This is a genomic window from Moorena sp. SIO1G6, from assembly GCF_010672795.1.
Lineage (GTDB): Bacteria > Cyanobacteriota > Cyanobacteriia > Cyanobacteriales > Coleofasciculaceae > Moorena > Moorena producens.
This window is the reverse complement of the sequence record NZ_JAAHFZ010000001.1, coordinates 390,722-492,741: the sequence shown is the minus strand read 5'-3', so window position 1 is coordinate 492,741 and position 102,020 is coordinate 390,722. Positions and strand designations below refer to the sequence as shown.

At 43.9% G+C, this 102,020-nt stretch carries 89 protein-coding genes, 4 tRNA genes and 2 pseudogenes; 51 read left to right on the top strand and 44 right to left on the bottom strand.

What is annotated here, in order from left to right; all coding sequences use genetic code 11:
- Together F6K63_RS02240 and F6K63_RS02235 are read left to right on the top strand one after the other, a co-directional pair.
- The coding region (locus F6K63_RS02240; protein ID WP_502708270.1) for an Rpn/YhgA-type helix-turn-helix domain-containing protein at nucleotides 1-243 on the top strand (243 nt) is incomplete at its 5' end.
- 130 nt (nucleotides 244-373) lie between these two features.
- On the top strand, nucleotides 374-823 hold the full coding sequence (locus F6K63_RS02235) for an aldo/keto reductase (protein ID WP_353812779.1): 450 nt from the start codon (nucleotides 374-376) through the stop codon (nucleotides 821-823).
- Nucleotides 824-1,047: 224 nt separating this feature from the next.
- Here F6K63_RS02235 and F6K63_RS02230 read toward each other — a convergent pair whose 3' ends face one another.
- Entirely contained in the window at nucleotides 1,048-2,931 is a 1,884-nt protein-coding gene (locus F6K63_RS02230; protein WP_287310598.1) for an ABC transporter substrate-binding protein, read from the bottom strand.
- Nucleotides 2,932-3,061: 130 nt separating this feature from the next.
- Between F6K63_RS02230 and F6K63_RS02225 the strand changes: the two genes are divergently transcribed.
- A complete protein-coding gene (locus F6K63_RS02225; RefSeq protein ID WP_287310716.1) occupies nucleotides 3,062-4,183 on the top strand; it encodes an acyl-CoA dehydrogenase family protein in 1,122 nt (373 codons plus the stop codon).
- Between the two features lie 410 nt (nucleotides 4,184-4,593).
- Nucleotides 4,594-5,982, top strand: a complete 1,389-nt coding sequence (locus tag F6K63_RS02220) for an SDR family NAD(P)-dependent oxidoreductase (RefSeq protein WP_287310596.1) — start codon at nucleotides 4,594-4,596, stop codon at nucleotides 5,980-5,982.
- Between the two features lie 640 nt (nucleotides 5,983-6,622).
- Here F6K63_RS02220 and F6K63_RS02215 read toward each other — a convergent pair.
- From F6K63_RS02215 to F6K63_RS02200, 4 genes are all read right to left on the bottom strand, one after another.
- Nucleotides 6,623-6,696 (bottom strand) — tRNA-Pro (locus tag F6K63_RS02215).
- A gap of 48 nt (nucleotides 6,697-6,744) precedes the next feature.
- Nucleotides 6,745-7,110: a DUF1818 family protein gene (locus F6K63_RS02210; protein ID WP_070393104.1), complete on the bottom strand. Its 366-nt coding sequence runs from the start codon at nucleotides 7,108-7,110 to the stop codon at nucleotides 6,745-6,747.
- A 31-nt stretch (nucleotides 7,111-7,141) separates the two neighbouring features.
- Nucleotides 7,142-7,801 (bottom strand): hypothetical protein, encoded by a 660-nt coding sequence (locus tag F6K63_RS02205; protein WP_287310594.1) that lies wholly within the window; start codon nucleotides 7,799-7,801, stop codon nucleotides 7,142-7,144.
- A gap of 110 nt (nucleotides 7,802-7,911) precedes the next feature.
- The gene (locus F6K63_RS02200) at nucleotides 7,912-8,142 is read right to left on the bottom strand and encodes a DNA-directed RNA polymerase subunit omega (RefSeq protein ID WP_008191578.1); all 231 of its coding nucleotides are present in this window, start codon (nucleotides 8,140-8,142) and stop codon (nucleotides 7,912-7,914) included.
- Nucleotides 8,143-8,672: 530 nt separating this feature from the next.
- Here F6K63_RS02200 and F6K63_RS02195 point away from each other — a divergent pair.
- Entirely contained in the window at nucleotides 8,673-9,383 is a 711-nt protein-coding gene (locus F6K63_RS02195; protein ID WP_287310593.1) for a GDSL-type esterase/lipase family protein, read from the top strand.
- Here the strand turns inward: F6K63_RS02195 and F6K63_RS02190 are convergent.
- Complete coding sequence (locus F6K63_RS02190; protein ID WP_081431989.1) at nucleotides 9,369-9,827, bottom strand: pentapeptide repeat-containing protein; 459 nt, start codon at nucleotides 9,825-9,827, stop codon at nucleotides 9,369-9,371. The genes F6K63_RS02195 and F6K63_RS02190 overlap by 15 nt on opposite strands.
- Before the next feature lie 81 nt (nucleotides 9,828-9,908).
- Complete coding sequence (locus tag F6K63_RS02185) at nucleotides 9,909-11,348, bottom strand: LCP family protein (RefSeq protein WP_287310591.1); 1,440 nt, start codon at nucleotides 11,346-11,348, stop codon at nucleotides 9,909-9,911.
- A 590-nt stretch (nucleotides 11,349-11,938) separates the two neighbouring features.
- On the opposite strand from F6K63_RS02185, the gene F6K63_RS02180 reads away from it, so the two are divergent.
- Nucleotides 11,939-13,000, top strand: a complete 1,062-nt coding sequence (locus tag F6K63_RS02180; RefSeq protein ID WP_287310589.1) for a mannose-1-phosphate guanylyltransferase — start codon at nucleotides 11,939-11,941, stop codon at nucleotides 12,998-13,000.
- A 1,114-nt stretch (nucleotides 13,001-14,114) separates the two neighbouring features.
- On the opposite strand, the gene F6K63_RS02175 is transcribed toward F6K63_RS02180, so the two are convergent.
- Nucleotides 14,115-14,393, bottom strand: a complete 279-nt coding sequence (locus F6K63_RS02175) for a hypothetical protein (RefSeq protein ID WP_287310588.1) — start codon at nucleotides 14,391-14,393, stop codon at nucleotides 14,115-14,117.
- A gap of 419 nt (nucleotides 14,394-14,812) precedes the next feature.
- Here F6K63_RS02175 and F6K63_RS02170 point away from each other — a divergent pair, with 419 nt between their 5' ends.
- Both F6K63_RS02170 and F6K63_RS02165 read left to right on the top strand, forming a co-directional pair.
- Nucleotides 14,813-16,756 (top strand): TolC family protein, encoded by a 1,944-nt coding sequence (locus F6K63_RS02170; RefSeq protein WP_287310586.1) that lies wholly within the window; start codon nucleotides 14,813-14,815, stop codon nucleotides 16,754-16,756.
- Between the two features lie 325 nt (nucleotides 16,757-17,081).
- Nucleotides 17,082-17,411, top strand: coding sequence for a 2Fe-2S iron-sulfur cluster-binding protein (locus F6K63_RS02165; protein WP_008191595.1), 330 nt, complete (start codon nucleotides 17,082-17,084; stop codon nucleotides 17,409-17,411).
- 92 nt (nucleotides 17,412-17,503) lie between these two features.
- On the opposite strand, the gene F6K63_RS02160 is transcribed toward F6K63_RS02165, so the two are convergent.
- Complete coding sequence (locus F6K63_RS02160; RefSeq protein ID WP_154659991.1) at nucleotides 17,504-17,644, bottom strand: hypothetical protein; 141 nt, start codon at nucleotides 17,642-17,644, stop codon at nucleotides 17,504-17,506.
- 111 nt (nucleotides 17,645-17,755) lie between these two features.
- Here F6K63_RS02160 and psbM point away from each other — a divergent pair, with 111 nt between their 5' ends.
- Entirely contained in the window at nucleotides 17,756-17,869 is a 114-nt protein-coding gene (psbM, locus tag F6K63_RS02155) for a photosystem II reaction center protein PsbM (RefSeq protein ID WP_071107825.1), read from the top strand.
- A 587-nt stretch (nucleotides 17,870-18,456) separates the two neighbouring features.
- Here psbM and F6K63_RS02150 read toward each other — a convergent pair.
- The 3 genes from F6K63_RS02150 to F6K63_RS02140 form a co-directional block, all read right to left on the bottom strand.
- Nucleotides 18,457-19,299 carry a universal stress protein gene (locus F6K63_RS02150; protein ID WP_008191600.1) on the bottom strand — a complete coding sequence of 281 codons (843 nt, stop codon included), beginning with the start codon at nucleotides 19,297-19,299 and terminating at the stop codon, nucleotides 18,457-18,459.
- An 822-nt stretch (nucleotides 19,300-20,121) separates the two neighbouring features.
- Complete coding sequence (gene rpmF / locus F6K63_RS02145; RefSeq protein ID WP_008191603.1) at nucleotides 20,122-20,292, bottom strand: 50S ribosomal protein L32; 171 nt, start codon at nucleotides 20,290-20,292, stop codon at nucleotides 20,122-20,124.
- 44 nt (nucleotides 20,293-20,336) lie between these two features.
- A complete protein-coding gene (locus F6K63_RS02140; protein WP_008191605.1) occupies nucleotides 20,337-20,882 on the bottom strand; it encodes a hypothetical protein in 546 nt (181 codons plus the stop codon).
- Between the two features lie 293 nt (nucleotides 20,883-21,175).
- Between F6K63_RS02140 and F6K63_RS02135 the strand changes: the two genes are divergently transcribed.
- Nucleotides 21,176-23,101 carry a caspase family protein gene (locus tag F6K63_RS02135; protein ID WP_287310583.1) on the top strand — a complete coding sequence of 642 codons (1,926 nt, stop codon included), beginning with the start codon at nucleotides 21,176-21,178 and terminating at the stop codon, nucleotides 23,099-23,101.
- Between the two features lie 506 nt (nucleotides 23,102-23,607).
- Here the strand turns inward: F6K63_RS02135 and F6K63_RS02130 are convergent.
- Nucleotides 23,608-24,339, bottom strand: a complete 732-nt coding sequence (locus tag F6K63_RS02130) for a response regulator transcription factor (RefSeq protein ID WP_008191611.1) — start codon at nucleotides 24,337-24,339, stop codon at nucleotides 23,608-23,610.
- Nucleotides 24,340-24,717: 378 nt separating this feature from the next.
- Complete coding sequence (locus tag F6K63_RS02125; protein WP_008191613.1) at nucleotides 24,718-24,936, bottom strand: hypothetical protein; 219 nt, start codon at nucleotides 24,934-24,936, stop codon at nucleotides 24,718-24,720.
- Nucleotides 24,937-25,511: 575 nt separating this feature from the next.
- On the opposite strand from F6K63_RS02125, the gene F6K63_RS02120 reads away from it, so the two are divergent.
- Complete coding sequence (locus F6K63_RS02120; protein ID WP_287310581.1) at nucleotides 25,512-28,409, top strand: hybrid sensor histidine kinase/response regulator; 2,898 nt, start codon at nucleotides 25,512-25,514, stop codon at nucleotides 28,407-28,409.
- Nucleotides 28,410-28,424: 15 nt separating this feature from the next.
- Here the strand turns inward: F6K63_RS02120 and ruvA are convergent, their stop codons facing one another.
- Both ruvA and F6K63_RS02110 read right to left on the bottom strand, forming a co-directional pair.
- Nucleotides 28,425-29,060: a Holliday junction branch migration protein RuvA gene (gene ruvA, locus F6K63_RS02115; RefSeq protein WP_008191617.1), complete on the bottom strand. Its 636-nt coding sequence runs from the start codon at nucleotides 29,058-29,060 to the stop codon at nucleotides 28,425-28,427.
- A gap of 415 nt (nucleotides 29,061-29,475) precedes the next feature.
- The gene (locus F6K63_RS02110) at nucleotides 29,476-30,243 is read right to left on the bottom strand and encodes a sucrose-phosphate phosphatase (protein ID WP_008191619.1); all 768 of its coding nucleotides are present in this window, start codon (nucleotides 30,241-30,243) and stop codon (nucleotides 29,476-29,478) included.
- Nucleotides 30,244-30,696: 453 nt separating this feature from the next.
- On the opposite strand from F6K63_RS02110, the gene F6K63_RS02105 reads away from it, so the two are divergent.
- Nucleotides 30,697-30,921 (top strand): hypothetical protein, encoded by a 225-nt coding sequence (locus tag F6K63_RS02105; protein ID WP_131827029.1) that lies wholly within the window; start codon nucleotides 30,697-30,699, stop codon nucleotides 30,919-30,921.
- A 38-nt stretch (nucleotides 30,922-30,959) separates the two neighbouring features.
- The gene (locus F6K63_RS02100; RefSeq protein WP_287248284.1) at nucleotides 30,960-31,784 is read left to right on the top strand and encodes an MBL fold metallo-hydrolase; all 825 of its coding nucleotides are present in this window, start codon (nucleotides 30,960-30,962) and stop codon (nucleotides 31,782-31,784) included.
- Nucleotides 31,785-31,920: 136 nt separating this feature from the next.
- Here F6K63_RS02100 and F6K63_RS02095 read toward each other — a convergent pair whose 3' ends face one another.
- Nucleotides 31,921-32,304 (bottom strand): DUF2780 domain-containing protein, encoded by a 384-nt coding sequence (locus F6K63_RS02095; protein ID WP_008191623.1) that lies wholly within the window; start codon nucleotides 32,302-32,304, stop codon nucleotides 31,921-31,923.
- Nucleotides 32,305-33,004: 700 nt separating this feature from the next.
- Here F6K63_RS02095 and F6K63_RS37055 point away from each other — a divergent pair.
- Nucleotides 33,005-33,397 (top strand): hypothetical protein, encoded by a 393-nt coding sequence (locus tag F6K63_RS37055; RefSeq protein ID WP_353736720.1) that lies wholly within the window; start codon nucleotides 33,005-33,007, stop codon nucleotides 33,395-33,397.
- 154 nt (nucleotides 33,398-33,551) lie between these two features.
- Here the strand turns inward: F6K63_RS37055 and F6K63_RS02085 are convergent, their stop codons facing one another.
- Nucleotides 33,552-35,240 (bottom strand): potassium channel family protein, encoded by a 1,689-nt coding sequence (locus tag F6K63_RS02085; RefSeq protein WP_008191625.1) that lies wholly within the window; start codon nucleotides 35,238-35,240, stop codon nucleotides 33,552-33,554.
- A 1,421-nt stretch (nucleotides 35,241-36,661) separates the two neighbouring features.
- Here F6K63_RS02085 and F6K63_RS02080 point away from each other — a divergent pair.
- The 4 genes from F6K63_RS02080 to rbsK all read left to right on the top strand — a co-directional run bounded on the left by F6K63_RS02080 (nucleotide 36,662) and on the right by rbsK (nucleotide 40,074).
- The gene (locus F6K63_RS02080; protein ID WP_008191629.1) at nucleotides 36,662-37,069 is read left to right on the top strand and encodes a thiol-disulfide oxidoreductase DCC family protein; all 408 of its coding nucleotides are present in this window, start codon (nucleotides 36,662-36,664) and stop codon (nucleotides 37,067-37,069) included.
- Between the two features lie 234 nt (nucleotides 37,070-37,303).
- Nucleotides 37,304-37,678: a type IV pilus biogenesis protein EbsA gene (gene ebsA / locus F6K63_RS02075; RefSeq protein WP_287310579.1), complete on the top strand. Its 375-nt coding sequence runs from the start codon at nucleotides 37,304-37,306 to the stop codon at nucleotides 37,676-37,678.
- A gap of 37 nt (nucleotides 37,679-37,715) precedes the next feature.
- Entirely contained in the window at nucleotides 37,716-38,807 is a 1,092-nt protein-coding gene (locus F6K63_RS02070; protein WP_287310577.1) for a phosphotransacetylase family protein, read from the top strand.
- A 337-nt stretch (nucleotides 38,808-39,144) separates the two neighbouring features.
- Entirely contained in the window at nucleotides 39,145-40,074 is a 930-nt protein-coding gene (gene rbsK / locus F6K63_RS02065) for a ribokinase (protein WP_008191635.1), read from the top strand.
- Between the two features lie 215 nt (nucleotides 40,075-40,289).
- Here rbsK and F6K63_RS02060 read toward each other — a convergent pair whose 3' ends face one another.
- From F6K63_RS02060 to F6K63_RS02050, 3 genes are all read right to left on the bottom strand, one after another.
- Nucleotides 40,290-40,853 (bottom strand): Uma2 family endonuclease, encoded by a 564-nt coding sequence (locus F6K63_RS02060; RefSeq protein ID WP_287310576.1) that lies wholly within the window; start codon nucleotides 40,851-40,853, stop codon nucleotides 40,290-40,292.
- 174 nt (nucleotides 40,854-41,027) lie between these two features.
- Complete coding sequence (locus F6K63_RS02055; RefSeq protein ID WP_008191640.1) at nucleotides 41,028-42,527, bottom strand: sensor histidine kinase; 1,500 nt, start codon at nucleotides 42,525-42,527, stop codon at nucleotides 41,028-41,030.
- Nucleotides 42,528-42,624: 97 nt separating this feature from the next.
- On the bottom strand, nucleotides 42,625-42,771 hold the full coding sequence (locus F6K63_RS02050) for a hypothetical protein (protein ID WP_008191642.1): 147 nt from the start codon (nucleotides 42,769-42,771) through the stop codon (nucleotides 42,625-42,627).
- Between the two features lie 117 nt (nucleotides 42,772-42,888).
- Between F6K63_RS02050 and F6K63_RS02045 the strand changes: the two genes are divergently transcribed.
- From F6K63_RS02045 to F6K63_RS02030, 4 genes are all read left to right on the top strand, one after another.
- The gene (locus F6K63_RS02045; RefSeq protein WP_287248291.1) at nucleotides 42,889-44,016 is read left to right on the top strand and encodes a sensor histidine kinase; all 1,128 of its coding nucleotides are present in this window, start codon (nucleotides 42,889-42,891) and stop codon (nucleotides 44,014-44,016) included.
- A 91-nt stretch (nucleotides 44,017-44,107) separates the two neighbouring features.
- Nucleotides 44,108-44,542, top strand: a complete 435-nt coding sequence (locus F6K63_RS02040) for a response regulator (RefSeq protein WP_008191647.1) — start codon at nucleotides 44,108-44,110, stop codon at nucleotides 44,540-44,542.
- 282 nt (nucleotides 44,543-44,824) lie between these two features.
- Nucleotides 44,825-44,947 (top strand): hypothetical protein, encoded by a 123-nt coding sequence (locus tag F6K63_RS02035; RefSeq protein WP_287310575.1) that lies wholly within the window; start codon nucleotides 44,825-44,827, stop codon nucleotides 44,945-44,947.
- Between the two features lie 363 nt (nucleotides 44,948-45,310).
- Nucleotides 45,311-46,972, top strand: a complete 1,662-nt coding sequence (locus F6K63_RS02030; RefSeq protein ID WP_287310573.1) for a hybrid sensor histidine kinase/response regulator — start codon at nucleotides 45,311-45,313, stop codon at nucleotides 46,970-46,972.
- Between the two features lie 271 nt (nucleotides 46,973-47,243).
- Here F6K63_RS02030 and F6K63_RS02025 read toward each other — a convergent pair whose 3' ends face one another.
- Complete coding sequence (locus F6K63_RS02025; RefSeq protein ID WP_008191651.1) at nucleotides 47,244-48,050, bottom strand: PRC-barrel domain-containing protein; 807 nt, start codon at nucleotides 48,048-48,050, stop codon at nucleotides 47,244-47,246.
- 845 nt (nucleotides 48,051-48,895) lie between these two features.
- Between F6K63_RS02025 and F6K63_RS02020 the strand changes: the two genes are divergently transcribed.
- Nucleotides 48,896-49,261, top strand: a complete 366-nt coding sequence (locus F6K63_RS02020) for a LapA family protein (protein ID WP_008191653.1) — start codon at nucleotides 48,896-48,898, stop codon at nucleotides 49,259-49,261.
- A 288-nt stretch (nucleotides 49,262-49,549) separates the two neighbouring features.
- Here the strand turns inward: F6K63_RS02020 and F6K63_RS02015 are convergent, their stop codons facing one another.
- The 11 genes from F6K63_RS02015 to F6K63_RS01965 all read right to left on the bottom strand — a co-directional run bounded on the left by F6K63_RS02015 (nucleotide 49,550) and on the right by F6K63_RS01965 (nucleotide 62,286).
- Complete coding sequence (locus F6K63_RS02015) at nucleotides 49,550-49,894, bottom strand: hypothetical protein (RefSeq protein ID WP_287257039.1); 345 nt, start codon at nucleotides 49,892-49,894, stop codon at nucleotides 49,550-49,552.
- 173 nt (nucleotides 49,895-50,067) lie between these two features.
- Nucleotides 50,068-50,310, bottom strand: a complete 243-nt coding sequence (locus tag F6K63_RS02010) for a hypothetical protein (RefSeq protein WP_287310571.1) — start codon at nucleotides 50,308-50,310, stop codon at nucleotides 50,068-50,070.
- A gap of 118 nt (nucleotides 50,311-50,428) precedes the next feature.
- Nucleotides 50,429-50,929 (bottom strand): diheme cytochrome c, encoded by a 501-nt coding sequence (locus F6K63_RS02005; protein ID WP_229414779.1) that lies wholly within the window; start codon nucleotides 50,927-50,929, stop codon nucleotides 50,429-50,431.
- Nucleotides 50,930-51,017: 88 nt separating this feature from the next.
- Complete coding sequence (locus tag F6K63_RS02000) at nucleotides 51,018-51,926, bottom strand: AAA family ATPase (protein ID WP_071104529.1); 909 nt, start codon at nucleotides 51,924-51,926, stop codon at nucleotides 51,018-51,020.
- Between the two features lie 281 nt (nucleotides 51,927-52,207).
- Nucleotides 52,208-52,399: a hypothetical protein gene (locus F6K63_RS01995; protein WP_287310568.1), complete on the bottom strand. Its 192-nt coding sequence runs from the start codon at nucleotides 52,397-52,399 to the stop codon at nucleotides 52,208-52,210.
- 149 nt (nucleotides 52,400-52,548) lie between these two features.
- Entirely contained in the window at nucleotides 52,549-52,716 is a 168-nt protein-coding gene (locus F6K63_RS01990) for a hypothetical protein (RefSeq protein ID WP_287310566.1), read from the bottom strand.
- 60 nt (nucleotides 52,717-52,776) lie between these two features.
- Nucleotides 52,777-52,905 (bottom strand): hypothetical protein, encoded by a 129-nt coding sequence (locus F6K63_RS01985; RefSeq protein ID WP_287310565.1) that lies wholly within the window; start codon nucleotides 52,903-52,905, stop codon nucleotides 52,777-52,779.
- A 203-nt stretch (nucleotides 52,906-53,108) separates the two neighbouring features.
- Complete coding sequence (locus F6K63_RS01980; RefSeq protein ID WP_287310563.1) at nucleotides 53,109-54,137, bottom strand: bifunctional riboflavin kinase/FAD synthetase; 1,029 nt, start codon at nucleotides 54,135-54,137, stop codon at nucleotides 53,109-53,111.
- Nucleotides 54,138-54,300: 163 nt separating this feature from the next.
- Nucleotides 54,301-57,441, bottom strand: a complete 3,141-nt coding sequence (locus tag F6K63_RS01975) for an ABC transporter substrate-binding protein (protein WP_287310561.1) — start codon at nucleotides 57,439-57,441, stop codon at nucleotides 54,301-54,303.
- 245 nt (nucleotides 57,442-57,686) lie between these two features.
- Nucleotides 57,687-60,668, bottom strand: coding sequence for an ABC transporter substrate-binding protein (locus F6K63_RS01970; RefSeq protein WP_287310559.1), 2,982 nt, complete (start codon nucleotides 60,666-60,668; stop codon nucleotides 57,687-57,689).
- A gap of 337 nt (nucleotides 60,669-61,005) precedes the next feature.
- On the bottom strand, nucleotides 61,006-62,286 hold the full coding sequence (locus F6K63_RS01965) for an ATP-binding protein (protein ID WP_071107822.1): 1,281 nt from the start codon (nucleotides 62,284-62,286) through the stop codon (nucleotides 61,006-61,008).
- A 1,397-nt stretch (nucleotides 62,287-63,683) separates the two neighbouring features.
- Here F6K63_RS01965 and F6K63_RS01960 point away from each other — a divergent pair.
- The 3 genes from F6K63_RS01960 to larB all read left to right on the top strand — a co-directional run bounded on the left by F6K63_RS01960 (nucleotide 63,684) and on the right by larB (nucleotide 67,103).
- The gene (locus F6K63_RS01960) at nucleotides 63,684-63,878 is read left to right on the top strand and encodes a hypothetical protein (protein ID WP_137985501.1); all 195 of its coding nucleotides are present in this window, start codon (nucleotides 63,684-63,686) and stop codon (nucleotides 63,876-63,878) included.
- A complete protein-coding gene (locus tag F6K63_RS01955; protein ID WP_287310557.1) occupies nucleotides 63,875-65,659 on the top strand; it encodes an ABC transporter substrate-binding protein in 1,785 nt (594 codons plus the stop codon). Before F6K63_RS01960 ends, F6K63_RS01955 begins: the two co-directional genes overlap by 4 nt.
- A gap of 631 nt (nucleotides 65,660-66,290) precedes the next feature.
- Nucleotides 66,291-67,103 carry a nickel pincer cofactor biosynthesis protein LarB gene (gene larB, locus F6K63_RS01950; protein WP_287310555.1) on the top strand — a complete coding sequence of 271 codons (813 nt, stop codon included), beginning with the start codon at nucleotides 66,291-66,293 and terminating at the stop codon, nucleotides 67,101-67,103.
- Here larB and F6K63_RS37580 read toward each other — a convergent pair.
- Both F6K63_RS37580 and F6K63_RS01945 read right to left on the bottom strand, forming a co-directional pair.
- Nucleotides 67,075-67,353, bottom strand: a complete 279-nt coding sequence (locus F6K63_RS37580; protein WP_502708271.1) for a hypothetical protein — start codon at nucleotides 67,351-67,353, stop codon at nucleotides 67,075-67,077. The two genes, larB and F6K63_RS37580, sit on opposite strands and share 29 nt — an antisense overlap.
- A gap of 252 nt (nucleotides 67,354-67,605) precedes the next feature.
- Nucleotides 67,606-67,794: a hypothetical protein gene (locus tag F6K63_RS01945; protein WP_044494793.1), complete on the bottom strand. Its 189-nt coding sequence runs from the start codon at nucleotides 67,792-67,794 to the stop codon at nucleotides 67,606-67,608.
- A 409-nt stretch (nucleotides 67,795-68,203) separates the two neighbouring features.
- Here F6K63_RS01945 and psb28 point away from each other — a divergent pair, with 409 nt between their 5' ends.
- Complete coding sequence (psb28, locus tag F6K63_RS01940) at nucleotides 68,204-68,590, top strand: photosystem II reaction center protein Psb28 (RefSeq protein ID WP_287265417.1); 387 nt, start codon at nucleotides 68,204-68,206, stop codon at nucleotides 68,588-68,590.
- A 106-nt stretch (nucleotides 68,591-68,696) separates the two neighbouring features.
- Entirely contained in the window at nucleotides 68,697-69,614 is a 918-nt protein-coding gene (gene thyD / locus F6K63_RS01935; RefSeq protein ID WP_008188239.1) for a thylakoid membrane protein ThyD, read from the top strand.
- 98 nt (nucleotides 69,615-69,712) lie between these two features.
- Here thyD and murA read toward each other — a convergent pair whose 3' ends face one another.
- Nucleotides 69,713-71,110: a UDP-N-acetylglucosamine 1-carboxyvinyltransferase gene (murA, locus tag F6K63_RS01930; RefSeq protein ID WP_008188237.1), complete on the bottom strand. Its 1,398-nt coding sequence runs from the start codon at nucleotides 71,108-71,110 to the stop codon at nucleotides 69,713-69,715.
- Between the two features lie 320 nt (nucleotides 71,111-71,430).
- On the opposite strand from murA, the gene F6K63_RS01925 reads away from it, so the two are divergent.
- Together F6K63_RS01925 and F6K63_RS01920 are read left to right on the top strand one after the other, a co-directional pair.
- A tRNA-Leu gene (locus F6K63_RS01925) sits at nucleotides 71,431-71,514 on the top strand.
- Nucleotides 71,515-71,531: 17 nt separating this feature from the next.
- Nucleotides 71,532-72,320, top strand: a complete 789-nt coding sequence (locus F6K63_RS01920; protein ID WP_287265419.1) for a TrmH family RNA methyltransferase — start codon at nucleotides 71,532-71,534, stop codon at nucleotides 72,318-72,320.
- A 368-nt stretch (nucleotides 72,321-72,688) separates the two neighbouring features.
- On the opposite strand, the gene F6K63_RS01915 is transcribed toward F6K63_RS01920, so the two are convergent.
- Nucleotides 72,689-73,225 (bottom strand): jacalin-like lectin, encoded by a 537-nt coding sequence (locus tag F6K63_RS01915; RefSeq protein ID WP_071105272.1) that lies wholly within the window; start codon nucleotides 73,223-73,225, stop codon nucleotides 72,689-72,691.
- Nucleotides 73,226-73,865: 640 nt separating this feature from the next.
- Between F6K63_RS01915 and lpdA the strand changes: the two genes are divergently transcribed.
- The 6 genes from lpdA (at nucleotide 73,866) to ftsE (ending at nucleotide 80,452) form a co-directional block, all read left to right on the top strand.
- A complete protein-coding gene (lpdA, locus tag F6K63_RS01910; protein WP_009149057.1) occupies nucleotides 73,866-75,296 on the top strand; it encodes a dihydrolipoyl dehydrogenase in 1,431 nt (476 codons plus the stop codon).
- 140 nt (nucleotides 75,297-75,436) lie between these two features.
- Nucleotides 75,437-76,324, top strand: a complete 888-nt coding sequence (trpC, locus tag F6K63_RS01905; protein WP_009149054.1) for an indole-3-glycerol phosphate synthase TrpC — start codon at nucleotides 75,437-75,439, stop codon at nucleotides 76,322-76,324.
- A gap of 66 nt (nucleotides 76,325-76,390) precedes the next feature.
- Nucleotides 76,391-76,675: a DUF5340 domain-containing protein gene (locus tag F6K63_RS01900; protein WP_009149053.1), complete on the top strand. Its 285-nt coding sequence runs from the start codon at nucleotides 76,391-76,393 to the stop codon at nucleotides 76,673-76,675.
- 411 nt (nucleotides 76,676-77,086) lie between these two features.
- On the top strand, nucleotides 77,087-78,241 hold the full coding sequence (locus tag F6K63_RS01895; protein WP_287310552.1) for a pyridoxal-phosphate-dependent aminotransferase family protein: 1,155 nt from the start codon (nucleotides 77,087-77,089) through the stop codon (nucleotides 78,239-78,241).
- Between the two features lie 517 nt (nucleotides 78,242-78,758).
- Nucleotides 78,759-79,538, top strand: a complete 780-nt coding sequence (locus F6K63_RS01890) for a WecB/TagA/CpsF family glycosyltransferase (protein ID WP_044494355.1) — start codon at nucleotides 78,759-78,761, stop codon at nucleotides 79,536-79,538.
- Between the two features lie 242 nt (nucleotides 79,539-79,780).
- A complete protein-coding gene (gene ftsE / locus F6K63_RS01885; protein WP_009149044.1) occupies nucleotides 79,781-80,452 on the top strand; it encodes a cell division ATP-binding protein FtsE in 672 nt (223 codons plus the stop codon).
- Nucleotides 80,453-80,626: 174 nt separating this feature from the next.
- Here ftsE and F6K63_RS01880 read toward each other — a convergent pair whose 3' ends face one another.
- On the bottom strand, nucleotides 80,627-85,855 hold the full coding sequence (locus tag F6K63_RS01880; RefSeq protein ID WP_287310550.1) for a PAS domain S-box protein: 5,229 nt from the start codon (nucleotides 85,853-85,855) through the stop codon (nucleotides 80,627-80,629).
- 488 nt (nucleotides 85,856-86,343) lie between these two features.
- On the bottom strand, nucleotides 86,344-87,165 hold the full coding sequence (locus F6K63_RS01875) for an aminotransferase class IV (protein WP_009149041.1): 822 nt from the start codon (nucleotides 87,163-87,165) through the stop codon (nucleotides 86,344-86,346).
- A gap of 279 nt (nucleotides 87,166-87,444) precedes the next feature.
- Here F6K63_RS01875 and F6K63_RS01870 point away from each other — a divergent pair.
- From F6K63_RS01870 to F6K63_RS01855, 4 genes and pseudogenes are all read left to right on the top strand, one after another.
- Nucleotides 87,445-87,648, top strand: a pseudogene (locus tag F6K63_RS01870) (IS4 family transposase); the annotation flags it as partial.
- 24 nt (nucleotides 87,649-87,672) lie between these two features.
- On the top strand, nucleotides 87,673-89,091 hold the full coding sequence (locus tag F6K63_RS01865; RefSeq protein ID WP_353812837.1) for a thioesterase domain-containing protein: 1,419 nt from the start codon (nucleotides 87,673-87,675) through the stop codon (nucleotides 89,089-89,091).
- Between the two features lie 143 nt (nucleotides 89,092-89,234).
- Nucleotides 89,235-89,489 carry a type II toxin-antitoxin system Phd/YefM family antitoxin gene (locus F6K63_RS01860; protein ID WP_071106573.1) on the top strand — a complete coding sequence of 85 codons (255 nt, stop codon included), beginning with the start codon at nucleotides 89,235-89,237 and terminating at the stop codon, nucleotides 89,487-89,489.
- A complete protein-coding gene (locus F6K63_RS01855) occupies nucleotides 89,486-89,746 on the top strand; it encodes a Txe/YoeB family addiction module toxin (protein WP_287310547.1) in 261 nt (86 codons plus the stop codon). Before F6K63_RS01860 ends, F6K63_RS01855 begins: the two co-directional genes overlap by 4 nt.
- Before the next feature lie 366 nt (nucleotides 89,747-90,112).
- On the opposite strand, the gene F6K63_RS01850 is transcribed toward F6K63_RS01855, so the two are convergent.
- Together F6K63_RS01850 and F6K63_RS01845 are read right to left on the bottom strand one after the other, a co-directional pair.
- Entirely contained in the window at nucleotides 90,113-90,649 is a 537-nt protein-coding gene (locus F6K63_RS01850; RefSeq protein WP_287267594.1) for a Uma2 family endonuclease, read from the bottom strand.
- Nucleotides 90,650-91,053: 404 nt separating this feature from the next.
- Nucleotides 91,054-91,323, bottom strand: coding sequence for an SDR family oxidoreductase (locus F6K63_RS01845; protein ID WP_287294756.1), 270 nt, complete (start codon nucleotides 91,321-91,323; stop codon nucleotides 91,054-91,056).
- Nucleotides 91,324-91,547: 224 nt separating this feature from the next.
- On the opposite strand from F6K63_RS01845, the gene F6K63_RS01840 reads away from it, so the two are divergent.
- The 9 genes and pseudogenes from F6K63_RS01840 (at nucleotide 91,548) to F6K63_RS01800 (ending at nucleotide 97,920) form a co-directional block, all read left to right on the top strand.
- Nucleotides 91,548-91,748: a hypothetical protein gene (locus F6K63_RS01840; protein WP_008177509.1), complete on the top strand. Its 201-nt coding sequence runs from the start codon at nucleotides 91,548-91,550 to the stop codon at nucleotides 91,746-91,748.
- A gap of 501 nt (nucleotides 91,749-92,249) precedes the next feature.
- Nucleotides 92,250-92,321 (top strand) — tRNA-Met (locus F6K63_RS01835).
- A 165-nt stretch (nucleotides 92,322-92,486) separates the two neighbouring features.
- Nucleotides 92,487-92,552, top strand: a tRNA-OTHER gene (locus tag F6K63_RS01830).
- Between the two features lie 491 nt (nucleotides 92,553-93,043).
- Nucleotides 93,044-93,169, top strand: a complete 126-nt coding sequence (locus F6K63_RS01825) for a hypothetical protein (protein WP_008177514.1) — start codon at nucleotides 93,044-93,046, stop codon at nucleotides 93,167-93,169.
- Between the two features lie 41 nt (nucleotides 93,170-93,210).
- Nucleotides 93,211-94,644 (top strand): vWA domain-containing protein, encoded by a 1,434-nt coding sequence (locus tag F6K63_RS01820; RefSeq protein ID WP_287294755.1) that lies wholly within the window; start codon nucleotides 93,211-93,213, stop codon nucleotides 94,642-94,644.
- A 673-nt stretch (nucleotides 94,645-95,317) separates the two neighbouring features.
- Nucleotides 95,318-95,659 (top strand): annotated as a pseudogene (locus tag F6K63_RS01815) (hypothetical protein); the annotation flags it as partial.
- A 189-nt stretch (nucleotides 95,660-95,848) separates the two neighbouring features.
- The gene (locus F6K63_RS01810) at nucleotides 95,849-96,019 is read left to right on the top strand and encodes a hypothetical protein (protein ID WP_287310544.1); all 171 of its coding nucleotides are present in this window, start codon (nucleotides 95,849-95,851) and stop codon (nucleotides 96,017-96,019) included.
- Between the two features lie 126 nt (nucleotides 96,020-96,145).
- A complete protein-coding gene (locus tag F6K63_RS01805) occupies nucleotides 96,146-97,012 on the top strand; it encodes an SMODS domain-containing nucleotidyltransferase (protein ID WP_287310542.1) in 867 nt (288 codons plus the stop codon).
- Nucleotides 97,013-97,014: 2 nt separating this feature from the next.
- Entirely contained in the window at nucleotides 97,015-97,920 is a 906-nt protein-coding gene (locus F6K63_RS01800; RefSeq protein WP_287310540.1) for an S-4TM family putative pore-forming effector, read from the top strand.
- A gap of 193 nt (nucleotides 97,921-98,113) precedes the next feature.
- Here the strand turns inward: F6K63_RS01800 and F6K63_RS01795 are convergent, their stop codons facing one another.
- On the bottom strand, nucleotides 98,114-98,410 hold the full coding sequence (locus tag F6K63_RS01795) for an RRXRR domain-containing protein (protein ID WP_287310538.1): 297 nt from the start codon (nucleotides 98,408-98,410) through the stop codon (nucleotides 98,114-98,116).
- Nucleotides 98,411-98,518: 108 nt separating this feature from the next.
- Between F6K63_RS01795 and F6K63_RS01790 the strand changes: the two genes are divergently transcribed.
- Together F6K63_RS01790 and F6K63_RS01785 are read left to right on the top strand one after the other, a co-directional pair.
- Nucleotides 98,519-99,364 carry a hypothetical protein gene (locus F6K63_RS01790; protein WP_287310537.1) on the top strand — a complete coding sequence of 282 codons (846 nt, stop codon included), beginning with the start codon at nucleotides 98,519-98,521 and terminating at the stop codon, nucleotides 99,362-99,364.
- 4 nt (nucleotides 99,365-99,368) lie between these two features.
- Nucleotides 99,369-100,010: a ThiF family adenylyltransferase gene (locus F6K63_RS01785; protein ID WP_287310535.1), complete on the top strand. Its 642-nt coding sequence runs from the start codon at nucleotides 99,369-99,371 to the stop codon at nucleotides 100,008-100,010.
- 20 nt (nucleotides 100,011-100,030) lie between these two features.
- On the opposite strand, the gene F6K63_RS01780 is transcribed toward F6K63_RS01785, so the two are convergent.
- The gene (locus tag F6K63_RS01780; RefSeq protein ID WP_287310533.1) at nucleotides 100,031-100,153 is read right to left on the bottom strand and encodes a hypothetical protein; all 123 of its coding nucleotides are present in this window, start codon (nucleotides 100,151-100,153) and stop codon (nucleotides 100,031-100,033) included.
- A gap of 16 nt (nucleotides 100,154-100,169) precedes the next feature.
- Complete coding sequence (locus F6K63_RS01775) at nucleotides 100,170-101,729, bottom strand: B12-binding domain-containing radical SAM protein (protein WP_287310532.1); 1,560 nt, start codon at nucleotides 101,727-101,729, stop codon at nucleotides 100,170-100,172.
- Between the last annotated feature and the right edge of the window lie 291 nt (nucleotides 101,730-102,020).

Genomic DNA, 102,020 nt, shown 5'->3' with positions numbered 1-102,020 from the left:
ATAGGTTTGGGATTGTGGTGGGGAGAGTATGCAGGGATAACTCGTAATTGGTTACGCTGGTGTGATGGTTCGGGAAATTGGCTTCTGACTGATACAGAACAGGAACGGGAAGCAAAAGAACAAGCCCAGCAACAAGTGAAACAAATCGTAGTCAATCTTTTGGAATCAGGGATGGATATCGAACAAGTTGCTAAGATAACTGGAGTTGATCGGGAGGAAATTAAAGAGTTGTTAGGAGAATGAGATGGGAGCAGGTGAAAAGTAAGCAGTCAGTGGTCAGTGGTCAGTGGTCAGCCTAATGCCTAATGCTTAAAATTAAGAAGCTCACACTGAACCGATAGGTCAGTGTGGGAGTATGTCACAGGAGTTAAGGATGGAAACCAAAGCCTTAGGCACTTCGGAGGTAAAAATCACCCCGATTATCATGGGCACTTGGCAAGCCGGTAAAGCTATGTGGGTAGGCATTGAAGATGCTGAGACCATCAAAGGGCTGCGAGCAGGATTTGAGGCGGGGATAACGACGGTTGATACTGCAGAAATTTACGGGCAGGGTCACTCGGAACACATTGTTGGTCAGGCTCTAGCAGAGGTAAGGGACCAAGTGGTTTATGCTACCAAAGTGTTTCCTAATCATCTTAAATATGACCAGGTGATCGAGGCTTGTGAGGGTTCCTTAAAAAACCTGAAAACAGATTATATCGACCGATACTTTTTAGCTACCAATATCTACCAAAAGCAAATATTAGCCCGCCAATGCAAGATGATTTCTCATCCAGGGTGTATCTACCAAAGCTCGTATAAATATTCCACGAGCGCCATTTAGATCTCGTTCTAGTTAATAATAGCTCATCTTTATAATTTCAATAAAGCTACATTTTGGGCTATAATTTGATGCATTTTTTTTAGTGTATTAACGACTTAAATTATTAGTTTAGCATACTAGGTACTGAAGAACCCCAATTATTAGCCCTCACACCCCCACACTCTCCCCATCTCCCCATCTCCCCATCTCCCCACAATCCCCATCCCCCAAGACCCAAGACTTGATTAGTTTTCCGCAATTCTCAGCTCATCAATGTTCCATAACGGTCCCCCTAAGGCAGAAAATTTGATATTCTCGATGCGATCGCGTACTGCCTGAAAGTATAGTGAATTGACCAGGAAAAACACGGGCAACTCCTCGGCAACAATTTCCTGGAATCGACCATAAATGGCTTTGCGTTTGCTCTGATCAAGTTCTTTTATCCCAGCATTGAACAGACGGTCAATCTCTTGCTCCCAGTCAGACACTTCCCATCCTGCCAGTGGTGGTTGTCCGGGTTGAGGACCTTGATTAAATTGATGAAACGAGCCTCCACTGTACCAGAACACAAATACATTGTGAGGCTCATTTACTCCTGCTCCAAATGCACCCACATAACACTCCCAATCTCGAGTCGATAGGAGCTTTCTGAGCACAAGGTTGAAGCTGAGTACCTGCAAATCTGCTTCTATCCCAATTTGGCTCAAGTCTTGTTTAATCTGAATCGCTGCGTCTACTCGGGACTTATCCTCTGATTTCACCAGCAGAGTGAATTTTACCCGGTTGCCATCCCAATCCAGCAGCTGATTTTGGGAGTTATATCTGAAACCAGCCTCTAATAGTAATTGTTTTGCTTTTTGGGGTTGATAGTTGTAGACTTTTAACCCTTCTTCTGGGGACAGGTAATAGGGACTTTGGACAGCAATGGGGGAATGTTGTACTTCACCGAGTCCCCGATAAATATTAGTTTTCATCCTTTCCCGGTCAATAGCATAGGCTACCGCTTGTCGAAAGGCCAAGGTATTGAACCAACGAGACTTGATCGGGTCTACGAAAGGTTTTCCCTGAGCATTGCGAGCTTTGTTGAGATTAAAACCGACAAACCTAATGCTAGTCATCGGTCCTCCATTGTAAATGGTGTATTTCCCCCGCTTTTCCTCTCGTTTAAGTAACCCAAATGCCTGGGGATTGACTCTGAGGCTATCCAACTCCCCAGAGCGAAATCTGAGTAACTGGTTATCAGAGGATGAGATAACTTGCAAGACAATCCGTTCAATGTAGGGCTGGGGATTTCCTTGAGCATCAGCACGCCAGTAATAAGGGTTGCGTTGTAGGATGACTCGCTCAGCAGGGGTATACTTTTGTAGTCGATAGGGACCATTGCTAACAATATCTTGGGGATTGGTGTCAGTTCCCCAAGTGGAAAGAAACTGGGGATTGCCATTACCATCAGTGGCTTGCACAGACTCTTGTAAGGCATGAGCCGGTAGAATGGCTAGGGTTCCTGCGGATCTCACAAATGGCGTAAAGGGTTGTGGTAAGGTAAACTCAACTCGCCGCTGATCTAGTTTGCGCACCGATGGGTACTTACCAGTACTACCAATCTGGAGGAAATCTCGGGAAACTGTGGGAATCTTGGGATTCAGGTAAAGCTGCTGATAGGTAAAGATCACATCATCCACAGTCAGGGGTTCCCCATCAGACCACTTTAGCCCATCCCGCAGGGTGAAGGTGATCTGCTGTCGGTCTGAGGAAATGTCCCAAGATTCAGCTAGTCCTGGCTCCAACTCCCCTGTCATGCCATTCTCACTCAACAATCCTTCGTAGAGGTAACCAAATACACCGAAGGGAGAGGTATTAACAATAGCGTTAAAGGTAGCTGGGTCACTAGGAGTAGCTAACACTAGTTGAGAGACCTGAGCTGCTTGAGTCTTAAACTGGTTCGGATGGCAACCTGTAAGGGTTAATAGACAAGATAGCACCAGCGCAACGGCTAGACGGAAGGGTCGTAAGATGTGTTGAAGAGGGAGTAGTGTGGGGAGTGTGGGGAGTGTGGGGAGTGTGGGGAGTGTGGGTAAGGAAGAAGTAGTTTTGGATAAGAGGATATCTTTAAATATATTTTTGATCATTGTCTTGATGCAGTGGCGAATGGTAACAGTATCGGGATTAAAATTTATGTAGCAAGCGGATCTGGGAAAAAATCCTGTGTACCTCTTTAGGTTAGAAACCGCTATAGATTCAGAGTAACTAGAAAGGTTGATGCAGGTGATTAAACGGTATCCCGATAATGACCAACAAACCCTATTAGAGACAGCAGAGTCTTATCTAAGGGAATCCGTTGCTCCCTTGGCTTCAGAAATTGATAGTGCTCCTGAGGTGTTGGGAAAGGCTCTCTTGGGGATGAGCGTTCGCGTAGCGTCGGCAAAGCCGAATCGCACTTTGCTAGGGCTACGGATTCCCAAATCCTGGGGAGGTCTAGAAGTAAGTAGCACAACCTTTGGCTACTTCCAGCAACTGGTAGCACGGTATTCCGGTGCTTTGGCATTCTTGCAAATGCAACACCAGAGTGCTGGAGCAATGATCGCCTACTCTGAGAATGAATCGTTGAAGCACCAGTATCTTCCTAAATTAGCCAAGGGTCAAGTGCTAGTTGGTATCGGCTTTTCCCAAGTCCGACGAACAGGTAACCCACCGGTGAAAGCTATTCCGGTAGATGGTGGATATCAGATCAGCGGAAAAGTGCCTTGGGTTACTGGGTTTAGCTTGTTTCAAGAGTTTGTCATTGGTGTAGTATTGCCTGATGGTCGAGAAGTTTACGGTATGGTGCCATTTACTCCAACTTGCCAAGATGCAGGTGGTACTATTACCTTTAGCAAACCCATGGCATTAGGGGCGATGCAATCCACCAATACGGTTAGTGCTACCCTTACGGATTGGTTCTTACCTGAAGAACGTGTGGTCTCGATTGCTAAAGCAGGTGCAATTCACGACAATGACCAGAAAAAAGTTTTGTCTGCTGGTTTTTTGGCTCTAGGATGTGCCCAAGCTGGACTCGACATTCTAGAAGCGGCTGCCAAAACCAAGCAACTGGATTTTCTATACAATGCTTTTGAATCCCTCAACGGGGAATTGACTCGCTGCCAGACAGCCATGATCGAAGCAGCACAAGCAGATTATCAGACTTTTCAAGAACGGCTACAACTGAGGACTTGGGCAATCAACTTAGCAGGAAGATGTGCTCAAGCAGCGGTTACGGTGTCTAGTGGTGCTGCTAACTACAAACACCATGCTGCCCAGCGAGTCTATCGGGAAGCTTTGGTATTCACGGTCTCTGGTCAAACCACCGCTATCATGGAGGGAACTCTGGCTCGGTTGGTATAGCGCTACGCGCAAGTCCGTAAGTCAGAAGTCAGAAGTCAGAAGTCAGAAGTCAGAAGTCAAAAGTCAGAAGTTAAAAGTCAGAAGTCAGAATTCAAAAGTCAGAAGTAAGCTAGGACTAGGTTTCGGAGTTTATAAATGTCAAACATCTGAATGGGTAGTGCTATAAATGTTTCCTGTGGATGAATCCTGATTGACTGACTTAGAAACTCCTATACTCCCATATCTTGCCCTTGTGCCAACTTTGTGCTAAATCTCAACATCTAATCTAATTATGTAATATAATTGTATTATAAGAGGGCGTAGTGCAGAGGCAGTCACACCAGCCTTCTAAGCTGTGAACAAGTCGGCTTTGCTGAATCGCCCCCGCCGAATTCTGTCTGTGTAGTACAGCTTGTGTAGTACATACAACTATGGATATTACCCAACCCCATCACCCAAGTTTCAATGAGCAGGAGTTAGCCATTTGCCTGAGGGTGCTGGAGGCAGCGGGTAGGATGTCCAGTGACAATCCACAGCTGTTGACTATTGAACGGGCGGTGTCAGCACTGAAGAAGCAACTCAAACAAAAGCGTCGCCACCAGCGCAAGCAGGCTCGCCGTCAGCATGACTTGGCTTTGCTGGCTCGTGCCCAGATTCATGGCGAAGCCTTGCCGGAACGATTACGCCAGCTGGCTGCAGGGGTATCCCTTGAGCATGATCAACTCTATACTCCCCAGCTATGCTACCTGTGCAAGCAGCCTTACAAACGTGTACATCACTTTTACCACCAGTTTTGTCCTAACTGTGCCCCGGAACACTATAGTCGGCGCTACGCCCGAACTGACTTACAGGGTCGGCGAGTGCTAGTCACGGGTGGACGGATTAAGATTGGGTATCACATTGCACTCAAAATGCTACGGGACGGTGCTCATGTGATTGTAACCACCCGATTCCCGAAAGATGCCGCCCGTCGATACCTGGCTGAGAAAGATTCACAGGTATGGGGTGAGCGATTGGAAATCTACGGGCTAGACTTTCGTGATCTGCGTGGGGTGATGGCATTTATCGATCAGTTGCTGGCATCTCCCCCACTCAATATTATTATCAATAATGCTGCCCAAACCATTCGCCGCCCACCTGCATACTTCAAAGCTCTTGTCCAAGGGGAGATGGAGAGTCTGGATCAACAAACCAGGCAATGGGTGAAAGCTGAATCAGAGGCTCTGGTAAAGAAGTCAGCACTTAACGCTTTTTACCAGCTCTGTCTGAGCAGCAAGGAGGATCCAAACTTTCCGGATGGAGTCCTTGACATTGAGGGTCAGCCCTTAGATTTGAGGCATGTTAATAGCTGGCGACTCTTACTTGACCAGGTTGAGCCGATCGAGATGGTTGAGGCTTGGTTGGTAACGACTATGGCACCTTACTTATTTAATTCCCGCTTGAAGCCGTCACTGATGGCATCTCCTTTCGAGGATCGTTATATTGTCAATGTCTCTGCTGTAGAAGGTCAATTCTCCTATGGTAATAAGACACCCTATCATCCCCACACTAATATGGCTAAAGCTGCACTGAACATGATGACCCGAACGGTGGGGATGGATTATGTTTGCGATCGCATTTATATGACCAGTGTTGACACGGGTTGGATTACGGACGAGAAGCCTCATCCTGTGCGTGAATACCTCCGTCAGCAAGGATTCCGTCCACCACTTGATGTGATTGATGGCGCTGCACGGGTTTATGATCCCATTGTGCGCGGGTTAGCAGGGGAGCGCCTCTATGGGGTGTTCCTGAAAGACTATAAACCATTTGATTGGTGAAGTAATATAGCGCTACGCGCAAGGCAAGAGGAATCCCCCCTAACCTCATAAGGGTAGGTTTTTTACAAAGACCTCAGGTGTGGGGTGTGGGGCGTGGGGTGTGGGGGATAAGAAAATGTACTTAATTTGTCCTTCAAAATCATCATTGTCTTGATGCAATAGCGAGTGGTTTGAAGTTACCGTAAGACAGGGGAGCCTTAATCAATGGAGGCGCGCTTTCCGCGTGAAGAATTAAATTACGGGGTCGCGCCTCAAGTTTTAACCATGCATCTGCATAGCCTACCAACCATAAAGGCTCCCCTGTCTTAGGTTTCGTCTCCGGGGGAAACCCCCTGTTCCGAAGCTGCATCGCTTCTTCAGGTGCGACCCGTGGCGAATTTAATTCTTAATAGGTCAAGCGCACCTAAGTTGTTTTCCTTTTCCTCTCCCTCTGGGTCGCCCCATGTTTTACCCTAATGTAAAAAACCTACCCCTGTGAGGGGCCCCAAACTCCCCACACTCCCGATCTTTTTTACAAATATGAGATGCACCCGATGCAACGCCGCTTTTTTAGTTTTTCACAGATACTTTGTCCAGATCACATTAATCAGACAACAGTGACAAATTGGGACTGACTACCCTAGCGAATTTTAAAACCGAATCGGAGCGGCGGGATTTGAACCCACGACCCCCACTACCCCAAAGTGGTGCGCTACCAAGCTGCGCTACGCCCCGGAAAACTTTATCTATTATACCACACTATTCGAGATTTGAACAACTAAACTAAAATACTTTTAGGGACTTAGCTGCTGCTAGCAACCCTGGAACCGCTGTTGCCACCCAGCTCCCCTCACAACAGCGTCCCTGATTCAAAATCAAGCGTAGGGTATAAGCGGAAGGATAGCCCTCTACCTCCATCCACAGCCAATCACTTTCTGCTTCACAAGTAATTTTCTCTTCGTCCATCAACTCACTTGCCATCTCACTCATAGTCTGAGCTAATTGCAGCAACAACCGACAAAAGTCGTTCAACTCCGACTCCGTTAGCTCAAATGCCCAGTCCTCGCCACCGACTAAACCTTTATAGTTAGGAGCCTCCGGATCCCAACCAATACGCCAGCCTTCTCCATGTTTAACAAGACGTTCCATTAAAGTGATTCTGCCCAATTCACCAGACAAGTCAATTAGGTTTGAGTAACTGAGCATCTCCTGGTTTAGGTAAGGATAGTCCTCTTCTAGGATTGGAGGTTGTCGCAGGTGATGTAGGATTGGAGGTTGTGGCAGGTGATGGTGTCCCAGCTGATGGTTGTGTGCTCGACTCTGGTGCAACAGTTTCGGTGCGATTGGGATTGAATATGCTGACCAAAACGCTTACTAGTGCATCCCGTTCGGCACGAGTTAATTGTTCTATCGCTGCAATATCCCCTTTCATGGGATTTTCGGTTAAGGTATTCCCACTGGGATACTGGGATGCTACTAGGTAATCGTGTGCACCTAGATAGTCAGCCATGGTCAATTTCCAATCAAAACGGTAATTGGGCAACCGTTTTTTACCATAGACGTGATACCGAATTAAGCGGTTAACCAGGGTATTATTGGCAGCTACTTCACCGCTTTCTTTGCTAATGTATTGGTTCTCTTGTGGTAAATCCGGTAAACGCTGATATACTACCTTGCTAATCTCTGGGGGAATAAAAAACTGGGCGACAGCAGGCTGTGCTCCTAGGAGCTGGAAGACACCGGGGGCTTGGTCGTAGGATTCCCACAGCAATAGTAAACCACTGGTCAAAGTAGTAATAGTTAAACCTAGCGCTAGTTTAATTCTATTAGTCTTGTACATTGCTTAGAGACGACTATTGAACATTCCTGCACAACCTTGGGATAAAACTAGGTGAAAGAACTATTCTTGCCCCTGACCCTCTAACCCCCTGACTCACTCAGCACTATAGCTTAGTCCGCAATAATCTCTGGCTGCGTCAGTTCATCAGACATCTCAACAATTGCTCGCAGCACTGGCTTCATTGATGGCTCATCTAGACTTTCAAAATCTTCGAAGCGACGGCGCTTAGCACGGCTGGCCACTTGTACAGTTATCCGATAACGATTAGAAGCTGCACTTACTAGCTGCTCCGTCCGTTGCAGAATGTCCATTGAATCAAAGTTATAGATTTTGTGCAGCATAAGGTTTATGATGTGTTGCTTTCTGGTTAAAATCAGTATCGCCCCCTCTACCCTAGCATACTTCACTCCTAAACTAGGGGTTACCCCTGAGACAAGTCATAAAACTTTTCTTGAGGTTAATAATATACCATCAAAAAGTGAAAGAATTTGTGAAGTTGCGTGATTACTACTTACATTGCTTGGTATGTATGACAATAATAAGAAAGAACAGTCAATTTGTACTAACTATACCGAATCGACTAACTATACCGAAACTATATATCTAACCCAGGCTGGGAAGTTCTACCAAACTATCCCAGCCTACTTATATGTCAATAAGTATGTAAATAAGATGATGCGCATATGGGATTATGTTGTGTATATGGGAAGTGTATATGCGATCGCATCGATGGGCTACCTTAGGGGTCAGAGTACTTGGATTGACTCCTGTGGTAGATGTACCTTTTACATATACAAAAGATCATACCATTGCTAAGCTATCAAGAGTGTGTCGAGTTGTTAACAATTATCTGACTAAATAAATCTTGTCTATGCAAACACTTGCCGCTCCTAGCTTTGAGTCATTCCATCAGCGCCAAAGAACTCCCCTGAAATTCGTTGTCCTCGGAGATAGTCTGATCTATGGATTTGGAGACCCAGAAGGTGGCGGCTGGGTAGAGCGACTGCGACGTCAGTGGATGTTACCCGATAGTCCTGGTCATGTACTCTACAATTTAGGAGTTCGGGGTGATGGGGTTACCCAAGTCCACAAGCGACTAGAGCATGAATTTCGCAGTCGTGGTGAACTCAGAAACCGTGTACCTGATGCCATTATTTTATCGGTGGGCGTTAACGATTCAGCCCGTAAGGGACGTCCCGATGGCAAGAATTTTACTAATTTTGAGAGTTTCCAGGAAGAACTAGCCAATCTGCTTGAGCTAGCCCAGCAACTCTGTCCAGTGCTATTTGTGGGCATGGTACCAGTGGATGAAAGGAAAATGCCCTTTCTCGATTGTTTTTACTACACTCATGCTGACCAGTACTGCTACAAAGAAGCTACTCGCCTTGCTTGTCTGAGGCGTCAAATTCCCTATCTAGACGTTTTTGATTTATGGACGTCCCGTGGTTATGATTGGTGCTCTCAACACCTATCTCCAGATGGTCTCCATCCCAATGTGGCTGGTTATCAGGAATTATTACAAGACATCCTGCTCTGGAACCCCTTAGCCCAGCTCAACTCCTTCAGCCTAGCGACAGCCTAAACTATCCCGTGTGGAGATCCCAGTTACAGGATTTACCCCCGTAGCACGGCCACACATCAGTTTAGCCTGATAGCGGTCAATCAAGGCATCGGTAAAATCAGCACCAGTTATCTCGGCATCGTAAAACCTGGTGCTATTCATAATTGCATCGGTCAAAATAGCATTGGTCAAATTAGCTTGGTCTAAAATTACCCGATCTGCCAAAGAATCGGTCAGGTTTGCACCTTCGAGATTGGCTTTCAATAAATTTCCCTTGGTGAAGATAGATCCACTCAGGTCAGCACCTTGGAAGTTTGTGCCTCGCATTTCAGCGCCTGCAAATACGCCACGAACTAAATTGCCATGGGAAAAGTCACGATAACTCAAATCCGTAAGGGCATAATTTACTGTATTCTCCTGAGCATAGGCAGGAGTAGCCGATAAAAGCACCCATAGCCAAGCCATAACAAGAACTAAAATTAGTCCCAATAAGCGTCGCCAAATCACCCTAATCACTTGTGAACCTGACTCCTTAAAACTTAAAGCCTAAAACTCCCTCTCTAACCAATCTTCACCGACTCTAATCGTCAGCTCAGATTTGAGATGACCAGTAGAGGATGCTTCTACTCTACCTAGTCCCAGGACTTTTTTGACAATATCTGCTGTTTTTATGTCCCCTTGCTGAACAATAATCTCAGTCTGGGACAAGCGGTCAGGCCAATCTGAGACATAATAGACATTGTAGAAGTCATGTCTGGCTAAATAGCGGGCAACACGGCGACCAAGTTCTGGGTCATCGGTAGCATTTTGAACCGCAATTCTGACCCGATGGGGTGAACGGCGGCGCTTTAATGAACTCTTATATTTGGGTTCTTGCTCGAAATACTCACTCATCACTCGGTCTCGCCCTCGTGAATTCATCAGCCAGTAACTGGCAATGTATTCATCAGCATTGCTGAATCGACCGGGCAAGAGTACCATTCTGATATTATCTTTACCAACCTCTAGACCAAAACCGACCAGTGCCAAGATTTCCTCTAAGCTGAGATTGGTATCAATATACTGCTGCATCACTCGCAGGATTTTTGGTAAACGAGGCACGACACTGGGAGTTACTAAACGCTGGCGCAGTGCCTTGAGTAAGATCTGCTGCCGCTGTATCCGAGCAATATCACCATTGTCTTTTCGGTATCGAGCAAATTGTTCGGCTTGGTCTCCATTTAAGGTTTGCCACCCTGGTTCTAAATCAATTTCCAGTTTCTGAGTGACATCTACATATTCCATCCTCTCAGGCACAAAGACTTCCAGCCCACCGACCAAGTCCACAAGTTCCCGAAATGCATCAGTGGTAATGCGTACATACCTATCAATTGGCACATCATTTAAGGTACGGCTAACCACTTCTGCGGTTAAGGTAGATCCACCTTTGACATTGGCATCGTTAATTTTAACTATCCCAACACCGGGAATTTCTATTCTCGTATCCCGTGGAATTGAAAGCATATTCACGGAGTGGTCCTTGGGGTCTAAGCGCAACAGCAATAGGGTATCACTACGACCACCAAAAACCTCTGGGGAACCTGGCAACGCATCTGGGACTCGGTCTATTCCCATGACCAGGATATTCACCGGTCGTGACAGGTTGTAGGGAAAGCTTTTACGCCAAGACTTGTGGTCAGAAGCAGTTGGTTGATTCTGGGGGATTTCGGAGTTTTGGGGTTGAGAATGGGATTTAATCAGGGGCGACAATGGGGTAACTAGGGCTAAGGTGGCTCCCAAAGCCGCAGAAATAACTGCTGTCAGGACAAAAGCGCTACTCCAGAATACCCACCGCAAATAGGGGGCAAAGGTTAATCTTAATCCAGAGACAGAAGCGTCTAGGTCTGTAGTCAGGTCAAGCTGAGAGTAAGAGACTCCTGTATCACCCTCTTGGGGTGATGGTTGGGGTGTTGAAGCTGAGGCATTATTAATCACACCTGTATCCAAATCTACCTATGAATTGTGATGACTGTTCAAGGATTCAAGTTCCAAGCCTATAGTTGGCTATCCAATTAAACTGTAGCCTGTGGGTACAGTTTAAGATATTCTTCTTTGGTAAGCATTCAGCTATCAGCTCAGAGCTGATAGCTGAATGCTTTTAAATAAAACAAGTAAGCATTCGTTTAATCTTTGTTACGTCAGCTGAAGGCTGACGGCTGACGGCTGACGGCTGAATGCTTACGTTCTTTGCCTATTAGTCTATAAGTCTATAAGTCAAAGCCAATAAACCATTGTGCCTACCTTCAAAGTGGCTTAATTGAAAAAAGCGCTTTGGCTACCCACGGCTAAAGCTCCTGGTGAAAGCGCTTTTAGGAACATCAATGAGTGATTAGTCCTTTGTGATCAATGCACAACAGCAATCCCTGAACAGGGATGAAGGAATTGGTGGACAAATGACTAATTTAAGGACTAATGTAACGACTAATGTAATGGCTAAACAAGTACTTTAACTATTTTTCATAATCTACAGCCTATACCAGCTGAATCAGGGAAAGTGAGGTTAGTATGTAGCAGAAAACTACAGTTAAGGCTACATCATGGATAACTCTCTCATCCCTGTGATTCTTGCTGGTGGCAAAGGAGAACGGTTTTGGCCGTTGAGCCGTAAGCACCGACCCAAGCAGTTTTTATGTTTGGATGGTAGTGGCAAGAGTCTTTTGCAGGCAACGGCTGACCGATTGAGTAAGCTGACGGTCGGGCGAGAACACTTGTGGGTGATTACTTCTGCTATGTTAGCTGAGGGGGTGACTCAACAACTACCATCGTTACCCCAGAAGCATCTATTAGCGGAACCAGAAGGACGGGATACAGCACCAGCGGTGGCTTGGGCAACTCTAGAGATTGCTAAGGCTTACGGAGAAGATGCGGTAGTGGGCTTTTTCCCTGCTGACCACTGGATTGAAGATGAGCAAGGGTTTCAGCAAACTATCAAGGCGGCTGCTCAATTGGCTGCCGCTGAGTCATCGATTGTGACCTTAGGCATCACGCCCCAATACCCTTCCACAGGCTACGGTTACATTGAGCAAGGTGAGAAGACTGGCACGTTTGAGGGATTGCCAGTGTATCAGGTCAGTCGGTTCACCGAAAAGCCTAACCAGGAGACAGCTGAGGAATTTTTGTCTACTGGTCGATTCAGCTGGAACAGTGGGATGTTCATTTTCCGGGCTGGGGTAGTTTTAGATGAATTGCGCACCCATGCACCAGAAATTATTGCCCCTTTAGAAGAAAAAGGTGTGGCGGCTTATGCTGAGCTAGAGAAGAAAAGTATTGACTACGCTTTGATGGAAAAAACACAGCTAGCTTATGTTTTACCAGCTTCCTTTGGTTGGGATGATTTGGGAGATTGGAATGCCTTAGAACGCCTGCATAATGGAGATGCTAAAAATGTGGCAATGGCTAATCATGTGGAACTGGATACTCAAGGAGCAATTGTCTACTCTAGTAGTGACGATGAGGTGATTGTTACTATTGGTTTAGACGATGTGGTGGTGGTACGCGATCGCAATGCTACCTTAATTGCAAAAAAAGACCGTACTCAGGACATAAAAAAAGTTATAAAACTTATACAAAATAATTCAATACTTCAAGATTTTTTGTGATTAATCGCTTTTCATTATTTCTTGGTTTAACTCCCTTATAATTATGATTAACCTCAGAGTGATTCAGAATATATAGCTCATGGTTTTATCATTATTTATGATTTATGAGTCAGTGGTGCTCTTAATTTACTGAATTAATTATATAATCTTAACTATCAAAAAATATAAAAAAAAATATAAAAACTTAGGCTATGGATCAAGTGTATAAACAGGGAACAGGGAACAGAGCACAGGAAAAAAAATATGTATGGATTTTTATTCACTAGTTAACAGGTTGTCATATAAATACCTAAGGCTAAATAAATAATACCCTGAAATTAATAAATACAAATAATTATTTAAAAGTCTGTTTATTTCTGGATTTTTGCTCCAGGGTTTACTAAATTTTATTGCTGCTTATTTTTGTAAAAAATTAGGTAATTTGACTGGCGTAAGGTCTATTGGTGGATTGCTAACGCCTTGCTATTGCCGGATTGCTAACGCCTTGTTTCAAGAAAGAACGTTATCCCACTGTTAATCCTTAGCCATAAACCTTAGGCAGACACAATTTGGTGAATTTGTGAATGCCGAATAGATAGTAAGCAAGAGAATGCGATGCTCGGTACGAGCCGCTACGCGATGAAGCGTTCGCAAAGCGTGGCCAAAGGCCTCAGCTTCCGCTAAAAGCGATGGCAAAACCCTTGGAACACAATTAACCCTGAGCATCAAGTAATCGTCACAAAAGGGATAAGGTTTTGGTAGTGTGGCAGACAGGAAAACCTGTTCTGCTGTTCAACCCCACCCCAATCTAACCTAAGGTCAAAAAAGAATAGTTTTATCGTAATTGAGGCCACTTACTGATACTAGAGCATCGGCTCAGTAATAGAATTTAACCCATCAACCCGATATCTGGATTGACAAAAAGTTGCTCGATTCCCATCTCTCCATCCTGGCATTTCCCTATCTTCCCATCCCTAGTCAACCCAGTTTTACGATCACAGCAAGCAGTCAGTTAATATGCATTTAAATTTCCACCTCAAGTAGCGTGACCTACGGTCAATCGCGACCCTTATGCAAAAGCGAGTCTACCATCTCCCCATCTCCCAGTCTCCATCTCCTGACAAGGGTAGGTTTTTTACTTTGGAGATAGGTAATAGGTAATAGGTAATAGGTAATAGGTAATAGGTAATAGGTAATAGGTAATAGGTAATAGGTAATAGGTAATAGGTAATGGGTAATGGCTAATCGGTAATGGGTAATCGGTAATGGCTAATGGGGAGATGGGTCGGTAATCGGTGGAAATTCTTGTAGATTTTCCGACATATTTTGAGAAATTTATTCCCAATGCCAGTACGTACTCGCCCAAATGTAAAAAACCTACCCAAGTGAGGTCTCCATCTCCCCATCTCCCCATCTCCCGATGAAGCGTTCGCAAAGCGTGGCCAAAGGCCTCAGCTTCCGCTAAAAGCGATCAGCCCCTATTCACAATTGAAATGTGTGACAGATTATTCTAGGGGTTATGCGATGAAGCGTTCGCAAAGCGTGGCCAAAGGCCTCAGCTTCCGCTAAAAGCGAACGCATCTAGTCACTTTTCTCCCTGCAACAAAAAATTGCCAATATGAGGATACTGTGAAGCCATTGCCCACTATAATAAAGTCTTGTTAAAGAGCAACTCCTATAAAAAATGGCAATTTGAGGCTCAATCCTGATTTAGATATGCAAACCGGGAATATTCCTTTGCTAAACGCAATAGCAAGCCATTATCCTGCCATTGGTTGCTAAATTGAGCAAGAGAAGTAATTCTGCTAAGACTAAAAATCAACTGTAAAATCTATGCCAACTTTTCGTTATATATTAGCTGTAGGTGTGGGGACGGCAATTGCCTTGAGCGGCATGGAATCCGGAGCCTCAGAAGATTTACCATCAGTTACTAAGCCTCAGAATAACTCAGTAGCTACACCTAACCAAGAATCCTTAACAGAAGCAGCCCCAAACTCAGAGGTAGGGGAGCTAGTGGTAGAAGTCATCAATAACACTACCTCAGCTGCCAAGCAACCAGAGCAACAGGAGTCTATTCCCTCTGTAGATTCCTCACCTTCAGAAGCAGAATTAGTCCAAGAAGAATTAGTCCAAGAAATTATTGATCAAACCATCCTGCCTACTGACCAGCCAAAGCAGGAGGAGTCGATTCCTGCTGTGGCTGAACTCCTAGCAGCGCCAACTAATCAGCCAAACCAAGAGGAGTCGATTCCTGCTGTGGCTGAGCTAGCAGCGCCATCGGAATCTGTAGACGTTGGTGAGGATACGGTGGTTGAATCTGCCACAGAGGAAAACCCTGAGTTAATGTCACAAACTTCTGGAAGCTCACCAACCCCTGGAACCTCAGCGCCAGAGTTTCTTGATCCTGATCCCAATCCTTTATCATTTCCTACCCAAAGCCAGGAAGTCCAGATAGATATCACACAGCCCATTACCCTGCAACAGGCCATAGAACTGGCAAAGCGTAATAATCAGGACTTACAGCGAGCGCAACTGGACTTAGAACGTGATCAGTTAGATCTCCAAGAAGCCTTAGCCGCTTGGTATCCCAATTTGACAACAACTGCGCAAATTCAATATGCACAGAGTGCACAACAACAGATAAATGGTCAGGCAAATCGTGACGATATTCGCGAACAGCGTGAAGCTAACGGTCTAGAGCCTCTGCCACCAGAACTTCTTCCTGGAAATCCCGGAGCTTCAGGAAGTTTCACAGCAGACCTAACTTTGAATTATAACCTATACACTGGTGGGCAACGACCAGCACAAGTCCGGCTAGCTGAGGAACAGGTAAAGTTGCAGCAGCTGCAGGTAGAAACCATCTCTGAACAGACCCGACTTCAGGTCACCCTTCTCTATTACAATTTACAACAGGCTGATGCTCTCGTTGAGATTTCCCAAGCGGCAGTCACCGAGTCCGCTCAGATTCTACGGGATACGGAGTTACTGGAACAAGCTGGCTTAGGAACCCGATTTGAGGTTTTGCAACAGCAGGTTGAGCTAGCCAATGACTCTCAACAGTTGACCGAGGCTCTGAGTAACCAACGTATTGCCCGACGTCGGTTGGCGGATTTATTAAACTTATCTCAATCCGCAGAAATTACCGCAGCCGATCCCATCGAAATTGCTGGAACTTGGGATTTATCTCTAGAACAGAGCCTGATCCTGTCTTATAAAAACCGAGCTGAGTTGGAACAGCAACTGGTGCAACGAAAAATTGACAAGGAACAGCGTACCATTGCTCTGGCGGCAGTCAGGCCTCAGGTAAGTGTATTCGGTCAAATCAACCTATTGGATAACTTCAATGATACTGTTACCATGGGTGATGGTTACTCGGTAGGGGCACAATTGCAGTGGAATTTTTTCGATGGCGGAGCAGCGATGGCCAGGGCCAGGCAGGAAGATATTGATGTTGCCTTAGCAGAAAGCCGTTTTGCTGACCAACGGGATCAAATACGCCTGGAGATAGAAGAAGCTTATTCTGAATTAAACTCCAATGAAGAGAGTATTGAAACGGCATCCTTTGCCCTAGAAGTAGCAGAAGAGAGTCTCCGGCTAGCTCGGTTACGATTTCAGGCAGGGGTTGGTACCCAAACCGACGTAATTAACCAGCAAACCGCCCTTACTAGGGCTAGGATTAACCAACTTAACGCAATTCTGGACTACAACCGCGCTCTGGCCAACCTGCAACGGGGAGTGAGTAATCTACCAGACAGTAAAATTAGTGATATTCCGTAGTATTCCATCAAAATTGAATTAAGGGGTAGACTAGGCTTGTCCTAATTAGACCCCAGGTATTAGGCACTAGGTATTAGGCACTAGGTATTAGGCACTAGGTATTAGGCACTAGGTATTAGGCGTTAAAAACTAACCCCTAACATCTAATACCATTAACCTTGCTCTAACTCTCAAAACTAAATTGACAGAGTAACTCCTATGGTTTATGGTTAACGGTTTATGGCTAACTTAGCCATGAACCATTAACCAGGGATGCTTATTTTTTTAACATTCCTTAATAAAATAGTAATACTATCAGAAAATAAGATCAGACTTGGGACAAATCATGGCTAATATCAAATTTGTCAAGGAAGACCAAGAAGTCATTGCTGCCAATGGAGCGAACTTACGAGAGAAAATGCTGCAAAATCGCATAGATCTCTACACGTTTCGGGGCAAGCTGGTGAACTGTGGCGGTTATGGTCAATGTGGGACCTGTATTGTGGAAATTGTGGCAGGCATAGAAAATCTATCCCCTAGAACTGAGGTGGAAAATCGGAAACTCAAGAAAAAGCCAGATACTTACCGATTAGCCTGTCAAGTCTTGGTGAATGGACCGGTGAGTGTGAAAACTAAACCAACCCTTAAGAGCAAATCCCCATCTGCTGCCATCTAACCTACCAAGGGATTTTAAGGGCTAGCTGGCGAGGGATTGTCAGCTGAATACCGCTCGTTATATAGAGGTGTACATAGGGTTTGTAGGATTTATCAATTGGATGAGGTGCTTTCGTCCTGGGTTTGTTCGCGTAGCGTGGCCCAAAGGCCAGGGAGTAGGGAGTAGGGAGTAGGGAGTAGAGCTAAGATAATTGACTGTATCTCACCAGTATTATCAACGCGCTTATCTACCATTAGCCGGATTTCCTCCTGCCAGGCTTCGATTTCTATCTTCTATTTCTACCAGCCGTGTTAATGGTATCCTATAGCTGGTGGGTTAAAAACGATTTAGAGGAACTAATAATCATGCAAGTTAACGATCTAGGGTTTGTTGCCAGCATCCTGTTTGTGCTGGTTCCGGCGGTTTTCCTGCTAATTCTTTATATCCAAACTGCGAGCCGTGAAGGCGCAGGAAAATAGTTAGCTGATCTGGTGATAATCCCCACGCCTGTACCAAAAGCGCAAGCATTGCTCCTTAGCTAAAGGTCAGGGTGGGATTCTTCCCAGGATAAAAGTCTAAGGTATTTTTTGTATAAGGTTGTTTAATTAATTAGAATTAAACAACGGTTAATTTCACTTTTCCCGCCACTAAACTAGGCTGGATTGTAAGTGATGGTTACCGGATTTACGAGTATATCTCCCACGACTAAAGTGCATGGAAGCTAAAGTACGTGGAAGTTTAAATAGTTAGTCATTAACTTTTTCTCATTAAGCCTTGATCATAAACCCTTTTTAAGCAACTTGTAAGCAACAAGAGGTTTACTGGCAATACTAATGACAAAGTAAGCATTCAGCTATCAGCCGTCAGCCGTCAGCTAATTAACTAATCAACGGGCGGTAGTAAACAAGCTTACGAACTAGTATGGCTGGTTGAAAATCCCTGCTCGTTTACTCATCCGACTCCGTGCAGTTAAAGCGCCTACTCGCTAATAGCTGATAGCTGATAGCTGACGGCTGAATGCTTACATGACAAATGACTAATGGCTAATGGCTAATAACTGACTGCTTCAAGTAGTTGTGCGTGATAACAACACTGGGCAATTGGCTTTGACTCTGACGTAGTCTGATAAAGAATTACCCAGTAATCGATCTAAATCTACTAAACTCTTGGCGATAGAAGGACGACGGTCAGGAGAACCGAGAATCAGCAAGTCGATGTTCTTGTCCTCTGCTAACTGGCAGATTCCTGGTCCGGGTTTACCGCCACTTAGAACACAACGGTAAGAAACACCTTGCCTTTTGGCTTTTGCTGCTGCTTCTGCAAGCACTGGGTCTGCTTCAGCATTGCTCATCAGTTGATCAGGTTTGGCTTCGGGGATGACACGAGCTAGATATAGTTGAGCATTCTTCATGTCTCGCACTAGAGATAGAGCCAACTCGAAGGAATTTTGAGCAGCATCAGATTTATCCATTGCGACCATAACCCGTCTGATTTGTTTGACGTAGACATCGTCTTTGACCAACAACATCGGGCGGGAGGACAATTGGAACACATATTGGCTAACGGAGTTTTCCAAAATCGCTTCTAGGCGAGTTAGTCCTCTCGAACCCATAATAATCAGGTCGGTTTCCTCTTCGTCTGCCACTTGGGTAACGATATTTTTAGGGTCTCCCTGTTTGAGTCTGGGAGTGATTTTGCTGGGGTCAACTTTTAACGACTTGACCGCATCTGCTAAAATCTTACCCCCCTCTTCTAACTTAGCTGACATGGCTTCAGCTGTGACTTGAGGACGCACGACATGTAGAACTGTGACCGATGCCTGTTGTATGGCAGGGATTTCGGCCAACATGTTGAACATTTCTTCACACAGTCCCCGACCAGCTACAGATATTAAAATTTTTCTTATCATTGGGCAATTATTGCTGGAGTTAGTGACATACTCCCACACTGAACTCAACGAGTCAGTGTGGGCTTCTTGCCAACTCCACCTATCGGTTCGGATACTCGGCAAGCTTTATTAACGATACGGGATGCCCCTCCGCACCGGAACAATACAGAAAAGTTCGATTTTAAAGCACGTAGGTGGCGGTTAGCTCTTAATTTGTTTTCCCTACTATTTTCAGTATAGACGATTTCAAAACAATCAATCGCGGTATTAGCTAAATTATCCTTGGTTACTGATCATTGAGTTACCAAATTTAGTTACCAAACTTAACAATTGACCATTCAAAATGTTTGGTAAATTGTCTGGCATTGACTTGAAACTTAACTCAATGGTATTAAGCTGTGATACATCTAATTACCACAGCCCAACTAATCAGTTTCTGTTAATTGTTAACCACCAACAGTTAACGAACAGAAATTAATTTTAGATATGCCAGTTCAATCCCCAGCAACCTATGGGAACCTCAGATAGTTTTCCGGTAGGGGTTTAGGGTTGGACTTTCCCTGGTATATAAAGACCAGGATACTGATAATGAGGCTAGAAAATTTTTAAAATTTATTAACGCCGGTGAGAAGACAGTACTCCTTGATCAGTCAAGACTCTCACGCCTAGCTTCAGTATTAGCTTCCGATTTATTAAGGCAGATCAGTAGCTTGGAGACCCGAAAGTCGGATCTAGGTTTTAGAGCAGCAAGCCGTATAACGCCTTCTAAGTGATACGTAACCCACCGGAACCATGGTAAAAATCAGCGATACGCCGTCCGAAGCCCGGTGGGGAGGAGTAAACCTAGTCTTCGTCTTCTTCTTCCGTTGTTGGATAAACAAAGCTAGAACGCCCACTCAGGACTGCTTTACCGAGAGAGAGGGCTTTTTGTGCTTCCAGATGCGCTTTGCGCTTCCAGTTAGCTTTACGTTTATCCCGTTTGGATTTTGAGGTTTTCTTCTTAGGAACAGCCATAAGTGTAAATTATTTAAATTGTTAGACAGCTTTTCTATCTTATTTCATTGTCTTGTATCTCGGTCTTCTATCTGGTTGTCAGGTGATGATGACTCAGGAGCCTGGTTGTCAGGTGATGATGACTCAGGAGCCTGGTTGTTTGCTGGCGGTGCCTGAGGACTTGGGGAAGCTGGTTCCAGTGACTGTGGCTGAGTTTGAGCAGAAAAATCAGGTTCCTCAACTCGCAGTAGGAACTGGGTATTGGGAAAGTAAGTTGCCCAATACTTGGCATCCGGTCGTCTTTTCCAGGATGGACGGCTGACTTTTAACAACAAGACTGGGGCAATTTCTCCTTGATTTTGCCCTAGAATAGTAATCGCTACCTTTGTAGTCAATATGTCACTATCGAAGCTCCGTTGAGCTGCTGCTCTAGCAACTACTTCAGCACGGCGCATAAAGCCTTGGTAAGTTTCGTCAGGCTCACGATTCAGGGTAACATTAATACGAGCTGTCTTGGCTTCGGCGCTTTGGGGAACAATGGCAACTGTAGTCAACCAACTAACCCCTACTAAGCCGGGTAACACCAATAGCCGGATTACTTTGGACAGCATACTATTATATCCTCTGATTAGGCCAAAAAAGGTTAACTCTTATAATGAAGGAAAATCTTGACAGAAGCTAGATTGACATAAATTAGTTGGAAAGCCTAGTTCGAGAGCCTTTAGAGGTGGACTATCTTCGATGGGGTTAGATTAATTAATTAATAAATTTAAGCTGTTAGCTTAAGCTAAACAAGGTTGAATTAGAATTTAAGTGTAAGGGGAAACTACAGCAATAGTAATAAAATTAGGCATATATATTAGGCATAAAATATACTAGTTTCAGCCGCTAGGGTATGGGGTAAATGGCAAATTACGCTGGTATAGCAATTGGCATCAACCGCTATCAGTTCTTACAACCTCTGAACTATGGTCAAGCAGACGCTCAAAGACTACAAGGGTTTTTTGTAGACCAAGCTCATCTGCAACCCAATGAGTTTCTGTTATTAACTGATAATTCACCACCGATTGATGATTTTTTAACCTACCCCAACCGAGAAAATATTTTAAGATGTCTCGACAGGATTCGCCAGAGTCCAGGTTCTCCAGAAAGTTGGCGTTGGTTCTTGTTCAGTGGCTGCGGGGTCAGTTGGGATAAAGTTGACTACCTCATGCCGATTGATGGCAACCCAGATGACATTCCAGGAACAGGTATACCAATAGAATGCCTGTTTTCCTCTCTCAAGACTATGGGGGGCAATAAAATCCTGGTATTGTTAGACATAAACCGCTCACCGGGAATGCCATCTGGTGAACCGGTTGGTGCTGAAACAGTGGAATTAGCCTACAAAATGGATATTTCCCTGGTACTTTCTAGTCAACTCAACCAGTTTTCTCACGAAGCTGCGGCTCTAGGGAATGGCTTATTCACCTCAGCACTTCTAGAAGCACTGGGTTACTATCATACTGACATTACCCTTGAGAATCTTGACGAGTATCTCAAGGAGCGGCTACCGGAGTTGAGCCAACACCATTGGCGACCAGTTCAGATTCCTCTGACGGTGATTCCTTTACAGGAGTATCGACAACAACAAATTTGGCCTGAAGGGGCAAGCTCACCACCAGAAAATCAATGGGCTAACCCAAGCACTGACTCAGAAGCTACCGAGGTAGTTCTTTCTGAAGATGGGAATAATCTTGAGGTGCGACCCAAGGCCGGGTTCCCCGGCCATTGGAAAGCGCACCTTGAGAGTGAATTTACGAAAAAACCTTTATCGGTGGTAAAGCAAAACCCGAATCGGTCTTTACCCACTAACACTGACAGCTCAAACCAGGAGTCATCTAACTCAGTAGCTTTAGTTTCTTATTCAGACAGCCAGCCTCAAACTGATACAGAAGAGTTATCGTCATGGCGAGAATGGTTGTTTTGGGGTAGTGGTATAGCTTTGTTGTTAGGACTAGTAAGCCTAACTGTTGTCCGTAACCAGGAAGGCTTAATTAGTCAACAGATGATTAAAAACACACAGACGACCACATTAACTACCACATTACCAGAAACTACCAAGGTCAGGAATTCCCCAGTAACATTACCTGCAGGGTCAACATCCCAGGCAACTCCAGCTCCCTTGCCAAATTCTAAGAGTAAATCCCTGGAAACTAAACCACAGAAATCCCTGGAACCGAATCTGATCAAGGCGAATCAAGCAGCTTTGGACCAGGCAAGACAATTAGTTGAACCGAAGCAGGCATCTGTGTATAGCGATGCGATCGCAATTGCCCGTCAGGTGAAACCTGGGGATCCTCTTTATGAGCAGACACAACAATATATCACTGGTTGGAGTCAGTCAATTCTGGCTCTAGCCAACAAACGGGCAAAAAAAAGTGATTTTGAAGGAGCGATCGCAGCTGCCCAACTAGTTCCTAAAGATAACCCTTCTGTTTATCCTTTGGCTCAGGATGCCATTAAACAGTGGCAGATTCTCTCCCAACAGAAGTCGCAGAATCAACAGATTATCCAAACAGCCATCAAACAAGTCCAACGCAATCAAGCATCTAGTTATAATCGTGCGATCGCAACCCTCCGTAAGATTCCACCGGGTCAACCGAAGTATGCCACAGCACAAGCGTTAATTGCTCAAGCTAGCGATAAGATTTATCGGATTGCTAAGTCCCGTGCCTCGCGAGGCAAGTTTCTCTCCGCGATTAACACAGCAAAATTAGTCCCACAAGATACCCCTTACTATGAGGCTGCCCAAGAAGCGATCGCTAGATGGGAGCAAGGTAGACCTTGATAGTGATTTGGGTTACAGGTTACAGGTTACAGGTTACAGGTTACAGGTTACAGGTTACAGGTTACAGGTTACAGGTTACAGGTTACAGGTTACAGGTTACAGGTTACAGGTTACAGGTTGAAGGTTATAGGTTGGCAGTTACAGGTTGAAGGTTACAGGTTGAAGGTTACAAGTTGCCAGTTACAGCTTCCCAATTATACATCCGGCTTTCAGTTGTTAAGGCTCTAATTTTCAACCTACCCTACTTCGGACGCCAAAGGCGAACAACCAACTAACCTTCAACCAACTAACCTTCAACCAACTAACCTTCAACCAACTAACCTTCAACCAACTAACCTTCAACCATCTAACCTTCAACCATCTAACCTTCAATCTTTAACCTTCAACCAACTAACCTTCAACCAACTAACCTTCAACCAACTAACCTTCAACCTTCAACCTTGGCCAAAAGGCCACGCTACGCGAACAGCCGTTTAATTGTAAAAGGTTACTCTATGGTATCATCGTTAAATAACTAAGCCAGACCGGAGGGCACGGACAGCTGCTTGGGTACGGTCATCCGCACAGAGTTTATTCAAGATATTTCGGACATGAGTTTTGACAGTTCCCACAGTGATATATAACCTTTCGGCAATCAGAGCATTGCTGCAACCTTCTACAATCAACCGCAAAACCTCTAATTCCCTTTCCGTTAAAGGATAAGCTTCAATCATTTGATTGTATTCATTGGGAGCAGCATGGATAGCTCTCGTTTCACTAGCTTCAGTAGGCTGAGTTTCTTGGCTTGGTTTGATCTGCTCAAGTACAATCCTGGCAATGGCTGGATCAATCCAAGCATTACCTTCATAGGTCACTTTCAGAGCTTCTACCAATTGATCAAAAGTTATATTTTTCATGCAGTAAGAGTCAGCTCCAGCGGCGAAAGCAGCTAGTACCGCTTCTTCATCATCCTGCAAGGTCAGTACCATAATCTTGGTGGGGAAATCATCCTGTTTAGAATCATCCTGTTTAGCTTGAAACTCTTTGAATTGTCTAGTTAATTCAGTTCCATCCATGTCAGGAAGACCAATATCGACAATCCCGATATCTGGTCTAGATTCCGCGAGTAACTTTAGTCCTTCAGCAGCATTGGCCGCTTCGCCCACCAATTCAATTTCACCGTTTTGTTGGAGGGCTGTTCGCAGACCCATCCGAGTCAGATCATGGTCTTCAATGAGAGCCACACGAATTTTACCCATCATTAACGTCTAGGGGGGTGAGATTTATAGTTTATTGATTTTTAGAGTAAATTTGTAAAGTTTTGGTAAAAATCATCATGATCTCCACCTATTGGTAGTTGTAGATATTTATGACTTTGGGATAGAGTTTCCAAAAGACCAGATTTTGGCAACAATCACTTAAAGTTAGCTGGAATGAAAGCATTTGTCAAAAGCTATTACAGTATCACATATAAAGTTATTGAGAAATTACAGGGGGTAGTTACTTATTATAATCTTTACAATTTATTTATGAGTATAAGGGGTGAGTCGTGCCAAAAGTACTTGTCAGAGGGGTTGGCACGATTTTCCATTCCAACAGTTAGAGGAGATTCTCAACAGGATTGACATGGGATGGGCTTATTGAGTAACTAAGGTAGCCTCACCAGCACGAAATGACCAATTCCGATAAATCCTACTCTTTCTGCTCATCTGCTGATCGTCCCACCCTTCCTGAGCCAACAGCAGGATATAATAGGGGGTAAAACCCCCTAAAAAATCTATCTCAGGGAGTTTGTTTCTCAGGAAATACCACTGGAAAATTAGCATGGGTTGATTGCGTTCGCGTAGCTTGGCCAACGGCCAATCCGATTGGTTGATTCCCTAGATGGGTGAGATTACTAATCAAGGGAGTTTTTCGACAATTATACTCATGCCTACTCATCAATTTGGCAAATGTTTCGGTGATACTACACAACCATGGGATTTCCTCTACCTAGTCAGATTGGTATTTTTACTGAAGCTCTCTGACTAGTACCGAGGTAAGGTAGAAGCCTACAATCAGCGATGTGGAGAGATTGTCAAGTCCGTAAGGTTGACTAAATTGGGGCGATACCTAAACTGAACCAATAGAGTATGCTCAATATAATTCATTAGCCTCCTCAGGTGTCGGTTGTCAGTCAAGAACTGCTACTACCCACTATCCACTAATCATTACACCTCTTGCAAAAATATTTTGAGTTAGAATAATAGTTTTGGTAAAAATTATGTAGATTGTGTGTACTAGGCTTATACACAAACAAAGTACAAAGTAAGTTTGTTAGTCTTAAGCGATCGCTAACTCGAAAATTACCAAACTACTGATTATACCACGAAAAACTTTTGCAAGAGGTCTATTAGCCCATAACCAATGACAACAGCTCAACCGCTAAATCATGGACGAGATTATCAGACTACTGATCGTAGAGGATGATCAAGTTAACTGCAAAGCCATAATTAAAGCTCTTAACAGAGGGGGTATACCCGTAAAAATAGCTGTTGCAGTTGACAGCAAAAGCGCTAGGTCGATCATCGCATCACGCTGCGCTAACTCTAGCCTTACCCAACCGAGTTTGGACTGCATTCTATTGGACTATCACTTACCGGATGGGGACGGATTGACTCTGGTTAAAGAAATCCGTGATGCTGGCATTGAAGTCCCTGTGATTGTGTTGAGTGACCAGGGGAACGAGCAAATTAACGAGCAAATTGCGGTTGAGCTGATGAAATCTGGAGCATCGGACTATCTGACCAAAAACCAAATCTCACCAGAAAATCTCTTACGTAGCCTCTCTAATGCAGTTCGCCTCTACCGCGCAGAACGGGAAGCAGCTGTAGCTCATCAGCGACTGAAAGAAAGCGAAGAACGCTACCGCTTGGTGCTAGAAGGTTCCAATGACGGGATCTGGGACTGGAACCTGATCACTAAACAACTGTATTGTAATGACCGCTTCTATGAACTTACTGGCTTGTCGCCTGAACAGATAGGGAAGTACCACCATAACTTTTCCCCTGATGTGTTATTTAATTTACTAAATTGCTCAGATCTACTCAAAGTTACTAAGGCGGTGGCTAGTTACCAACAAGATTACCTTGAACTGGATGTAGAATTTAACCTACCCTGTGCTTTTGGAGAAGATCGCTACTGTACTGCTCGTGGCAAAGCCCAGTTGAATGATCAAGGAGTACCATTCCGGATGTCTGGTGTAATTACTGATATTACTGAGCAGAAGCGAGCAGAAGAATCCCAGCGATTTCTGGCGGAGGCTTCTGCTGTACTTTCAGCTTCCCTCGATTACCAGACTACATTGGACAACCTAGTGCAGCTGGTAATCCCTCGCTTTGCTGATTGGTGTGCTATTGATGTGGTATCGGGAGTTGATAGCTATGATACTCCCCAGTCTTACCAGCGCCTTGCCGTTGCCCATGTTAACCCAGAGCAAGAGCAGTTGATTTGGGAACTGCACCGTTGCTACCCTGCCCAGGGGGATGAAGACTATGGCAACGGCAAGGTTTTACGTACAGGTTGTACGGATGCCTATTTTGAGGTTTCTGATCAATTCCTAAGTGCTGCTGCTGATGATCCTGACCATCTCAGAATGTTACAGGCACTGAAAATTAAGTGTTACATTTGTGTACCTTTACGAATGGGTTCACAAATCTTGGGCTCAATTTGGTTTGTCAGGAGTGATTCAGGTCGCCGCTACAATGAGATCGATGTCAAGTTGGCTGAGGATTTAGCTAGTCGCGCTGCCCTAGCCACTGAAAATGCGCGGTTATACCGAGAGGCAAACCAGGCGAGTGATGATCTCAGGCAGGTAATTACCATTCTCAATGAACAGCAAAAGCAATTGAGAACCCTACACCAGTTGACTAATCTCCTCAATCAACGGCTGACTAACCTTCCAAATCTGTTGCAAGAGATGGTATCGGAGGTAGTTAAAGCGATTGCTGGGGTTGAATTTTGTTTCATCATTCTCAATAATTCTCTTGGTAACTCTGAAGTCTTAAGGGTTATTGAGGGAATTGATACACAAAAGTTCCAGTGGGAAGACATCTTGCCCCTTGAGCAAGGGTTACTCTCTCAAGTCTTTTTAACTGGAACATCTGAGTTAATTCAGCGCAAGGGTTGGGATTCGCGGCATCCGGAAGAGGAAGTACCTACAGCTATTTACGCTGTGGCGATTGAGTCTGTGCAAGCAGGACCCTTGGGAGTACTAGCTATTGGCAATTGGGAAGACCCAGAGGCATTAGACCAATCAGGTCGGAATCTGCTAGCAGCAGTGGGTGAACAAGCTGCGATCGCAATTGATAATGCTCGCATGATTAATGAACAAGCTGCGATCGCAATTGATAATGCTCGCATGATTAAAGCCTTAGAGGAGCAAGAAGCACGTTTAGAGTGTCAGAACAGTATGCTGGCTCGCCAGAATCGGGAACTGGAAAGGAGAGATGCATCCCTCAAGCTACAGAACCTGCAATTGTTGGAAGCAGCACGGTTGAAATCCCAGTTTGTTTCTACGATATCCCATGAGTTACGAACTCCCATGAATGCCATTATTGGCTTTTCCCAGCTTCTATTGCGTCAGCGTCAGGGCTCCTTGACTCACCAACAAGCAGATATAATGGAGCGCATTGTCAATAATGCTCAACATCTACTGACTCTGATTAAGGATATGATTGACCTGTCCAAAATTGAGGCAGTTTGTCTGGAGTTAACCTTGGAAAGTTTGCATTTGGACAGGTTGATCAAAGAAACCATCAATGAATTCCGTTGTCTAGCCGCTCAGAAGGACTTAGGGTTGTATATCCAAACCAATTTAAAAAATCCGATCGTAATCAATGATAGCCTCCGCCTGCGGCAGATTTTGGTCAATCTGGTTTCCAATGGGATTAAGTTTACCGAAATGGGCAGGGTAGAGGTGGTAGTCAAGGAAATTTCCACCGACTGGCTGATGCTCACTGTTAGGGATACGGGAATTGGAATTGCCGAGAATCACTTAGAGCATATTTTTGAGGAGTTCCAACAAATTGATCAAACTACAACTCGCAAGTACTCGGGTACCGGCTTAGGACTGGCCATTACAGAATCTTTAGTCAAGTTGATGCAAGGAACGATTACGGTAGAGAGTAAGCTGGGTAAGGGGTCTACCTTCCATGTCAAGTTTCCTAGACGAGTAAAAGCTTCTACTGGCGATTGTCATGATTGCGATCTACCACAATCTAAAACCCTAGGTTGTTCGTTTTTGCCCCAGACTCTTCAAGGATTTCGTGCTCGAAGGGTAATTTATTAGCCTATAGGAAAATCATCAGCGACTCAACCAAGCGATCGCTTCTCGAATCCAATCTTCCGCATTCTTACTTTTAGCGACCTGAGTATCCTCACTAATAGCATGGAGTGCTTGAGCGATTTCATCATTTTCATATCCCAAAGCTAACAGGGTCATCTCCACATCTTCCTGAATCCCTGGTGAGAGTCCATTAGCAGATAGTGGGGACTCTACCTCCGATACCTTATGCCATTGAGCCAACTTTGTTTTCAGTTCTAGAGCAATGCGTTCAGCGGTTTTGCTACCCACACCAGGGGTTTTGGATAAGGCACGAATATTACCTGTAACAATCGCTTGGACTAAATTTGGCAATCCCAAGGTGTCCAGTAGTGCGATCGCTAATTGAGCACCAATACCGTTGACACTAACTAATTGACGAAACAAATCCCGCTCAGCGGCTGAAGCAAAACCGTATAGCACCTGTTGCTCCTCCCGGATTTGCAAATGGGTGAAGATTTGCACGGTTTTTTCCGATAAAGCTACGGGCAACTCCTGGGACAAACGGCGAGTGATTTGTATTTCATACCCAATGTAGTTTACATCTAGAATCAGAGTGACCCGATTACCAGTGCTTTTTTGAATGCTAGCTACTGTCCCCTTGAGATAGCTGATCATTAGTTGAAGGTTTAAGGTTTAAGGTTGAAGGTTTAAGGTTGAAGGTTTAAGGTTGAAGCTTGCTTAAAGGTTGGTTAAAGGTTGAAGGTTGGTTTAAGCTTGGTTTAAGGTTGTACTCCACCACGAAAATAGTGAAGGATAGTTGAGAGCATAACTTGCAACTTACCAACCTGCAACTTGTAACTCGATTAACCTACAACTTGTAACTCGATTAACCTACAACTTGTAACTCGATTAACCTACAACTTGTAACTCGATTAACCTACAACTTGTAACTCGATTAACCTGCAACTTGTAACTCGATTAACCTGCAACCTACCAACCTGCAACTTGTAACTCGATTAACCTGCAACCTACCAACCTGCAAGTTGTAACTCGATTAACCTGCAACTTTTAACTATTAACTATTTCTTATTTATTGGCGATCATTACTGACAAAAAAGCTAAAATAACTTAAACCTTCTATTATACCACCTGCACAGTGAGCTTGAGCCAGGTAATGGTAATCTGCTGAGTTGTTTTCGTACCACTTGCGAAGTTCTGGTCGGGCGTTACCCACTATAATTCCTCGGGAAAAGCCAACGCTAAATAAGGCAATGTCATTTCCTGAGTCGCCACAAACCACTGTCCGTTCCGGCTCAATTCCCCACTGTTGCCGTAAAAATTCTACCGCTAGACCTTTATCGCTATTGCTGGGTAGAATGTCTAAGTCTTTCCCACCACTATAGATCAACTTGAAATTAAGACCCCTTCCTTGAAGCTGAGATTCCAGTTGAGGTAGCACCCTCAAAGCTGCTTCTTCCGTCAGGTGATAGCTGACTTTAAAGGGACGTTGTTCTGATTCTACTTGAGGAATTAAGTCAGGATATTGGGCAGCCGTTTCCACAATCATTTCCCGATCCCAGCCTTCAGATAACTTGGACGACCAGTCTGGATTGGGTGTATCTTGGCCATCATTATCATAAATTTCTGTACCCACAGAGGTGATCAGAGCATCTGGATCAAGAAGTGGCTTCTCGGCTTTCAGCTGGTGGTAGGAACTATGGGATCGCCCTGTAGCATAAACGATTCTTGTACCATGTTCTTGGCGATGCTGACTTAGCAGAGGGTTCAGTTTAAGCAGAGCCTCATCATCCCCTACTAGAGTATTGTCAAGGTCAGTTACAAACAGAAATTTAGTCACGAGATGCTAAGAGGTTCGGGTATTGCCTTATTGTCCTACATAAGTTGGGTTAAAACATAGTTGGGTTAAAAATGCGCTTTGGTTAATCGCGCTTTAGCTACAATTGAATTAGCTATATCCCCTGGTAGCAAGCGCAATCCCTATGACGAACGAGAGTTAGACAGTTATGGCTCATCTCAACCAACGCCGCGCTCAAAATATCACTGGTGACTTTTACCAAAAAAATGGGTAATCGCGCCCCGTCCTTCTAGGACGGCTTTTAAGTTGACGCTTATCTAGCGCCAGGTTATAATTAAAATATAGGGTACAGGCTGAAAAACCGTAGGCTGAGCCGGGAGAGAGACCCGTAACTTATCGACCTTAAAGTAGTAATGCCCGGAGGGTAGGGAATCTCCTCCTTAAAAACCCAATCATCAATTAACAGTTGGTGTGTGAACCCAGAAGAATCACACTTTGAAAAAAAAACGGTACGGTGGGGCACACCGGAACCAAACGAAAGGAAGAGAAACAGACTTTTTAAGGCACTTCCAAAGAGTAGTTAAACGCCTAAGGAGAACTGCCCTCTGGGTCTATGGTGAATTAACTAGGAATTTAGTCTTAACGGATTCTCGGTTGAGTATTGTCTTGTTTTTGGCGGCGTCAAAGATGAGAACTCCATGGTTTAAGGCGGCTCGTTGATCTAGGAATCCCCGCGCCTAAAGGCCGGGGAGTGTCAAGTGGATAGCAGCTGTATTGATTGTGATGCCTGCCGTTGGATGACTCCGGAAGTGTTTCATCGTGCTGATCACCAGTCTGCAGTTTATCATCAACCTGCTAATGATACAGAACGCTTGAGAGCTCTTCAAGCCCTATTATCTTGTCCCACCTCTTCTATTGGTACTGTTGAGAAACCTAAAGACATTAAAGACGCTCAGCATAGTTTCCCCATCCCAGTAGCAGAAAATGTCTACCATTGCGGCTACCATTCAGAAAACTCCTACGGTGCTGCTAGCTACCTTATCCAACGCCCCCAAGGCAATATTTTAATCGATTCTCCTTGCTTTACACCACCACTAGTCAAACGTCTAGAGGCAATGGGTGGGATTCGTTACATGTTCCTGACCCATCGGGATGATGTGGCAGATCATCACAAGTACAGACAGCATTTCCAGTGCGAACGCATTTTGCATAGAGATGACATTACCACTGATACCCGTGATGTGGAAATTCAGCTCACTACTTCTAAGCCTTATCCCTTAGACAAGGATCTGTTGATTATCCCCGTTCCTGGTCACACCAAAGGTCACACGGTTCTACTGTACAATAACAAATTTCTCTTCACGGGTGACCATCTTGCTTGGTCTGATCAACTTCAGCAACTGATTGCCTTTCGTCGCTACTGCTTCTACTCCTGGAAGGAATTAATCAAGTCAATGGAGAGGTTAACCAACTACTTGTTCGAGTGGGTATTACCAGGACATGGACGCCGGTATCATACTGATGCTCAGACTATGCAAGATCAGCTGAACCAGTGTCTTGTCTGGATGAAGCATCAAGGATGAAGCATCAAGGATGAAATTAAGTGACCACCTAAAACATTCTCCCTCATCCCTTTGATGCCCCTACTTTGGGAAAACATACCCAAGTCTTGGGTTGATCCCTCATTACCATCACATATCAGCCATCCAATCAATCGCTCTAGCTCAAGACTTTTGCCAAAAGGTTTTTGATCTCGTCCCCACCTTGGTTTTGAACGAAAGAGAGGACTATCGGTAGAAATTTGGAAATCATCCCACTATCCATGCCTAGTTGAGAAAAACCTGCTGCCAGGGTAGCTAGAGTGCCTAATTGTCCAACGCCACCACCCATTGATGCCGCTAATCCTCCCAAGGCTCCCATCATGCCACCACTTTTTGGTGCTGCTTGGAGCAAATCATTTATTCCTGGAATAGATTGCAGTACTGGGGCAAAACTCTCATCTCCCAGCTTGTCCTTGGCCAGTTGGAAAATAAGTCCAGCTCCGCCTTGGGCTTGATTCTCTTGCACTCCCAGGTTTTCGGTTAACAGTTGAATCAGTTCCATAGATGCTCTCTTATTCGATTGCTATATCGTTGCCGCCTTAATTTAACATCGGATAGCAAAAATAATCATTTATTTACATTTTTTTAACATAGTTATCTATCACTATTTATATTTTATCTTTTTGAACACAATCCATAACAATCCATAACATTTATACACAACTAGTAACTTATAGCAACTTATAGCAACTTATAGCAGTAAGTCCCTTTTTGGGCTATAAGCTAGGTGAATTTAAGGGTTAAGGAAATTAACAAAAAATTAATTATTAATCTATAGCAATGGGATCGGATTCGTGAACAGTAACAGGTTTTATAGGGCTACGCGCAAGTCAGAAGTTAGAAGTCAGAAGTCAAAGGTGCGCTTTCCGTTCTCCGTAGGAGACGCGGGGCGCGTTCGGCGAATTAAATTCGCCACGGGTCGCACCTAAAAGTAAGCTATGACTAAGTTTCGGAGTTTAGGAATGTCAAACATCTGAATGCGTAGTGCTATACTCAGGATTCAGGAACGATCCGACTCAGGGCGATTTTAAAGAAAAAATTGCTAGATTACATTTGTTAGATTACATTTGATTACAGGAAACCGCTGCAATCTTAACTAAATTACTAAAAAATCTAAAGTATTGATAATATAAATAAAATATCGCTCTTAAGCTGAATAATTGTTTTCCAAGTTACGTAAAATAAAATCCAGATAAAAGACTTTGACCTATCTGGAGGTTTCTATGGTCAGCTACGCATCACCAATGGGAATGGGAGTTAAGTTAACAGCTAACCCAGGGGATAGGATTGCCACTGAACCCCAAACTATTGAGGAAAAAGCGAAGCAGGTTGCTGTGGATACGATTGATATTACAGGGGATCACATCAAAGTTCCCACTTACTTTGTCGTGAAATACCCTGATGGTGAAACCAAGGCACTACACCATGTGAAGGATGCTGAAGCAATTTCCGATGTGATTCGGCAAATGCAACTGCAGCAAAAAGAGTGGCCTCAAGAATCAGAGGAAGTTAAACATTGGTTAAACTTACCTGGTATGCTTCTGATATTGGCTGGTTTCTTAATCACTTCCATTGTCCTAGTCGGTATTTTCTAGCTACCCTAATCCTGCACGAGTAATCATGGATAATGAGTGATGAATGATCAACCTTAGACTATAGCTAGGGTTTTATCATTCATCCTTCATCGTCGATAATTTCCAGATTAGATCCCATGGCTTCGATTTAGATCCCATGGCTTCCATTTTTAACTCACATCACCATCATTTGAGGCGGTGTTGTGCGCCACAATTGCTCTAAACCAACTGCTGGCATAGTTAGATACAAAAGATCACCAGCGGCTAGGTTAATTTCCAATAAATCCCAGCCATGAATCGTTTGATACTTCGTTTCAAGATACAGTGGCACAAAGTCAGCGGATCTGGCAGCATCTTTAACACGGCGTCCACAGAAGGGATGATCGGTGGTAATCTTAGTGGCTAAGGCAACCCAAAGCGTATCACCAATCATACCATTGCCTAACACTTGTCCACCTAATGCTGCAGCTGCAAAAGAAGGAGTGGCTAATTCTGTGGGAGAGAATACTGCTTCAAATTCAAATACTTGCTGTACCATGTGGGAAAAGTGGGGGTCTTGATTGCGGACAACCACTGACAATTTAGAAGCTAGACTTTTGGCACTTAGAGCAATTTCTAAATTGGCTGTATCATCACTCGTAACTGCTAAAAGGGCTTCTGCTCGTTGGATGTGTGCTGCTGTGAGTGTAGCAGGTAAACTGGCATCTCCGTGAATGACTGCAATACCTAGAGAACGAACAATGTTCAGGAAACGATTGTTGGGGTTACTTTCAATCACCACCAATTCATGGCCTTGGGCATGAAGTTGGTAGAGGATTTGGACTCCTACATTTCCCAGTCCACATACAACATAGTGATTTCTGTAGGGAACTCTCGCCGCATCCCAAAACTGTTTGAGTCGGGTACCTAAAACAAAATCGTTTAGTAGAGCATAGCAAATGCCAATCACACCAGCCCCTACTAACATCATCACAGCAGTAAATACCTTAATAGTGTCCGGGGACTTTTCTGCTACTTCTTCTTGACCACCAGCACCGGTAATCATACCCACAGAAAAATATAGAGCATCAACAATAGAGGTTTCTAAGTTGACACACACATAAGTCAATGTGGCCGTAAAAATTATCAGGAGTAGGAAAAGGGTCACTACTAACATTGGTTGAGCATGATGCTGAAACTGTTGTAAGTTTGTGAAGACTTTCAGCAGTTTCTGTAGCCAGGATTGGCGTTTAGGACGAAACCGAGGCTGAGTACCAATAATTAAGCGATCGCCAGGTTGTAACTGTTTGCCCTGAGCTACTGCGGAAACTAAATCTAAGTTCGAGTCCATCGGTAGGTAGTAGATCAACATTCGTGATCGCTCATCCCACAGGTCACTCAACTGTGTTCCCATCCAAGGGTGGCTTTCGGTGATAATTTCTTCGTGTATCGGCCAGGTTTGATTGTATAGCTTGAGTTGCCCAATGGCTCGATTCCCCATTGCTGCGAAGGCAAATACCGGTGCTGCTAGAGAAGAAACACTCATGCTGACATGATCGGGTAGGGTCTGATCTAAACGAGTACCCAGGCTGGTATTAAACAATCGGTTAACGATCCGAATCCGGGGATTAATCACTCGTGCCTGAGTCAGGATTGCCAGATTGAGAGCATCGTCATTACAGGCCAGAACCAGGGTTTGGGCATGTTCGAGTCCAGCTGCAAGTAGGGTAGAAATAGCCCGCAAGTCTCCAATAATAATATTGTTTTCGTCACCAGGCATTATTCTGTTGCTGATGCCAACAACAGCTACTCCCTGCTGCTTCAGTAAGCGGAATATTTTGTATCCAGTGCGACCCAAGCCACAGATAATGATGCGGGGTTTCATGTGTCAAGCTTGTTGACCGAAATAATTTTTGTCGTTTTGCATCTAGCTAAGTGTTCTTTTACAATTCTTATCCAAGATAGCTCAAAGAAATGTAGCGGAAGACACTGCTGCTAGTTAGAAAGGGTAAAATCTCCCCGCTTAAGCCATTCCGGTAAGCTGCTGACCCTCTAATTTGCCTATTTCAGTAGGGTGATCAGGAGATGGGGCAACGGATGGGTTAACAGATGTAACGGATGGGGGGATAAGGGCATGGGGGTGCCGGAAAGCCTGTAATTTGAATAGGCATTAGTTGAATAGGACTTAGACATTATGATATATTGATTTATTAAGCACAAAATCAATATAGTTCTAAGCTGTCGCGGATTTAAATTGTATAGCTTTGAGTAAGCTCGAAAAACTGATTAACCCTATGCCCTGCTGCTCTGGTTCCCTGCCCCCTTGCCGATTCAATATATAAAATAAAATTAAATATATAGATCTATAAATTAGATGTAGATGCCTCACAGCTGATCACTCCCTCACCCCCTCACCCCCTGATCCCTTCATTTTCAAAGGAACTGGCTACAAATATCTACCAAGGTGTACTAGGAATGGGGCAGCCTCTCAATGGCTGGAAGCGTGTATTGACTTAATAGGGCAACCTCCTGCTCGTATATGAACTCGCTGTAGTCAGCTAGATTGTCCAGCCCCAGAAAGTTGAGGATGATCTCAGCTGCTAGCCAAATCGCTATTCTAACCAATAACTGCCGCCATCGTATTATCATTGCATCAGACCTCCTGACTATAGGTGAGGGAGGTTAGGTTTATGGTTGTGATAATCTGTTCAATTTAGTTATCAGCCTCAATTTTGTCTTTTATGCGACCGAAACCAGCAATTCCGTCCCGGTGCGCTTACAGTCGTCGAATTTAATTTGCCACAGGTCGCACCGCTGCCCGAGATAACTTGACCGTTTACTTCCCCCTACTGCATTTTGCCGAAAAACCTGAGGAAGCTAGTTACAGTGTCAAATACTGATGTGGGTAATTGTGTTGGCAAAATGTAAAATTTATGTTTATGAGCTAGTAGTCTGTCAATTTAGTTTTGAGGGTAATGGTGGGACGATGTTAGGTGGCACGGTGTTAGCTCAAAAGTCTTCATACCTGATCCAAGCGTGCGATCGCGCCCTTCATCCAAGCGTGCTATCATGCCTAAATCCTGCCCGGTGCGCTTACAGTTGTCGAATTAAATTCGCTATTTGTGCGTTTTCCAATGGTCGGGGAACCCGGCCTTTGGTCGCGCCTTCGGGTCGCACCGCTTGGTGAAAGCTTAAATTCAAACTTGACAGGGCACTAGCCGCAATGTTTAGGACTACTGTAGTAGTCCTAAATACGGTTATAAGCTACTTTGGGGCAGATAAACTAGGATTTAGGAAAGAAGCTGAATGGGATATCACGTTATTTACGATGGCGATTGTAATCTTTGTGTCACTCTGGTACAGCTACTAGAAAATCTGGATCAGGGCAAGCTATTTGATTACATACCGATGCAGGATAAAGAAGCTTGCGGCAAATTACAGGTAACACCTCTCGAGTGTGAGATGGGTATGATTTTGATCGATGCTTCTTCTGATGATTGCCGATGGCAAGGAAGTGATGCCGCTGAAGAGATTGGGCGTCTATTGCCATTGGGTAATATCTTTGTATCCGCTTATCGGGCAATGCCTGGGGTGAAGTCGGTAGGCGATCAGGTTTACGAGCAGATTCGGGATAATCGTTACAGTTGGTTTGGTAAGCGTTCTACTACGTATAAATCGGTTTATCCAGTAGGTTGCAAGGCTAATCCCAGTTGAGGCTAGACTAGAGACTCAATCAACTTTTATCAGCTAACAATTAATTATAAACACATCAGCCCCTATTATAAACTGTGGGGATAAGCTGAACCTATAGTAAAGTTCAATGTAATGTATTAGAATATTTATTTTCCTGGACTGATAATCTGACCTTGATGGGTTTTCCATCACGGAGATTGACCCATAGGAATAGTTAAATCACTACCATAAACGGCAATTGAGCAATATTCAGCCATGTCGATCGAAAAACTTAAGCCTGCTGACAAAGGAGCTGTCGGGATTTATGTGCCCTACTACCAGGGTAATAAACGCAATCTTTTACCTATAGCAATTAGCCTCTACCAAAAAGGGTCTTTGGAAGGTAGTCGCCACATAGAAGGCGGTGATAGTATTCCCTTCGTTGCTACTTGGTTTGTATCTAATCTTCCTTCGGAACTAACTCGTTGCCGATTACAGTTTGATGGTAACGCGGATCTCAGTTACGAACTCACTATGCAAAATTCTGAGTTTGTGAATTACTTAATCGAAGTGATTATGAACTTTAAGCGATCGCGCATAACGGATTTTTCCAAGGCATTCTACCGCAAACTGCTACGCATTGATGAATAAACAACCAGTTTTATAGTTATAGGAGTGTAAATAAGGGGTGTCAAAATCCGCTAAGTATTTACTAATTGGGTCAACAGAAGCTTACAGCGGTAAGTCAGCAACGATCCTGGGAATTGCCGATCAACTCCAAGCAAAAGGGATAACGATTGCCTACTGTAAACCACTGGGTACCTTTTTGAGTAGCAATCAAGGGTCAACGATAGAGGAAGATGTCCAGTTTATCACTGAGATACTTAAGTTGCCGGAGAACATGGTGCGATCGCCTTTGCTGTTTATGGATGCTCAAACCATTGAAAAACGCTTGGGAGGACAAGACTCAACAGATTACCGTCAGTCTCTTCAAGACTATCTCCAACCACTAAGTAGTGATGTAATTTTGGTGGAAGGAGCAGGAACCTTGAGTGCGGGGACTCTGTTTAACTTATCATTACCAAAAGTTGCTCAGACAATTGATGCTGCTGTCTTGTTGGTGGCTCGTTTTCACTCGGTTTTACTAGCAGATGCGTTGTTATTTGCTAAGCAACGTCTGGGAGAAAGCTTACTGGGAGTTTTAATTAATGATATTCCCCAAAACAAGCTATCAAGGGTAAAAACAACATTGAAACCGTTTCTGGAACGGCAAGGAATCCCAGTATTGGGAATGATGCCTAGAAATAATCTGTTGCGCAGTGTTAGTGTTCGGGAACTGGTACGTCAGTTGCAAGCTAATGTGCTATGCTGCCCTGACCGTTTGGATTTGATGGTGGAAAGCTTGACCATTGGGGCGATGAATGTCAATGCTGCTCTGAAGTATCTACGCAAGGGCGTTAATATGGCGGTGGTGACCGGAGGCGATCGCCCAGACCTTCAGATGGCTGCTCTAGAAACCTCAACCCACTGTTTAATCCTTACCGGTCAAGTTCAGCCTCAATCAGTTATTCTCAGACGTGCTGAAGAGTTTGAAATTCCAGTACTTTCCGTTGATTTAGACACCCTCACTACTGTTGAGATTATTGACAATTCTTTTGGTCAAGTACATCTCCATGAAGCAATTAAGGTGGAGTGTATGCAACAGATGATGAATGAATATTTCGATATTGAGCAGTTGATAAAGCTCCTTGAATTGAAACCATATAAACCAGATTTATAAATGCATTATTTTAAGGTTGAAAGGTTATAATGTTGTTCGCAATTTGGATTAGATTAGGGGAGGTTGGCAGGTTTTAAACTTGTCAGTTTTTCAGGTTAAAGGTTGTCATTTTTAAGTTTAAAACGTTCAATTTTAACCTTACTCAACAAATTGTAACTCTGTTTAAGGTAACTCTATTAAATTAAATAGGAAACCAATTATGGTTGTTGTTACCATTAATCTTGAAGGTGGTCAGGTTATAATGTTGAAGGTTAAAACGTTCAACGTTCAACGTTCAACTTGCTTGCCTTGTAACTCTTTTCAACTTTAAACTTGCTAAGTTGTAATTCTGTTAACTATGAAACCAGTTATTGTTTTCGGTAGTATCAATATGGATTTGGTAGCCAAAACTCCCCGGTTACCAGTTCCAGGTGAAACACTACAAGGCCATGAATTTTTTACTGCTCCTGGTGGGAAAGGGGCTAATCAAGCTGTGGCGGTGGCACGGTTGGGTATCCCCACTAAAATGGTGGCCCGCATCGGTAGTGATGATTTTGGAACTCAGCTACACCACAGTCTAGGGGTAACGGGTGTTGACACTGATAGCGTTTTGGTTGAGGAGGGGGTCAGTTCTGGGATTGCAGTGATTTCCGTGGATCAGGCTGGGGAGAATACCATTATTTTCTTGGCTGGTGCTAATGGGCATGTTAATGAAACTGATGTGGAACGCCTCAGTAGTTTGTTGCCAGAAGCCGCTGTTTTATTGATGCAGTTGGAGATTCCCATGTCCGTGGTGCTCTTAGCAGCAGCGGCAGCTCAGAAAGTGGGTTGTCCAGTGATTCTTGACCCAGCACCAGCTCAGGAGTTGCCAGAGGAACTGTATGGCATGGTGAATATTATGACACCGAATCAGTTGGAAGCCTCTGTACTAGTGGATTTTCCTGTGGATACCATAGAGTCAGCCAAGAACGCATCGGAAGTACTGTTGCAACGAAGTGTGGATACGGTGATTGTGACCTTAGGAGAGCAGGGGGTTTTCTGTGCCACTGGTTCTGAATCGTTCTTCGTCCCTGCTTTTTCTGTTGATGCTGTGGATACTGTGGCGGCTGGAGATGCGTTTAATGGTGCAATGGCTGTGGCAATAGCCAAAGGGTTACCCTTGCGGCAAGCGGTAGTATGGGGAGCTGCAGCTGGGGCGCTTGCTGTTACTAAGGCTGGGGCTCAGCCCTCTTTGCCTGATCAAGAGACATTCAATGCCTTTCTCACAGAAGTAGGTATTAGGTATTAGGTATTAGCTATGATAGCATGATAGTCTTAGATATTACATATTAGATATTAATTTTTAGATATTAGTGATTGGTAATAGATCATTTACCCGGAGTTGGCTAGTATTGTAAATCCTGATTGTGGATCTAAATATTATTACTAATTAATCCAGTTTGAGCAAATTATTGAGGTTTGGTAGTACGTTTATCTAAAAAATCAGCCCTTAAGCACTCACTACTATACAGTAACATCCTCATAAATTAAGGAGATGGGACAACTAAAATCAATGCTGGTCAAGTGAATTTCGTCTCCGTCTGTGTAGGGATTGAGTTCCCATTTCCCTTGTGGATTGCGCCGGAAGCACTCGATAGTGATCTGTTGAGTATCAATCAAAAGGTATTCTTGTAAGGTTTTGATGCGGCGATAGTTAGCAAATTTGCGACCTCGGTCAAAGGCTTCAGTGGAGGGAGAGAGTACTTCCGCAATCAGACAGGGATGATAAATGACTTTGAGCCGATTGCTGTCTCGTTGATCGCAGGTTACCATGACATCCGGGTAGTGAAAAGGTCCTTTTTCTGATACACCCACTTTGACACTAAAGATAAAAGGACGACACGAACCTCCCCGTAGATGGCTTTTTAAGGCAGTCGCAAGATTCAGAGCAATGGTTCCGTGGGGAATAGTTCCCCCAGTCATAGCATAGACTTCGCCGTCGATGTATTCATAGTTGAGTTCTTGCTTTTCCTCCCAGTCTAGATAAGCTTCGGGAGTCATGTATTCTCCCTGATAAGAAGCAACCATAACCACCTCACTTATTGAGTGATGTCTTTTATGTCCTGTTTTGGAGCTAGTTGAGCTTATTTTCAACTATAGCGCGAAACTACCTCTGACTACAGAGGGATGTTCCTTTGGAAGCGCTACGCGATCGCATTGTCAATTTTGGCAGACACATGATTATACAAAATATTTTTGCTTTCATACCTGCTCGCTTTCGACAGGGCTTTCAGCCTTGCTTTTTCTAAAAACGGGTATTGTAACTGTAAAGGTTGTCCCTTGGTTGAGAGTGCTTTCAACTTCGATTTGACCGTGGTGATTCTCAACTATTGTTTTAGCGATCGCTAAACCTAGCCCTGCTCCTTTTGCTGTATCATAGGGTCTGGCTGGATCAGCTCGATAAAAGCGATCAAAAATATGAGGTAATGCTGATGCACAGATGCCTTGACCGGAATCAGTTACCTTGACTTGAAGCAGGAATTGCAGGTTTCTTGCCCTACGTTTGCTGGGAGGTTCTAACTGTTGTAATTCCACTTGAATAAATGCTTCCCCTGGAGTTTTGGTAGAGGCTGGTGTGTATTGGACAGCGTTATTCACTAGATTGGTAAATAAACGTGCCAATTGATTCCAATCCCCCTCAAGGGTAAAGGCATCTTCGTCCAATGTTGGATTTTGGAACCCTTTACTAGGGCAGGGTGGCAGAAATACCTGATCAGCCCCCATCTCTTCCTCTGTCTGCTCTGTCTCCTTTGTTCCCTCTGTTAACTCTGTGCTCTTTTCCTGATCGGGATTGGGGATTTCAATCAAGTAAAGGGAAATGCGTTTTTCTGTAGCAATCGGCTGTTGCTCCTCGATCACTTCCATCAGCAAAGCATCCAGGTGGACTAATTGCCACTGGGGTTTTACCATACCGCTATCAGCACGAGCCAAAAACAGCAGGTCATTCACCAGTCTTCCTAAGCGCTGGGTTAATCGCTCTATCACTTCGAGTTGGTGCCGTTGCAACTCAGATGCTAAATCGGGATCCCCCAGAGCAACTTGCACGTTAGTCTGAATCGTCGCAATTGGGTTTCTGAGTTCGTGGGAGGCATCAGCAGTGAATTGTTTGAGCCGTTGGTACGACTCCCGTACTGGCTTCATAGCCATACCAGATAGTAACCAACCAATAGCACCAGTAGAGATAATCATCACCACTGTACCTAGAGTCAGATCAAATATCAGTTGGTGGCTGGGTTTGGTGACTTCAAACCATGGGTGGCTAACCCGTAAATAACCCAAGATATAATCCTCGATTTGCACCGGTTGGGTTAACTGTCGCAGGAGATGCTCTGCTGATAAATGAACTGTTGCCCTAGTGGTGTTGGCCTTTAACGGAATAGTTAAGGGTTCAGAGAAGGTTGACCACAGCAAATCCCCCTTCGGACTAAACCACTCCAGGTCAATGTGGTCATCTTCTACCCCATCACTATTGTCTCGAAAACTGGCTTCAATGTTGAATTGGTAGGGACTCTCGCCATCATCCACAGGTTGAATCACCAGTGATCGCTCTACCACTTCTACGACATGTTTGAGGGTGTCATCAACCCGTTCAATCAGGGTGTGGCGGACATAAAGATAGACACCAGTTGCAAATAGTAACAGTAAGACTGCTGTGACCGTAGTATACCACAGAGCAAGGCGTCGGCGAGTAGTTTGAAACATGATAATTTAACAGACATCAAAGATCAACAGGACTTACGCCGCCAAGCCGGTTTATTAAAATAATTACACCGATTCCAGCCTTTGATTTATGAGGTGCCTAAGTCCTGATCAAATCCGGTTGACTAATGATCATATCTAGGATCGGGTCATGGGTAATGGCTACTATCAATTCCAGTAGGATCGGATTGAGCACAACTGAGAAGCGAACCAGTTGCTGCCAGTGTAGAGTAATAACTGAGGTCAAAGCTAAAATTGATATCGTCTCCGGTTAAATCGTTCTTGTTTGTAGAGACTTGGTCTGCAACGTCTCTACACAGAAGGTTTGATTGATTGTTCCTTCTCCGACTTGTCTGCCAAAAGAATGAGCCTTCAAAAAAGCGATCGCAAACCAGCAAAACTATTTCTAAGCTCTCGGGAAGACCTCTTGGAGTCCCTAGTCGAAAATTCTCCCGAGTGTATAGCGGTATTTGACCGGGAATTTCGTTATGTCTATGCTAATCCGGCCTTGTCACAGGCATTTGGGATAGCCCAGTCAGAATTAATCGGCAAAACCCATCATGACCTCCAGATGCCAGAAGACTTTATCCACTTATGGGATAGAGCGATGGAAAAGGTGTTTGCCACAGGTCAAGAAAAGAGGATTGAATTCCAGTGGATCACAGAGAATGGGCGACAGTTTTATCAATCCTGTCTGGTACCAGAGTTGGCCAGTCATGGTTCAGTAGAATTTGTGTTGGGGTATAGCTGTAACATTAGCGATCGCATAACCAATACAGAATTTTCAAGGTCGATTGAGCAACTACAGAATTCTAACCGAGAACTGGAACAGTTTGCTTATGTGGCTTCCCACGATTTACAAGAACCCCTGCGGAAAGTCAAGAGTTTCACAGAATTGCTGGTGGAAGAGTACCAGGGGAAATTGGATGGCGAAGCAGACAAATACATGGCTTACATTGTTGATGGTGTCTTCCGGATGCAGACTCTGATTAAAGATCTGCTCGCCTACTCCCGTTTGGGTAGGTCTGAACTGACCTTTGAACCCACAGATATAGCTGAAGTGCTTGAGCAGGTTCTTGAAAACTTGAGTGTTACCATTAAAGAAAATCATGCTGTCATCACCCATGATCCACTACCAACTATCCCAGCTAATCCTCAACACATGGTGGAATTGTTCCAGAATCTAATCAGTAATGGCATCAAATTCCGTTCCGAGGCAACTCCTGAGATTCACATTGAAGCTCAGTTGCAGGAATCCCAATGGTTAATAGGGGTTCGAGATAATGGTATTGGTATTCCAAGCAAGTATGCTGAACGAATTTTTTCCATATTCCAACGGCTACATGGTAGGAGCAAGTATCCCGGTACCGGGATTGGTTTAGCCATTTGTCAGAAAATTGTCCAGTGTCACGGCGGAAATATTTGGGTCGAATCCGAGTCTGGTGTTGGCTCAAGATTCTATTTTACCCTGCCAATTCATCAGAGTTGGTAGCCAAATATGACTCATGGGTTTGTGGATAAAAAATCAATAATAAACGATATTATAACCAATTTCAAATAACCCAAGTTCAAATAACTATGATATGTACAGTAAATTCCCTGAAATTCTGCTAATAGAAGACGATCCTGGAGATATAGAACTCACCAGGAAAGCACTCAACAAAGCGAAACTGGCGATTAACCTCCATGTGGTTATGGATGGTACTCAAGCCCTGGCTTACCTGTACAGAGAGGGGGAGTATGCTGATTCCCAGCAACCTGACTTAATTTTGCTAGACCTAAACCTGCCTGGGATGAATGGACAAGAGATTCTCCAGCATATCAAAGGTGATGATAACCTCAAGCAAATACCCGTTGTGATGCTGACCACTTCAGATGCTCAGGAAGATATTGTAAAAAGCTATGACTTGGGAGCTAACTGTTATCTTAAAAAACCAATTAGCTTAAAAGAATTTGACAAGATTATCGAAGCCCTAGAAGATTTCTGGTTTAGTGTTGTGAAACTACCGCCGCCATAAACTAGCTGGAATTCAAAATTCAAAATTCAAAATTCAAAATTTTTACATGTTTAACTAGTGGTAAAGATGTAGCGGAATTCAAAATTCAAAATTCAAAATTCAAAATTTTTACATGTCTAGGTAGTGGTAAAGATCTAGTGGTTTGGCTACGGTCTGGTCAAGGTAACGGGAGCTAAAATCGCTACTTTTGTACAACTACCCTTCTTCCCTCTCCCCTCTCCCCACAGTCTTCCCCCGATTCCCGATTCCCGATTCCCGTTCCCCTCCTGGGAGGGGTTAGGGGTGGGTTCCGATTCCCGATTCCCGATTCCCGATTCCCGATTCCCGATTCCCGATTCCCGATTTCCGATTCCCGATTTCCGATTCCCGATTCCCGATTCCCGATTCCCGATTCCCAGTGGGTAGCGCTATAGGTCAGAAACCATTAGCCTCAAGCCTAATCTGATCATGGCTAATGCCTTCAAGGATAAACCTAATTATTGAAATCTTACCACCATTACGCCTCCTGATCTTTAAGATTAATTTTATGATTTGAGGCTAAGTTAGCCATCGAAGACCCTCAGACGGTATACTTTTTTGTATTTTAATCCCCTTGATCTCAAGGATTATACGGGTTTTATGTGCATTTTTTAGTGAATTATCCGTATAAGTACGGAGATGACTATTAGTGAAATTACGGTGGAAACAGGTTTTTTTTTAGGTCAATATTAACATATTAGATTTAATTGATATCTAACCGATGTTTGTTGATTAGTTAACGGTATTCCAATGTCATCAACGTACCTACCAGTCACTTCTCCTTCAGCTGATCAAACTAATTTCTGTGCACCAGTCCCTGCTTCAGTCATTTATTTTCAGAATAAACTCCCCACAGAAAGAGCAGACCATCCTGATTGTACCCGAATCCTCTTAATTGAGGACGATATCCAGGATGTTGAGCTCATTAAAGCATTACTCAAAAAGGCAAAACATTTTCCAGCAACACTCACCCATGTAGAGACCTTAGAGCAAGGTCTCGAATGCCTAAAGCAGGGAAATATTAATATCGTACTCTGTGACCTGTTCTTACCCGATCAGCAAGGCCTAGAGACATTTTGCCAAATTTATGCCCAGTTTCCCGAAGTGCCTATAATCATTCTGAGTGGACTGACTGATGAGAATTTAGCGATAGAAGCGCTACAAGAAGGAGCACAGGATTACTTAGTTAAAGGAGAATTTGATCGGAACCTATTGGTACGAGCGATGCGCTATGGCATGGAGCGGCAACGACTGCTGTTAGCACTGAAGCGACAAACTGAAGCCCTACGAGCCAGTGAAGAACAATTTCGCACCATGATTACCAGAAATGCTGATGGTGTTGTGATTATTGATCAGAATCGAGTGATTCAATTTGTTAATCCCGCAGCAGAATCCCTGATGAACTGTAAAGCGGAGAAACTCCAAGGAGAACTATGGTGCAGTTCCTTAGTGGTTGGTCAAACTACAGAACTAGATATTCGCTCCTCCTATGGAAAAATTGTTATTGCCGAAATCCAGCTAGTAGAGATTCAATGGGAAGGGAAAAAAGCCTATATGGCATCACTGCGAGATATCACCACTCGCAAGGAACTAGAAATTGCTCAGAAGCAACTGAATGATGAGCTAGAACGTCGGGTTGAGGAGCGCACACTTGAACTAAGAGTAGCTAATGATCAGCTCCAAGTTTTGGAAATTAAACTACGTCAATCACTGGTTAAAGAAAAAGAATTGAGCAATTTTAAATCTCGGATTATCTCTAGCATTTCCCATGAGTACCGCACCCCATTAACTACCATTTCTTCATCAGCAGCAATCCTGGAACGGTACTGTCATCAAATGGATCTGACTCGGCAAGTAAAACATTGTAGACGTATCCAATCCATGGTTCAGCAACTGACTGGTTTAGTGGATGATGTGCTATTTATTAACAAGACAGAATTTAAGCAACTAGATTTACAACCCGAACCTATAGACTTAGTTGAATTTTGTAGTAAATTAGTTGATGAAATCAAATCTAAAACCACCTATAAGCACCAGCTCTTGTTTAGGCATGAAGGTGACTGTCAGGAATTCAGATCAGATCCTAAGCTACTAAGCCAAATGCTAACTAATCTCCTCTCTAATGCTATTAAATATTCTCCTCAAGGAGGCAAAGTCGAACTTAACCTTAAATGTGACACTAATCAAGTAATACTGGAAGTTACCGATGAAGGAATTGGCATTCCTAAGCACGATCAAGGTGAGTTATTTAATTCCTTTAGTCGTGGGAGTAATATCGGCTCCATAGGGGGAATTGGATTGGGGTTATCAATTGTCAAAAGTTATGTGGAACACCATCAAGGTGAGATAGTTATGGAAAGTAAAATAGGTTTAGGTACTCGTGTTACTGTCTGTTTACCATTGCTTGCTTAGTGGTTAGTATGACTGACAAAAATTGATTTATTGATTTATTTAACCGCAAATTATCAGAAGGGGAGAATACTAATATAGTTGGTAAAATGTATTTATAAGCAATCAGATCTAGTTCACGTCATGACTTATTAGTAAAGACTTATTGGTCTTGGGTCTTAGTTAATGGAAAATGGAAAATGGAAAATGGAAAATTCATAACTCCCAATTCCCAATTCCCAATTAACAGCCATAGGCAAAAATTATCGCCTGATTATAAATCCTTAGAGTCCTGTTATGTTTTATCTTTCAACTGCTTCGTAACGGATTTGGCTTTATCCTGTAAGTGTGCGGTGGTAGCCTGAGCTGTGTCTTTCAACTGATCAGTAACTGATTGAGCTTTATCTTTAAACTGTGCAGTGGTCGCTTTGGCTTTATCCTTCAACTGTTCAGTAACTGATTGGGCTTTATCTTTAAACTGTTCTGGTATATGTTGAGCTTTTCGCTTGACATCTTGAAATTCCTGGACAGTTTTTTGATAATCTTCCTTGATCAGGTCTGTAGCTTGACTAATTTTTTGATTAAGTCCTTCCCCATACTGTTTACTATTTTGAGCAACTGCATCCAGTACAATTATCCGCTTGCTGCCAATACTCGAAATTGCTACGGGTGGGAGTAGATACATACCATCCATAACCCCATGCCAGCCAAGGTCCGAGAAGAGATAGTTAACTACACTACCGCTTTTGGGTTTAAGCAAGTAGTCCACTAGCTTACCAATTTTGTTACCCGCATCTGTCCATACCTCATGTCCGATCAGGGAATCCCAAGACTCCGTTTTCTGTTGAGTTTTGTGATTTTTGCTAGTGTTGACGAGAATACTATCGGTGCCAATACTCTCGACTTGACCCCAAGCAAAGTAGCGTTTTTTCGCCCCAAGTAATCCAGACTTACACCTTAAGGCCACGACTCGATGAGCTTGATAGTCCAACAAGAGTTGATCGACATGACCAATTTCTTCCGTCGTCTGACGCTCTAAGACTAGACGATTGAGTAACTGGCTCTGCCTGATCGGTTTGGGTTGGATAAATAGTAAAGACATCTGTTCATGTCTCCAATAGTTAAGAACTGGCGATGGCGGTCGGAAAAAGACACAGAAGGCTCAGCAGCAGTAAGCTATCAGGTAAGCATATGCGCTACAGATGGTGCTACTTGAGGTGCCTTTAGCAGTCAGCCCTCAGCTATCAGCTTATGGGCTATGGGCAGGCTACTTGAGGTGCTTTTGAATAAAACAGGTAAGCATTATTCAATGCTCCCGTTCAAGGTTTATTTTAAGCTGACCGCTGACCGCTGACCGCTGACCGCTGACTGCTGACTGCTGAATGCTTGTGTACCCCTCTGTGATTTTTTCCATCTAGATTTTAGCTTACAATAATTGAGTCAAGTCTGATCTAGGGTAAGCATTCAGCTATCAGCTATCAGCGTGTGGTGTATCAGACGAATTAAAGTAGGGTGGGCAAAGTAATATAATCATTAATACTCAAAACAATCAAACTGTTTTTGCCCACCCGATCAGCCTGTGGTGTATCAGACGAATTAAAGTAGAATTAAAGTAGGGTGGGCAAAGTAATATAATCATTAATACTCAAAACAATCAAACTGTTTTTGCCCACCCGATCAGCCTGTGGTGTATCAGACGAATTAAAGTAGAATTAAAGTAGGGTGGGCAAAGTAATATAATCATTAATACTCAAAACAATCAAACTGTTTTTGCCCACCCGATCAGCCTGTGGTGTATCAGACGAATTAAAGTAGGGTGGGCAAAGTAATATAATCATTAATACTCAAAACAATCAAACTGTTTTTGCCCACCCTACAACCTGATAGCTGACCGCTCACGGCTGAATGCTTACGATCTAGGGGATTACCAAGGAGTGAGTTGAGACTATGCGCTTATTATTTTTGATTTCGGGCTTCGTGATCGGCTTAGCTATAGCAGCTATCTTATTCGCCCTCCAAAATAAAACCATTGTGCCGGTCAACTTTGGGGTTTGGACTATAGAAGAACCCTTATCTATAGTGATTCTTTTAGCTCTATCTATGGGCTGTTTAACTGGTTTATTAATCTCCACACCTACCCTAATCAACCAAAGTCGTAAACTAGCTCGGCAACGGAAACGGATTAATGAGTTAGAGCAGGATTATAATGAAACAATAGTAAATATTGATAACCAACGCAAAAGAATACAGTACTTGGAAGATAGTTTGAAAACTAAGATAGGTGCGTCATCAGCAGAATCTGAGCCGCAATAGCTGGAAAAATAAGCATTCAGCGGTCAGCGGTCAGCGGTCAGCAGATTTAACTCAGATTAAACAAATGCTTACCTCTTTCTTTTATTCTAAATGCTTTCGTGATCAATAAGAATGTGCATAGCCCATAAATAAACTGTTCGCGTTCGCGGAGCGTGGCCATTCGCGTAGCGTGGCCAACGGCCAAGGCCAAGCGTGCGCGTAGCGCTAATCGCTGTTCGCTGATAGCTGATAGCTGATAGCTGATAGCTGATAGCTGGTAGCTGGTAGCTTACCTTTTACTTACCTATTTTAACTACTGATCAAGGATTCAAACTCAGCTTTTAATGATTCAAAATCTGCCACCCTTGACACCAGTAAATTATCCTTACCAGCATCATTTAATCGTTGTTTCCAATAACTGATGATTTCTGGGTGATTCATCCAGAATTCAATGACACTGTCTACAGCTTGATCTATACCCCAATCTGCCTGGGAGGGAAGGGTTTCAGCTGATTCAATTAAAGCATCAAGGGTACACTGATAAGTACCTAAGTATTTCAGTTTTGGTGGGACTTTTCTCTGACTCAACGTCTGTTGATGATTGAAAAAGTCTAGGACAGGAGATACTCCTAAGATTTCAAAGGTGTATTTCATAGGTTGAATACCTTCCTTTTTACCAGTTATCCTTTTTACCAGTTATCCTTTTTACCAGTTACCTCAACCTTTCCAGGCAAGGTCATCAAGATTGGTAGATTTTTATGAGTTTTATGTTCTGTGTTCTGGATAAGAACTCTGACTGTTGACCAATCCTATAGAACTGCTATGCACTAAATAATAAAGGAATTGTTAAATTGGTTTTGTAGTAATTGTAACACAATGTTATAGCCTGTAGCACAAGGGATCTCGGAACAGGGAATCGGGAATCGGGAATCGGGAATCGGGAATCGGGAATCGGGAATCGGGAATCGGGAATCGGGAATCGGGAATCGGGAATCGGGAATCGGGAATCGGGAATCGGGAATCGGGAATCGGGAATCGGGAACACAGAAGAGCCAAGAGCCAAGAGCCAAGAGTGAAAAAATCTTGTGTATCTGATTAGACTAGAAAGCGCTATACTTCCCTAATTTCCCAGACTCCCAGACTCCCTATCTCCCTATCTCCCCATTTCCCCATCTCCCTATCACCGGATTAGGGGGCATCCTGCCATTCTGGGGTCAGGGTGCGGTAATCGTAGTTTGCGACACCGGGATGACAAGTAACACAGGTTTTAACCCCAAAGGGTCGAGGGATTTTGACTCGGGGATGCAGGGCATTGAAATAACGGGATTGGGTCATACGATAAGGGACTTCTTCGTCTTTGTTATGGGGACGGGAGAAGTCTCGCAAGTATTGCCAGGTCAGCAATAAACTTGGACCAAGCAGTCTTCGGAGTTGCGTACCATAATGTTCCTGTGGCTCTAACAATAACCGACGCCAGGTTTCGGTAGGCAATACTTCTGGTGGCAAAGCAATGTGACAAGCGGAACAGTTTTCTAGGTAAAGGTCTTTGCCTAATTTGTAGCGTTTGGACACTGGGTCCATGGATGCGATTACTTCGGTGGGGGTGGAGGTAACTGTTTCTGGCTCAATCGTATATCCTACGGCTCGCTCCAGTCCCCATCCTATGCTAATACTCCAAAAAATTAGCAATAATAACAGAACCCAAGGTGAACGTCTACGGTTTCGCCTTGGGCTTATTGACTTCAAAAATTTGGACATACCTCACACACAACACTTTTTAAGGGATTGGTACAGAGCGCAACAATTGCTCAACAATGGGCTGAGCACGACGCCCCCCCGAGGTAATGAGACGATGGGACAGTACATAAGGTGCCAGGAACTTGATATCATCTGGGATGGCATAATCTCGACCTTCCACAAAGGCTAGTGCCTGGGTTGCCCGTTGTAAAGCAATGGTACCGCGAGGACTGACTCCTAAGGTGACATCTTCGGCGGAACGGGATGCTCTGACTAAATTGAGCATATACTCTTGTAGTGACCGTTCTACTTTGACCTGGTGACAAAGATGCCGTAATTCTAATACTTCATCGGTGGTGATACAGGGGGTGAGCTCGGAAACCATCATTCCTTCTAGATGGCGTTGCAACATCTGGAGTTCTTCTTGTTCTGTGGGATAACCTAGGGATAAGGATAAGAGGAATCGATCCATTTGGGCTTCTGGCAAGGGGAAGGTACCTTGATATTCCACTGGATTTTGGGTGGCAATCACGAAAAAGGGCTGAGGTACGGGACGCGATCGCCCATCTACGGTGACCTGCTGCTCTTCCATTACTTCCAATAAGGCTGACTGGGTCCGGGGTGTGGCTCGATTAATTTCATCGGTTAGCAAGACATGGGTAAATACTGGACCTGGCAGAAATTCAAATTCACCACTGCGCTGATTCCAGATATTGGTTCCTGTGATATCCGTAGGTAATAGGTCAGGGGTACATTGAATACGTTGAAATTTCCCATCTATGGAACGGGCTAGGGATTTCGCTAGTAGTGTCTTGCCCACACCAGGGACATCTTCCAGCAAGGCATGACCCCCAGCCAATAGGGCCACGATCACTAGACGAATGGCATCTGCTTTACCAACAATCACACGACCGAGATTTTCCTGGAGCTGTTGAATTCTTTGTCTCATAGAGCAGTGTTCAATTGGGTGAGGGATAAATTATTGGAGGGAGCAGGGAGCAGGGAACAGGGAACAGGGCAAACATCCCCCTATCTCCTATAAGCTAGCAAGGGTTTTCGGAAAATGGGAAAGATTTTGATAGGGCTTATCATACTTATGAGGTACAGGAGGTACAGTCAAGTTTCTTACCCCGACTCCCGATTCCCGATTCAAATGTAAAAAACCTACCCTGATCAGGTGGGTGATCCCCCCTAACCCCCCTTAATAAGGGGGGAACAAGAGCAAGATCCCTATTCTTCTTCATCCATGGGTAGACTTCTATCCAGAAAAATTAAAAACTTAGCATCAGGCATGAGATGTTTCATGGCTTGCGAATAGCTCCTGGCATCAGAAGGGCTGCAGAACCGAGCGAAAACTAATGGTGGCCTGCCTCGCAATAGGCGAATCATGACCCACGGTTGTAAGCTGGGACTATAGGACATAATTTAGGTATCTCCTTTAAAGGGGAGCCAGAGCCAGCCTTGGGCGTGTACATCTTCGGGCTGGCTCTTACTTTTGTATCTCCATTTTGAGTATAGCACAAAAAATGTTTAATTATAGCATATTTTGAAAAGTTTTGTAACAAATTCCTTTAGGGAGTGGGGAATCGGGAGTGGGGAATCGGGAATCGGGAATCGGGAATCGGGAATCGGGAATCGGGAATCGGGAATCGGGAGCAGGAGTAGGGTGCGTTAGGGGCGGGCTTGCCAGCATGTTCAACTTCGTAGTCAGTGTGGTGAGAGCCCGTCCCGTAACGCACCACCAGTCAAACTGATTTTGTTTTGGGGTTTTGCTGCGGGATTAGCGATCGCATAAAGGATTAGCGATCGCATAAAGGATTAGCGATCGCATAAACTAAAGCGCGATCGCATAAACTAAAGCGCGATCGCATCACCGATACAGAAGCGATCGCATAAGCAATACAGAATTTTCCAGGTGGGTTGAGCAACTACAAAATTCTAATCAAGAATTGGTGAGCCTGCTCTAACTTTCTGGTGGGTGATCCCCCCTAACCCCCCTTAATAAGGGGGGAACAAGAACAAGCCAGTTACTGATCTGACTCCCGACTCCCGTTCCCCTCCTGGGAGGGGTTAGGGGTGGGTTCCGACTCCCGATTCCCGATTCTAAATTCTAAATTCTAAATTCTCAATTCTAAATTCCCCTAAAAAAATCCCTAGCAGCTTCACAATCTATCTGAATCTGGGCTTTGAGGTCATCTAGGGAGGAAAATTTTTGTTCGGAGCGGATAAATTTCTTGAGGCTTACGGTTAGGGTTTTGCCATATAAATCTCCGGACCAATCGAATAGATGAACTTCGACGGTTAAACTGGTGCCCTTGACCGTGGGGCGCATACCAATATTCATGACACCAGGATGGGAGGATAAATTGGTGTCTAGGTTAGAGGATTCAGGGCCATGGGAGACTTCGACGCAGTAAACCCCTAGCTTAGGCAAAAATTTGTCTGGGGGTAAGTGGAGGTTAGCGGTGGGAAATCCAATAGTTCTACCGAGTTGTTGACCTTTCTCTACTATTCCGATTAGGGTGTATGGCCGTCCTAGAAATCGGTTGGCTTTGTCGATATCCCCTTCCGTTAAGGATTGGCGAATGCTGGAACTACTGATCCGTTGGTCTTGACGTTTGTACAAGGATACGATATGGACGGTAATACCGTAGGCGGAGGCGATCGCATCCAAATCCGTTGCGGTGCCAGCTCGCTTATGGCCAAAGCAAAAATCCTCTCCCACACTGACTTGCTGTGCCTGGAGTTGCTCGACTAAAATCTTTTCCACGAATTCCTGGGGACTCAGGGAAGCTAGCTCCCGGTTAAAGGGTAATAGGGCTAACTGTTGCACACCCAATACACTCAACTGTTGTGCTTTTTCTGTTGGTGGTGTCAGTAGCTTCCAGGCTTGACCGGAAAAGAATTCTCGGGGATGGGGATTGAAGGTGGCTACTGTGGGATAGATTAGTTCTAGATTTGGGTCTAGATTTGGGCCACTGGTTTCAGGGTTACTAAATTGCTCAAGATTGGATGATGTCAGGGCTTGAGCTTGAGCAGTTACTGCCGTTGGCAAAATGGGAGCAATAACTTGCTGATGCCCCAAATGGACGCCGTCAAAGTTTCCCAGGGCAACAGCGGTTGGTGTTAACGCGGTAGTTAGAGATGATGTAATCCACACGCTTAATATTTTGACATATTTCGCCCGTGGTAGGCAACGGATGAGCGCTACGCGCAAGTCAGAAGTCAGAAGTCAGAAGTCAGAAGTTTACTATAAGAGCTTTTACTGGTTGTTATGATGTCCTAACCTGAATGAGTAGTGCTATATTAATTGCCTGATGAACTTACTTCAATTTAAATTCACCATCAACCACTTCCACCAGGACAGGTTCACTCTGACGCTCCCCTTGGTCAGTAAACTGCAAAGGTAACCCGGAGGTATCACTCCCTTCAAGATCAATATTGCGGAGTTTGTCGAGAACTAGCTTTCGATCGGCGTCCTTGACCAAAGCCTTAATAAAGGCTTGAGTAGCATCGAAACTAGTGGCAGTGCGCCAGTTCACACCTCCTTGCCATAGTTGACTAGCTGTTGTAGAAAAGTTTTTTGCCTGTGGTGATTCCCTAAACCAGGGGACTGCGATAGTCAACCCTTCAACCCCTTGTTCACGCTCTTGCCAGGTTTGATTGCTATATAATGTATCCCCACCGAACAACCTTAGGCTTTGCTGATCTCGGTTGTTGGGGTTAGGGTTTAGGTTAGCGTTGGCTTTAGCAATATTAACAGCTGTATCAATGTATTCCACGCTGGGGAATAACATGGCCGCCTTGACTTGATCTTTATAGAGACTGCGTTTGACTTCTTCGGTTATATTCAGGTTGGGATTGTTTAAGTCAATCTCCCTAACCACCTTACCCCCTAGATTTTCAAAGCGTGTTTTAAAATCTTGTTTGAAACTATTGCTATAGACACTGTCAGAATTATAGAAAATTACGACCTTGTTTAAGCCAGGTTGAGTTTTGACATGTTGAGCTAGTGCTTTACCAAATGCTGAATTAGAAAAATTTGTCCTAAAGAACACGTTGTTCTTTTTATCAAGACTGGTTAAATCACTACCGGCACTAGTAGGGGAAATCATCGCTAAGCCAGCTTTGTCATAGACGGGGAGTGCCGCCTTACTAGCATCACTAGAGTTATGTCCAATTACGCCCAGGATAGAGTTGTCCTTAACCAAATCCTGAGCTATTTCTTTGGCTTGGGCTGGATCGTTGCCATCGTTAGCGATCGCAATTTCCAGGAATCGACCATTTAATCCGTCTGAATTATTAAACTGATGTTGAGCCTGGGCTACCCCCCGCAATATTTCTTTTGCCCTGTCTTTTGACTGGTCAATGGGCACTACCACAGCGATCGTGAATGGTTCCAACCCCTGTTGAAGGGCTAGGGAATTGTTGTAGTAAATCAGCAATTCTGGATCATTGGGATTAGCCTGCCAAGCTTGATAAAAAACCTGAGCCGCTGCCCCATAGTTTGCGTTTCGGAATGCTTCAGTAGCGCTGTCAATTGTTTGCTTATTGTCAATTCTAGGAAATAAGCTGTATTCACCCCGACTAATAGGAGTAGCGATACATCTAATCCCGAAGACTTTCTGGGCACCAGTTGGACAGGGATTTGATATCTTATAAAAGACTACACTAACCAAGGAAACTATTGCTAATCCTAATGCTAGTTTACCTAACCAATTTGATTGACTAAGGGTCTGATCGTTACTGCTGTATCTATCTTGACTAATTATCTCAGAGCTAGAAGACTTGTTAAATAATAGATCAGAGTTCTCTGAATAATTTTCAATTTCCAGTAGTTTCTCTCGTGCCGATAGATTGTCTGGTTCAATTTCCAAGACTTGCTGAAATTGCTCTCTTGCTTTTGTAAAGGCTTTTTGATCGATTAACTGATTGCCATAATTTAGTAGGGAGCGCACCAACCCCTGTTTGTTACGGATTGGATCAATTTTATAGGCTCTTTGGTAATAGGTAACCGCTTTATCAAACTCTCCCAACTCTAGATATCCTTCACCTAGAGTAAATACAGCACTAAAATGATTAGGGTTTAGTTCCAAAACCTGTTCATATAGCTCTAGAGCTTTGGTAATTTCCCCCTGTTGATCCTGGGTAGTGGCTTGTTGATAGATGGGATTAGTTTGCTCTTGGTCTATTTTTTCTAGTTCTAGGATTTCTTGCTGGAGTGGGTAACGTTTAATCAACCAGCGCCGGATAAATTCAATGGTTACTTTAGATTTATTTTTATCTAAGAAACCCCGTTCCGCTAGTTGGTCTGGTGCTTTTATTAAGGATGTTGTTGGAATAACGCCGTAGTTTTCGAGTAGACTTACAGCAAGTTTTGCCCCCCTAGCCCCCCAACTTTGGGGGGTTCTTGAGTTAAAGTCCCCCAGAATTGGGGGATTTAGGGGGCTTGCAGTTGGTAGTGAGGTCAATTCATCTGAAAACGGCTGTAATGGCTGGTCTGAACTATTTTTAGAACTATTTTTAACGAGATTATCCGCCTCGGCAAACGCAGAGAATACTACTCGTTCTGGGATAGATAATCCGGCTCTAATTCCTGCTAAGCCAGCACTAGCATTTTCTAGGGCTTGGTCTACACTATTTTCCACATCTTCTGGGGTGATGTGCCACTGGTCTAGATCCCTAGCTCTGCTAAAAATAGCAAAGCATAGGACTTGGGTAAAATAGGGATGCCCGGCAGATAGGTGGTAAATAGCTTGGATAGCAGCAGTTTCGTAGGTGAGTAGCCCTGCGGCTGGTTTGGTAATTAGCTCCTGGGTAGTTTGTTGATCAAATAAATCAATTTCTGTGGTTGGCGCATCCTTGAATATCCCCAGTAAATGGGGTAAATCTTTGGATTCCTGTTCCACACAAATAATTAGGTATAGATTATCCTGTTGAGCAACTAGGGATTTTAAGTAAGGAAATAAATGCTGGTATAATTGATTATTGTTTTGATGATTATCTAGGCTATTTAAAGTTTCAAATTCATCCAGCAACAATGCTATTTTTTTGTTTCCTAATCTTTGATAAACTTGGGGCAAAAACTGCTTATAAAAAAGCGAGGGATCGTTGTCTAGGGCTATAGGGTCAGGCAAGGGGATTTCAGGGGAGTCTAGTTCCAAGCTATCCAGGATTTCTATGGCCAGTTCCTCCAAGACCTCACCAAGAGATTTGTGACTGTAGGATTCCAGATCAAAAGGAACAAAGGAAAAGCTATCTAAGTCAACCGATGTAGGAATATGACGGAGTAGGGACGACTTACCAATCCGCCGTTGTCCGTAGACTATCATAACCTTGGTTTTATTCTTGAGGTTATCCTCAATAAATCGGAATAAGCTTCGCCTACCCCAAAATAAGTACTGGTCATTATCATCAATTGGACGACCAATGATATAGGGATTTCTAGGAACTATTGAAATCATTTTTTGTTATCTCCGATAGAGATATAAATATAACGTTTACTGCTTTAGTTAGGTTATTTTTATTTACTCCATACTCTATTTTATCCAATTATTTAGGTTTTGTATAACCGGTTTTATAGACAACTCCCTAGGATGATGTTTAAGATCCTTATATTTCCTACCGAGGTTAGAAGTATAAAATTTTAGTAAGTATTTTTAGTCAGTATTGCTAAAGGGGAATTAGGTTGTAGTCCCAGACTTGATAATTACGGTGACTTTTCCACCCCCTCTTGGTCTTGATCTGACACGAATTTAAATTTACCGTTAACTACTTGCACCAGGACAGGTTGACTCTCACGCTCCCCTTGGTCAGTAAACTGCAACGGGAACCCTGAGGTATCAGTTTGGAAAAGATGAATATTACGCAGTCTGTCGAGAACTATCTCTCGAGAAGCGTCCTTGAAAAAAGCGTGAATAAAGGCTTGAGTAGCATCAAAGCTAGTGGCAGTCACCCAGCTCACATCTCCTCGCCATCGTTTCTTAGCTGCTTGAGAAAAAGTTATTGCCTTTGGTGCTTCCCTAAACCAGGGAACTACTGTAGTCAATCCTTCAACTCTTTTCCCACCCCGTGTCAAGGTTTTATTTTCATATAAAGTAGACGCACTGAACAACCTCAGCCCCTGCTGATATAGGTTAGCGTTGGCTTTAGCAATATTAATAGCTGTATTAACCGATTCCACCCTCGGGAATAACATGGCGGCCTTGACTTGATCTTGAGAGAAACTATTTTTAACTTCTTGAGTTATATTCAGGTTGGGATCGTTTAATTTAATCTCCCGAACCACCTTACCTCCTAGTTGTTCAAAGTGTGTTTCAAACTTTTCTTTTAGATCCTTACTATAGACACTGTCATCATCATAGAAAATTACCACCTTGTCTAAGCCAGGTTTATTTCTGACATATTGAGCCAGTTTTCTTGCAGATGATAGATTAGAAGGAACTGTCCTAAAGAACACGTTGTTATTTTTATCAAGACTGGTTAAATAATTACTGGAGCTGGTGGAGGAAATCATCGCTAAGCCAGCTCGATCATATACGGGTAGTGCGGCCTTACTGGCATCACTAGAGTCATGTCCAATTATGCCCAGGATAGAGTTGTCCTTAACCAAAGCTTGAGCTATTTCTTTGGCTTTGGCTGGTTTGTTACCATCGTTAGCGATCGCAATTTCCAAGAATCGACCATTTAATCCCCCTAAATCATTGAACTCATGTTGAGCCTGGGCTACTCCCCGCAATATTTCTTTTGCCGTGGATTCTGACTGGTCTATGGGCACCACCACAGCGATAGTAAATGGCAGAAACCCCTGTTTACGAGCGCGGGCATTGTTGTAGTAAATCAGCAATTCTGGATCATTGGGATTCACCTGCCAAGCTTGGTCAAAACTCTGAGCCGCTTCGGCATAGTTTGCGTTTCGGAATCCTTCAGTAGCAAGGTCAATTTCTTCCTTGTTGTCAATTCTAGGAAATAAGCTGCGCTCACCCCGACTAATAGGAGTAGCGATACATCTAATCCCAAAGACTTTCTGGGCACCGGTTGGACAGGGAGTTAATACGTTATACAATCCCACACCAACCAGGGAAATAATGGCTAAACCTGCTGCTAGTTTGGCGATGCCTAACCTAGTAAGATTGGAGGTGTTATCAACTGGAGTGATAGGTGTATTACTAAGATCTTCAATATGTTTTAGTTTTTGCTGTGCTGATTTATTGTCAGGCTCAATTTTCAACACTTGTTGAAAAGCATTCTTAGCTGTTCTGAACGCTTGTTGGTCAATCAACTGATCGCCATACTTTAGTAGCGATCGCAAAAACCATTCTTTGCTTTGTACTGGCTTAACTTGATAAGCTCTTGTATAGAGTTCTACGGCTTTGCTGAAATTCTTGGCCTCGAGATAGCCCTTAGCTAGATCCAACAAAGCGCTGAAATGATTAGGATTAAGTTGCAAAACCTCTTCATAGAGCATTAGTGCTTTCTGAATTTGCCCCTGTTGATACCGTCTAGTGGCTCGTTGATAGATCGGATCCGTTTGGTCTTGGTCTAGTGTCTTCAGTTTTAGTATCTCTTGCCGTAGTGAGTGATGCTGAAGTAACCAGTGGCGGACTAATGGCACCTTTACTCTACGTTCTGTATCATCGACGAAACCGTAGTCTTTAAGTCGTTTGGTGGCTTGATACAGGGGATTAGTCTGAATCACACCATAGCCCTCTAGGAAAGATAATGGGTGTTCTGGCAACAGCTGGTGTTGGGAGATAGCTCTTTGTTGAGCTTCTGCCACCGCTAAGAATACCACTCGCTCTGGGATCGGTAAACTTTCCCACAACCCCGCCAATCCCGCTTCAGCTTTCTCAATAGCCTGCTTAACTATAAGCTCCACATCTCGGCTATAAATCTTCCACTGGTTTTCCCTAGCCCTTAAGAATAAAGTAAAGCATAGGACTTGGGTAAAATAGGGATGCCCTGCTGATAAATTGTAAATTTTTGTAACGGCATGGGGTTCATAGGTTACCACATCCTTAGCTGGTTTAGTAATTAGCCGTTGAGCACTCAGCTTATTCAGAAAACCAATTTCGTGGTAAGGTGGACTTCCAAACACCCGGACTATAATAGGCACATCAACGAGATTCCGTCCTACTACCGCAATCATAAATAATTGATGGTGCCGTTTAATCAAGTTAGCTAAATAGGGGAAAAAGTTACGCTCTTCTGATCGGTGCTTTTGGATTGTTAAAACATCAAATTCATCCAGCAAAAATACCAAATTTTTACTCTTTAATAACCAAAAAACTTTCGGCAAAAATTTATCAAAAAAAATAGTTATATCATTGTTTAAATCTTGTTTTGAGGGCGGAGTAAGGTAATCTTGTCCTAGATCAAAGTCATCCACTAAGTGATCACAAATCTCTTGAGCCAAGTTATAGATAATATGACTGAAGGGTTTGTGAATGTAGCCTTGCAAATCGAAATTAACAAAGTAAAACTGATCCGTAGCAACTTTGTTGGGAATCTGTGCCAAGATTGATGATTTGCCAATTCGTCGTTGACCATGGAGTAAGATTACCTTTACCCTCTGCCTGAGGTTGTCTTCGATAAACTGAAACAGACTCTCTCGTCCAAAAAACTTGTCTGGATCATCAATTATCTTTCCGATTTCATAAGGATTAGGATGATTAGAAGAATTAGTAACCATTAGCCGACGATTGATGATTTGTTTAATTTTTATCCAAACCAGTCAAGGTTTGCTGCCATTTGAAGTCAGTAAGTAAGTATTAAGCTAAGGCACCAACTGTTTAATGTTGAGTGCTAATAGCTGATTTATAAGTATCTATAAACTTATCGGAATAAGCAGCAACAGTTATGCATAAAACTTTCAAGACCAGTAAGCATTCAGTGGTCAGTGGTCAGCTTATTTTATTCAAAAGCACCTCAAGGTGGCACAGGCTTTGAGACTGTGACCTAACCAATAAGCTGATAGCTGATAGCACCTCAAGTAGCATCTGAAGTAGCGCATTAGCTGAATGCTGAAGTTAGGAAAATGCAGCTAACACTATCCTCCCCCATGCCAAAGCAGTTTTGACTGTCTTTTGATTGGCCGATAGCCAGTTAATAGTCTTCGTGACTTTCTGAAGTTGAGTATGACTGATCAAATTGAGAAATCTTTCCCTATCTCCTACTATCGGATTATCAGTCTGCCAAAGTTCCTGAATCACCCACCCCTCCATAATTGATGAGGTAAATACGTAGTCTGGTTTCTTTGAGTCTTGATTGCTGCTCTGATTTGTGATAATCACCCCTTGTTCGGCCAGGTTAGTTAACTCTCGCTGGTGTTGACTAAAGATTACGTCAATGCCCCTCAAGTCAAAGTGCTTCTTATGATGGAGACGACCTTCTAACTTGAACAAGGCCATCAACATCAATAAGGTTTGCTCAACTTCGCTGCACCGTTTCCAAATCGTTTCAAATATTTGTCGTGTCTTACCTTCAAAGTCCCGAGCAAAGGCTTGGGCATCAGGGACCTTGCCAGTTTTTAGCTCTCGATAAAGCAAAAAACCAGCAATCTGGAGCAGAGCCGGATGTCCACCAGCAATGTCTTGGATCAGCTCCCGTAAGGTTGGGGTAATTGGCATACCAGCCATTAATTGATCAATGTCAGGGTCAGTAAATGGCTTGAGGGATTGGAACAGATAATGGTTGTACCAGGGAGAACTATTGGGATTGAGAGCAGGACCAAGTTCATTGAGACGGCGGAGTGAGGCCACAATCATGGATAGATATCGCCTCTCCCGAGAGTGATAGGCAATACTGCGACACTCCGTGAGAAAGGTTTCCATCTCAGCATGACTATAGTGAGGGTTTGGCCGCAGTGCCCAATCATAGTCATCCACGAGCAACAGCAAGAATTTGTGGCGTTTGCCAAGCTGCCGCAATACTTGGCGCATGCCCCTAGTGGTTGCTTTTCCCTGGTCCAGCAATGTGTCGATCTCTTCCTGAAGCTCTGGCTCACCGTCTAATTCTTTTTTGAGCAGATTAAACACTTCTTGCCAAAACCCGGAAGCTGTAAAGGGTTGAATACTTTCGCAACTCAGCAGCACCATCACAGCCTGGGATGGATCCTGTCCATACTGTTTCCAAACTTGGGGGGAAGCCAGAAGTTCCAGGAAAGAGGTCTTGCCCATGGCTGGCCCCCCCCAAATCGCTAAGTTACTGCGGTTATAAATTTGATCAAAGGCCGCCTGAATTTCTGATCGTCGTCCCACAAAACGCTCTGGGGAAACTGGCTGACCGTAGGTAAAAGGATTTTGCATCATCTTGGCTTCCATATTCAATTTTCAATTTGCATTAAATAGGACTTACGAAATTTAGTTGCTTTTGCCCCCCTAACCCCCCAAACCTGGGGAGGACAAAGTCACGAAAGTCCCCCAAGTTTGATACCGTTGGCGAAATTAATATTTGTTTACACAAGGGTAGCAGATGGGTAACTTTAAGTTCATGCTCCCCCAGAATTGGGGGTTGGGGGGCTATAAAGACTGCTGTCTTCAGGCTGATATTTCTAAATGTTAAATTCGCCAGCAGTATCAAGTTTGGGGGATTTAGGGGGCAATGGGTAAGTCCTAATTAATTATCAAAGAATTCTTTCGGGCTTCAATGCTCCCCTATTTTGGTTAACACTATTCACAAAATGCACCGATTGATTACCTGAGATCGAGATATTGTGAACGTTTGGGGCAAAACTTGTGAACCCTCTAGGTCTCGATGACTTTGTAGGTAAAATTTTGGAATAGTTATAAAACTACTATAACACTACAGTGATTTATTTCCTTAGTTTTTGACACTAACCTTAAGGGTTTTGTGACTGGAATCACGTAAGCATTCAGCCGTCAGCCGTCAGCTTTTAGCTCACGCTACTTGAGTTGCTTTGTGGCACAGGGCACAAGGGATTTGACTTTCGTGACTATTAAACCAATGCTTACCTGTTTGATTCAAAAGCTGATAGCATCTCAAGTAACGTGCCCATTCCCGTAGGGTGGCCATAGGCCAAGGCCTTTGACTGATAGCTGATAGCTGATACGCGACACGCTGATAGCTGATAGCTGAATACTTACGGAATCACAGTAACAGTTAGGTCTTATCAGGTAACCATTAAGCTATCAGTTGTTTAGGAATCAAGGGTGTTGGTGAATTACTGTTCGGTTAGTCGCTCAAGTAATTTTTTTCGCCCCCTAAATCCCCCAATACTGGGGGACTTTTAAACATCTTGCTCCCCCAAAATTGGGGGCTGGGGGGCTTAATCGAACGGTATTGGGTGTTGGGGAATTACTCCTGTTCTCAAAAGTGTGGGTTTTATTATAAACAATAAATCGACTTTTGAGAGTACCCATGAGGGTACTTGTGTTATGGTGTTTTTCTGATAAGAACAGAGCAATGAGTTGGGTTAGTTTGGGAAGTGTGGGGTTGAGCCTCTGAACCTCTCGGTTGAACCTCTGAACCTCGCGGTTGAACCTCTGAACCTCGCGGTTGAACCTCTGAGCCTCGCGGTCGAACCTCTGAGCCTCGCGGTTGAACCTCTGAGCCTCGCGGTTGAACCTCTGAGCCTCGCGGTTGAACCTCTGAACCTCGTGAGGTAGGGAACAGGGAATAGGGAACAGGGAACAGTAATTAGAAGGGAACAGGGAATAGGGAACAGGGAACAGCGAGCCCTTGGCTGGTGCGTTACGGGGCGGGCTGTCCAAACACTGAGTACGAGGTTGAACATCAGGGCAAGCCCGCCCCTAACGCACCCTACTGGACTTGGTATGCTAGTACAGAGTTGATTATCGTAGTTCCCGATTCCCGACTCCCGATTCCCGATTCCCGATTCCCTACTCCCTACTCCCTACTCCCTACTCCCTTTCTTACATGACCTCTGCTAATTCTCTTGTGCTTCTCTGGTATCGTTGTCTAGGAATTTTCCTGGCTGTGAGTTTTGCGATCGCACTCCCTGGCTGTAGCATCAGCCAATTTGAAACCAAGGCAGCTCACGTTCCCCGCATAGTCCAGAGTATTCTCAGTGACATTAACACCTTTAACTATGCCCTTAACCAAAGTGCCACCAATATTTTTGGTCTTACCTTTCAGGGTTTAATAGACACTGATGGGATAACCGGGGACATAATCCCGGGTTTAGCGGAATCCTGGCAGATTTCCGACGATAAACTTAAAATCCTATTTACCTTGAGGGAGGGGCTAAAGTGGTCAGATGGTGAGCCTTTAACCACTGATGATGTCGTCTTTACCTACAATGACATCTACCTCAACCCAGAAATTCCCACTGATTCTAGAGATATCCTCCGGGTTGGCAAGAGTCGAGCTTTACCAACGGTCAAGAAGATCGATCAGCGTCGGGTGGAATTTGCTGTCCCTGAACCTTTTGCGCCCTTTCTCCGCAGTACTGGCTTACCGGTCTTACCCGCTCATGTCCTGCAAGAATCCGTGAAAACCAAAGATTCAGAGGGTAATCCTAAGTTTCTGACCATGTGGGGGGTAGATACAGATCCAGAGGATATTATTGTCAACGGCCCTTACAAACTCAAACTCTACCGCACCAGTCAGCGGGTGGTTTATGACCGTAATCCCTACTACTGGAAAAAAGATGAACAGGGAAACCAGCAACCTTATATTGAGCGGGCGATCTGGGAAATTGTAGAATCAACGGATTCATCCTTTATTCAGTTTCGCTCCGGCGGATTAGATGCTCTCGGTGTATCCCCTGAATACTATTCCCTGCTGAAGCAGGAGGAAAAAAAGGGTAACTTTACCATCCACATCGCTGGTCCTACCCTCAGTTCCAGTTTTATCTCCTTCAATCTCAACACCGGTAGCCGGGATGGAGAGCCTTTAGTAGATCCAATTAAGTCCCGTTGGTTTAATACTCTCGAATTTAGACAAGCCGTTGCCTATGGCATCGACCGGCAAACCATGCTGAATAATTTATATCGGGGGTTAGGTGCGCCGCAATATTCTAATTTACCTGTGCAAAGCCCCTATTATCTGTCACCAGAAAAGGGGTTACCAGTGTATGACTATAATCCCGACAAAGCCAAGAAATTACTCTTAACAGCGGGCTTTAACTACAATGACGAAGGGGAACTGCTCGATAGCCAAGGTAATCGAGTCCGTTTCACCTTAATGACTAATGCTGGTAATAAGCTGCGAGAAGCCATGGGAGCACAGATTAAGCAAGACCTCAGTAAAATTGGCATTCAAGTCGATTTTACTCCCATTGCCTTCAATACCCTAGTAGACAAACTCGGCAATAGCTTAGATTGGGAATGCCATCTCCTTGGTTTTAGTGGCGGTGGCTTTGAACCCAATAATAGTTCTAATGTCTGGTCTGTAGATGGGGGATTGCACAGCTTTAATCAAAAAACCTTCCCTGGTCAATCCCCGATCCAAGGTCGTAAAATAGCCGATTGGGAGCAAAAAATAAGTGACCTTTATATCCAAGGCGCTCAAGAGTTAGATGAAAAAAATCGCAAAAAAATTTATCAAGAAGCCCAACGGATTAATTTAGAACACTTGCCTTATATTTATCTGATTAATCCTCTCTCCATGACCGCAGTTCGTAATTCCATAGAAGGAATTGAATATTCCGCTCTAGGAGGCGCATTCTGGAATATTGATCAACTGAAAATTTCAGAATGATAACATTGGGAATAGGGAGCAGGGAGCAGGGAGCAGGGAATAGGGAACAGGGAATAGGGAAAAGGGAACAGTAGGAAAGAATTAGGAGGAGTTTTTGATGTTATGATCAATCAGCATTGGGTTTCATGATCTATTTAGAAATACTATATAGCGTTTCTTGCATGTGTAAGGTACACTTATCAACCTCAAAGTCCCCCTTTTTAAGGGGGATTTAGGGGGATCCCTTGGGTACATCTCATTTTTGGTGTTTGACCCCGTGGTGCGTTACGGGGCGACTGGCTACGAAGTTGAATATGATGGCAATCCCCCCCTAACGCACCCTACGCACTTATCAACCTCAAAGTCCCCCTTTTTAAGGGGGATTTAGGGGGATCCCTTGGGTACATCTCATTTTTGGTGTTTGACCCCGTGGTGCGTTACGGGGCGACTGGCTACGAAGTTGAATATGATGGCAATCCCCCCCTAACGCACCCTACGCACTTATCAACTATAAATCGTAGCTCAACCGGAAACATTAAATATTAAACCGGATAACCTTAAACCTAATAACCTTAAACCTAATAACCTTCAACCTTAAACTAAATAACCAGATAACCTTAAACCTTCAACCTAATAACCTGATAACCTTAAAATGACTCAACCCGAAGCATTAAAATCTCTACTGGAAGCAGTTGCGGCTGGTGACCTTAGCCCAACTGTTGCTCTAGATAAACTGAAGGATTTTACCTACGAAGAAGTCGGTGATTTTGCCAAAATTGACCACCACCGCACCTTAAGAACTGGATTTCCTGAGGTAATTTGGGGAGAGGGAAAAACCCCTGACCAAATTGCTCAGATTATGGCAGTAATGCGCCAGCAGAATCCAGTAGTAATGGCCACACGGATTACACCAGAGGTGGCAACGGAGCTAGAGTCAAAAGTCCCAGAGTTACAGTATTATTCCACAGCTCGAATTTGTGCGATCGCACCATCTCAGCTCGAACCTAAGTATGCCGGTATCATTAGTCTAATTTCTGCGGGCACATCCGATTTACCAGTAGCTCAGGAAGCCGCAGTAACTGCTGAATTATGTGGGTTTCAGGTCAAGCGCCTTTGGGATGTGGGGGTAGCTGGTATCCACCGCTTGCTGAATAATCGACAGGTGATTGCCGAGGCCGATGTCTTAATTGTCGTAGCTGGGATGGAAGGAGCATTACCCAGTGTGGTAGCTGGCATGGCCGATTGTCCAGTTATTGCCGTTCCTACTAGTGTCGGCTATGGAGCCAGTTTTGGTGGTATGGCACCCCTGTTAACCATGTTGAATTCTTGCGCACCAGGCATAGGAGTAGTAAATATTGATAATGGCTTTGGTGCTGCTGTCTTAGCTGGAAAAATTCTTAGGACTGGTAATAAGTTACACGGTAAGCATTCAGCCATCAGCTATCAGCCGACAGCTGATGGCTGACGGCTGATAGCTGATAGCTGATAGCTGATGAACAGGGATTTTCAAGCAGCCGTACCAGCACCTTAAGCTTGTTTACTACCTCCCGTTGATTAGCTGACCGCTGACCGCTGACCGCTGACCGCTGACCGCTGACCGCTGACCGCTGACCGCTGACCGCTGACCGCTGACCGCTGACCGCTGACCGCTGACCGCTGACCGCTGACCGCTGACCGCTGACCGNTCCTAGCTCTTTCAATATCCATTGTTCCATATTTGTGATAATAGATGCCAGAGGCGATTCTAGCAAGAACACACACTTGACTCTTTTTGTCAAGTTTTATGTTAAGAAAGATGTTTATAAAGCATAGCTTTTTAAGGGGGATTTAGGGGGATCCCTACCTCATGGGATAGAGAATTGCTATAATTTGTTCTTCAACAGTTTTCCCTCTATGTTTTAAGTAGGGGGCAAAATGACTTTGAGTATTCTTTGCCATAGATTTTAACACCTTGTTTACTTCATAGTTTACTTCCTTAAGTATAATCCAAGGATAAATGCGATCGCTTCGGGAAGGGGAGGACGAGGGAGATCGATATGCGATCGCACAAAGGTACAGTCAAATTCAGCCAAAATATCTTCTAGGGTAAAGGGAAGGTCAAAATATTGGCTAAAGCTGTAAGGTTGTCCAGCTTTGAGAATGCGGCGGCGGTTCATTTGTGGTTAGTCTTCGTTTGTTTTTAGGGAATTCGGAGCAGGGACTTAAGAGCAAGAGTAAAGATAGAAAACTAGTTTTTAATATTATGAACAATCACCAATACTGTTTATCAACTATTTATAAATTAAATTTTATACCTAGATTTTATACTTCAACATCCTCAAGTAACTGGAAATAATCTCCAAAATTATTGCTTAGGAAGAGTCAAAAAAAATACCAATTAAAGTAGGGTGGGCAAAGTAATCTAATCTAAACGACTCAAAATAACCAAACTTTCTTTGCCCACCCTACAAGCTCTCTTCCCGACTCCCGACTCCCGACTCCCGATTACCTTGTACCTATAAAAATAATTTTGTCAACCCCTCCTCAGGCGATATACTAAAATTTAACCATGTTTTTATATTTAAAATGAACTCCTCAACACCATCCATCCAATTCTTTGACGGTATTTATGAACAGCTGAGTGACGTCAGCCTCAGAAAAAACCGACGGTCAGGAGCCCGCATCGTCTTGATGACCTTTGAAAAGTTAAAGGCTATTGAACAATTCAACAGTTATAGAAACCGATTTTCTCAATCAATGGTCTTAACAGACGAAGAAGGGGTCATTGCTATGACTCCTTCCTCAATAAAATTTCGCTTCGGTGGTCCAGAAGGAGATGAGCTAGCAGGAGTGGAGTGTAAAGTTGAAATTGACGAAGACGACCACTGGGAACGCTTCATGCGCTTCATGAATCGGTACGCTGAAGCCAACGGCATGGCTTACGGTGAAACCAAACCATCAACTGAAGGATAATTACCCATCCTAAACATTTTCCCCCGTCTTCCCGTCCCCGTATCCCCGTGTTAGCCTAACCGATGAGTATGGTATCAGACACGATATAGAGTATCAAGGATGAAGTATGAAAGTCGCAATTACTGGAGCAACAGGATTTGTCGGTAGCCGCTTAGTGGAGCGTCTACAGGAAGAAGGACATCAACCCTTAATTATAACCCGTAACTCAGCTAAAGCTACGGCGCAATTTCCCAATATAGAAACTATTGCCTACACTCCCACCGAATCAGGGGATTGGCAAAATGCGATCGCAGGCTGTGATGGTGTAGTCAATTTAGCCGGAGCCCCGATTGCTGAGGAGCGCTGGACACCAGCCCGTAAGGAAGACATCCTCAATAGCCGCCAATTAGGGACCCAAAAAATAGTGGAAGCGATCGCCCTTGCTGACCCTAAACCCACGGTATTAGTAAACGCTTCTGCCATTGGTTACTACGGCACTAGTGAAACAGTAACCTTTGATGAAACAAGTCCTGCTGGAGAGGACTTTCTGGCAGAGGTTTGTCAAGCCTGGGAAGGGGAAGCCCAGAAAGTCCAAGATGCAGATGTGCGACTAGTGATTCTGCGCATTGGTATAGTTTTGGGCAATGGCGGTGCCCTAGCGAAAATGATACCCCCCTTTCAAATGTTTGCTGGAGGGCCAATCGGTACCGGTCGCCAATGGTTTTCTTGGATTCACCGAGATGACTTAGTGAACTTAATCATAGCTGCCCTAACCCGACCAGACATGGAAGGGATTTTCAATGCCACAGCTCCCAATCCTGTCTTGATGTCCGAACTATGTAAAGCCATTGGAGATGTTCTCAATCGTCCCTCCTGGTTACCAGTTCCCAGTGTTGCTCTAGAAGCCCTTTTGGGAGAAGGAGCCATAGTAGTCTTGGAAGGTCAACAGGTGCTACCCAAACGAACCACTAGTTATGGATGGGAATATCAGTATTCCACAGTAAAACAAGCTCTAGTAGACATATTGAAAACTGAAAATTGTTAATTGTTAATTGATAACAGATAACAATTAACAATTAACAATTAACAATTTCTAAATGACTAATGACTAATAACTAATGACTATAACTACTACGGTAACTACTACGGTGTTGCAGTCATGGCATTAGTGGGAGTCGGAGGAAGTTCCTCTTCCTCTATCTGAGCCGGAACCCGTTCTACTCTAGCACCAAGTTGTCGCAGTTTCCCCTCCAAGTCTTCATAACCCCGGTCTAAATGACGGAGTCCTTGAATCGTAGTTATTCCTTCTGCCGCTAACCCAGCGACCACAAGTGCAGCAGATGCCCGTAAATCCGTACCCACTACTGGTGCTCCCGACAACATTGGCACACCTCGGATAATCGCATTATTCCCTTTAACCCGTATATCCGCCCCCATGCGATTCAATTCGGCAACATGACGCAGCCGATTTTCAAAAACCGTTTCGCTAACAACACAGTTTCCTTCACTCAGAGCCAGCAACGCCGTAAACTGGGCTTGCATATCCGTAGGAAATCCAGGATAAGGCAAGGTTTCAATATCCGTTGCCCTTAGTTTATTAGGAATAATTCGTAACCGATTGGGTGCCTCAACCATCACCTCACTACCAATTGCCTGTAGCTTAGCAATCACAGCAGTTAAATGTTCCGGTATTACTGGGTAAAGGCTCAGTTCAGAGTGGGTAATTGCCCCAGCTACCAAGAAAGTTCCAGCCTCAATCCGGTCAGGAATAATTGGGTAATCCACCGAATGTAAACTAGAAACCCCAGAGATACTAATAGTTTTAGTACCAGCACCACTAATTTGAGCTCCCATCGCTCGGCAGAAATTCGCCAAATCCTCCACTTCTGGCTCTTGAGCTGCATTTTCAAGGGTGGTTTCCCCTTCTGCCAGAGTCGCTGCCATCAGCAGAGTTTCCGTTGCCCCCACACTGGGGTAATCCAGGTAGATTTTCGCCCCCTTTAGCTTGTTGTTACCTGTTCCTTTCACATAAGCATTGACAATGCCATGCTCAATATGAACCTGAGCGCCCATAGCTTGTAGACCCCTGACATGGAGGTCTACTGGTCTAGCACCAATAGCACAGCCACCAGGCAGTGGTATCCGTGCCACTCCCAATCGCGCTAGGATCGGACCGAGGATAAAAAAGCTAGCTCGCAGCTGGCTCACCAACTCATAGGGAGCTTTTGATTGTCCGATATGGCTGACATCTAGGTCTAAGATGTCACCACTGCGTTTGAGCTTCACTCCCACAGCAGCAAGAATCTGGCTCATACGCTCGATATCTACTAGGGAGGGCACATTACGCAGTCGGCAATCTTGAGAACACAGTAAAGCCCCTGCCATAATTGCCAAGGCAGAATTTTTAGCTCCACTAATTTTTACCTGTCCGTGGAGAGACGCTCTACCCCAAATCTTGAGAACCGATTCGTTTTCCTGGGACAGAGATGGGGGATTTATCGGGCTTTGAGAGTGATTAATGGGTCTATCCTCCAAAATCATTATAATTTCTGGCGAAATGTTAAATTTGGTTTTGATTTTACCTGAAAGTTTTTAAATGTCTAGTTTTCCACGTATCTTGATCAAATGTCAGGTTTTCCACTATACTCAGAAGTTGGCAATGTAAACCGGTAAATTTTCAGGCGTTGCGGCTATCGACAACAAACTTGTCCACAATAGCAGTAAATGCTGTATACTAAAAAACCGGTGAGCTAATAGAGCAACCCCCATAGCAACCCTAAGTTGAATCCTAAACCGTGACAGTTATGACTCAGGACTGACCACTCTCGGAATCACCAACGATTGCTATAGCGCCAACAAACGCGGAACTGGCGGAATTGGTAGACGCGCTAGATTCAGGTTCTAGTGTTCGCAAGGACTTCCGGGTTCAAGTCCCGGGTTCCGCATAATTAACCAAACTGGTATGCTCACAAGCACCAAGAATCCCCTAGTCAAGGAAATTCGGAAGCTGCACAGAGTCAAAGGACGTCGGCAGCAAGACCTATTTCTGTTGGAGGGAACCCACCTGTTGGCAGAAGCCTGTGCCGTAGATTATCCCCTAGTCACCCTCTGCTATACATCAGAATGGCTTGAAGCTCATCCACAACTATCCCAAGATGCTTCCGTTCGGTCTCAAAGAGTGGAAGTGGTAAGTCAGTCTGTACTAAAAGCGATCGCTACTACAGTTGAGCCAGATGGAGTAGTAGCCACAGCAACCCGTCTTCCCCTTTCCCCGAAACCCCTCAATTCCCTCTCCCTAGGGCTGGCTCTAGAAACCATACAAGACCCAGGAAATCTTGGAACAATCATTAGAACTGCGGTAGCCGCTGGTGCAGAAGGATTGTGGCTGAGTTCCGATAGTGTAGAGCTAGATAATCCTAAAGTATTGCGAGCCTCAGTCGGTCAGTGGTTCCGTCTGCCCATGGCAGTTACCCCCCATTTGCCCACCCTCGTAGCTCAAGCTCAAGCTCAAGGGATACAAGTAGTGGCCACAGTACCAGATGCTAAGGTCAGTTACTGGGACATAGATTGGCGCTGTCCTAGCTTAATACTCCTGGGCAATGAAGCAGCTGGACTTAGGGAAGACTTGGTAAAAACAGCAGATCAGCAAGTGAATATTCCCCTGATGCCAGGAGTAGAATCCTTAAATGTAGCCATTGCTGCTGCCTTGATGTTGTACGAAGCTAAACGGCAACGTTTTTTTAAAGTCTGATATCATGTCTGTTTGAATACTTACACTTTGGTAAATCGAAGGCAGAGGGCAGAAGGCAGAAGGCAGAAGTAAAGGAATAAGGTTTAATCGGAGATAGTTTTTATCACTAATTATCCGGACATGATATAAAGTATAAAGTCTGAGGTAGGCTGGTTGACTGACAAAACTCAACCAGCTTAGTTAAACCACCTTACTTTAAAGGCATCTACATCTAATTTTATGATTTTTATAAAAAATAGTGTTCTTGGAATTCCAAAAACACTATTTTTATAAATTGCCTTATCAACAAGAACAATAAAGTAGGGTTTATTAAGAACTATCCCCGGTTACCCAACAAGATGGGAATACGGATGATAACTATCCCCAGTTTATTCACACCCGGTGTCGATATAGACTCCCAAAGAGGTGAGATAGCCACTAGCGCTGCCGAAGAATGATTGAATGGTGGGTTGGGCAGCTTTCAAGGTGAATGGCTTTCGGTTTGATGTTGCTTGCATAGTACCAAACGGACCATAGCTCTTGCCCTTAAGAGTCTTAAATGTTAATTGGGCAATTAAGGGTTTGTTGCCAGCATATGAATAGTCAGCAACGTAACCATCTACTTCTACTAATGGATCATCTGCACTAAAAGAAATGGTGGTCTCTCCGCCACCAGTACCCCCATTCTGAAATGATTTTCCATTGGCATAACTTACCTTAAAGCCATCAATAATAAAGCCATGATGAACGGTTATTTCAGTAATTGGACCTAATGTTCTGGCCTCAGGGAAATTATAAAATTCAGTGGTTGTCCGTCCTACAGGGCCATCAATAACTTGGGCTTGGGCAGGATAAACCCCTAGTGTTGTGCTCAGCAAGACTACTGCAGCCAATAGTCCAATCAACTGAAAAAATCGCTTAAACATTACTTAAAACCTCAATCTTTTAAAGGATTTGTAACCCTCCAGAATCTAGCAGGTATGCTAGCCAAAATCTTGAATTATTTAAGGAAATTTTATAGTTATAAAAAAATATTATTTTTGACAGGTGATGGTTCAATATATGCTCAGTATTTCAATGGTAAGAGGCAAGAGGCAAGAGGCAAGAGGCAAGAGGCAAGAGGCAAGAGGCAAGAGGGGAAACAGATTCGGGGTTTTATGGTTCAATAAAAAAAGAGCGATGAAGGGGCGATAGCTTGAGTACAAATGCTCTGCATAAGTGACATGCACCCCATCTAACTTAAGTAAGTTGAAAAAAATCTATAGTTATGACCTGTAACTAATAACAATTAAGGGATTGGGGCTAGCTAAAATTTTTTCTATAGCGGTTTCTAGCCTAATGAGGTACACAGGAGTTTTTCCGTGTTCCCTGTTCCGTGTTCCGTGTTCCGTGTTCCGTGTTCCCAGATCCGCTGTTCCCAGATCCGCTGTTCCCTATTCCCTTTGGGATCCTTGATACTTCATACTTCATCCTCCCAATCTTAATACTTGGGCACTTGCAATCGTGGATTGCTCAAGTTGAAAATAATAAGGACGAAGCATAGCCAATCTAACTCAGGAGATAGATGTGAGTCAAGACTTTGATTACGATTTAGTGATTATCGGTGCTGGTGTGGGGGGTCATGGTGCTGCCTTACACGCAGTTAGCTGTGGTCTGAAAACCGCTATTATTGAAGCCGCTGACATGGGCGGAACTTGTGTCAACCGGGGCTGCATCCCTTCTAAAGCTCTATTAGCCGCATCAGGTAGAGTGCGAGAGCTACAGGACGCTCATCATCTCAATGCCCTTGGGATTAAAGTAGCTGGGGTTGAGTTTGACCGAAATGCGATCGCAAATCATGCCAGCAATCTAGTCAGTAAAATTCGTGGTGACCTGACCAACAGCCTAAAACGCTTGGGTGTGGATATTATCAAAGGCTGGGGTAAAGTTGCTAGTAATCAAAAAGTAACCGTTGTTACAGACAATGGTGAAAAAACGATCACAGCTAAAGACATTATGATATCCGCTGGTTCAATTCCCTTTGTACCCCCAGGAATTGAGATTGATGGCAAAACCGTATTTACCAGTGATGATGCCATAAAACTAGAATGGCTGCCAGATTGGGTAGCAATCGTGGGCAGTGGTTACATTGGTCTAGAGTTTGCCGATGTCTACACAGCACTAGGATGTGAAATCACCATGATCGAAGCCCTAGACAACCTGATGCCAACCTTTGACCCTGATATTGCCAAACTAGCCACACGAATACTGATCAAACCTCGGGACATTGAAACCCACACTGGGGTGCTAGCGATGAAAGTAACTCCCGGTTCCCCTGTGGTAATTGAACTAGCAGATGCCAAAACTAAGGAAGTAGTCGATGTGCTCGAAGTCGATGCTTGTCTGGTCGCTACAGGTCGGATTCCCGCCACCAAAGACCTAGGACTAGATGCCGTAGGTGTGGAAACAAACCGGCGCGGTTTTATTCCCGTAGATGACACCATGGCAGTACTTTCAGCAGGGGAACCCGTGCCCCATCTTTGGGCAATTGGTGATGCCACTGGGAAAATGATGTTAGCCCATGCCGCATCCGCTCAAGGTATTGTCGCAGTAGAGAATATCTGTGGACGTCAGCGCACCGTAGACTATCGCAGCATACCCGCAGCCGCCTTTACCCATCCAGAAATCAGCTACGTCGGCCTGAGCGAACCACAAGCCAAACAATTGGCCTCCGAAGAAGGCTTTGAAGTATCCGTTGTAAGATCTTACTTTAAGGGGAATTCTAAAGCGATCGCAGAAGGAGAAGCAGATGGGGTAGCGAAAGTGATCTACCGTAAAGATACCGGGGAAGTGCTAGGAGTCCACATCCTAGGTATCCACGCCTCCGACTTAATTCACGAAGCCTCAAATGCGATCGCAAACAGACAATCCGTCAACTCCCTCGCCTACCTAGTCCATGCTCACCCCACTCTCTCAGAAGTACTCGACGAAGCTTACAAACGAGCTGTAACTCATTAGTCATAATCCTTTGTTAATTGCTAATTAACAAAGGATTATGAAACTGACGCACTGAGGGACTGACGCACTGAGGGACTGACGCACTGAGAGACTGACGCACTGAGGGACTGACGCCAAACACGGACTATATAAAACTACTGATGCAAATTCGCCGACGCCCACCTAATCCAGCAGTTAAAATCCAAACCCTGCACTATCAAGTTGCATTACCAGACGATAAACCCCACCATATTCTCGAAGAAATTGTCTGGCACAAAGAGAAAGAAATTGACCAGATGCGGGAAAGTCTGCCCCTAGTGGAGTTGCGCAAGGGAGTACAAACAGCACCACCCCCCCGAGACTTTCTAGCAGCCCTAAAATCAGGAAAGACTAGCCCTGCCCTGATTGCAGAAATCAAAAAAGCATCTCCTAGCAAGGGGGTTATTCGAGAAGATTTTGACCCAGTAGCCATTGCTCAGTCATACTGCCAAGGTGGTGCTAGTGCGATCTCAGTGCTGACCGATCAAAAATTCTTTCAGGGTAGTTGGGAAAACCTGGCAAAAGTTCGTGCTGCTGTAGACATGCCTTTGCTGTGTAAGGAGTTCATCATCTATCCCTACCAAATGTACATGGCTCGTAGTCACGGAGCAGATGCAGTTTTATTGATTGCAGCCATCCTTTCCGATCAAGACCTGCAATACTTTATCAAAATTGCTAAGACTCTGTCGATCACCCCCTTGATCGAAGTCCATACCCAATCTGAATTAGATCGAGTATTATCTCTCGATGGCGTTACCCTAGTAGGTATAAACAATCGTAACTTGGAAGATTTTTCCGTCGATTTACAAACAACCTGTCAAATACTAGCAGCAAGGGGTAACCAACTACTCGAACGTGGCATTCTGGTAGTCAGTGAATCAGGGCTTCATACCAACGCTCACCTTGATCAGGTAGCATCTGCCGGAGCCACAGCCGTCCTGATTGGTGAGTCATTGGTAAAACAGCCAGACCCAGCAGTTGCTATTGCCAGCTTGTTTAGCCATCAGTGACCCATAGCCCAAAAAAATAGTCAATTGTGATGGCAGACTCAGACTCACCGAGGTACAGCAAATTTCATGGATCCAATTCCCCTTCCATCTTATATTCACTACGAACTGCTGCTCCAACTGCTAGAGCGCCAAACAGCATTTGCTACCAGTCAAAACCCCCAATTGCGAGAGCAGGTTCATGAATTGATCAGTACTCTGCGTAAAGCCCGAGCTCAACAGAAGCAATTAGAACAAAGCTGTCAGCGAGCCAACTTGCCCATGGAGTATCGCTGGTCTCTCAACAGCGTCAAGTTGGATGCCCATGATTCAACAAATGGTTTACCGGATTCAGCAGGAAGACTCCCCCATTAAATAGTCAACAAATTGTCAACTTCATAAAAAAAAACTAAGAAATTTAGTCAGAGTATCTCATTTGAGCCAATATATTTTGAGATTGTTACCTACTCCTGAGGAGCGTTACTCCCACTGTCGGCATCAATAACACATGCTCGCTATGGCTCCGAACTAAAGAGTGTCCTAACTGCAGGGTGTCAATATACAAAGACTTGAAGGCAAGTTTAAATCTAGCGCGGCTGGGTTGGTCGTGTAAGCATGGGTGGGGATAACCGCTCCCATGCTCCGGTGGTGAAACGCCAAATTAACCCCTAAATTAACCTTGAATTTCCGGTTTTGTCCGGTAAGATCCAAGACTTAATCGGTCACTTCAGAGTAACTAACCAATCATCAGATCACAACAACCCTAGATACCAAGACTAACTACAGATGGAAGACAAGCTCAAACTAATGATTCCTGGCCCGACGCCAGTACCAGAACAAGTATTACTGGCCATGGCCAAACACCCGATCGGACACCGTAGTCCCGAATTTAGCGAAATCATGGCAGAGGTCAATGAAAACCTCAAATGGCTACACCAGACCAAAAATGATGTCTTGACTGTAACCGCTAGCGGTACCGGAGTCATGGAAGCTGGCATTATTAACTTCCTCAGTGCAGGCGATCGCGTTTTAGTTGGTTCTAATGGTAAATTTGGCGATCGTTGGGGAAAAATCAGTACTGCTTTTGGTCTGGAAGTGGACACCATTACCGCCGAGTGGGGTAAGCCCTTAGATCCGGAGCAGTTTCGCGAAAAGCTAGAAGCTGATACCGAAAAGCAAATCAAAGCCGTAATCGTCACCCACTCTGAAACCTCTACTGGCGTTCTCAACGACTTAGAAACCATAAATCGTTACGTCAAAGACCACGGGGAAGCCCTAATTATTGTTGACGCAGTTACCAGTCTTGGAGCAGTCAATGTACCCATTGATGAGTGGGGTCTCGATGTAGTAGGCTCTGGTTCCCAGAAGGGATACATGATTCCCCCAGGACTAGGATTTGTCAGTGTTAGTCCTAAAGCTTGGGAAGCCTACAAAACGGCTACCCTGCCCAAGTTTTACCTAGATTTGGGGACTTACAAGAAATCTACTGCTAAAAACAGCAATCCCTTTACCCCGCCAGTTAACCTAGTCATTGCCCTACAAACTGCACTGGGCATGATGAAAAGAGAAGGGTTAGAATCAATATTTTCCCGTCACCAGCGTCTGATGGAAGCAACTCGTGCCGCCGTCAAAGCCCTATCATTACCTTTGTTTGGTTCTGATCAGTATGCTAGCCCAGCCGCAACTGCAGTCATTCCCACATCAGTAGAGTCCGAACAAATCCGTTCTGTGATGAAAAAACGCTATAACATTGCTCTAGCTGGGGGACAAGACAACTATAAAGGAAAAATATTCCGCATTGGTCACTTAGGTTTTGTCAGTGAGCAAGATATTCTTACTGTCATTGGTGCTCTCGAAGCCACCCTTCAGGAATTGGGACACCAATCCATGACACCAGGAGCAGGTATTGCTGCTGCTGCTAGTGTTTTTGCCAAGAGCTGATAAACAGTTTATGGTTGACGGTTGACGGTTGACTGTGTTATGCGGTGAAAGGTCAACCGTTGGCCTACGGCCACGCTACGCGAACAACTCCTAATAGTGTTTTGAATTTTTAATCAAACTTCCGCCACCTAAGTTCAGCAAGGATGGGGGAATAATTCCTAATTGAGTTCAACAGCACCATCAAATCCCAATTCTCAATTAGGACCCAATCACATACCCAATTCCCAACCCAATTCCCAAGTTTTCCTGATCAGTACGAAATCCTAAGGAGTTAATTAAAGAAGTTTTGGCTCTGCCATAAGAGATCATCCTAAATAACCGCCCAAATCTGTTATGCCCTGACTGGGAAAAAAAATTTGACTTGATCAAAAGTTTTTTAACTCTCAAAGCAATGCCCAGTAATGATTTCAGCATCAGTTAAATTCCAATTACCATAACAAGTTCGGAAGAGCCGAAGGGTTTAACTGGTCTTACGTAGAATAAAATACATGGGTGATGTGAGGGTATGCAAAAGCCAATGTTTGAAACAGCTGAACAATTTCCTGTCTTGGGGTTACCCGTTCACCTTTTAGACAACTATAGTCATTACTTAGATGATCGTCTCACCAAAGGTCTAGGTAGTCATGTGGTAACTCTAAATGCTGAAATGGCAATCCAGGGAGAGCGCAACCCTGAGCTAGCTGCCGTTATCAAGCAGGCAGAACTAGTGATTCCTGATGGGGCAGGTATTATATTTTACTTACGACTCCACGGAAAAAAAAAGCAGCGCTGTCCAGGAATTGAACTAGCTCAGTCTTTACTGGTCAAGGCTGGACAATACGGAGAATCTTGCCCAGTGTTCTTCTATGGGGCAGCCCCTGATGTAGTCCAAAAAACAGCTAGGGTTTGGCAGAAGAGAGTTCCAAAATTAGCGATCGCAGGAATTAGTCATGGCTACCTCAGTGCAGAAGCAGAGGAAGAATTAAAGCTGACCTTAAAACAACAGCAGCCCAAAATCATATTAGTCGGCTTAGGTGTACCACGTCAAGAATTTTGGATTGCCCAGAATCGCCACCTGTGTCCCCAATCCACTTGGATTGGTGTTGGTGGTAGCTTTGATATCTGGTCAGGGGCTAAAACCCGTGCGCCAGCCTGGTTCCGGAACAATAATCTTGAATGGTTATATCGGTTGTATCAAGAACCCCACCGTTGGCGGCGAATGATGGTTCTGCCTCAGTTTGCTCTCAAAGCCTTAGCTCAAAGAATAATGGTTTTCCCTCAGTTTGCTCTCAAAGCCTTAGGTCAAAGGTTGGCATAACCTAATCCCTATCCCTGATCAATAGACCTCAAAGGATTAGTTCGCACCATTAGTATTGTTTCGTATTGTTTTTATGCGATCGCTAATGGGGATCGGCTGTGTGCTCAAGCTTGCGTCCGCAGCTTATTAGCCCCGTGGAAGGCCAGTTGTTCATCTGACTCCCGATCTCCCCATCTCCGGATCTCCCCATCTCCCCACACCTCCCACACCTCCCACACTTCCCTATCTTTCCCTAATCCCTAATGACCCAGAAAGCGATAATCAAATTACAAGGAGTAACAACAACCTATCCCAACAACCGAGGTTTGTTTAACGTCAATCTAGAAGTCAAGTCAGGAGACTTTTTATTTATCACAGGGCCTTCTGGTGCTGGTAAATCCACATTGCTAAAGTTACTCTATGGTGAACAGCGCCCCACCCAAGGGAAAGTATTTGTCGATCAATTCAATGTTGGGCAATTACGAGGCGATCGCTTGTCATTCCTACGCCGTCGCCTGGGGATTGTTTTTCAGGACTACAAACTAATTCCCAAGCGAACTGTGTCAGAGAATATCGCTTTTGTTCTGTGGGCACAGAGTTTCACTCGCAAAGAAATTAAGCGACGCCTAACACCAACCCTTAAATTAGTCGGTTTGCAACACAAAGCCAACTGTTTTCCAGAGCAACTTTCAGGAGGAGAACAACAACGGGTAAGCCTGGCTCGTGCCATTGTTAGTACACCGCCCTTGATATTAGCTGATGAACCAACAGGTAACCTCGATCCCGACAATTCTTGGCAGGTATTAAACATTCTCAGGAAACTCAATCACCTAGGCACTACAGTTATTGTCACAACTCATGATGAAAACTTAGTCAGAATCTCCAATCAGCCAGTAGTACAGCTGCGAGAAGGACGTTTGTCTTGTCCTTTTTAGAAGCAATAGTTTACGATTACGATTTGTTTGCTGGTTTCCCTAACCTTACCCCATAATTTTTAATTATACATTAGACTTCGCGGCAGTTGTCGGTAACAGCGGATATGGTAACAGGAAACAGTGGACAATAATTGACGCAAACACTATTCTAAAAAGACTTTTGCAAGAGGTCTATTAGAGCACTGGACTCAAGGATTGTTCTTCAATTTTCTTAGCACTCTTAGTCAGTCCTACTCTGAGTTGTTGGTATTCAGACTCAAGCTGCGCAAAAATTTCCGCTGCTCCAGTGATGGTTTCCGACCTGCCCAGACTTTCCAGTTCGTGACACAGTTTGGAGAGATTTATACCCCCTAGGGTAGCGCTACTAGACTTTAATGTGTGAGCCGCAATTTCCATGGCTTTTGGCTCTTCTTCACTAATTGCTTGAGCCATGTTTTGCACTAACCTCGGAGTATCTTTTAAGTAAATTTCAATCAAACCAAGCAAGCATTCGGCCCCCCGTTCTCCGATACTGTCGATCAAGGATTGCAAAACCGAAAAGTCAACAGCTTGATCAGCTACTACTGGGTTGGAAGGTTGACGATAGTGCGGACATTGACTCAAGGCACGGACTAACTCTGGTACCTGGATAGGCTTGCTAATGTAATCATCCATTCCTGCACTCAGGCACATTTCTCGATCCCCTTCCATGGCATTAGCAGTCATGGCAATAATCCAGGGGCGTAAATGAGCTGGCCATTGTTCACAAATGCGTTGCGTCGCAGTTAAGCCATCCATTTCCGGCATCTGGACATCCATCAAAACCAAGTCATAGGGCTGACGACTAAGAGCTTGGAGTACTTCTAATCCATTCCCCGCGACATCAGCCCGGTAACCCATCCGTTTCAACAATTGCAGGGCTAACTGCTGGTTAACGATATTATCTTCAGCCAACAAAATCCGCAAAGGATGCTTTTGAGCCATTTCGGTGTCAAGTTTTAGGTGTTGAGCAGGTGTTCGCTTAATCTTGATCGGCTGTCCGCTCATCACCTGGGTCAAAACATCGTGAAGCTGAGATTGCTTAATAGGCTTGTTTAAGACAGCTGCAATATCTAGCTGACTCTGATGATGCTTTGTATCTGATTGATTCATTGAGCTCAGCATTACCAAGGGCAAGGCTTGACCCTCAGACTGCTGGCGGATTTTCGTTGCTAGGGTAAAACCATCCATCTCAGGCATATACCCATCCAGAATGGCAATGTCAAATTTATCCCCCTGACTGAGCCAATCGAGAGCTTCTCTACCTGATGCTGCTGTCTGGGTAAGCATACCCCAAGACTTAGCTTGCTCGGAGATAATCGTGCGGTTGGTCGCACTATCATCTACAATCAACAGCCGCTTTCCTTCTAACAATGGCTGAGATACTGGCAGCTTAGGTTCCTCGATCGGATCAGGCTGTTTAGCCAATACAGTGAAATAAAATTTAGAGCCTTGACCAACTTGACTTTCTACCCAAATTTTCCCACCCATCATGGTGGTGAGCCGTTGACAAATGGCCAAACCAAGACCTGTGCCTCCATATTGGCGAGATGTGGAGGAATCCACCTGAGAGAAGGACTGGAAGAGGCGGTCGATCCGATCCTCAGGAATGCCAATCCCAGTATCCTTGACCACAAATTGGATTTCGTAGATCGAAGATTGAGTAGAGGCGGAACGAAATCTGGCAGTGTGAGGGTTGCGGGAAGAAATCTGGGGGTGAGGCGGTGAAAATACTCTCGTGTTGTCTCTGGTATTGTTCTGTGTTCCTTTAGCTCCCCTGACCCCGTTGATATAGCCCGTCTGGTCAAATCCTCCTTGTAGAGTGTAGTCCTTTCCATTGGCTAGAGTAGGGAAACTCAAAGAGTAATGTTTTCCGTAGTCAGGAGCAGAGGCCAACGGGTAGGAGTAGTTAGCAGTATTACTGTGTTCTGTTTCTTTGCCATCAACCAATTCCCCTATGCTAAGTTCTCGGGCAGTTACAGAAACTAACACTTCCCCGATATGGGTAAATTTAATCGCATTCCCCAACAAATTGACTAGAATTTGGCGCAGCCGAGTCACATCTCCCACAATCATGGGTGGAGTGTTGGGATGGAATAGATAGGCTAACTCCAATTTTTTCTCAGCTGCTTTTGCCGCCAACAAATCTAAGGATTCCTCAATGCAAGTGATCAGATTAAACGGTTGTTCTTCTAACTCCAGCTTTCCAGATTCAATTTTTGAAAAATCGAGAATATCATTAATGATGGTGAGTAAACTATCCCCACTATTGCGGATAGTTTCCACAAAGTCTCGTTGCTGGGAGGTTAGGTCTGTATCCAGTAGCAAACCCGTCATGCCAATCACGGCATTCATAGGAGTGCGGATTTCATGGCTCATGGTTGCCAGAAATTCGCTTTTTGCCTGAGTGGCCGCTTCGGCAGTTCTTCTAGCTTGCTCTAGGGCGAAATTTTGCTCAGTCAATTGCTCTCGTTGGCGGGTTTCTTGCTCAAGCAGGTGAGCCTGAGCAATAGCAATCCCTACTTGGTCAGCGACGGCTTCGAGTAACTCAATTTCATCCAGACTCCACTGACGAAATTCATCACACTGATGTATTCCAATCACACCATTCGGTTCCCCCTGATAGGAAGTACGAATTACCAACATGGATTTGACTCCAATCTGCCGACTTATTGGGATCATCGGTTTCAGAAGGGGGTCTTCGTAAACATTAGGGGAACTGATGGCTCGGTCTTGGACTAACAACTGCTCTAAATGAGGATTCCCCAGAATCGGAATTTCTAAATCCAGTATCGATAGATAACCCTTTTCTAAATACTCAGCAACTGTAGGAATGCGAGGATAAGGTTGGGAAACATAGGTATGAATGGTGCAACGGTTCACCTGAAACACTTGACCAATTTGTGTGGCGGTGGTCTGAAAAATTTGTTTAGTCTTTAAACTTTGGCGGATTTCTTGGGTCACCTGTTTGAGTAGCATCACACGAGTCAGTTGCTGGTGTAATGCTTCCTCGGCTTGCTTTTGCTCAGATATATCAATCGATACGCTTAATACCGCTGGCATGTGGGCAATTGCTAAGGAGAAGGGAATTTTGGTAGTTTGGATGATAAGCTTTTCTCCATCAGGATAGATGATCGTCTCTTCTGGAAGGTGTGTCGGTTCTCCACTCTCCAATACCTGCAAATCCGCCTCTCTAAACTCGAAGGATTTTAGGAAGGATTGAGCAAAATCTTCATCCCGATGGTATAGTAAATCATCTACTGTCGTACCATAAGCTTCCGCAACTGCTTTGTTGGCTAGAAGAAACTCTCCATCTCGGTTCTTGGCGTAAATGAAATGAGGCACTAAATCAATAACTTGACGCAGTTGTCTCTCACTTTCTTTCAGATGTGACTCGGTTAATTTACGATTTGTAATATCTCGGATAGTACCAGAGGTACCTGTGATATTACTGTCAGGATCTAGGGTTAATTGCGCATGAATTTCGAGCCAGCCCGAGCCGCCATCCTTGGTAATATACCTTAGTTCCTGCTGATAATACTCCTGTTTTTGGGTAATTAGAGATTGAAACAGTTCTATGTTAGTTTGACGGTCATCAGGATGGAGATAATCAATAAAGTTAGTACCAATGCTATCTGCTACAGAAAAGCCCGTCATTTCTGTCCAAGTTGGATTGAGAAAGGTCAATACCCCAACCCCATCGGTTTGGAAAATAACCTCTTGCACATTTTCCACCACTGACCGATACTGCTCCTCTCTCTCCAGCAAGGCGAGTTCAACTCGCTTGCGTTCGGTAATGTCTTCCACAGAGCCTTCGTAGTAGAGCAAATTCCCATTAGTGTCTCGGACAGGGCGCACATTTTCCAAAATCGAGATTACACTACCATCTTTGCGATAAGCCTGAGCCTCAATGGATGATAAAGCGTCATTGTCCGCTAGCAAGTTAGTAAACTCGTTACGAGCCTCAGTGTCCACGTAAATTTGCTTTGAAACGTTCGTAATCGACTCCACTAGTTCTTCTGGAGAAGAATAGCCATAAATTCGCGCTAAGGCTGGATTGGCACTAATAAAGCGTCCATCCGGTGTAATCTGATAGATGCCCTCTACTGAATTCTCAAAGATGCTACGGTAATTCGCTTCAGCTTGTCGCAGCGCTTCCTCGGCTCGCTTGCGATTGGTGATATCACTAAAGGTACAAATGACTTGCTCTACTAATCCATCCACCCCCACCTGGGGATCGGCATTCACTAGTAACCATACCCAATCTTCAGTAGCTTGATTATGGACACCCATTACCACGTTTCTTACCAGTCTACGGGTGCTTATTGCCTGTTGGATAGGACGACTTTCAGTGGGGAATGGAGTGGTGTCTTCGTGAATGATATTCCAATCTGAACCAAAAGGACTTTTATCCAACAATTCACTTTCGGTGAAGCCCAATATATCGAGAGCCGCTTGATTAAAGAGCATGAATTCGGTTTTTGCCTCGAATAGCAATACCCCGACCTGCATTTCTCGAATCACGGTTCGGAATAGCCTTTCGCTCTCTTGCAATGCTTCTTGTCTAAGAGCTTGCAGTGCTTTACTCGTTTTCTGCTCGTAATATGAGGCAAGTAAGGTGAGGCTGAAGATGATTAGGTTAGTTATCCCTATGGTGCTTGTTACTACCGAAGTATTTAATGTCGGAGAAAACCCAGTGTCTAATGGTGGAGTAACGGTGAACTTGGCTGCCATCATGGTTGTATAGTTTACAGCGGTAATGGCTAATCCCAGGAGCACTGCCCAGCAAAGCTTCCACCCATGAAGGAATTTTCCGGTTCCTACCCCCACATCAAAAGATAGCCACAAGATGAAAAAGGATGTCAAGCTGGCTATAACAACGGATAGGGCAACTAAAAGGAGGTTGTAGTGAATGAGCCCTGGTATTCCCATGGCAGCGATCAGCAGGTAGGGTACGGATGCGATCGCTAATCCCATTACCACACTGCCCACCATTAACTGTCTGAGGTTGGTGATGGGGCTGACACTATAGAGTACGGCACCAGAGATTAGCACTGCTACCCAGTAAGAAAGCAGTACCATGGGCGTATCATAAGTGATGGGGATCGGAAACCGGAATGCTAGCATTCCCAAAAAGTGTATTGACCAAATCCCAACTCCCATGATCATTGCCCCACCAATCAGCCAACCTTTACGGGTAGGCTTTTGTGAGGTTTTTACTTGTCCAGCTAAAATCAGCACCCTATAGGTCACAATCGAGGCGATAGCAATGGATAGAACAACTAACTGTAGGTCATAGATACCACTCATTGCTCTATCTGTATCGCTAATTGGAACAGTTTTTATGATAAAATTTAGCCAGACAAAAACCATTGAGTAGGGCATACCGAGATATTATCTCCCAGACCCTCTAGGGGCCATTTCGATATATTTATTACGAAAATTGTCTTGTAATTCTGAATAGATGTATTGAATTTACACAATTTTGATAAATTAATTTACCGTATAAATACGGATTTTTACTATAGCTATATCCTGAAATTTACCGAATCTAATCTATTGGTTGAATCAGAAAGCACCAAATTTAAAACTTGGTAATTGTAATTGCAGAGATTTTTTTAGCTACAAAAAAATGGTCAACAGATAGCAGGATAAGTAGATTTATCCATACCTAATTAAATTATTGATAATAATCATTGGGTGTATACCGTAAAAACAACTACTTTGAACGTCTGAAGCTTAGACTAAAGGTAAGCAGTCAGCTAATGCGCTAGGCGCACGCTACGCTAACAGCATTGAGCTATCAGCTAATGTAAGGCAACCCCTGATCAATAAACAGAGTACGAATTTTTTCGTCAATTAAAAGTTAATAGTTAATACTTACGTAAGTCTTGGAAAACTGGGTGTAGTGGGTCATAAACTCGTTCAGAATTTTCTTGAATGACCCGGTGAATGGGAACAACCTCCACCACGCAGTTAGTGTATGCGATCGCATCCAACTGTCCTACCAACTCGGGTGACCAAGGTTCCTCACGAACTCTCTGATTTTGGCAAGTCAGCCACTTAATTAAATGCGATCGCATCACACCTGGTAAAATTCCAGCTTCCACTGGTGGTGTCCACCACTGACCATCTCTCCATCCCCATAAGTTACCTGTGCTAGTTTCCAGCCAATTCCCGTGATTATCTACCAGAATTGCTTCCTGTGCTCCCATATTTTGCGCCATTTGCTTCGCCAGCCATGGAGATAGATAATTCCCGGTCTTGTGAGTGGGTAAGCAGCGATGAAATTTTACCGAAGAGGACTCAGCTACCCAAGCAGTGATGCCTTGTTCTTGCCACTGAGCTAAATTGGCTGGCAGAGGACGACCCATAATCAATTCTCGTCCATCGGGGAATAGGGTAATTCTCAGCACTGGGTAAAGGGTGATCAGTGATTGTGCTCCTTGGCGCAATTGCTCCCAATCCGGCTGTTGCCAACCAAATGCTTGTAAACTCGATTGGAGGCGATGGCAATGATTAGTCCAATGGGTTAGTGGGTGATCTAATGACTGATGGTAAACTCGTAGGGTGGTAAAAACTGTAGCGCCATAGATAAATCCTGGCTCATCAATGGTCAGGCTCAGGGAGTTGCCCTCAATTAGCTGACCATTGTACCAGAAGCAGGGTTTTGACATCACTCTAGCGTTTTCCATACTTATGAGGTACACAAAATTTTTTCAAATCCCCCCCCTCAACGCGCCTGGGTTTCCTATTCCCCATACTCTTACCTCTACTCCATGCTCCCTGCTCACTGCTCCCTAAAACCCCAGACGAAAGTACCTCACCCAATTGATAAATGCTATATCCCTCTTCTGTCACTCTCCGGTTATAATAAGTAGAGAAAGAAAAAAAAGAAACTCTACAAGGTAGGCACAGCAATGGATGTAGAGGAACAAATCCTCAAACATTTAGCCAGGGCTCCCCAGGCANAAAAATATATCGGCAGAGTAAAAGAAGATGGCCGTTCACAACGACGACACAGTAGTTTTTATATAGGATTATATGCTCAAAATTGGGTCAGTTTTAGCGATGAGTGTATTAATTTAGTACGAGAATTAATGAGACTTAATCGTAATAAATGGAAGTATTATTTACGAGGAATGAGAGCTAAATCGCTTGTCCTGTCTGCTTTATAACTATTTTCGTCGCCCCCCCAGCGTATTGATCATCAAGTAAAAATTCGAGGTTTCCGGATCGAACTCTCAGAAATTGAAGCAGTACTTGCCCAACATTCCAACGTGCGAGAAGCTGTAGTCATTGCCCGCGAAGACATTCCAGGAGAAAAGCGACTTGTTGCTTATTTAATTACCAATCAGGAAAAAACTACGATTAATGATTTGCGTTTTTTCCTCAAGACTAAGCTACCCGACTACATGATTCCTGTTGCTTTTGTCTTTCTCGAATTAATGCCTCTAACTCCTAACGGCAAAGTCAACCGTCGTGGTTTACCTATTCCCGATGCTTCAAGTTTAATTCGTGAAACCAGTTTTGTTGCCCCCCGCGACTCGGTGGAATTACGACTAGCTCAAATTTGGTCAGAGATTCTCGGTGTTTCTCCCATCGGAGTCCGAGACAACTTCTTTGACTTGGGTGGTCATTCTATCTTAGCAGTGCGTTTAATGGCTGAGATTGAGAAACAATTTCGCAAAAATCTATCTTTAGCCGCCCTTTTCCAAGGCGCTACCCTAGAACAATTAGCGATTCTACTGCGCCAACAAACTGATACTCACTCTTGGTCTCCCTTAGTTGCCATTCAACCCCAAGGTTCCCAGCCACCGTTCTTCTGTATGCCTGGTTCCGGTGGCAATGTGGTCTACTTCCACCAACTCGCCCGTCATCTGGGAAATGATCGACCTTTTTACGCTTTGCAACCTCCATCCTTAGATGGGGTGTCGGAACCCTTTAGTAGTGTTGAACAAATAGCTGCCTATTACCTGAAAGCTATCCAAACCATTCAACCCTCTGGTCCGTACTTCCTCGGCGGTCATTCCTTTGGGGTTCTGGTTGCCTTTGAAATGGCACAACAGCTACAACAGAAGGGAGAAACGGTCGCCCTACTCGCCCTATTTGACCTTCCCGCCCCACTTCCTGGTAGCACCCCAAAACAGCTAGATTGGGATGATGCCCGATGGTTGACTAATATTGCCTATATCCTAGAAATGTTATCTGGGAAAAATCTAGAGATTTCTTATGAATCCCTAAAACCTCTTACTCCATTAGCACAATTAAACTATCTCAAACAACAGATGGAAACCGTCAATCTGTTGCCACCTAATTCAGGAATTGAACGAGTGCGTGGGATTGTTCAAACGATTAAAGCTGACGAATTTGCTTTTATGAGTTATCTCCCACAAGAAGGCTATCAAGGTGAGATTACCCTGTTCCGCACCAGCGAAGTTTATCAGGATGAATTGGGAATGCTTGGTGAAATTCCCAGGGATCCAACTTGGGGTTGGAATCAGCTTTCTAGCCAAACCGTGGAGGTTGAGGTTGTCCCTGGAAACCATACTACCATGCTTAGTGAACCTTATGTTCAGGTATTAGCTGAAAAACTTTTGATTATGCTAAACAAACAATAAGGCATGAAATTACACTACTACGGGAATATGTTAGGATTTCAGAAGAAAGAACCACAGAGCCACACCAGGACACAAAGAGAATCTATAGCTCTGTGCTATCGTATATGTTACTTTATAGTATATACAACTCTGAGTAGTTAAAAATGAAAGCAATTACGAGTAATCAAGCCAAACAACAATTAGATGAACTAATTGAGCGGGTCATTCTTGACGTCGAACCAACTATTTTATGTAATGATCAAGGAAAACAAGCTGTTTTAATGTCTTTAGATGAATTTAACTCTTGGCAAGAAACACTATATTTATTATCCAATCCTACTAATGCCGAACATCTATTAAAATCAATTGAACAAGCTAAATCAGGAAAAAAGTTAATTAAAGAATTAATTGATGAATGAAAATAACTTTTACTGAAGCATCTTGGTCTGACTATATTTGGCTACAAGATAATGATAAAAGGCTATTAAAAAGAGTCAACTTATTAGTTAGAGACATCATCAGAAATCCATTTGATGGCATTGGCAAACCAGAGCCTCTCAAGGCAAATTTATCAGGATATTGGTCAAGGCGGATAAATTCTGAACATCGTTTAGTTTATGAAATTAATGACGAAGAATTAACAATTATTTCTTGTAGATTTCACTATCAAAAATAAATGATTAGCGATGCTCCTTTGGAGCCGCTACGCGATTGGCCGTAGGCCACGCTAAAAGCGATCGCATTTGAATATGGTAGTTTGAAAGGCGGAATCTAGATAGGGCTTGCTGCATGAGTGTATAAGGTATCGGTTTCTCGATCTAGCGGGTTTCAAAGAAGCTAAAGGATACACTTCTTTTGACTATGTTATCCGCTCAGAAATTGTTGAGAAAGAATATTTCTCAAAGCTAAAATCGAATGAAGCGATGTTCCTTCGGAACCGCTTCGCGAACGCATTATCTTGTCGGTTGGATTTCACGAAGCTCAACCCAACATCATCGATCTCGGGCAACAAATAGCATAAAATCAAGGCAGGAGCAACGAGCTATGATCGGCGAGTCATAGCCATTACCCCGTTGACCGTAAGTTCGGGGAGAATGCCTAAGCTTGGTAGAATTTCTTCTCCTGAACAGACTATGGGTAGGTCATCTCCCTGCCAGACCCAAATCTGCTGACGAGCGAAATCTATTAACCAGGCTAATTGTGTTCCATTACTGAGGCAATGCAGAATCTTGTTTTGCAAGTTTAAAGTGCTTTGGTCAGGGGAACGAATTTCTATCAGCCAATCGGGTGCTCCATCAAGGGGTCCGTCCTGATCAGGAAGATGATCGCAAGCAACGATAGCAATATCTGGCACTGGCGAGTAGGGAGGTATGATGCAGCGTAGCTCCTGCACCGCTTCAAATCCATTGGTACGATCATTAATGTAATTAACCAGATTGCGTTGTAGGCGCGAGTGAAAGAGGGTTGGCATTGGTTTTTGGACTGCTCGCCCATCAATTAATTCCCATGCCGGAGAAGCCTCAATATTGGCTTGAGTGAGGAATTCTGCGAGGGCAATCCTTGGGATCGACTGGGTCATAGCTACTTACAAAATTTCACTGGTTCAGTTTATACCAACCACAGTACAGGCCAAATCTTGCCCAAGGTTGCCCAAGAGAAGCACGCTTCCCTTGCCCGATTACAGACTAGGGCGTGTTTTCAAAGTTTTACGCAAGATTATGATCCCCCCCAGCCCCCCTTAAAAAAGCTATGCTTTATAAACATCTTTCTTAACATAAAACTTGACAAAAAGAGTCAAGTGTGCATAGAGAGGCGATCGCCCTAAATTGACAAAAAGAGTTAAGTGTGTATAAGAGTGCGATCGCTAATCTGGGATTGGAATGGCGCGCGGAACATAATGATCCGCGCTTTGTCGGCAACAACCACCAGGTTTTCACCTGGTGCTATACAGATCATTCCTGCTGATGGGTAGGTTTAGAGAGGTTAAATGTTGCACCAGCCAGCATTAGCAACCACGATATCAATTTTGCCAAACTTACTACGGGCAAAGGTTGCCGCTTGATCAAGCTCACCATCCTTCGTGACATCACAGGGCATAGCAAGTACACGTTGACCGTTGGGATCAATTTGTGAAGCTATGGCTTCTAATCGTTCTGCTCGCCGAGCTAGGAGTACCACATTGGCTCCTTGACGGGCTAATTCATGAGCAAGAGCTGCTCCAATGCCAGAGGAAGATCCTGTGATTAGTGCCACTTAATCCTTAAAGTTGCTCATCTATTGCTTGCTTAAAGTTAATTTCAATCGCTAGTATAAGGTCTAATGAATCTGCCTGCTTTTAAGGGTTAAATAAGTCAAATATCCCAGTTATGCCTAAGTCCTAAAAAATTTTTTGCCAAGGACTTGACACGTTTGTAATATGCATGTAGTATAAAAGTAAGGTCAAAGAGAAAACATCACGCTACAAGGAGGGATGCCCAATGATTCATGTTCGGTTTGAAGGTCGTTCCTACGACATTGCTGAAGGTCAGCTGGGTATAGCCAAAAGTATGAACGATACCGCTGTTAAACAGCAACTCGCGAAGTACTTTGATGTAGCCCCAGAGCGCTTGACCTCTTATGTCATTGACCGCAGTACCAACCGCAATCTGATTATAAGACCTGAAGCGGTTTATGGTTAAGGTTTGTGCTTAAAAGGTTTATGGTTAAAAGGTGTTAAAAGGTTAAACCTTTTGTCCTGTGCCCTAATCTCAAGAAGCCTACACACAGATAACGATCCTAAGGTAGCGAACTCGGGTAACCGAGGAGCGCGAGCACTAAGCCATTGTCTTACAGAGATTTGGCGTGCGTGTCCACTGCTAAGCCATGCTTGGTGAGGACGGTCGTAAGTTGCTATAAAGCTTTTGTTAACTTGCACAGGAGCAATTGTTCGGAATTTCCCCCCGCGCCCTAACTGCTGAAGCTTACATACTACCGATCTACTAATCGGAAGGTTATAGGTTCGAATCCTATCAGCGGCGCTATTTGCCGCTGTAGCTCAAATGGATAGAGCATCATTTTCTTAAAAGCTTTATTGACTTGCGCGGGCACCCCAATTCTAGTGCAATTAGAGTGGTTTTACTGGCATAACTAAACAATTTAAAAAATAACTGAGTCACCTTCGCGCCCTGACCCGGAAAGCTTTCATACTCGCCAAATGGTAAGGCACTTGACTCATCATCGAGAATATGCGGGTTCAAATCCCGTGTGTGAAACAACGGCTTTCTGAACTTGCGCGATTGATTCAACCTTCTAGGAATAATTTCCAAATTATGCTACAGAGTGATAAAAGTACTGGTTAAAAAACTATTATAAGTTCCTATCAATTTTGTATTAACTTGCACAGAAGCAAGTGTTACAAATTTACCCCCGCGCCCTAACCGCTGAAGCTTACATACTACCGACTACGAATCGGAAGGTTATAGGTTCGAATCCTATCAGTGGCGCTATTTGCCGCTGTAGCTCAAATGGATAGAGCATCATTTTATTAAAAGCTTTATTGACTTGCGCGGGGACCCTAATTCTAATCGTTTTCACTGCCATAACCAAACAATTTTAAAAATTCACTGAGTCACCTTCGCGCCCTGACCCGGAAAGCTTTCATACTCGCCAAATGGTAAGGCACTTGATTCTGTTCAAGTATATACGGGTTCAAATCCCGTGTGTGAAACAATGGCTTTCTGAACTTGCGCGGATTGATTCAATCTTCTATAGCAAAGGAAACAGGGAATAGGGAGTAGAGAGTAGGGAGTAGGGAGTAAGGAGTAGATAAATTCGGTTCAAAATTATGACAATTAATTTAGGCTTGCTATAGGAATAATTTAAAATTAATTACAGATATTATTAGTTTATCATTGTTAATTAATTTAGATTATTATTCACGATTAATGATTTAAATGAGGTAGTAATAGCCACCATTAATTTTATTATTATTGGGATGATAAATTATTTAATTAATGGTGGCATTTTTGTTGGTTTTAGTAAACCAAACAACCTTCAACCTTCAACCTTCAACCAAACAACCTTCAACCAACTTTCAACCAAACAATCAAATAACTTATAGATTTGTCCAGAAATTACATAGGAGCATAGGAGGTTAATCCTATGAAAACTGAAGAGCGTGACCTGCGTTTAGAATTACTAAACAGTTTATTAACTACACCCCATCGTAAGCTGGAGCAAGTGACAGAATTGCACCAACTGATGGTAGAACTTGACCCAATTTTTTACGGTCACTTAGCCGTTTGGTACGAGGGTCACGGGGATGTCCGGGACCACAAAGAAGTGTTTCTAGGTCATTTGTTGACTAGCAATTTGACCGAACACCGAGATGCTGGCTTTGTGATGCTGCAAAAATTCCCACCATACCAGGTGGCACGAGTAGTGGATTTCATGAAGCAGCAGCGCAATAAGGTGCCTCGTTCGGCTCGAACAGCAGTGCGGCGCTACCTTAAAACACGGGAAAAAACTCCAGCATTGTTTGACCGAGCAGCATTGCGGGGTCGAAAGGCGATGAAGCATCTCTATGCTAGTTTACATATTAAGCCTAGCTCTAGAGCAGATGCTGTATTATTTAAGGACAATCCTCCAGAAGGTTCTTTAGCTTGGATACTGAAGCAGTTAGCGAAAACTGAAACTGCTGCTGAACAGGCGCAATTGATTGTTGAACATAAGATTCCCTACACCATCGCCATTGGTGCTGTGCGCTCTGTCACTCCTACGGTTTTGGTGGCGCTAATTAATTCCATGACACCCCAAGAGGTAATTAATAATCTCAAATCCCTCCAAGGGCGGGGTGCGATGGAACACCCACAGGTCAAGGAGTTGATTGAGGCAAAGCTAGAACAGGCACAGACAAGCGATCGCGTTTCTGCGTTCAAGGCACAAGTTGCCGCTGAGGCTGCTCAGTTAGATACTCAAACTCTTGCTAAGTTAAAACAAGTTACCAATGAGCAAGTAAAGCGCAAAGGTACCATTACCAAGCCCACTGCTCTACTAGTGGACAAGTCCGGTTCAATGGACAAAGCCATTGAAGTTGGTAAGCGGCTGGCAGCCCTAATCTCTGGTATTACTGAAGCTGAGCTGTTTGTGTATGCCTTCGATACCATGCCTTACCCAGTTAAGGCTCAAGGAAAAAAGTTGAGTGACTGGGAACGTGCCTTCAGGCACATCAAGGCAGGGGGTGGGACTAGCATTGGTTGTGCTTTAGAAGTAATGCGTTCTCGGAAGCAGGCGGTTGACCAGATTATCTTGGTTACCGATGAAGGTGAAAACACAGCACCTTACTTTGGTAAGGTTTACAAGACCTACTCTCGTGAATTGGGATTGATGCCCAATGTGATTATTGTCCGAGTTGGTTACTCCTACGACTGGGTGGAAAGTAAACTCAAGGAGCAACAGGTGCCAGTAGAAACCTTTACCTTTGCTGGAGATTACTATTCTCTACCAAACCTGGTTCCACTGATGACTCGTCCATCACGGCTAGACTTATTGATGGAGATTCTGGATACACCGCTACCGGTGCGAAATGATAAGTAGTGCAACATTTAACCTGTACAAACCTACTCACAAGCAGATAAGACGATGGTATAGCAAAGCGTGAAAACTAATGGTTGTTGCCGACAAAGCAATGCCAAAAGCATTGCGCTAATTTTATTAATGGAGGCTCTGCTGCCTACTCTCAAACCGCACTGTAACTTCACTCAGTCCATTATTTTACGTCGCTTAACTTACGACCAGCTGCCTTCGCTTTTAGTTCTTCGTTGGGCGGTAGTGTTCCGAAGTTAAACAAGTTACTAACTTAGTTAATTATAAAACAATGGATAATGTTTGACAAGGTTTAGATAGCTATAAGTAGTTGCACCTCTAAGAATTGGACTGACTTGATAACTCCTGATGAAGCAGTATATCCAGTCACCCAGTCTAATCTTGGGATCAAACTTGGCTTATAAGTTTGGAATCCGCACCTCTATAAATTTCACCGACTTGTGTGCCCTAACAGCCAGAGCTTACATACATAGTACGAGAGGAATAGTACCGTTACTCTAACGTAACGGGCGTGAAGCGAGGAAGGCGCGAAGAACCCGGAATGTGGGCTTAGAAGTAGCCATCATTTAAAGAGTGTGTAGTAACTCACCGGCGGAGTTCCTTCTAAGTGACGAACGCTTTTGCTCTGGCGACTTGCACATTATTAATACAATCGAGCAGGATCATGGCAAATATCCTCGACCTCATCAATCAAATTGCTGCAAAGGAAACGCAACTGAGTGAAAATCAATTCCTCGCTCCCTGTGTACGTGGGGGAAGGGTAAGAACTCGTGTTGCTGGAATGATTTATACCTTCTCCCCTAAGCCTCGTAAGTTTGAAGGATGGGGTATTTTTCAGCCAGTCAGCGATCAAGTCGCAACTGTGATAGAAGAGCCAGATGTGTTTCAACTTGAGGACTATTGGCAACTGCTCCAACCGTTGCGTTTACGACTAGCTTATCAATTGTCGGGAAAGACCTGGCTAGGGTATCCGGTTAATGAATCTGATGCTCGTCAGCGTTTTGGCACAGTTACAGAAGTTTTCATTTGAGTAGACCCCAAACGGTGATAAGCTAGAACAATAGTATAAATAAAAAAATTAATGCCTGCTGCTTATTCGATTGACCTACGACAAAGGATCATCAAGGGAGCATGTCACTTATTTAGAACATTTGTACTAACTCTATAGCCCTGTGATGGGTTTTAGCTTGCTCTGATGGTCATAGTTGATCTGTTCTCCAACTTTGACCTGCTCCCGATCATCAATGCCTATGAGGCCAAAGAATGTTCACAAAGACAACTAGCAAAACGCTTTCAAGTTAGCTTGTCTTTCGTTAAAAGATTAATTCGTCGTTATCAAGATACAGCAGAAGTAAAACCACTATAGCAACCCTAAATGATTTGTGACAAGTGAGTGGCTTTAAACTCAGGTATAACAAGGATCACGTTTCGTAAAATTACCACAACCTATTTAGGATTGCTATACTATTGTACTAAAGGAGTAGAGGTAATAGTGCCAAGAACAATTGATGAAGGATTTAGAAATTTTCTTTCAAAATTAACTCCATCACCTTATGAATCTCAAGCAGCAAAAAATCATAGAGCCTCAATTGAAGCTTGTCTAAAAGCAAATTTTCGATTGGATGGGTTTTTTCGTACAGGTTCATTTGGCAATGGGACAAGCATTTCTGGATATAGCGATGTAGATTACTTTGCATATATTTCTGATGGCAAACTAAATTCTAATTCTTCAAGGGCTTTGAATCAAGTAAGAGAAGTACTAAATAGAAGATTTCCCAGAACAAATGTTCATGTAGACTGTCCTGCTGTTGTATGTCCTTTTGGCAGTGATGCAAAAGAATCTACAGAAATAACATCAGCAATATTTAGCGGAAAAAATAGCACTTATCCAACCTATAAAATTCCTGATTGTATTGACGGATGGATGCTTTCCAGTCCAGAAACTCACAATGCTTATGTGCGAGAAGTAGATCAAAAATTTAAGGGTAAACTCAAGTCTCTGATTCGTTTCATCAAAGCTTGGAAATACTATCAAAACGTACCAATTTCTTCTTTCTATTTGGAATTACGTATAGCCAAGTATGCTCAAGGAATAAAGACTATCGTTTATGACATAGATGTAACACGAGTTTTTTCACACTTGCACAACGTTAGATTAGCAAAAATGCAAGACCCCATGGGAATTTCTGGGTATGTTAGCCCCTGCTCGACAAAAGCTAAGTTAAATGATGCCTTATCTAAACTGTCTACTGCTCTAAGCCGCTCTGAAAAGGCACTTAAAGCAAAAAGCAAAGGTGATATAAAAGAAGCTTTTGATTGGTGGAATTTAGTCTACAACAACAAGTTTACGAACTATTAAAAATGAATCAAATACCCCAAGAGCAATCGAAACTAAAGCAGTTAGAACGTCTAGCTGCACAGCGACAATTTTACTCAGATGCTAAAAAAATTCAAGGGATTCAGATGGTTTTAGCTGTTCCATTTGCCCTTATTTTTTCTATCTTGGTAGCGGTCGTTCCTAACTTGAAAGTTTATGCTGCTTTTTGGGGTATTGCTATTACTATAATCAGTATTATATGTTTTGATTCTTGGCAGAAGTCTCTCCAAGAAAAAGCAGCTAAAATACAGCAATTATTTGATTGTGATGTGCTTAAAATCAATGAAAATTATCTTAATTATGAAAGCCGAACGGAACCAGAATCTATTATAGAAGCATCTTCAAGACATAAGCTTATAGACCCCGACTTTTCCAAACTCAAGAATTGGTATCCAGTAAGTGTTGGTCAATTATCAATAGAGTTAGGTCGTATAATTTGTCAGCGTTCTAATTGCTGGTGGGATGCCCAACTTCGTCGCCGCTATGCCCGCTTGATAGGAATCGGAGTTACTGTATTAACAACAGTTTTATTTTTAATAAGCTTGATTGGTGGGTTAACCTTGGAAAAATTTTTGTTAGCAGTAGTATTCCCTCTATCACCTGTTTTGAAACTAGGAATAACACAGTACCTTAATAATATTAAAGCTGCATCTAGATTAGATCGTTTAAAAGAATGTGCTGAAGAACTCTGGGAACAAACTATTAAAAAAAAATTAACACCACAAGAACTCGCACAAAAGTCCTGCTACTTACAAACCAAAATTTACGAGAATCGCCGTCATAATCCATTAATTTTCGACTGGATATACAATCGTATTAGAAGTAAAAATGAGGAGCAAATGAATAGGGGTGCTGAAGATTTAATTGATGAAGTTATGAGAAATCCTTAACTTTTCAATCGGATGTGGTAGTATTTTACCTGCTGGATGTTTTCCAATTACCAATAAGATTTTTTATACATGGAATACAAGGTAAAGTGTCGAACTATAGCAATCATAAATAGGTTGTGGTAATTTTACGAAACGTGATCCTTGTTATACCTGGATTTCAAGCCGCTCACTTGTCACAAATCATTTAGGGTTGCTATAAGCCAAATCCAGTCACCTTGCTGCCAGGATCAATCTTGATTTGGCAGGGTGAGATGGTGGAATTATTAACCGCAGTTTTCAAGATGATCGTGAACGGGGAAATTCTGAAAACCGCAGCCTTACCTTTATCTAGTAACCGGCGAGCTTTTTTTGGTGAGATAGGATTCAATGGTTGTTTATTTGTGTCAATAACAAATACATACGGAGTTCTTTCTAAGTGACGAACGCTTTGGCTATGGCAACTTGCACATTGCGATGCAGTCGGCCAAAGGGGGTTTCCCTCACTAGACATCTCCAAAAATTAACCTCAAACCCTTGCACTGCCTGGGTCAAAACCGATTTTCTGGAGATGTCTACTCGCTATTGCATCAAGACAATATTTATAGAATAGAGCAGGATCATGGCAAATATCCTCGACCTTATCAATCAAATTGCTGCAAAGGAAGCGCAACTGAGTGATAATCAATTCCTCGCTCCCTGTGTACGTGGGGGACGGGTAAGAACTCGTGTAGCTGGAATGATTTATACCTTTTCCCCTAAGCCTCGTAAGTTTGAAGGATGGGGTATTTTTCAGCCAGTCAGCGATAAAGTAGCAAGTGTTGTGGAAGAGCCAGATGTGTTTCAACTTGAGGAGTATTGGCAACTGCTCCAACCGTTGCGTTTACGACTAGCTTATCAATTGTCGGGAAAGACCTGGCTAGGGTATCCGGTAAATGAATCCGATGCTCGTCAGCGCTTTGGCACGGTTAAACCTATCCCTGTACATCTGGTCGAGGGCGGGGTAGCTTTTGAACAAGTGGTGGCTCGTGGAGATGGTAAGACTTGGTGGTTTCAGCAGCTTGACCGTAAGGGAGATCCGTTACTAGCAGAACAACTCACAGAGCAGTTAAAGCAAGTAACACCACCTGAAGAACTGGATTTAAAGGGGCTGACACCAGAAATGAGAATAGTTTATGACTTGGTAAGACAACAGACTAAAGAGTTTAAAGATAAAAGGCAGCATCAACACGATCACAAACGGCTGGAGCAAGCTTTGCAAATGGGTGGGGGAGCACTGCAACAGTTCCATGACCGGGGAGAATTCTGGCAGGTGCAATGGACCACTGCTAACGGTGAACACCACACATCAGCCATATCTAAACAGGATCTGACTGTAATCAGTTCCGGGATTTGTCTGAGTGGACGCGATCGCGATTTTGATTTACAGTCCTTGGTTGGGGTGATTGAGGGACGATATTGGGATTAGGATGATGTCAATTTTTTTCCACGAACAACTCTACCGTACCTCCCAAGTCATGGCCAAGTTACGTGACTACCCCGTGACCGTGTGTGGTGCGGGAGCACTTGGAGCCAATATTACCGAAAATTTAGCTCGTTCAGGCTTTGGAAAGCTAAAGGTGATTGATTGCGATCGCATTGAAGAGCGCAATCTTTCTACCCAACCCTACTACCGCTCTGATATTGGTGCCCATAAAGCCAAAATCCTGGCTCATTCCCTCTACCAAGTGGTTGGGGTAAAATTAGAGGCTAAGGTCAAGGAATTAACCACAGCCAATACCAAACAATTACTGAATAATTCTACTTTAGTCATTGACACCTTTGATAACAGTGTCGCTCGTCAAGCCGTAAAAGATTACTGTAATAGTTCCCAAATACCTTGTCTTCATGTTGGGTTAGCAGAAGACTACAGTGAGATAATTTGGAATGAAAATTATCGAGTCCCTTCCCCAGTTAATGATGATGTTTGTGATTATCCATTAGCTCGTAATTTAGTACTGATGACTACAGCACTTGCTACTGAAGTCATCATTGAATTTATTAGCACAACTAAACAACTGGATTTCACCTTCACCTTGAGAGATTTAACTATCAAGGCCATAGATCGCAGCTAATTGGGTGATGGATTTTCGTCTTAGGGAGTCGGGAGTCGGGAGTCGGGAGTAGAGGGAGAGGGTTTTAGCACTGCATCGCTTAAAACCCTCTTTGCTATTGCCTCTTGCCTCTTGCCTCTTGCCTTTTGCCTTAAGTCCCCCAAACGTTGCTAATAATTGCTATATCTCTATTAACTCTTTATCCATCAACTTAGGATTAGTATCAACTAACTGTCTTCCAATTTCATCCCGGACAATTTGACGATATTCGAGAAAGTGTTCGTTGTGAGCGCATAGAGTAAGGTAATGCTCCCATACAGCTGGATTATGCCTGAAAATACCAAATAAATGATGCCAGAATTTCCAGCGAGTACTGCGCTTAAACCCTTGACGCCAAATTACAGTCGCCAGAGCTTTCAAATCTACCAACTCTGGGATTTTGAATGGAGCTTTGCATTTAGGGGGGCCAAGCTTTAAAAAACATTTATAGGCACGGTCTATATAGCGTTCAGGTTCGTATAGCGTCCAGAATGCTTCGATATATTCTTGAGCAATCTCCTCAATGGGACGAGTAGGAACAAAGTTCATTAGGGTAGTTTGATTGATATCTTTTTTAGTGTTATCTCGCAAACGTCCTTCTTTTTCTAAGCGATTCCATAGAGCAGTATTAGGTAACGCTTGTAACATACCAAACATGGCTGTAGGGATACCAGCCTGTTCAACAAAACTAATAATACGGGAACCGGCTCCTTGTTTCTCTCCATCAAAACCAATAATAAACCCTGCCATTGGTCGCAATCCCGCACGGATTATTTTATCTACATCATCCGTTAGAGAGCTGCGAGTGTTTTGGAATTTTTTGGTTAGTTTAAGGCTTTCTTCGTCCGGTGTTTCAATTCCTAAAAATACAGCATCAAAGTTAGACTCCACCATCAATTCCATCAATTCTGAATCCGCAGCTAGGTCTACAGATGCCTCAGTATTAAATCGAAAGGGATACTGATGCTCCTTCTGCCATACTTTTAGCTCTTTCAGAAGTAGCTTAACGTTACGCTTATTCCCAATAAAATTGTCATCCACCATAAAGATACCACGCCGCCAGCCTAATTCATACAGATAATCCAATTCCTTGAGAAGCTGGGCTGGTTCCTTTGTTCTCGGTTTGCGGCCATAGAGAACAATGATGTCACAGAACTCGCACTGAAAAGGACATCCGCGCGAAAACTGCACTGACATTGAATCATAGGCATCAAGCTCTAACAAATCATAGCGGGGAATCGGGGTTTGAGTGACATCGGGTTTTTCTGTAGTGCGAAAGGTTCCACTAGTTTCCCCTCGCTGTAAAGCTTCTACAAACATCGGTAGGGTGATTTCTCCTTCATCTAGGATTAGAAAATCCACCCCTGCCTTTTTTGCTTCTTCCGGTAAAGATGTAGGATAAGGTCCCCCAAATGCCACTAATTTACCACGTCGTTTGGCTTCTTTAATTTGGTTTAGGGCATCGGTTTTTTGGACAATCATCGCTGAGATTATCACCAGGTCTGCCCATTCAAATTCTGCTTCGGTTACGTCTCGGATATTACGGTCAACAAGTTTAAATTCCCACTCTTGAGGTAATAATGCAGCAACAGTAATTAGACCTAAGGGTGGCAATAAAACTTTGCGATTAACTAATTCAAGGATTTTGTCATAAGACCAAAACGTTTTCGGAAATAGCGGATACAGCAATAAAACTCGCATTTAGAGAAATCCTCACACACGTGGCCATATAGCCTATAGCGATCTTACATCCTAATTAAGATTGCGATCAGCGATCAGCGATCAGCGATCAGCGATCAGCTATTAGCTTATGGGTTAGGTCACAGGCTAGAAGCCTGTGCTACGTACTGAATGCTTACTGGCCGAACCGGTGTTCAGTTCAATTAAGCTCCCAACTTGGCACAAAAATTATCAGTAAATGATGACAGGTAATGATAAACGAATGCCTAGGCTAAGTTCAAGTTAATAAATCTAGTCTAAGGTTTGAATGAC

What these genes read in the sequence shown, in the direction of transcription:
- F6K63_RS01810 (WP_287310544.1), top strand. Translation starts at nt 95,849, where the DNA reads ATGGTCATAGTTGATCTGTTCTCCAACTTTGACCTGCTCCCGATCATC.
- F6K63_RS01900 (WP_009149053.1), top strand. Translation starts at nt 76,391, where the DNA reads ATGGATCCAATTCCCCTTCCATCTTATATTCACTACGAACTGCTGCTC.
- F6K63_RS02135 (WP_287310583.1), top strand. Translation starts at nt 21,176, where the DNA reads ATGGCAAATTACGCTGGTATAGCAATTGGCATCAACCGCTATCAGTTC.
- F6K63_RS01975 (WP_287310561.1), bottom strand. Translation starts at nt 57,441, where the DNA reads ATGATTTCAATAGTTCCTAGAAATCCCTATATCATTGGTCGTCCAATT.
- larB (WP_287310555.1), top strand. Translation starts at nt 66,291, where the DNA reads ATGACTCAACCCGAAGCATTAAAATCTCTACTGGAAGCAGTTGCGGCT.
- F6K63_RS01860 (WP_071106573.1), top strand. Translation starts at nt 89,235, where the DNA reads ATGAAAGCAATTACGAGTAATCAAGCCAAACAACAATTAGATGAACTA.
- F6K63_RS02000 (WP_071104529.1), bottom strand. Translation starts at nt 51,926, where the DNA reads ATGAGACAAAGAATTCAACAGCTCCAGGAAAATCTCGGTCGTGTGATT.
- rbsK (WP_008191635.1), top strand. Translation starts at nt 39,145, where the DNA reads ATGAAACCAGTTATTGTTTTCGGTAGTATCAATATGGATTTGGTAGCC.
- F6K63_RS02015 (WP_287257039.1), bottom strand. Translation starts at nt 49,894, where the DNA reads ATGAAATACACCTTTGAAATCTTAGGAGTATCTCCTGTCCTAGACTTT.
- F6K63_RS02040 (WP_008191647.1), top strand. Translation starts at nt 44,108, where the DNA reads ATGTACAGTAAATTCCCTGAAATTCTGCTAATAGAAGACGATCCTGGA.
- F6K63_RS02030 (WP_287310573.1), top strand. Translation starts at nt 45,311, where the DNA reads ATGTCATCAACGTACCTACCAGTCACTTCTCCTTCAGCTGATCAAACT.
- F6K63_RS02165 (WP_008191595.1), top strand. Translation starts at nt 17,082, where the DNA reads ATGGCTAATATCAAATTTGTCAAGGAAGACCAAGAAGTCATTGCTGCC.
- F6K63_RS02130 (WP_008191611.1), bottom strand. Translation starts at nt 24,339, where the DNA reads ATGGGTAAAATTCGTGTGGCTCTCATTGAAGACCATGATCTGACTCGG.
- F6K63_RS01970 (WP_287310559.1), bottom strand. Translation starts at nt 60,668, where the DNA reads ATGGTTACTAATTCTTCTAATCATCCTAATCCTTATGAAATCGGAAAG.
- F6K63_RS01855 (WP_287310547.1), top strand. Translation starts at nt 89,486, where the DNA reads ATGAAAATAACTTTTACTGAAGCATCTTGGTCTGACTATATTTGGCTA.
- psbM (WP_071107825.1), top strand. Translation starts at nt 17,756, where the DNA reads ATGCAAGTTAACGATCTAGGGTTTGTTGCCAGCATCCTGTTTGTGCTG.
- F6K63_RS02225 (WP_287310716.1), top strand. Translation starts at nt 3,062, where the DNA reads ATGCAGGTGATTAAACGGTATCCCGATAATGACCAACAAACCCTATTA.
- F6K63_RS02150 (WP_008191600.1), bottom strand. Translation starts at nt 19,299, where the DNA reads ATGATAAGAAAAATTTTAATATCTGTAGCTGGTCGGGGACTGTGTGAA.
- F6K63_RS02180 (WP_287310589.1), top strand. Translation starts at nt 11,939, where the DNA reads ATGGATAACTCTCTCATCCCTGTGATTCTTGCTGGTGGCAAAGGAGAA.
- ruvA (WP_008191617.1), bottom strand. Translation starts at nt 29,060, where the DNA reads ATGATCAGCTATCTCAAGGGGACAGTAGCTAGCATTCAAAAAAGCACT.
- F6K63_RS02175 (WP_287310588.1), bottom strand. Translation starts at nt 14,393, where the DNA reads ATGGGGAGATGGGGAGATGGAGACCTCACTTGGGTAGGTTTTTTACAT.
- F6K63_RS02195 (WP_287310593.1), top strand. Translation starts at nt 8,673, where the DNA reads ATGCAAACACTTGCCGCTCCTAGCTTTGAGTCATTCCATCAGCGCCAA.
- F6K63_RS01800 (WP_287310540.1), top strand. Translation starts at nt 97,015, where the DNA reads ATGAATCAAATACCCCAAGAGCAATCGAAACTAAAGCAGTTAGAACGT.
- F6K63_RS02055 (WP_008191640.1), bottom strand. Translation starts at nt 42,527, where the DNA reads ATGTTTCAAACTACTCGCCGACGCCTTGCTCTGTGGTATACTACGGTC.
- F6K63_RS02060 (WP_287310576.1), bottom strand. Translation starts at nt 40,853, where the DNA reads ATGGTTGCTTCTTATCAGGGAGAATACATGACTCCCGAAGCTTATCTA.
- F6K63_RS02230 (WP_287310598.1), bottom strand. Translation starts at nt 2,931, where the DNA reads ATGATCAAAAATATATTTAAAGATATCCTCTTATCCAAAACTACTTCT.
- F6K63_RS02025 (WP_008191651.1), bottom strand. Translation starts at nt 48,050, where the DNA reads ATGTCTTTACTATTTATCCAACCCAAACCGATCAGGCAGAGCCAGTTA.
- F6K63_RS02095 (WP_008191623.1), bottom strand. Translation starts at nt 32,304, where the DNA reads ATGGAACTGATTCAACTGTTAACCGAAAACCTGGGAGTGCAAGAGAAT.
- F6K63_RS01820 (WP_287294755.1), top strand. Translation starts at nt 93,211, where the DNA reads ATGAAAACTGAAGAGCGTGACCTGCGTTTAGAATTACTAAACAGTTTA.
- F6K63_RS02020 (WP_008191653.1), top strand. Translation starts at nt 48,896, where the DNA reads ATGCGCTTATTATTTTTGATTTCGGGCTTCGTGATCGGCTTAGCTATA.
- F6K63_RS02160 (WP_154659991.1), bottom strand. Translation starts at nt 17,644, where the DNA reads ATGGTAGATAAGCGCGTTGATAATACTGGTGAGATACAGTCAATTATC.
- F6K63_RS01875 (WP_009149041.1), bottom strand. Translation starts at nt 87,165, where the DNA reads ATGGAAAACGCTAGAGTGATGTCAAAACCCTGCTTCTGGTACAATGGT.
- F6K63_RS02190 (WP_081431989.1), bottom strand. Translation starts at nt 9,827, where the DNA reads ATGGCTTGGCTATGGGTGCTTTTATCGGCTACTCCTGCCTATGCTCAG.
- murA (WP_008188237.1), bottom strand. Translation starts at nt 71,110, where the DNA reads ATGATTTTGGAGGATAGACCCATTAATCACTCTCAAAGCCCGATAAAT.
- F6K63_RS01945 (WP_044494793.1), bottom strand. Translation starts at nt 67,794, where the DNA reads ATGAACCGCCGCCGCATTCTCAAAGCTGGACAACCTTACAGCTTTAGC.
- F6K63_RS01895 (WP_287310552.1), top strand. Translation starts at nt 77,087, where the DNA reads ATGGAAGACAAGCTCAAACTAATGATTCCTGGCCCGACGCCAGTACCA.
- trpC (WP_009149054.1), top strand. Translation starts at nt 75,437, where the DNA reads ATGCAAATTCGCCGACGCCCACCTAATCCAGCAGTTAAAATCCAAACC.
- F6K63_RS02080 (WP_008191629.1), top strand. Translation starts at nt 36,662, where the DNA reads ATGGGATATCACGTTATTTACGATGGCGATTGTAATCTTTGTGTCACT.
- ebsA (WP_287310579.1), top strand. Translation starts at nt 37,304, where the DNA reads ATGTCGATCGAAAAACTTAAGCCTGCTGACAAAGGAGCTGTCGGGATT.
- F6K63_RS01995 (WP_287310568.1), bottom strand. Translation starts at nt 52,399, where the DNA reads ATGTCCTATAGTCCCAGCTTACAACCGTGGGTCATGATTCGCCTATTG.
- F6K63_RS01825 (WP_008177514.1), top strand. Translation starts at nt 93,044, where the DNA reads ATGATAAATTATTTAATTAATGGTGGCATTTTTGTTGGTTTTAGTAAA.
- F6K63_RS02120 (WP_287310581.1), top strand. Translation starts at nt 25,512, where the DNA reads ATGGACGAGATTATCAGACTACTGATCGTAGAGGATGATCAAGTTAAC.
- F6K63_RS02045 (WP_287248291.1), top strand. Translation starts at nt 42,889, where the DNA reads ATGAGCCTTCAAAAAAGCGATCGCAAACCAGCAAAACTATTTCTAAGC.
- F6K63_RS01920 (WP_287265419.1), top strand. Translation starts at nt 71,532, where the DNA reads ATGCTCACAAGCACCAAGAATCCCCTAGTCAAGGAAATTCGGAAGCTG.
- F6K63_RS01965 (WP_071107822.1), bottom strand. Translation starts at nt 62,286, where the DNA reads ATGATGCAAAATCCTTTTACCTACGGTCAGCCAGTTTCCCCAGAGCGT.
- rpmF (WP_008191603.1), bottom strand. Translation starts at nt 20,292, where the DNA reads ATGGCTGTTCCTAAGAAGAAAACCTCAAAATCCAAACGGGATAAACGT.
- thyD (WP_008188239.1), top strand. Translation starts at nt 68,697, where the DNA reads ATGAAAGTCGCAATTACTGGAGCAACAGGATTTGTCGGTAGCCGCTTA.
- F6K63_RS01840 (WP_008177509.1), top strand. Translation starts at nt 91,548, where the DNA reads ATGATTCATGTTCGGTTTGAAGGTCGTTCCTACGACATTGCTGAAGGT.
- F6K63_RS01790 (WP_287310537.1), top strand. Translation starts at nt 98,519, where the DNA reads ATGGCAAATATCCTCGACCTTATCAATCAAATTGCTGCAAAGGAAGCG.
- F6K63_RS01785 (WP_287310535.1), top strand. Translation starts at nt 99,369, where the DNA reads ATGTCAATTTTTTTCCACGAACAACTCTACCGTACCTCCCAAGTCATG.
- F6K63_RS02210 (WP_070393104.1), bottom strand. Translation starts at nt 7,110, where the DNA reads ATGGAACGTCTTGTTAAACATGGAGAAGGCTGGCGTATTGGTTGGGAT.
- F6K63_RS01795 (WP_287310538.1), bottom strand. Translation starts at nt 98,410, where the DNA reads ATGTCTAGTGAGGGAAACCCCCTTTGGCCGACTGCATCGCAATGTGCA.
- F6K63_RS01880 (WP_287310550.1), bottom strand. Translation starts at nt 85,855, where the DNA reads ATGCCCTACTCAATGGTTTTTGTCTGGCTAAATTTTATCATAAAAACT.
- F6K63_RS01915 (WP_071105272.1), bottom strand. Translation starts at nt 73,225, where the DNA reads ATGTTTAAGCGATTTTTTCAGTTGATTGGACTATTGGCTGCAGTAGTC.
- F6K63_RS02140 (WP_008191605.1), bottom strand. Translation starts at nt 20,882, where the DNA reads ATGCTGTCCAAAGTAATCCGGCTATTGGTGTTACCCGGCTTAGTAGGG.
- F6K63_RS02200 (WP_008191578.1), bottom strand. Translation starts at nt 8,142, where the DNA reads ATGCTGCACAAAATCTATAACTTTGATTCAATGGACATTCTGCAACGG.
- F6K63_RS02220 (WP_287310596.1), top strand. Translation starts at nt 4,594, where the DNA reads ATGGATATTACCCAACCCCATCACCCAAGTTTCAATGAGCAGGAGTTA.
- psb28 (WP_287265417.1), top strand. Translation starts at nt 68,204, where the DNA reads ATGAACTCCTCAACACCATCCATCCAATTCTTTGACGGTATTTATGAA.
- F6K63_RS02170 (WP_287310586.1), top strand. Translation starts at nt 14,813, where the DNA reads ATGCCAACTTTTCGTTATATATTAGCTGTAGGTGTGGGGACGGCAATT.
- F6K63_RS02205 (WP_287310594.1), bottom strand. Translation starts at nt 7,801, where the DNA reads ATGTACAAGACTAATAGAATTAAACTAGCGCTAGGTTTAACTATTACT.
- ftsE (WP_009149044.1), top strand. Translation starts at nt 79,781, where the DNA reads ATGACCCAGAAAGCGATAATCAAATTACAAGGAGTAACAACAACCTAT.
- F6K63_RS02235 (WP_353812779.1), top strand. Translation starts at nt 374, where the DNA reads ATGGAAACCAAAGCCTTAGGCACTTCGGAGGTAAAAATCACCCCGATT.
- F6K63_RS01775 (WP_287310532.1), bottom strand. Translation starts at nt 101,729, where the DNA reads ATGCGAGTTTTATTGCTGTATCCGCTATTTCCGAAAACGTTTTGGTCT.
- F6K63_RS01955 (WP_287310557.1), top strand. Translation starts at nt 63,875, where the DNA reads ATGACCTCTGCTAATTCTCTTGTGCTTCTCTGGTATCGTTGTCTAGGA.
- F6K63_RS02085 (WP_008191625.1), bottom strand. Translation starts at nt 35,240, where the DNA reads ATGAAACCCCGCATCATTATCTGTGGCTTGGGTCGCACTGGATACAAA.
- F6K63_RS01890 (WP_044494355.1), top strand. Translation starts at nt 78,759, where the DNA reads ATGTTTGAAACAGCTGAACAATTTCCTGTCTTGGGGTTACCCGTTCAC.
- F6K63_RS01850 (WP_287267594.1), bottom strand. Translation starts at nt 90,649, where the DNA reads ATGACCCAGTCGATCCCAAGGATTGCCCTCGCAGAATTCCTCACTCAA.